The sequence below is a fragment of the Streptomyces sp. NPDC002386 genome, from assembly GCF_053593175.1.
The window spans coordinates 56,464-158,450 of record NZ_JBSFBX010000002.1 but is presented as its reverse complement, the minus strand read 5'-3'; the positions used below and the strand labels follow the sequence as shown (position 1 = coordinate 158,450).

At 71.1% G+C, this 101,987-nt stretch carries 90 protein-coding genes, 2 tRNA genes and 1 pseudogene (1 of these 93 running past the window's edge); 55 read left to right on the top strand and 38 right to left on the bottom strand.

Annotated elements, in window-relative coordinates:
* The coding region (locus ACWCPN_RS04825; RefSeq protein WP_451202435.1) for a tetratricopeptide repeat protein at positions 1-598 on the top strand (598 nt) is incomplete at its 5' end.
* A gap of 1,026 nt (positions 599-1,624) precedes the next feature.
* Here ACWCPN_RS04825 and ACWCPN_RS04820 read toward each other — a convergent pair.
* From ACWCPN_RS04820 to ACWCPN_RS04810, 3 genes are all read right to left on the bottom strand, one after another.
* Complete coding sequence (locus ACWCPN_RS04820; RefSeq protein ID WP_451202433.1) at positions 1,625-4,102, bottom strand: KAP family P-loop NTPase fold protein; 2,478 nt, start codon at positions 4,100-4,102, stop codon at positions 1,625-1,627.
* A 982-nt stretch (positions 4,103-5,084) separates the two neighbouring features.
* Entirely contained in the window at positions 5,085-5,738 is a 654-nt protein-coding gene (locus ACWCPN_RS04815; RefSeq protein WP_451202432.1) for a hypothetical protein, read from the bottom strand.
* 287 nt (positions 5,739-6,025) lie between these two features.
* Positions 6,026-6,895 (bottom strand): hypothetical protein, encoded by an 870-nt coding sequence (locus ACWCPN_RS04810; RefSeq protein ID WP_451202430.1) that lies wholly within the window; start codon positions 6,893-6,895, stop codon positions 6,026-6,028.
* A gap of 711 nt (positions 6,896-7,606) precedes the next feature.
* On the opposite strand from ACWCPN_RS04810, the gene ACWCPN_RS04805 reads away from it, so the two are divergent.
* The 14 genes from ACWCPN_RS04805 to ACWCPN_RS04740 all read left to right on the top strand — a co-directional run bounded on the left by ACWCPN_RS04805 (position 7,607) and on the right by ACWCPN_RS04740 (position 18,719).
* Complete coding sequence (locus ACWCPN_RS04805; protein ID WP_451202429.1) at positions 7,607-7,810, top strand: hypothetical protein; 204 nt, start codon at positions 7,607-7,609, stop codon at positions 7,808-7,810.
* Between the two features lie 1,387 nt (positions 7,811-9,197).
* Positions 9,198-10,049: a helix-turn-helix domain-containing protein gene (locus tag ACWCPN_RS04800; RefSeq protein WP_451203014.1), complete on the top strand. Its 852-nt coding sequence runs from the start codon at positions 9,198-9,200 to the stop codon at positions 10,047-10,049.
* A 98-nt stretch (positions 10,050-10,147) separates the two neighbouring features.
* Positions 10,148-10,540, top strand: coding sequence for an ATP-binding protein (locus tag ACWCPN_RS04795; RefSeq protein ID WP_451202427.1), 393 nt, complete (start codon positions 10,148-10,150; stop codon positions 10,538-10,540).
* Positions 10,541-10,715: 175 nt separating this feature from the next.
* Complete coding sequence (locus tag ACWCPN_RS04790; RefSeq protein ID WP_451202426.1) at positions 10,716-11,567, top strand: sigma factor-like helix-turn-helix DNA-binding protein; 852 nt, start codon at positions 10,716-10,718, stop codon at positions 11,565-11,567.
* Complete coding sequence (locus ACWCPN_RS04785; protein WP_451202425.1) at positions 11,564-12,385, top strand: integrase; 822 nt, start codon at positions 11,564-11,566, stop codon at positions 12,383-12,385. The genes ACWCPN_RS04790 and ACWCPN_RS04785 overlap by 4 nt, the downstream gene beginning before the upstream one ends.
* Before the next feature lie 179 nt (positions 12,386-12,564).
* Positions 12,565-12,909, top strand: coding sequence for an SCO3933 family regulatory protein (locus tag ACWCPN_RS04780; RefSeq protein ID WP_451202423.1), 345 nt, complete (start codon positions 12,565-12,567; stop codon positions 12,907-12,909).
* Positions 12,910-12,914: 5 nt separating this feature from the next.
* Positions 12,915-14,282: an FtsK/SpoIIIE domain-containing protein gene (locus ACWCPN_RS04775; protein WP_451202421.1), complete on the top strand. Its 1,368-nt coding sequence runs from the start codon at positions 12,915-12,917 to the stop codon at positions 14,280-14,282.
* Between the two features lie 88 nt (positions 14,283-14,370).
* On the top strand, positions 14,371-15,084 hold the full coding sequence (locus ACWCPN_RS04770) for a DUF2637 domain-containing protein (protein ID WP_451202420.1): 714 nt from the start codon (positions 14,371-14,373) through the stop codon (positions 15,082-15,084).
* A 13-nt stretch (positions 15,085-15,097) separates the two neighbouring features.
* On the top strand, positions 15,098-15,277 hold the full coding sequence (locus tag ACWCPN_RS04765; protein WP_061927187.1) for a mobile element transfer protein: 180 nt from the start codon (positions 15,098-15,100) through the stop codon (positions 15,275-15,277).
* A 15-nt stretch (positions 15,278-15,292) separates the two neighbouring features.
* Positions 15,293-15,448 (top strand): hypothetical protein, encoded by a 156-nt coding sequence (locus ACWCPN_RS04760; protein ID WP_451202419.1) that lies wholly within the window; start codon positions 15,293-15,295, stop codon positions 15,446-15,448.
* A gap of 20 nt (positions 15,449-15,468) precedes the next feature.
* Entirely contained in the window at positions 15,469-15,774 is a 306-nt protein-coding gene (locus ACWCPN_RS04755; protein WP_451202417.1) for a SpdD-like protein, read from the top strand.
* A gap of 100 nt (positions 15,775-15,874) precedes the next feature.
* Positions 15,875-17,227 carry a replication initiator gene (locus ACWCPN_RS04750; RefSeq protein WP_451202416.1) on the top strand — a complete coding sequence of 451 codons (1,353 nt, stop codon included), beginning with the start codon at positions 15,875-15,877 and terminating at the stop codon, positions 17,225-17,227.
* Complete coding sequence (locus tag ACWCPN_RS04745) at positions 17,215-17,424, top strand: excisionase family DNA-binding protein (protein WP_451202414.1); 210 nt, start codon at positions 17,215-17,217, stop codon at positions 17,422-17,424. Before ACWCPN_RS04750 ends, ACWCPN_RS04745 begins: the two co-directional genes overlap by 13 nt.
* On the top strand, positions 17,412-18,719 hold the full coding sequence (locus ACWCPN_RS04740; RefSeq protein ID WP_451202413.1) for a site-specific integrase: 1,308 nt from the start codon (positions 17,412-17,414) through the stop codon (positions 18,717-18,719). Before ACWCPN_RS04745 ends, ACWCPN_RS04740 begins: the two co-directional genes overlap by 13 nt.
* 75 nt (positions 18,720-18,794) lie before the next feature.
* On the opposite strand, the gene ACWCPN_RS04735 is transcribed toward ACWCPN_RS04740, so the two are convergent.
* The 3 genes from ACWCPN_RS04735 to ACWCPN_RS04725 all read right to left on the bottom strand — a co-directional run bounded on the left by ACWCPN_RS04735 (position 18,795) and on the right by ACWCPN_RS04725 (position 20,750).
* Positions 18,795-18,868: transfer RNA gene (locus tag ACWCPN_RS04735), tRNA-Pro, on the bottom strand.
* Between the two features lie 66 nt (positions 18,869-18,934).
* Positions 18,935-19,693 (bottom strand): Pr6Pr family membrane protein, encoded by a 759-nt coding sequence (locus ACWCPN_RS04730; RefSeq protein ID WP_451202412.1) that lies wholly within the window; start codon positions 19,691-19,693, stop codon positions 18,935-18,937.
* Positions 19,694-19,823: 130 nt separating this feature from the next.
* Complete coding sequence (locus ACWCPN_RS04725; RefSeq protein ID WP_365121402.1) at positions 19,824-20,750, bottom strand: metallophosphoesterase; 927 nt, start codon at positions 20,748-20,750, stop codon at positions 19,824-19,826.
* Between the two features lie 94 nt (positions 20,751-20,844).
* Between ACWCPN_RS04725 and ACWCPN_RS04720 the strand changes: the two genes are divergently transcribed.
* On the top strand, positions 20,845-21,312 hold the full coding sequence (locus tag ACWCPN_RS04720) for a GatB/YqeY domain-containing protein (protein WP_199211385.1): 468 nt from the start codon (positions 20,845-20,847) through the stop codon (positions 21,310-21,312).
* A gap of 207 nt (positions 21,313-21,519) precedes the next feature.
* Here the strand turns inward: ACWCPN_RS04720 and ACWCPN_RS04715 are convergent, their stop codons facing one another.
* Complete coding sequence (locus ACWCPN_RS04715) at positions 21,520-23,826, bottom strand: transglycosylase domain-containing protein (RefSeq protein ID WP_451202410.1); 2,307 nt, start codon at positions 23,824-23,826, stop codon at positions 21,520-21,522.
* 534 nt (positions 23,827-24,360) lie between these two features.
* Here ACWCPN_RS04715 and wblA point away from each other — a divergent pair.
* Positions 24,361-24,699, top strand: a complete 339-nt coding sequence (gene wblA, locus ACWCPN_RS04710) for a transcriptional regulator WblA (protein WP_174266212.1) — start codon at positions 24,361-24,363, stop codon at positions 24,697-24,699.
* A gap of 450 nt (positions 24,700-25,149) precedes the next feature.
* Here wblA and ACWCPN_RS04705 read toward each other — a convergent pair whose 3' ends face one another.
* Both ACWCPN_RS04705 and ACWCPN_RS04700 read right to left on the bottom strand, forming a co-directional pair.
* Entirely contained in the window at positions 25,150-26,490 is a 1,341-nt protein-coding gene (locus ACWCPN_RS04705) for an ArsA family ATPase (RefSeq protein ID WP_451202408.1), read from the bottom strand.
* Complete coding sequence (locus tag ACWCPN_RS04700; RefSeq protein WP_451202407.1) at positions 26,487-27,464, bottom strand: ArsA family ATPase; 978 nt, start codon at positions 27,462-27,464, stop codon at positions 26,487-26,489. Before ACWCPN_RS04700 ends, ACWCPN_RS04705 begins: the two co-directional genes overlap by 4 nt.
* A 195-nt stretch (positions 27,465-27,659) precedes the next feature.
* On the opposite strand from ACWCPN_RS04700, the gene ACWCPN_RS04695 reads away from it, so the two are divergent.
* From ACWCPN_RS04695 to ACWCPN_RS04680, 4 genes are read left to right on the top strand one after another with little or no spacing between them, the layout of a single operon-like run.
* Positions 27,660-27,824, top strand: coding sequence for a DUF4177 domain-containing protein (locus ACWCPN_RS04695; protein WP_136744038.1), 165 nt, complete (start codon positions 27,660-27,662; stop codon positions 27,822-27,824).
* The gene (locus ACWCPN_RS04690) at positions 27,821-28,285 is read left to right on the top strand and encodes a RidA family protein (protein ID WP_199211388.1); all 465 of its coding nucleotides are present in this window, start codon (positions 27,821-27,823) and stop codon (positions 28,283-28,285) included. The genes ACWCPN_RS04695 and ACWCPN_RS04690 overlap by 4 nt, the downstream gene beginning before the upstream one ends.
* Before the next feature lie 57 nt (positions 28,286-28,342).
* On the top strand, positions 28,343-29,272 hold the full coding sequence (locus tag ACWCPN_RS04685; protein WP_199211389.1) for an NUDIX hydrolase: 930 nt from the start codon (positions 28,343-28,345) through the stop codon (positions 29,270-29,272).
* Positions 29,269-30,099, top strand: coding sequence for an MBL fold metallo-hydrolase (locus ACWCPN_RS04680; RefSeq protein WP_451202405.1), 831 nt, complete (start codon positions 29,269-29,271; stop codon positions 30,097-30,099). The genes ACWCPN_RS04685 and ACWCPN_RS04680 overlap by 4 nt, the downstream gene beginning before the upstream one ends.
* A gap of 31 nt (positions 30,100-30,130) precedes the next feature.
* On the opposite strand, the gene ACWCPN_RS04675 is transcribed toward ACWCPN_RS04680, so the two are convergent.
* Positions 30,131-30,961 carry a nucleotidyltransferase gene (locus ACWCPN_RS04675; protein WP_451202404.1) on the bottom strand — a complete coding sequence of 277 codons (831 nt, stop codon included), beginning with the start codon at positions 30,959-30,961 and terminating at the stop codon, positions 30,131-30,133.
* Positions 30,962-31,121: 160 nt separating this feature from the next.
* Complete coding sequence (locus ACWCPN_RS04670; protein WP_199211391.1) at positions 31,122-31,796, bottom strand: Crp/Fnr family transcriptional regulator; 675 nt, start codon at positions 31,794-31,796, stop codon at positions 31,122-31,124.
* A gap of 276 nt (positions 31,797-32,072) precedes the next feature.
* Between ACWCPN_RS04670 and nth the strand changes: the two genes are divergently transcribed.
* From nth to ACWCPN_RS04655, 3 genes are all read left to right on the top strand, one after another.
* A complete protein-coding gene (gene nth, locus ACWCPN_RS04665; RefSeq protein WP_451203012.1) occupies positions 32,073-32,993 on the top strand; it encodes an endonuclease III in 921 nt (306 codons plus the stop codon).
* A 52-nt stretch (positions 32,994-33,045) separates the two neighbouring features.
* On the top strand, positions 33,046-33,741 hold the full coding sequence (locus tag ACWCPN_RS04660) for an NUDIX hydrolase (protein WP_451202403.1): 696 nt from the start codon (positions 33,046-33,048) through the stop codon (positions 33,739-33,741).
* Positions 33,742-33,860: 119 nt separating this feature from the next.
* Complete coding sequence (locus ACWCPN_RS04655) at positions 33,861-35,060, top strand: MarP family serine protease (RefSeq protein ID WP_451202402.1); 1,200 nt, start codon at positions 33,861-33,863, stop codon at positions 35,058-35,060.
* Positions 35,061-35,105: 45 nt separating this feature from the next.
* On the opposite strand, the gene ACWCPN_RS04650 is transcribed toward ACWCPN_RS04655, so the two are convergent.
* The 6 genes from ACWCPN_RS04650 to ACWCPN_RS04625 form a co-directional block, all read right to left on the bottom strand.
* Entirely contained in the window at positions 35,106-35,285 is a 180-nt protein-coding gene (locus ACWCPN_RS04650) for a hypothetical protein (RefSeq protein ID WP_451202401.1), read from the bottom strand.
* 127 nt (positions 35,286-35,412) lie between these two features.
* On the bottom strand, positions 35,413-36,348 hold the full coding sequence (locus ACWCPN_RS04645; RefSeq protein ID WP_199211395.1) for an alpha/beta fold hydrolase: 936 nt from the start codon (positions 36,346-36,348) through the stop codon (positions 35,413-35,415).
* Positions 36,345-36,833: a phage holin family protein gene (locus ACWCPN_RS04640; protein WP_199211396.1), complete on the bottom strand. Its 489-nt coding sequence runs from the start codon at positions 36,831-36,833 to the stop codon at positions 36,345-36,347. Before ACWCPN_RS04640 ends, ACWCPN_RS04645 begins: the two co-directional genes overlap by 4 nt.
* Before the next feature lie 74 nt (positions 36,834-36,907).
* A complete protein-coding gene (gene nhaA / locus ACWCPN_RS04635) occupies positions 36,908-38,365 on the bottom strand; it encodes a Na+/H+ antiporter NhaA (protein WP_451202400.1) in 1,458 nt (485 codons plus the stop codon).
* 242 nt (positions 38,366-38,607) lie between these two features.
* Complete coding sequence (gene acs, locus ACWCPN_RS04630; RefSeq protein ID WP_451202399.1) at positions 38,608-40,563, bottom strand: acetate--CoA ligase; 1,956 nt, start codon at positions 40,561-40,563, stop codon at positions 38,608-38,610.
* Between the two features lie 117 nt (positions 40,564-40,680).
* The gene (locus tag ACWCPN_RS04625) at positions 40,681-43,029 is read right to left on the bottom strand and encodes a bifunctional SulP family inorganic anion transporter/carbonic anhydrase (RefSeq protein ID WP_451202398.1); all 2,349 of its coding nucleotides are present in this window, start codon (positions 43,027-43,029) and stop codon (positions 40,681-40,683) included.
* A 338-nt stretch (positions 43,030-43,367) separates the two neighbouring features.
* Here ACWCPN_RS04625 and ACWCPN_RS04620 point away from each other — a divergent pair, with 338 nt between their 5' ends.
* Positions 43,368-44,633 carry a hypothetical protein gene (locus tag ACWCPN_RS04620; RefSeq protein ID WP_451202397.1) on the top strand — a complete coding sequence of 422 codons (1,266 nt, stop codon included), beginning with the start codon at positions 43,368-43,370 and terminating at the stop codon, positions 44,631-44,633.
* 3 nt (positions 44,634-44,636) lie between these two features.
* Here ACWCPN_RS04620 and ACWCPN_RS04615 read toward each other — a convergent pair whose 3' ends face one another.
* On the bottom strand, positions 44,637-45,617 hold the full coding sequence (locus ACWCPN_RS04615) for an ATP-binding protein (RefSeq protein ID WP_451202396.1): 981 nt from the start codon (positions 45,615-45,617) through the stop codon (positions 44,637-44,639).
* A 100-nt stretch (positions 45,618-45,717) separates the two neighbouring features.
* Here ACWCPN_RS04615 and ACWCPN_RS04610 point away from each other — a divergent pair, with 100 nt between their 5' ends.
* Positions 45,718-46,542, top strand: coding sequence for an oxidoreductase (locus ACWCPN_RS04610; RefSeq protein ID WP_451202395.1), 825 nt, complete (start codon positions 45,718-45,720; stop codon positions 46,540-46,542).
* A 372-nt stretch (positions 46,543-46,914) separates the two neighbouring features.
* On the opposite strand, the gene ACWCPN_RS04605 is transcribed toward ACWCPN_RS04610, so the two are convergent.
* The gene (locus ACWCPN_RS04605) at positions 46,915-47,751 is read right to left on the bottom strand and encodes an HAD family hydrolase (protein ID WP_451202394.1); all 837 of its coding nucleotides are present in this window, start codon (positions 47,749-47,751) and stop codon (positions 46,915-46,917) included.
* A gap of 579 nt (positions 47,752-48,330) precedes the next feature.
* On the opposite strand from ACWCPN_RS04605, the gene ssd reads away from it, so the two are divergent.
* From ssd to ACWCPN_RS04570, 7 genes and pseudogenes are all read left to right on the top strand, one after another.
* Positions 48,331-49,437 (top strand): septum site-determining protein Ssd, encoded by a 1,107-nt coding sequence (gene ssd, locus ACWCPN_RS04600; RefSeq protein WP_451202392.1) that lies wholly within the window; start codon positions 48,331-48,333, stop codon positions 49,435-49,437.
* Complete coding sequence (locus ACWCPN_RS04595; protein ID WP_451202391.1) at positions 49,434-50,654, top strand: TadA family conjugal transfer-associated ATPase; 1,221 nt, start codon at positions 49,434-49,436, stop codon at positions 50,652-50,654. The genes ssd and ACWCPN_RS04595 overlap by 4 nt, the downstream gene beginning before the upstream one ends.
* On the top strand, positions 50,644-51,507 hold the full coding sequence (locus tag ACWCPN_RS04590) for a type II secretion system F family protein (protein ID WP_451202390.1): 864 nt from the start codon (positions 50,644-50,646) through the stop codon (positions 51,505-51,507). The genes ACWCPN_RS04595 and ACWCPN_RS04590 overlap by 11 nt, the downstream gene beginning before the upstream one ends.
* Positions 51,504-52,289, top strand: a complete 786-nt coding sequence (locus ACWCPN_RS04585) for a type II secretion system F family protein (protein ID WP_451202389.1) — start codon at positions 51,504-51,506, stop codon at positions 52,287-52,289. Before ACWCPN_RS04590 ends, ACWCPN_RS04585 begins: the two co-directional genes overlap by 4 nt.
* Before the next feature lie 187 nt (positions 52,290-52,476).
* The gene (locus ACWCPN_RS04580; RefSeq protein WP_358933122.1) at positions 52,477-52,614 is read left to right on the top strand and encodes a DUF4244 domain-containing protein; all 138 of its coding nucleotides are present in this window, start codon (positions 52,477-52,479) and stop codon (positions 52,612-52,614) included.
* Positions 52,601-52,960: pseudogene (locus ACWCPN_RS04575) on the top strand (TadE family type IV pilus minor pilin); the annotation flags it as partial. The gene ACWCPN_RS04580 and the pseudogene ACWCPN_RS04575, both read left to right, overlap by 14 nt.
* 242 nt (positions 52,961-53,202) lie before the next feature.
* The gene (locus tag ACWCPN_RS04570; protein ID WP_451202388.1) at positions 53,203-53,613 is read left to right on the top strand and encodes an Rv3654c family TadE-like protein; all 411 of its coding nucleotides are present in this window, start codon (positions 53,203-53,205) and stop codon (positions 53,611-53,613) included.
* Positions 53,614-53,727: 114 nt separating this feature from the next.
* Here ACWCPN_RS04570 and ACWCPN_RS04565 read toward each other — a convergent pair whose 3' ends face one another.
* Entirely contained in the window at positions 53,728-56,217 is a 2,490-nt protein-coding gene (locus ACWCPN_RS04565) for a DEAD/DEAH box helicase (RefSeq protein WP_451202387.1), read from the bottom strand.
* A gap of 80 nt (positions 56,218-56,297) precedes the next feature.
* Between ACWCPN_RS04565 and bldG the strand changes: the two genes are divergently transcribed.
* The 11 genes from bldG (at position 56,298) to ACWCPN_RS04510 (ending at position 73,102) form a co-directional block, all read left to right on the top strand.
* Complete coding sequence (gene bldG / locus ACWCPN_RS04560; protein WP_010986038.1) at positions 56,298-56,639, top strand: anti-sigma factor antagonist BldG; 342 nt, start codon at positions 56,298-56,300, stop codon at positions 56,637-56,639.
* 155 nt (positions 56,640-56,794) lie between these two features.
* Positions 56,795-57,232: an ATP-binding protein gene (locus tag ACWCPN_RS04555; protein ID WP_199211410.1), complete on the top strand. Its 438-nt coding sequence runs from the start codon at positions 56,795-56,797 to the stop codon at positions 57,230-57,232.
* A 326-nt stretch (positions 57,233-57,558) separates the two neighbouring features.
* Positions 57,559-59,964, top strand: a complete 2,406-nt coding sequence (locus ACWCPN_RS04550; RefSeq protein ID WP_451202386.1) for a sodium-translocating pyrophosphatase — start codon at positions 57,559-57,561, stop codon at positions 59,962-59,964.
* Positions 59,965-60,177: 213 nt separating this feature from the next.
* Positions 60,178-60,783, top strand: a complete 606-nt coding sequence (locus ACWCPN_RS04545; protein WP_365121218.1) for a small secreted protein — start codon at positions 60,178-60,180, stop codon at positions 60,781-60,783.
* Positions 60,784-60,888: 105 nt separating this feature from the next.
* A complete protein-coding gene (locus ACWCPN_RS04540; protein ID WP_451202385.1) occupies positions 60,889-62,409 on the top strand; it encodes a DUF7059 domain-containing protein in 1,521 nt (506 codons plus the stop codon).
* Positions 62,410-63,055: 646 nt separating this feature from the next.
* Positions 63,056-63,253: a hypothetical protein gene (locus ACWCPN_RS04535; protein ID WP_451202384.1), complete on the top strand. Its 198-nt coding sequence runs from the start codon at positions 63,056-63,058 to the stop codon at positions 63,251-63,253.
* Between the two features lie 259 nt (positions 63,254-63,512).
* Positions 63,513-66,356, top strand: a complete 2,844-nt coding sequence (gene topA, locus ACWCPN_RS04530) for a type I DNA topoisomerase (protein WP_451202382.1) — start codon at positions 63,513-63,515, stop codon at positions 66,354-66,356.
* Between the two features lie 174 nt (positions 66,357-66,530).
* The gene (gene tmk, locus ACWCPN_RS04525) at positions 66,531-69,806 is read left to right on the top strand and encodes a dTMP kinase (protein ID WP_451202381.1); all 3,276 of its coding nucleotides are present in this window, start codon (positions 66,531-66,533) and stop codon (positions 69,804-69,806) included.
* 175 nt (positions 69,807-69,981) lie between these two features.
* Positions 69,982-71,187, top strand: a complete 1,206-nt coding sequence (locus ACWCPN_RS04520; protein WP_451202380.1) for a DNA polymerase III subunit delta' — start codon at positions 69,982-69,984, stop codon at positions 71,185-71,187.
* Positions 71,188-71,283: 96 nt separating this feature from the next.
* Positions 71,284-72,918, top strand: a complete 1,635-nt coding sequence (locus ACWCPN_RS04515) for an alpha/beta hydrolase (protein WP_451202379.1) — start codon at positions 71,284-71,286, stop codon at positions 72,916-72,918.
* A gap of 107 nt (positions 72,919-73,025) precedes the next feature.
* Positions 73,026-73,102 (top strand) — tRNA-Thr (locus ACWCPN_RS04510).
* Positions 73,103-73,237: 135 nt separating this feature from the next.
* Here the strand turns inward: ACWCPN_RS04510 and ACWCPN_RS04505 are convergent.
* The 12 genes from ACWCPN_RS04505 to ACWCPN_RS04450 all read right to left on the bottom strand — a co-directional run bounded on the left by ACWCPN_RS04505 (position 73,238) and on the right by ACWCPN_RS04450 (position 85,461).
* The gene (locus tag ACWCPN_RS04505) at positions 73,238-74,041 is read right to left on the bottom strand and encodes a hypothetical protein (protein ID WP_451202377.1); all 804 of its coding nucleotides are present in this window, start codon (positions 74,039-74,041) and stop codon (positions 73,238-73,240) included.
* A gap of 34 nt (positions 74,042-74,075) precedes the next feature.
* A complete protein-coding gene (locus ACWCPN_RS04500; RefSeq protein WP_451202375.1) occupies positions 74,076-74,588 on the bottom strand; it encodes a hypothetical protein in 513 nt (170 codons plus the stop codon).
* Positions 74,561-75,835: an MCE family protein gene (locus ACWCPN_RS04495; protein ID WP_451202373.1), complete on the bottom strand. Its 1,275-nt coding sequence runs from the start codon at positions 75,833-75,835 to the stop codon at positions 74,561-74,563. The genes ACWCPN_RS04500 and ACWCPN_RS04495 overlap by 28 nt, the downstream gene beginning before the upstream one ends.
* On the bottom strand, positions 75,832-77,124 hold the full coding sequence (locus tag ACWCPN_RS04490) for an MCE family protein (RefSeq protein WP_451202372.1): 1,293 nt from the start codon (positions 77,122-77,124) through the stop codon (positions 75,832-75,834). Before ACWCPN_RS04490 ends, ACWCPN_RS04495 begins: the two co-directional genes overlap by 4 nt.
* Positions 77,121-78,230, bottom strand: coding sequence for an MCE family protein (locus tag ACWCPN_RS04485; protein ID WP_451202371.1), 1,110 nt, complete (start codon positions 78,228-78,230; stop codon positions 77,121-77,123). Before ACWCPN_RS04485 ends, ACWCPN_RS04490 begins: the two co-directional genes overlap by 4 nt.
* Positions 78,227-79,249 carry an MCE family protein gene (locus ACWCPN_RS04480; RefSeq protein ID WP_451203010.1) on the bottom strand — a complete coding sequence of 341 codons (1,023 nt, stop codon included), beginning with the start codon at positions 79,247-79,249 and terminating at the stop codon, positions 78,227-78,229. The genes ACWCPN_RS04485 and ACWCPN_RS04480 overlap by 4 nt, the downstream gene beginning before the upstream one ends.
* 218 nt (positions 79,250-79,467) lie before the next feature.
* Positions 79,468-80,508 carry an MCE family protein gene (locus tag ACWCPN_RS04475; protein WP_451202369.1) on the bottom strand — a complete coding sequence of 347 codons (1,041 nt, stop codon included), beginning with the start codon at positions 80,506-80,508 and terminating at the stop codon, positions 79,468-79,470.
* On the bottom strand, positions 80,505-81,761 hold the full coding sequence (locus tag ACWCPN_RS04470; RefSeq protein ID WP_451202368.1) for an MCE family protein: 1,257 nt from the start codon (positions 81,759-81,761) through the stop codon (positions 80,505-80,507). The genes ACWCPN_RS04475 and ACWCPN_RS04470 overlap by 4 nt, the downstream gene beginning before the upstream one ends.
* 5 nt (positions 81,762-81,766) lie before the next feature.
* Positions 81,767-82,591, bottom strand: a complete 825-nt coding sequence (locus ACWCPN_RS04465) for an MlaE family ABC transporter permease (RefSeq protein WP_451202367.1) — start codon at positions 82,589-82,591, stop codon at positions 81,767-81,769.
* A 3-nt stretch (positions 82,592-82,594) separates the two neighbouring features.
* Entirely contained in the window at positions 82,595-83,314 is a 720-nt protein-coding gene (locus tag ACWCPN_RS04460; RefSeq protein ID WP_451203007.1) for an MlaE family ABC transporter permease, read from the bottom strand.
* A gap of 47 nt (positions 83,315-83,361) precedes the next feature.
* Entirely contained in the window at positions 83,362-84,291 is a 930-nt protein-coding gene (locus tag ACWCPN_RS04455; protein WP_451202365.1) for an ABC transporter ATP-binding protein, read from the bottom strand.
* Between the two features lie 108 nt (positions 84,292-84,399).
* Positions 84,400-85,461, bottom strand: a complete 1,062-nt coding sequence (locus ACWCPN_RS04450; RefSeq protein ID WP_451202363.1) for an RNA polymerase sigma factor — start codon at positions 85,459-85,461, stop codon at positions 84,400-84,402.
* Positions 85,462-85,829: 368 nt separating this feature from the next.
* Here ACWCPN_RS04450 and ACWCPN_RS04445 point away from each other — a divergent pair, with 368 nt between their 5' ends.
* Both ACWCPN_RS04445 and ACWCPN_RS04440 read left to right on the top strand, forming a co-directional pair.
* Positions 85,830-86,252, top strand: a complete 423-nt coding sequence (locus tag ACWCPN_RS04445) for a hypothetical protein (RefSeq protein ID WP_451202361.1) — start codon at positions 85,830-85,832, stop codon at positions 86,250-86,252.
* A gap of 256 nt (positions 86,253-86,508) precedes the next feature.
* The gene (locus tag ACWCPN_RS04440) at positions 86,509-89,814 is read left to right on the top strand and encodes a BTAD domain-containing putative transcriptional regulator (protein ID WP_451202359.1); all 3,306 of its coding nucleotides are present in this window, start codon (positions 86,509-86,511) and stop codon (positions 89,812-89,814) included.
* Between the two features lie 7 nt (positions 89,815-89,821).
* Here the strand turns inward: ACWCPN_RS04440 and ACWCPN_RS04435 are convergent, their stop codons facing one another.
* Positions 89,822-91,519 carry a bifunctional 3'-5' exonuclease/DNA polymerase gene (locus ACWCPN_RS04435; protein WP_451202357.1) on the bottom strand — a complete coding sequence of 566 codons (1,698 nt, stop codon included), beginning with the start codon at positions 91,517-91,519 and terminating at the stop codon, positions 89,822-89,824.
* Positions 91,520-91,626: 107 nt separating this feature from the next.
* The gene (locus tag ACWCPN_RS04430; RefSeq protein ID WP_451202355.1) at positions 91,627-92,385 is read right to left on the bottom strand and encodes a Clp protease N-terminal domain-containing protein; all 759 of its coding nucleotides are present in this window, start codon (positions 92,383-92,385) and stop codon (positions 91,627-91,629) included.
* 133 nt (positions 92,386-92,518) lie between these two features.
* Here ACWCPN_RS04430 and ACWCPN_RS04425 point away from each other — a divergent pair, with 133 nt between their 5' ends.
* Positions 92,519-93,625, top strand: a complete 1,107-nt coding sequence (locus ACWCPN_RS04425; RefSeq protein WP_451202353.1) for a DUF2786 domain-containing protein — start codon at positions 92,519-92,521, stop codon at positions 93,623-93,625.
* A gap of 33 nt (positions 93,626-93,658) precedes the next feature.
* Here ACWCPN_RS04425 and ACWCPN_RS04420 read toward each other — a convergent pair whose 3' ends face one another.
* On the bottom strand, positions 93,659-94,174 hold the full coding sequence (locus ACWCPN_RS04420) for a DUF4232 domain-containing protein (protein WP_199211420.1): 516 nt from the start codon (positions 94,172-94,174) through the stop codon (positions 93,659-93,661).
* Between the two features lie 81 nt (positions 94,175-94,255).
* A complete protein-coding gene (locus tag ACWCPN_RS04415) occupies positions 94,256-94,744 on the bottom strand; it encodes a hypothetical protein (RefSeq protein ID WP_451202351.1) in 489 nt (162 codons plus the stop codon).
* Positions 94,745-94,958: 214 nt separating this feature from the next.
* Between ACWCPN_RS04415 and ACWCPN_RS04410 the strand changes: the two genes are divergently transcribed.
* From ACWCPN_RS04410 to ACWCPN_RS04395, 4 genes are all read left to right on the top strand, one after another.
* The gene (locus ACWCPN_RS04410) at positions 94,959-95,333 is read left to right on the top strand and encodes a VOC family protein (RefSeq protein WP_451202349.1); all 375 of its coding nucleotides are present in this window, start codon (positions 94,959-94,961) and stop codon (positions 95,331-95,333) included.
* A gap of 40 nt (positions 95,334-95,373) precedes the next feature.
* On the top strand, positions 95,374-95,721 hold the full coding sequence (locus tag ACWCPN_RS04405) for an ArsR/SmtB family transcription factor (RefSeq protein WP_451202347.1): 348 nt from the start codon (positions 95,374-95,376) through the stop codon (positions 95,719-95,721).
* Positions 95,718-96,191, top strand: a complete 474-nt coding sequence (locus ACWCPN_RS04400) for an SRPBCC family protein (protein ID WP_451202345.1) — start codon at positions 95,718-95,720, stop codon at positions 96,189-96,191. Before ACWCPN_RS04405 ends, ACWCPN_RS04400 begins: the two co-directional genes overlap by 4 nt.
* A 147-nt stretch (positions 96,192-96,338) precedes the next feature.
* The gene (locus ACWCPN_RS04395; RefSeq protein WP_132856537.1) at positions 96,339-96,608 is read left to right on the top strand and encodes a DUF397 domain-containing protein; all 270 of its coding nucleotides are present in this window, start codon (positions 96,339-96,341) and stop codon (positions 96,606-96,608) included.
* 79 nt (positions 96,609-96,687) lie between these two features.
* Here ACWCPN_RS04395 and ACWCPN_RS04390 read toward each other — a convergent pair whose 3' ends face one another.
* Positions 96,688-97,209, bottom strand: a complete 522-nt coding sequence (locus ACWCPN_RS04390) for an ATP-binding protein (RefSeq protein ID WP_451202343.1) — start codon at positions 97,207-97,209, stop codon at positions 96,688-96,690.
* Between the two features lie 333 nt (positions 97,210-97,542).
* Here ACWCPN_RS04390 and ACWCPN_RS04385 point away from each other — a divergent pair, with 333 nt between their 5' ends.
* The 4 genes from ACWCPN_RS04385 (at position 97,543) to ACWCPN_RS04370 (ending at position 101,248) form a co-directional block, all read left to right on the top strand.
* On the top strand, positions 97,543-98,367 hold the full coding sequence (locus ACWCPN_RS04385; RefSeq protein WP_451203005.1) for a helix-turn-helix domain-containing protein: 825 nt from the start codon (positions 97,543-97,545) through the stop codon (positions 98,365-98,367).
* A gap of 70 nt (positions 98,368-98,437) precedes the next feature.
* The gene (locus tag ACWCPN_RS04380) at positions 98,438-99,898 is read left to right on the top strand and encodes an aldehyde dehydrogenase family protein (protein ID WP_451202341.1); all 1,461 of its coding nucleotides are present in this window, start codon (positions 98,438-98,440) and stop codon (positions 99,896-99,898) included.
* A gap of 145 nt (positions 99,899-100,043) precedes the next feature.
* Positions 100,044-100,583 (top strand): DinB family protein, encoded by a 540-nt coding sequence (locus ACWCPN_RS04375; RefSeq protein WP_451202339.1) that lies wholly within the window; start codon positions 100,044-100,046, stop codon positions 100,581-100,583.
* Between the two features lie 23 nt (positions 100,584-100,606).
* Positions 100,607-101,248 carry a PadR family transcriptional regulator gene (locus ACWCPN_RS04370; RefSeq protein ID WP_451202337.1) on the top strand — a complete coding sequence of 214 codons (642 nt, stop codon included), beginning with the start codon at positions 100,607-100,609 and terminating at the stop codon, positions 101,246-101,248.
* 23 nt (positions 101,249-101,271) lie between these two features.
* Here the strand turns inward: ACWCPN_RS04370 and ACWCPN_RS04365 are convergent, their stop codons facing one another.
* Positions 101,272-101,987: the 3' portion of a glutamate decarboxylase gene (locus ACWCPN_RS04365; protein WP_451202335.1), read on the bottom strand. 688 nt of this gene lie beyond the right edge of the window; 716 of the gene's 1,404 nt are visible here — the last part of the coding sequence; the start codon falls outside the window, past its right edge — the gene reads right to left on this strand; the stop codon is at positions 101,272-101,274.

The window sequence follows — 101,987 nt, the reverse complement described above, 5'->3', positions numbered from 1 at the left end:
TGAAGCGCTCGATGCCCTTCATCAGGCAAGCGCCCTATACAGGGTCTCCGGTGATCTCCACGGCCAGGGGCAAGCCCTGAATAACCTCGGCAGCGCCCTTCATCAGCTTCGACGATTTGATGAGGCCATCCAAATTAATGCGCGAGTGATCGATTATTGTCGCGAAATCGGCGATCTTCACGGCGAGGGAAGAGCAATGCGGAATTGTGGCCTCGCCTTTATGGAACGAGGTATGCATAGTGACGCGATCAGTGCTCACCAGAGGGCTGTAGACCTCTATCATGAGACAGGCGATTTCCGCAGTGAAGGGCTTTCGCTAAGTGACCTCGGCGCCGCCTTGCTGCGGGTTCGCCGTCTGGAGGAGGCTGTCGAAGCGTATTCGAAGGCTGCTGCCATCTACCATGAGATCAACGATATTAAGGCAGAAGGAGAGGTGCTCGGTAATCTGGGCACCGCTTTGCTGCGGGTTCGCCGTCTGGAGGAGGCTGTGGAAGCGTATTCGAAGGCTGCTGCCATCTATCACGAAATAAACGATATCGATAGCGAGACGCGGATTTATTACCTTCGCGCCGTGGCGCATAACGAGCGTTGGAGTTAGCTGCCCAAGGCGAGCCCGCCTCGGGAAATGAATGCACTGCGACTGGCCGGCGAACCGAGGACGAACAGGTCCGGGGGACGGCTCAGAACTTGCCAGATCCGGGGCCGCGCTCAACGGACAGCCGAAACCTGCGGCGCCACCCGTGTGAGCCTCAGCCGACGACAGTCAGCCACGCGCTTCAGCCGACGACTAAGTGTGCGTGTGCCTCGCTGGACCCCCGGCCGACCTGAGCGAGGTTGTCGGCCCTCGACCAGAGCAAGGCTCTACGTTGGAAGCGCATGGGTGGCGACTAGTGCGATGCCCTCTTGGTCCCGAAGCAACTTGGGTAGCGCTGCTGCCTCGGGCTTGTACGCTCGTCACCTGGGTTGATGGACTGTGGACGTCCGTGCTCGTCCGCGGTTGTTCGTGCGCGTTGTCACGCAGTTAGACACTCACCGCTGCTGCCTTCTTGGCCGGCGCCTGGGACGAGAAGGATCTGACTCGTAGCGCTGCACACAGGCCGCCAGGAGCCGGGCGACGTCCCCCGTCCGCAAATCATCGTGAGCAGCACAGGCGGAGAGTGGCACCAGTCAGGCTGAACACGCCCCTACGCGTCCACCCTTGTCGGTTACGGCGGCCTTAGGCAGATGATGAGGGTTCGCCTTTATTCGCCTTGGCATCGGCGCGCCGTGCCTTAAACGCTGCAAATTGAGCTGAAAACACATATAGGTAGTCGAGTAGAGCCTCGGCAAGAGCCAGACGTCGGCGGCGTCCTCGCGGCTCACTGAGGCCCCGGTGAAGTGAGCACCCTGGTTGCCAAGAACTCGCAGCTCTTGAGCTTACTCGAAGAGCTGCCCGTCGATCTTCACCTCGTCCCTCAGCTGCTCAAGCATCTTGAACGGCGACTTCGGCCGGCCCCCGCATGAGACAAACCTTGGCCCAGACAAGGAGGAGGCCATGAATATGAAGATGGAGAAGGAACTAGACTGGCCGAACTAAAGCCGCTAGCCGCGCGTGAATAGCACGGTCAGCGGCTAAGGCCCCCTTTCAGAAGAGCCTTTGCGCTAGATCGGCGAGGGCAGGCCCTTCAGGGGTAGCGAGTAGCCTGCGGAGATCGTCGCAGGCACTGTCATGGGTTCCGCCCTCAATGCCAAGGCTCCTGAGAGCCTTGGCCCAGGCCACATCATCGGCTGCATTGGGAGTGAGTACCGCCAGACCCGATTGCCCACCTATTCGGGAGCACAGGGAAACTTGCAGCGCGGGCCAACGAGCAGTGATTTCGGCGAGGGTGATGAGATGCATGGCGTCTTCAGTGGAAAGCTGATCTGAAGAGCTCTCTTTATAGGCGAGAACCCTGAGATAGAACTGCCACACTGTCAGAAGTCTTTTAGCTTCTCGCATCGATATGTGACGCTGTGAAGTGAGTCGGTCCTGTAGGCGGTATCGAACCGTCGGGTGTTTCTCCAGGGCGATAACCTGGTTTTCCACCTCAGAGATCAGAGGCGATTCCTCGGGGGGGTTAAATCCCTGTGATGAGTGGCTGGCGTTGGCGGAAGGTGCGGTCGTAGCCGAGGGAAGAGTGGCGGTGCCCGACCCACCTTGTTCGTCGACTGGTCCGAGCAGGCTGCTCATGGCCGTTGCGAGGCTCTGGTGCGCGATTGGAGGTAGCGTAATTGGAAGCTGAATGAGCTTCCGAAGAAACGTCCAACCCCAAGATGGATCCTGGTGTCCGGCCTGCCCTCGCGCTGACCCGAAATCGGCGTAGGATCGATCAAGGTGACCTGCAACGACTGAAGAGTCCAAGCCAAGGACAAATCGGCAAGGCGAAATACTCGGTTCTGTGCTGCGCTCCGTGGAGTGGAGGGCCCCAGAGAGAAACAGATTTATCGCTTCGAAAACCTCTGCTGTGGCACGCGTTGAGCAGCGGTCGAGGTCGTCGATAAAGACGATTAGTTCTCGCCCGCTAGACCGGATTGCGTCCAGTAGCTCGCGAATATCGTGTTGCACTAGGTATAGGTACCCGGAGCGGGCATTGTAGTAGGGGTCGCGCAAAGCGCCGTCTCCTGACCCTGCGTTCGCGGCGAGGGCTCCGCTCAGAACCGGCCCATCTAGGACCTCCCCGGGAAGATAAGACCGCGCCCGCCCCCAAAGAAACCTACCTGCGGTATGCAAGAGGCCCAAGCCCAGGAGGACCACGGGGAGCGCGATGGCGAGGAGTTCGGCTTTTACCGAGTGGCCTGACCATGAGTACTTAGTATCTGCCTTTGCAAGTTGCGCTACAACCGGGACGACGAGAGCGAACACAGCCACCCGTAGTAGGGGCGAGAGAAGGCGCCTAGCGACAGTGCGTCGCAACTGATGCCGATCGAGACGTTCCGCGTTACGTTGCAGCCAATACGTTTCGCGTGCTCGCCCGTCGGCGCCTTGGGCGGCACGAGAGGCCTCCACGATTTCGCGAGAAAGCCCAGCCCAGATCTGATCGCTCGTCTGATGTGCCCAGGGGTTGAAGCGTACGGTCACCGCCTTGCGGGCTGCTGGACGGGTTTGCGAGTTGCCGTGATGCGTTGCCCTGGGGCCACTCGTCCCTTCCGAGCCGCGTTGAGGGTGAGCTCGAAGCAACCAAACGGCTGTGCGGACCGGCAGGAATCGGCGACGCAGCCATGGCATTCTGTTCCCCGCCCAGGTCTTGCGCATCCACCTATGGCGTGTCCCTGTAACAACTGATGCGTCTTGTTGACGGGCAAGGACTTCTTCCTCGATGAGTTGCATCATCGTGGATTTTCCTGAACCCCACGGCCCTTCTATGGCTACCACCGATGGGCCGCTGTTGTCGTCGAGACCTCGGATGGACTCGTGACCTGTATCGACAGGGGTGAGCAAGTCGGCGACCGCGTGCACCAAAGCCATACGGTTCAGCAAGTCGCGACTGGCCGGCCGGTCGGAGAACCCCCTGAAATGAACGGCCCCCTTGTTCGAGGCGAGGCCGCTGCCCGAGGGAACGATAGCCTCAGCTGTATTTAGCGCGCGCTCTGTAAGTTCGTGGTCGAGGCGTGCCACCGGATCCGTCGATGGGTCGAGCGCGGCGTAGAGCTGCAACTCGGGATACCTGGCGAGTTGTTCTTCAAGCCAGCTCGCGCCAAGAAGTTGGCCAAGGAACGGGTATCTGTCCCTAAGTTCATCAAACCACTGGTGATCTGCAGGTGTGAGATCCGCGGCGCAGACCAGGTGCCACTGATCTGGGTGGTGCCCCCTAACTCTGTAGAGGCTTTCGTCGACGCCGCGGATGGTTTCGCGTATCTGAGCACGGCGGGAGGCTGTCAGGGGCCCGGCGTAGGCTTTTATCTCAAAGGCGATGCGCTCGCCGGCCTCCGTCTCCACAAAAACGTCGCCTTCCGGGTGGCGGCCTATGTAGGGGTTCTCTGGCACCTGCGCACGGGGGTGGAGTCGGAGAAGGAGCAAGGTGACCAGAGCTTGAAACTGCCGGTAGGTGGCTGCGCCTGCAAGTCGATCCCAAGAGATGTTCACCGGGCAAAGATACGGTCACGACGGAAGATCTGTACTGCGTTGCAGAGAACCTCTCCCGGTGTTACGGGGGGTCAAGGATCGCGGCGTCGGCGAGCGGCGCAAACGTGCTATGGCTGCGGCGACTCGGCAGAGCGTGTCGCCGGCCTACAGGCGGTGACAGCTTGCTGCGGAAGTCGGGCACGGCGCGTCTCGAACGTGATAAGGCATTGCCACAGTGTCTCCGCCAGTAGGGGATGCAGGTCTTCGCGATCTGGTGACCAGGCCCCTCGGACCCGTCGGTCGTGAGCCGGCGGCGGCCAGCGTCTATCGCAGGTCTATCGCGATCAGTGCGAACCAACGACAGAGAGCGGGAGGCAGTGAGACTCACTCCCGCTCTCTTATGTCGGCATCGACCCTGGCCACATCCCGACTTCGGGGCGTGGTTGGGCGAGTGCCCCCGGCAGGATTCGAACCTGCGACACTCGCTTTAGGAGTTCGATCTAACCCCGGCCTGGTCAGGCCTCGCCTCGTGCCTCGGTGCCGTCCGCAGCCGTTGTGTGTCGCTCTTGTCTGGGGTCGTTGATGTCAGCGTTGGATGTCAGTGGAACAGTTCCGGCACCGTACAGGTCTCCAAAGGCTCATCCGGCCGATCAGCCCAGCGCCACCAGACATGCTGGCCAGTACACCTCCATAGCGTCCGACACGTCCGCCGGCCATCGTCCTCCCGCTTGGAGAGGACGACGCCGCCGGACTTCATGGGCTGGCTGCACTCGGGACATGCCGGGGTGTCGTCGGTCATGCGGCGCACCCTAACGGAGCGACTGCTTCGTCCCGAAGCAACTTGGGTGAGCGCTTGACCTCGGGCCGGTGTGCTTCTCACCTGCCGTGACGATCCAAGGACGTCCGCGGTTGTCCACCGCTGCGCGTCGCCGTTGTCACGCAGTTAGACACGCAGACGAGTCCTGTTAGCGGGCACTGGGCTCAGATTGGCCTCTTGCTGACTTCACGCTTTCTGGCGCTTGAGAACAGTGGTGGCTAGGTCGTCGACAGACCGACGGAGCTCTCGATCCGACAGTGAATCCTTGGGGCCGAACCGCTCAACGTAGAGCGTTGCTCCATCACCTACATCAACGGTGAGCTGAGCTTTCCAGGCGTCGCCGTACAGGACTTGGCGGGCGGCTGCTCGCCCCTGGATCAACAAAGGCTCTGCCTTCTCTGGGATTACGTCTGTACCATCCACCGTCTGCTGCAAGGACTCTGTGGTGGGGTAGAAGGCGACCACGAACCCAGCTGGTTCAGCCGCGTCGTCCTGTGTCATTAGCAGATAGCAGGAGGCGCCACCCTTCTCCTCAGCCATGGGAGATGCCTCTCTGATGCTGAACTGCTGTCGCATCGCACCGCTCACGAGCTTGCAGACGGTCTTCTTGCTGACCCCGGCAATGATCGGAGCGTCTCCAGGCACCGAGGCGCTTGTGGACCCAGATGAGTGCGCAATGGCGTAGCCGAGGCCGGCGCCGACAGCAAGAGAGAGCACTGCGGTGAGGACCAGCAAGCTCTTTGCAGGGTTACGACGGCGCTTCGTGAGAGCCGCAGCCGCTTCCTTGGGGGAGTCCACGGCTGAGCCACTTTCGTGAGTTGAGGTGTCCTCGCTGGCCATGGCGAGATCATCACACCGGCGCCGTAGCCGCTGTCGCTATGATGCTTGATCGTTACGGGGCGAACGGCGAGCCATCAGCTTGGGAAGCTTAGGTGATCTAGGGGGAGTTGTGGGTCTGACCTGCGCAGGAGCAGCCTGGGGGCATTCGACGATGACGGCCCGTTGCCCCGCCGTTCCCCGTGATTGCCCGCCCAACCTGGCACGGGTCTGGCACGGCGCTGGGTGGTAGGCAGCCGACCCCTGGCGCACGCACCTCGGGTCTCAGCCTTTACCATGCTTAATGGGTCTTAGAAAGCGACTGGTCCATGCAGTTCTCGCTTGGCTGCACGGACGAAGCGTTCTTCCGCCTCATTGAAGCGGAGGGTCGCATCGCTGTAGGAGCTGTCGGACATCGGAGGAAAGCGCAGCCATCCCTCCATGAGGGCTCCGAACTCTTCGTCATCAAAGGCGTTGGGTGGCAGTGCATTTCGGGCCACACGGCAGGCATGTCCCGGCGCTTGTGCACCGTCGGCGTCCCGTCCATTTGATGCGTCAGGGTGCGAGGAGTTAGTAGAACTGAGACGGTTCAGGTCAGCCAGCGCTTGCATGAGCTCTACAGCAGTAGCGCTTACGCCCGGCGCCTGATCGTTCGATAGTCGACCGAGTTTGCCCCAGGCTCTCTCGTAGATGGCTTGCTTGCCGAGGTAATACCGGATCCTGTCAGCGGCTTCAGTCATGCCTGCGGCGGGGTCAGCCACCTCCTCGGGGCCCTCGAGTTCGATGATCGTCTGTGCTGCTTTCAGCGCTGCCAGAGCATCGTCAGCAGCAGCCTTCCCGGCCCTGACGTCCTCTGCTGGTAGATCTTCCGCGTTATCGAGGACGAAGCGCTCACTCACCTCTTTGACTCGGTTCGCGGCAAGGAGGAAAGATGCGTAAGCCTCCCGTTGAATGCCACGGCGCCACTGTCGAAGAGCTGCGTTCGCCTCAGCGCGAACAGCGTCCAACGCTGCACGGTACGCGGACTCGGCTTGAGCCAATCCCACCGCGCTGGTCGCCTCCGCCGCACTCAACGCGGCCTTCATCTGCCATCGACCGACGATCACGCTGGCGGGAATCCCGATAAATGCCACTCCGGCCGCAGACAGCGCGGCTATCCCCTCAAGGTCCATGCTGCTCATGGTGCCGCAACCGTAGGGCGCGGTTACACGACCTCCCTAGACCGAACACCTAGGTTGCCCGAGGTCGATTACGGAGGTCTGTCGACATCCACCAACGGCCGCTGTGCCTCGGTCGATCGTCCAGTGAGGTCCGGCCCCGACTGCTGCTGTTCGTGCTTGTTGGTGTCAGCCGCTGGTGTCAGCCGACCGGCTCCCTCTTGACAGGCCCCAGGAAGTGGCGCGCCAGCCTCTCCCGCGGACGTCTTTTCCGGCGCGTCCCTACGACGTGCAGTGACGTTGTCGGCCCAGACACGGCCCAGCCGCAGAACCGTACGCACTGACCGAGCCGGCTGTTGTCTACCGTTCCGATCCACTCACGCGGAGCAGATCCTCCGTAGCGCTACGGGCTGCCACCACGAAGGTGTCGATGGCCTCATTCAGACGGGAGTGAACCTGAAACCACGAATCGACCGGCGTCTCCTCGCCGGGTCCACCACGGCTTCCGTCCTCCCGCCACCGACGTAGGCTTCGGAGCGTGGGAGGTAGCTGGGACAGGCACGCCATGACCTCATCCGCCAGTCGCGATACCGCTTCAGGGCCCTCCAACTGCACCCTGTGTGCCGAGCCGCCGGCCGCTCTAACTGCTGCGTCGACTTCTGTAGCTGAGGCGTCGATGTCGCCGACCGGCTCATAACGGGAACGCATAATCATGTCGCCAAGCCTGTCGCCATCATGATTGACGGCGTGGGCGTCGGCGAGGAACTGCTGATACACCTGCCGCCGGTGATCGATCTGGAGCTCTCGTACCTGTCGGCGCTCTTCGGCTTGCAGCAGTCGCGCCTGTTGCTGTTCAGCAGACAAGAGCTGCATCCGTTGCTGTTCCGCGAGGGCTGCGTCTTTGCGTCGTTCCGACCGGAAGGTAACGGCTGCGGTTAGTCCACCGCCGGCAAGAGTCCCCAGGACACTCACAGCTGCCACAAGTAAAGAGTCCGCCATGGGCCTCATGTTGCCAGCGAAGACTTCTCCGCATCAGAGGATTGATCACTAGTTTGGAAGATCGAGTATGTGGGTGATGCCTGACCTGGCAAGGCGCTCACCTGCACGCTTTTCGGGTGTTCGCCGTCGCTCCCCGTGGCTCCCCCTGCGTGCCTCAGCATCGGGCACGCAGGGGGCACGGTGGTTGGTCGGTCAGCTCCAGTACAGCAGCAAGAGGGATGCGAGGCCTGTCAGGGCCGTGATCAGGCTGGCGAGTGCCGAGATCAGTTCTGCTGCGCTAGGAGCCTTGACTGTTCTGCTCATTGGAGGGGGTGTACTATTCCGGGACGGGAGACAGTTGTCTCCCGTCTTCGATGGCTTCGGAGGGTCGTCGTGCGGAAGCATGACTTCCTTTCGGGTATCGAGTGACCCGTACGGCGGATGTTGTGGAAGACGGACGCCGAACGGGTCATTGCTGTGCGTAGCGGGTAACTCTAGCAGTCGCGACACCACAACTCGGCTTGGATGGTTGCTACTTGCGAGGATGTGGTTTCGGGCTGCTTCAAGACGGTAGCAGCGGGCGCTTCTGCGCTCATCCGGCCCGGCTTCAGGCCCGCTCACTTCCGGCAGCTAGGCGCTTGGCGCAAGGCCGCACTTAGCCGCACTTAGCCGCACTCAGGCTCACTAAACCTCACTGAAACTCGGCGAATCTCGGTCAGTCTCGCGCCGCGGGCGTGACGCCGAAGATGGCTGAAAAGATGCGTAAGGTCGCCGCGCGTATCGACGCTCACGGGGCATCAGCCCAGTGGGGCGGCACCAGCGCGGCTATGCACCGCAACCCACCACTCACCTCTGCTCCCATCCCGTACGCCGTCGACCCACACACCGTGGAGCGGGCGTGGTTCCTGGCGTCCAGGTGGAGCGCGCCACTGTACGAACGACCTGGACGCCAGGGGCCGCGTCTGCTCGGCTCTGCCTGGGTCGACGGTGTGCGGGATGGGAGCCCCAGCATCCGCCACGATGAACCCGCGGGCGGCAACGGCGCCCCCTCCATCCCGGTGCCGGCCGATCCCCCGCCGGAGGCACTGTTCTGACCGTGGCCGCGCTATGCGGTGCTCAACTCATGGCCTCCGGCCCAATCCACATGTGGGCGCGCGTCTGCGCAGCCCGGGCGGAGCGGGCCGAAGGCAGGAGCGCCGCGCGGAGCGGAGCCGGGAGCGCGCCCGGCGGAGCGGAGCGCAGCCGGGGCTTGAACCTGTAGGGAGACTTTGAATCACGTCCGTGCTGTTGATCGGTGATGCTGCTCTTGTGTCTGATGGCTGCTGATTCGTGGTGTAGAACCCTGGGCATGGGGAGTGAACGGCGAGAGCGGATAAGGGCGCTTGGGATGCGTCTTCGTGCGCTGCGTGCAGAGGCCGGCCTGACAGGTGCTGTGCTGGCACAGCGGGCCCATGTAGGGCAGCCGACTGTGTCCAAGGTCGAAACCGGGCGCATGGTTCCCAGCCTCGACGTGCTGGATCGGCTCTCGCGTGCCCTCGGCCTCGATGAGTCGACCGCCCGTGAGGTGCGTGACCTCCTGGCCGCGGTGGAGGCAGCTGCGGATTCCGATCAACTGGAAGGCGGCGCGATCCCGGCTGGTGCCGCGGTTGATGATGAGATTCGTTCCGCTCGCCTCGTGCGCTCGTTCCAGTGCGTCGTTCTGCCGGCCATGCTCCAGAGCGCGGAGTACGCCCGGCACGTCTTCGAGAGTGCGCCGAACGCGACGCCTGAGTCGGTCGGCCGGGCTGTTGCCGCCCGTGTGGACCGTCAGAGCGTGCTGTACGAACCGGGGCGGGAGTCGGTGTTCGTGCTGACCGAAGCTGTGCTGCGGACGTGGCCGGGGACCCCGGCGCTGATGCTCGCTCAGCTGGACCGCTTGCTGGCCGTCGAGAGTCTGAGCACCGTGCGGCTCGGGGTCATCCCTTGGCGTCGGCCCGTGCCGGTCCTACCTCGCCATGGGTTCATGTTGTGTGACCGGCGAGCGGTCGTGGTCGAGACGTTCGGCGCTGAGCGGGTGTCGGCCGACTCCGCCGAGGTGGCCTCGTACGAGGAGACGTTCGGCCGCTTCGAGGGGGCTGCGGTCTTTGGAGGCGAGGTGCGGGAGCTGCTGTTGCAGGTGATGAAGGAGTTCCGCGACTTGGGAGACACTCTCACCCCTTAGAGGAATAATTCCTCTAGATGCCTGGCCCGTGAGCCGTTCGTGGGAATACTCTGCCGCTGCGCTGTCTAGTCCCCTAGACGATGGTGGAGGAGTCTCCTATGCGGTCCAAGTGGTGCCGTGCCTTTCCTGGTGTGGCCGAAGAGGTGGCGCATGCCCGTCACTTCGTCGCTGCCCTGCTCGACGGGCACGGCCCCGTCGAGGATGCCGTCCTGGTCGTGAGCGAGCTGGCGACCAATGCAGTGCGGCACTCACTGAGTGGTTCGGCCGGCGGCTGGTTCCTCGTGGTCGTCTGCTTCGGTGGCGGCGATCTCGTGCGTATCGAGGTGGTGGACCAGGGCGGCGAACGCGTGCCGCATCTGTGTGATGTGACCAGTCAAGAAGAGGGCGGGCGCGGGCTGCTGCTGATCGCATCCTGCGCCAAGGACTGGGGCGTGAAGAACTGGCCCGAGGGGCGTTCCGTGTGGGCCGAGCTGGCGCGGGAGGGGGCGTGATAGCGCTCTGTTCGGCAGTGGTCGGCGGTCACTCGGTGGGCGGTGGCAGGTGAGCCCTCGGGGTGTGCCTCGTCGGCGGTCCCGATTCTTCGTGATCAGCGTTCGTACAGGACGGCGCCTCCCGCCCATTCCGTCTAGGGCCCTAGACTCCTGGTTACTTCTAGGAGGTGCGGTCATGTCGGACGAGCTGCAACGGATCACCGCGATCGATGATCCGTACCTGCTGCTGCGTGAGGTCACCAAGAGGCTGGCCGACGCTCAGCAGGAGGTGACCGAGCTTGCCCGGCTTCGCCGCCGTGTGGTCCAGGACCTCCACGCGCAAGGGCTGTCCTATGCGCAGATCGCGGAGAAGGCAGGCCTGAGCCGTGGGCGGATCCACCAGATCCGGCACACCGGCCCGGCACCGGAGGGGGCCTTCCTGGGGGTGGGCGCCGTCACTGTCGTGACTCCGCTCCGGTGGGACGGCGAGAAGAAACGTCCGGTCGTCGCCATGGCCGACATGAACTCCGGCAAGCGACTGGAGGAGCTGGCCAAGTCCTATGGGCTTGCCGTCAGCTCCAGTCACGTGCTGGTGAACGGTGAGATCGACCTGAATCGTGACGGCCTGATCGTCGTCTGCGGGCCGGCCATGTCCCAGGCTATGAGCGCCCTGTACGCCCAGGACCCGGTACTCGGCTGGGAGCGTACGGAGGGTGAACCGTGGGCGCTGGTCGACCGGCGCACCGGCGCCAAGTACCACGCAGGAGCGGACATCGAGCCGCACCGCCCGCACGACGTCGGATATCTCGGCAGGCTGCCCCGACCGGACGGCAACGGTTCGGTGCTCGCCATTGCCGGCATCCATACGGCAGGCTCCCTCGGTGTGGTCCACCTGCTCACCTCGGACCTCAACACGCTCTGGGGGCAGGTGGGCGAGCGTCACTTCTCCACGCTGGTGAGCGTCGAGTACGACCCCGAAACCGACGAGCCCCAATCCGTGGAATTGCTCTGCCCCCTCTACCTGCACGACGAGGAGGCGACGGCGTGAACGTCGTCCTCGGCTCGCAGCCGGCCGACTTGGGACGGGAAAACGAGGACTTCGCCGCCGCCTCTTTCGGCGCGGCCGTTCTCCTCGACGGCGCTGGCGTGGCCGGGGCGGAGACCGGATGCGTGCACGGCATTGCCTGGTTCTCCTGGACGCTGGGCGGGCTGCTGCTGGCTGACATCGCGGCGCACCCCGCCCGGCCGCTTGCCGACTGTCTCGCCGACTCGATCCGAACGGTCCGTTCCCTGCACGAGGACACATGTGACCTGGCTTATCGGGCCAGTCCGACCAGTACGGTCGTCGCTGTCCGGGCCGAGGCGGGAGCTCTGGAGTACCTCGTCCTTGGTGACTCGACCCTCCTCCTCGCCGAGGCGGACGGGAGTACGGCCGCGATCACCGACCAGCGCTTGGACGACGTGGGCAAGCGGCTGCGTGGACCGGTCGACGCACTGCCTACCGGCTCACCCGAACACTCCGCTGCCCTCGCGCAATACCGGGACGCACTTACCAGCCTGCGTAACCAGCCAGGCGGTTTCTGGATCGCGGGCCCCGACCCGCGAGCGGCCGAGCATGCCCTGACGGGGACGGTGTCGCTCGATTCACTGGCCTCCGTGACGCTGCTGAGCGATGGCGCGACACGACTCGTCGACAGCTTCGAACTTGCCGACTGGAAAGAGGTGTTGGGCATCCTCAACTCGTCGGGGCCGGATGGGTTGATCCGCCGCGTTCGTGCAGCCGAGGCCGACGATCCCAACGGTCGGCGCTGGCCGCGGGGGAAGACCTGCGACGACGCGACCGCGCTGCACTGGGTCATGTCCTAGCGCGGCCAGCAGCTTCGAGACACGCTCGTATACCCCCCTAGACAGTTGACGGTGTGTCGGTTACGGTTGTCGTCAACCCCCCTAGACAGTCCCGGGCGGCGACGCCCCTTGTTGTCTAGGGGGGTATCCAATCCGGCTCGGCGTCCGTAAGGGCGCCCGACCCAAGTGAGGTTCCCTTCATGCGCGTCATCCCCGTCGACACTTCGGCCGCCACTCTGCTCGTCACAAAGCTGCCCGAGGTCAAGGTCAAGGACCGGCAGACCGGTGAGGTGGCCGTGGACCCGGTGACCAACGACCGGCTCATGGTCCTGGAGCTGGTGTTCATCGCTGAGGGCGGTTCGGACATGATCAAGGTCACCGTTCCCGAAAAGGGCATCGGTGAGGGCCTGGTAATGGGTTCGCCGGTCTTCCTGTCCCGTCTGGTGGCACGGCCGTGGGAGAGCGAGTTCGGCGGACGCGCCCGGCACGGCATCGCCTACCGGGCGGACGCGGTCATGGTCGGCACCCCGGCGGCGCGGGGCTGAGTGCCATGACTGATGCCCTGTGGGTTCTGCTGCTGTTACTGCTGGTGGTGGCCGCGCTGGTCGCGGTGCGCCGTCGGCTGCCGGTCCTGTTCTGGTGGCTGGTCGGGTATCCGGTCGTCACGCTGCGGGTGCTCACCTCGTACCGGGCCACCATGGACGCCTGCGGCCTGACGGTGCCGGCCTCAACAGTTCGCCGGGCCACCGCCCGGATGATGGGGCGGCAGGCTGCCCCTGTACCGCCGCGCCGGTCGCTGCCCCGGCCAACCGGGTCCGGGCTCGTGATGCGGCTGCGCATGGCGGCCGGGCAGGCACCCGAGGACTTCACCGCCTCGGCTGACCGACTGCGGCACGCCTGGGGCGCGCACGCCGTGCACGTCCGCCCCACCAAGCCGGGACGGCTGGAGCTGCGGCTCGTCGGCTGGGACGTCCTCGCCGACGTCCGGCCCGCGCGTCGGTGGCTGCAGACCGGACCGCTGTCCCTACCGCTGGCACTGCGTGAGGACGGCCACTGGCACGTCCGGGACTTCCGCACCGTGCCCCACGAACTCATCCTCGGCGCCACGCAGTCGGGCAAATCCGTGTACCTGCGCAACCTGCTGTGCGGGCTGGCCCGGCAGCCCGTCGCGCTCGCCGGCATCGACTGCAAATGGGGCGTCGAACTGGCCCCGTTCGCGCCCCGTCTGTCAGCGCTCGCCGATACGCCAGACAGTGCGAACGACCTCCTGGACGTCCTGGTGGAGGAGATGGAGGCGCGGTTCCGTCTGATCGGCATTACGGGCGGGGCCGGTCCGGACGCCGTGCTCACCTCGGACGTGTGGGGCTTGCCGGAGAAGGTCCGGCCGGTGCCGGTCGTCGTTGTCGTCGACGAGGTGGCCGAACTCTTCCTCGCCGCGAGCAAGGACGACGAGAAGCGGCGGGACGCCATGGTCACCAAGCTCATCCGCCTCGCCCAGCTCGGCCGGGCAGCCGGCATCTACCTGGAGGTGTGCGGACAGCGCTTCGGCGCCGAACTCGGCAAGGGCGCCACCATGCTCCGCGCCCAGCTCACCGGCCGGGTCTGCCACCGCGTCAACGACGAGACCTCCGCCAACATGGCACTCGGCGACATCGCACCCGAAGCGGCGCTTGCCGCTACCTCCATCCCGGCCGAACGGCCCGGCGTCGCGGTGGTCGGCGACTCCTCCGGCGGCTGGTCCCGCGTCCGCTCGCCCCACCTCACCCTCAACGACGCGGCGGCCGTCTGCCGCGACACTTCGGCCCTGGTGCCGGAACTGCCCCGGCTCGACTCCTTCCGGCCCGTCGTCGCCAAAGAGCTCGCGGGTCCTTCCCCGGCCGCACCTATCGCGCCCACCGCTCGCCCGGTGACCGAGTAACGCGCTCTCCCTCTCCAACGGTCGGCGTGACCGCCTCGCGCCACGTCCCTACCCCTGCCATGCCCGAAACCGGAAGGAAGCCGAGCCGATGCGAGCCCACCTGGCCAGAGTGGACGCCGTGGTCGTCCAGGCCGTCATCGCGGGCGCCCTGTCCTTCTCCCACCTGCACGACCTCGCCGCCGCGGCCGGACAGGGCGGCTGGAAGGCGTGGGCCTACCCGGTGAGTGTCGACCTGCTGCTGGTCGCAGCCTGGCGCCGGATGCGCCAGCAGCAGCAAGCGGGGCAGACGGCAGGAAGCCCGCGGCTGTGGTTCCTGGTGGCCCTGGCCGCATCCCTCGGCGCCAACATCACCACCGCCGGCTTCCTCGACCTGGACCACGTACCGGCCTCGCTTCGCGTGGTCGTCGCGGGCTGGCCCGCCGTCGCCTTCTTCGGCGGAACGCTGCTGGCCCACGCTCCGCATGGTGCGGAAGCGCCGGCGGCCCCGGTCCCCTCCTCGATGACGCACACAGATGCGGAGCCGCCCCCTGCCCCGACGGCCGTCGAGGGGCCCGACCGGGACGCACTTCCGCTGCCTCCCTCCGGCCTCGAACCGGCTGCGGAAGTCAACACCGAGCCGGTCGCCACTCCGCCCCCGGCTCCCTCCGTCGCCGTCGCCCTGCCGCCCGCCCTGGTTGACCGCGTACGGGCCCTGGCCGAGGAACACCGCTCGGCCACGGGTCACCCGGCCGACCCCGACGCCGTACGCGCTCGGCTCGGCCTGCCTCCGTCCATGACCGCGTCCGTCGCCGCTCACCTCTGAGAGGAGCACCACCGTGAACCGGCGCTTCCGCAACGTCCGCCGCATAGGCCCCGTCAACGTCGCCTCCTACGTCGACCGAGGACGCAACCGCCACCTGGCCGCCTGCACCGCACCCCGCTGCGACTTCTCCGCCGAGTACGACTCCCGCGCCGCCGCCGAACTCGCCGCCCGTACCCACCGCTGCCCGGCCTGACAGGAGACCACCGCAATGAACGTTCCGCTCTGGCTCGCTCTGCTCATCGTTGGGGTCCTCGGCGTCAAGCTCATCCGCCCGCCCTGGTGGCTCATCGCCGTCCTGCTCCTCGGCGGCTACCTCCTCGCCGACAGCCTGCTCGCCCCCGTCATCAACAGCTTCCTCAAGTGACCCGCGAAGGAGATCCGTTCATGTTGCGTCCGAAGGTCCCGACCATGCCTCAGCCCACCGGCCTCCTCGTCCCGTCCGCCGTGGTCGAACCGTCCACCATCGCGCCGGGCGTTCTGGCTCCGTCGCCGGCCACCGCAGCACCGGCCCCGTTCCGCTCGGCCAACCGGCTCACGCCTGGCACCGCGCTCGCTCTCATCGGCGGCGGCACCGCCGTGGTCCTGGTCGTCGGCGCCGTCCTGGTCAGCGTGCTTCTCGCCGTCGCCATCACCGCCACGTCCGTGGCCGTCTGCGCCGTCGTCATCCGCTCCATCCTCACCCGCCGCTGACCTCATCGTTCCGCGCGCTCGGCCTGCCCTCACTGTCTAGCCCCCTCGACAGGTCGGGCTCACGTACCGAATGTCCGCCCCTGCAAGGAGGAACCCGCACATGCGCCCTGCGGCTCCGACCGCAGCCATCCGCCAGCTGGCAGCACTCGCCCAGCACGGCGACCTCAGCTCCTACGCACGCCAGATCCAGCGCCTCGGTGGCTGCGAGCGTCCCGTCCGGATGGAGGGCCACCGGCTCGACGTCCACGCCGCCACTGGTGAGATCGTTCGCGAGATCACCGACCGCGACCTTCCCGCCGGACAGCTCCTCATCCGCTGCAACAACCGCCGCGCAACCCGATGCGCCTCCTGCGCCGAGATCTACCGCAAAGACACCTTCCACCTGGTCACCGCCGGACTGAGCGGCGGCAAGGGCATCGGCCCGGCCGTCGCTCAACACCCTCGCGTCTTCGCCACCTTCACCGCCCCGTCCTTCGGCCCCGTCCACAACTGGCCCGGCGGCGGCCGGTGCCGCTGCGGACGCCTCCACCCCGACGACGACCCCGCCCTCGGCACTCCACTCGACCCAGACCGCTACGACTACCGCGCGGCCGTTCTTTGGAACGCGCACGCCGGGGCACTGTGGGCCCGCTTCACCACCTACCTGCGCCAGCACCTTGCATCCCGTGCAGGCATCAAGCGCACGGAGCTCCGTCACTGCCTCAAGGTCTCCTACGCCAAGGTCGCCGAGTACCAGCGGCGCGGCGCAGTCCATTTCCACGCCGTCATCCGCCTCGACGGCCCGGACGGCGCCGACGATGCCCCGCCGGCCTGGGCCACCACGGAACTGCTCACCGACGCGATCCGCTCCGCCGTCGGCCTCGCCGAGGCACCCGGCCCCGTCCTCGACGGCCAGACCTACGCCTTCCGCTTCGGCGAACAGCTCGACATCCGCCCCATCCGCTCGGCCGACTTCGCGGGCACCTCGGAACTGTCCAGCCGCGCCGTGGCCGCCTACATCGCCAAGTACGCCACCAAGGGCGCCGAGACCGCCGGCACCCTGGACCGCCCTATCCGCAACCCGAGCACTGATCTGATCGGCTCGGGCGTCACCGACCACGCCCGGCGGATGATCCTCACCTGCTGGCACCTCGGCGCTCTGCCCGAACTCGAGCCTCTGCGTCTGCGCAAGTGGGCGCACATGCTCGGCTTCCGCGGCCACTTCTCCACCAAGTCGCGCGCGTACTCCGTCACCCTCGGCGCTCTCCGCCAAGAGCGCGCCGACCACAACGAAGCGCTCTCCCGCGAACGTGCGGTCATGGCAGGTCACCCGTTGCCCGACCCGGACACCGTCCTAGTCCTCTCCTACTGGCGCTTCGCCGGGACCGGTCTGACCGCCGCAGAGACATGGCTCGCCGCCACTCGCAAGGCCAACCCCGAAACCAAAGGAGGACCGACCACATGCCCTCGGTGACGATCCAACGGAAGTGGTACACGACGGCCGAGGTCGCCGAGATGCTGGGCTTCAGCCTGTCCAAGACCAAGATGCTTGTGCTCACGGGTGAGATCCGCTCGGTAAAGATCGGCCGCAACCGCCGTATCCTCCCGGACTGGGTCGACGAATACGTCAGCCGTTGCGCCTCCGAAGCCGTCGCGGGTTGGTCGGCGTGAGCGGAAAGCGGGGCAACGGCGAGGGGTCCATCTACCCATACCGAAACGGCTTCGCGGCTTACGTCTGGGTGACCACCCCGGACGGAAACCGCAAGCGCAAGTACGTCTATGGCCCTACCCGTAAGGACGTGCACGAGAAGTGGCTCAAGCTTCACGCCGAGGCCAAGAAGGGGCCGGTGGAGACCAATACACCGACGCTCACGAACTACCTGGCGTACTGGCTAAAGGAGGTCGTGGAACCCAACCTCCGGCCGCTTACCGCCGCCACGTACGAGACGACCGTGCGCCTGTACATCGCCCCGCTCCTCGGTGCCAAGCGGCTTGACCGGCTGACCGTTCAGGACATGCGGGGCTGGCTCAACAAGCTTGCCGATACCTGCCAGTGCTGCGCGCAGGGCAAGGACGCCAGGCGGCCCGAGGAGCGGCAACGCTGTTGCGCCAAGGGGGAGTGCTGCCGGCAGACGCTGTCGAAGCGCTCGGTCAACGACGCCCGGACGATCCTGCGCAGCGCGCTGACCAACGCGATGGTGGAGGAGCGCATCTCGAAGAACGTCGCCCAGCTGGTGAAGGTGCAGCGGGCTCGGCGCAAGCGGCCGGACCCTTGGTCGGTCGAGGAGGCGTGCTCCTTCCTGGAGAACGCGCAGACGTGGCGCGACTACCTCTACGCCGCGTACGTGCTGATCCTCGTCTTGGGGCTGCGCAAGGGTGAGGTCCTGGGCCTCACCTGGTCCGACGTAAACCTGGACACGGGGGAGCTGCACATCCGCCACCAGCTGCAGCGCGTTCGCCGGCGCCTGCTCCACACCGACACGGCCAAGACAGAGGCGTCCGAGGCGGTGCTTCCGCTGCCGGACATCTGCTTGGCGGCGCTTCGGCTCCGTAAGAAGGAGCAGGAGGTGGCGAGGGAGCGGGCCGCCGATCTCTGGACGGAATCCGACCTCGTCTTCACCACCCGCAACGGCACCCCGGTGGAGCCGCGGAACTTCACCCGCGAGTTCGACCGCCGCTGCGAGCGTGCCGGCGTCCGGCGGATCCGCGTGCACGACACCCGCCACACGTGTGCCTCGCTTCTGGCTGCCCTCGACGTCCACCCTCGGATTGCGATGCAGATCCTCCGCCACTCTGAGATCGCGGTGACCATGGAGGTCTACACGCACGTTCCCTCGGCGGACACCAGGCGAGCCCTCCGGAAGCTCGGGAAGGCTCTGGGCGGCAGCAAGCGGAAGGACGGCAAGAAGAAGGGCAAACGCGATCAGGAGGAGCAGCCGGACGGGGATGGCCGTCAAGAGCCATAACGGTTGCTGTACTCCGCTGCTGTACAAACACTCAGAGGCCCATTCACGATCACGTGAATGGGCCTCTGACCAGCGTCGGGGTGGCGGGATTTGAACCCACGACCTCTTCGTCCCGAACGAAGCGCGCTGCCAAGCTGCGCTACACCCCGATGTCGCTGCTTCTCGCGGCGACGTCGTTTACTTTAGCCCACTGGTGGCTGGAGACGAAATCCGGTTTAGCCGCGGTGGCGGACCGGGGTCGGGCGGGCGTGGTCCAGGGCTACCAGGAGGACTGCCAGGGCGTACATGGCGAGGCCGATGAGGAGGGCGTTCGCCAGGGTGTCGCGGTAGCCGTGGGTCTGCGCGTCCAGGAAGGGATAGAGGTAGCGGGCCGGGGTGGAGGGGGACCGGAGGGCGCCCTGGGTGAGGTAGAAGGCCAGGTAGGCCAGGGGGTAGAGGAGCCAGGTCGCGGTGTGGCGCAGGCGCAGGCGGGCCGCGGGGGTGAGCAGCAGCCAGTCCAGCAGAGCCGCCAGCGGGGCCACCGTGTGGAGGAGTTGGAGCGCTGCCCACTGGGCGTGCCAGCGGGCGGGGGGCGGGGCCGCGTCCGTCATGGTGAACGGGGGCGTGGCGTGGGCCAGCAGCATCTGGTACGTCAGTGCGGTGATCACGGCGTAGAGGAGGGCGGCGCCGGTCACGGACGCGGGCAGGGGGCGGCGGGTGCGCCAGGCCCTGGAGGCCGACGAGAGCATGACGACGGCCAGCAGGATGTTGGCCTGGACGCTGAAGTAGCTCAGGGTCCGGGCCGGGGTGCCGAGGAGCAGTTCCAGGGCTACGCCGGCGGCCGCCGCGAGGGCGACCAGGAGTCGGAACACCGCTGCCAGGGGGCGGTGCGTCGGGCCCACCACCGCTGTGGCCGGGACCGGGGCGGGCAGCAGGAGGGGCGGGCCGGGCACCGCGGGCAGGTCCGGGATGTCCCTGGGTATCGGGGCGGTCATGCCCTCACGCTAGGCAGGGGGGATGTATGGGGCCATATGGGGCAGTCCGAATGGGTTCGCGCCCGCTGTGGTCCGCCGTTCCGCCGTTGCCGGCCGGGGGCGCCTGTGTGGGGCGCCCCCGGCCCACGTATTACTCCCGCCCCACCAGCGTCAGCAGCGTCGCCTCCGGGGGACAGGCGAAACGGATGGGGGTGTAGCGGTTGGTGCCGCAGCCCGCCGAGACGTGCAGGAAGGACGTGCGGCCCTCCGCCGTGTGCCGGGACAGACCCTTCACGCGGTCCGTGTCCAGGTCGCAGTTGGTGACCAGGGCGCCGTAGAAGGGGATGCAGAGCTGGCCGCCGTGGGTGTGGCCGGCCAGGACCAGGGGATAGTCGTCCGCCGTGAAGGAGTCGAGGACGCGCAGGTAGGGGGCGTGGACGACGCCCATCGAGAAGTCGTACGAGCCGGAGGGGCCGCCCGCCACCTGTGCGTAGCGGTCGCGCTTGATGTGCGGGTCGTCCAGGCCGGTCAGCTCGATCGACACGCCCTCGACCTTCAGGACGCCCCGGGTGTTGGTCAGGTTCAGCCAGCCCGCCGCGTCGAAGCCGTCCCTGATGTCCTCCCAGGGATTGTGGATCACGCCGACGGCCGGCGGGTTGCCGTTCAGGCCGTGCCGGCCGCTCGCCTTCTCCAGCAGGTAGCGGGCGGGGTTGCGGAGCCTCGGGCCGTAGTAGTCGTTGGAGCCGAAGACGTACGCGCCCGGGAACTCCATCAGCGGCCCGAGCGCGTCGAGCACCTCGGGGACGCCCTCGGGGTCGGAGAGGTTGTCGCCCGTGTTGATCACGAAGTCCGGGCGCAGCCCAGCCAGCGACTGCAGCCAGCGCTGCTTCTTGCGCTGGCCGCGCACCATGTGGATGTCGGACACCTGGAGCACGCGCAGCGGGCCCATGCCCGGCGGGAGGACCGGGACCGTCACTCGTCGGAGCCGGAACGAGCGGACCTCGAAGCCCGCCGCGTAGGCCACACCGGCGGCCCCTGCCGCCATGATTCCCAGGGGTACTCCGTATCGCGCGCGCATACGACCATCGTGTCAGACACCGCGGGGGGCCCAGGACCGGCCGCCCGCAAAATCGGTGGGCGACCGTGCCCCGGGACCTGAGAGAATCGGCCCCATGACCACCACGCTCAAGTCGAAGCTGCAGGACGACCTCAACGCCGCGATCAAGGGGCGCGACGAGCTCCGCTCCTCGACGCTCCGGCTGACGCTCACCGCGATCACCAAGGAAGAGGTCTCGGGCACGGAGAAGCGCGAGCTCTCCGACGACGAGGTGCAGAAGGTGATCACCCGCGAGGCCAAGAAGCGCCGTGAGGCGGCCGAGGCCTTCGCGCAGGGCGGCCGCGCCGAGCAGGCCGAGCGGGAGAAGGCGGAGGGCGAGGTCCTCGCCGCGTACCTGCCGAAGCAGCTCGGCGACGACGAGCTGAACGCGATCGTCGCCCAGGCCGTCGAGGAGGCGAAGGCGGGCGGCGCCGAGGGCCCGCGGGCCATGGGCGCCGTGATGAAGATCGTGAACCCGAAGGTGGCCGGCCTGGCCGAGGGCGGCCGCGTCGCCGCCGCGGTGAAGAAGCTGCTCCAGGGCTGATCCGGAGCCGATCCGAAGCCGATCCGAAGCTGATCCAAGGCTGCGACGCGGACCGGTCCCCGGCAACGTGGACCGGTCCCCGGCAACGTGGACCGGTCCCCGGCGGCGCGGACCCGCGTCCGGCACGGCACGCACGACGGCGGGGCCGCACCCTCTCACCGAGGGTGCGGCCCCGCCGTTTCACAGCCGGCGCGTCACGGAAGGGGCCTAGCCCCGGTGCCCCCCGTTGCCGTTCCCGTGCGTGCCACCGCTCGTCTGGCCCTCGATGAAGTTGCCGGGGAGGGAGAAGGTCGGGGTCGGGGCGGTGCCGCCGGTGTCAGCGCCCTGGCTTGTTCCCCCGTCCGTCAGTCCGCCGATCAGGCCCCCGAGTGCTCCCCCCGTGTTGTCCCGGTTTTTGTCGCGTCCCCCCTGATCGCCTTTTCCCTGGTCACCACCGTCCCCCTGGTCGTCGGGAATGTCGACCAGCTGGAAGTCCGGGGCGTCCTTGCCGACGAGGGCGCCGGCCATGGCGTCCCGCCAGATCGGACCGGGGACCTGACCACCGAAGACGAGATCGCGGTAGACGCCGCCGATCCTGATCCCGGTCATCTTCACGTTCTGCTTGGCGCTGCCCACCCAGACGGCGCCGGACATGTTGGGGGTGTAGCCGACGAACCAGGCGTTCTTCCGCTCGTCGGTCGTACCCGTCTTGCCCGCGCTCTCACGGTCGTTCAGGCCCGCCTCCTGACCGGTACCGGAGTCGACCACGCCGCGCAGCAGGGTGTTGACCGTGTCGGCGGTCTTCTCGCTCATCGCGCGTGAGCAGGTGGACTTGGGCACCTCGAGCGACTTCTGCTCGTTGCCGACCTTCTGCACGATCGACTCGATGGCGACCGGCGTGCAGTACATCCCGCGGGACGCGAAGGTGGCGTAGGCGCCGGCCATGGTCAGCGGGGAGAGGCCGATCGAACCGAGGGCGATCGACGGGGTCTCCGGGAGCTTCGAGCCGTCGCCCTGCACCACGTGCAGCGCGTCGGTCATCTTCACCACCGGGCACAGACCGATGTCGGAGATGAGCTGCACGAAGTAGGTGTTGATGGACTTGGCCATCGCCTCCTTCATGCGGTACGGGCCCTTCTCGGACTCGTTCTCGTTCTCGACCGTCTCGTTCTTGGTGTTGACGTACGGGTTGCTGCTGCACCGCTGGACGGGGCTCGGATAGTTCATCTTGTACGGCGCCGAGTACTCCTGCGTCGCCGGTTTGCCGCCCTCGATCGCGGCCGCCGCCACGAACGGCTTGAACGTCGAACCGGTCGGGAAGCCGTAGTTCGAGCCGCCCAGGTCCCGGTTGACCGAGAAGTTGTACTCCGTCTCGTTGTTGCCGTAGCCGAACGGCTTCGACTGCCCCATGGCCAGGACCTTGCCCGTGCCGGGCTCGACCAGCGTGGCGGCCGCGGCGACCTTGTCGGACTTGTAGACGTGCTCCTTGAGCGAGGCCTGGACGGAGTCCTGGGCCTGCGGGTCGAGCGTCGTACGGATGGTCAGACCGCCGCGGTTCCAGAGCTTGGCGCGCTCCTCGCGGGTCTTGCCGAAGGTCTCGTCGGTCAGGAAGAGGTGCTCCACGTACTTGCAGAAGAACGCGGAGCCCTTGGTGGCGGTGATGCAGCCGTTCTTCGGCTGGCTGACGTGCAGTCCGAGCGGCTGCTCCTTGGCCCGGTCGGCCTCCGCCTGGGAGACGTTGCCGACCTCCGCCATGCGCTGCAGCACGGTGTTGCGCCGTTTGGTGGCCTCGGCCTCGTCGTTCACCGGGTCGTAGCGGCTCGGGGACTGCACGATGCCGGCCAGCAGCGCCGACTCCTGGAGGTTCAGGTCCTTGGCGTGCTTGGAGAAGTAGCGCTGGGCGGCCGCCTCCACGCCGTATGCCTGCTCGCCGAAGAAGGTGATGTTCAGGTAGTTCTCGAGGATCTTCTTCTTGCCGAGCTTCTCCTCGATCTGGATCGCGTACTTCAGCTCCCGGACCTTGCGGCCGAGGGTCTGCTGGGTGGCCTCGGCGACCTTCGTCGGGTCGTCACCGGCCTCCTCGATGAAGTAGTTCTTCACGAGCTGCTGGGTGAGCGTGGAGGCGCCCTGGGAGACGCCGCCGCTCTGCGCGTTCTTGTTCACGGCGCGCAGCACGCCCTTGAGGTCGATCGCGCCGTGCTTGTAGAAGCGCGAGTCCTCGATCGCGACGATCGCCTTCTGCATGTACGGCGAGATGCTCTTGAGGTCCACCACCGTGCGGTCACGGGAGTAGACGGTCGCGATCTGGTCCCCCCGGCTGTCCAGTATGGTCGTGCGCTGGCTGAGCTGGGGGCTCTTGAGGTTGGCCGGGATCTCGTCGAAGCCCTTGACCGAGCCCTTGGCCGCTAGGCCCAGCGCGCCGGCCGCGGGCAGCGCGATGCCCGCCATCACGGCTCCCGCGAGCACACTGACACCGAGGAACTTGGCGGCCTGCTGCGTTGCCGACAGGCCACCGCTCGAGCGCTTCTTTGCCATGGGGGCAGCCTAATCCGTACTTATGAGCGTTCCGAGGGAGCGGCCCTCCGTCGGGATGTTCGGGTGCCGGATCGTGACGTGCGCGCCCCTGGTCCGGCGGATCGCGGCTCCTGTCACGGCATGGCAAAGCAAGGGCCTACGTTCTCATTCGCCGGACAGGCGCACAGGCCTTGGCCTAAGCTGCTCGTAACTGTCACAGCGGCGCGGCCACACATCAATACGTCCGGCGAACCCGAATCGTTCCGGAAGTACCCCTGAATTTCCCGCGGGGCGTGTCCGATTCCGCCTCGTGTGTCACCTGGCGCCCGCTGTGGCGCACCACAGCCGTCCCGGTATGCCGGGATGGTCGCGCATGTCGTCAGCTCACTCCCCCGGGTGATCTGCCGCTTACCCATAGTCCGTTCGGACCATTCAAGATTGGGCCCGAAGGGGGTGTTGCGCTGTCCCCGCCTTCCGTAACGTCCTCAACTGGCGGCGGTGAATATGCCGCTGCCGCCGTGGGGGAGCCTCGATTCGGGAGAGGACGGCGCCGGTATGGGCTGGGTAACCGACTGGAGTGCGCAGGCCGCCTGCCGCACTACCGATCCGGATGAACTGTTCGTGCAGGGAGCAGCGCAGAACAGGGCCAAGGCGGTGTGCACCGGATGTCCGGTACGCACGGAATGCCTGGCGGATGCGCTGGACAACCGCGTCGAGTTCGGCGTGTGGGGAGGCATGACGGAGCGGGAGCGCCGCGCACTGCTGCGCCGGCGGCCCACCGTGACGTCCTGGCGCAGGCTGCTGGAGACCGCGCGCTCGGAGTACGAGCGCGGCGCGGGCATCGTGTCCCTCGACAGCGACGAGGTGTACGAGAACTACGCGGCGGTCAGCTGACGGCAACGCCCCCGGTGTCGCCCTGGTGCCACTCAGAGCGAGCACGGTCGAGGCGAGCGTGGTCGAGGCGACGGCCGCTCGAGGAGCGGCCTCGGCCCCGTGCCGCCCGACAGGTGCGTGCCGGTGTGGCGATATCCGCTGGTCAGACAGTCGTCGGGCCGATGAACGGCATTGGCCCGTCGGAGTGGCAACGGCCTGGCGCGGCGCTGAACAGGGTGCCGCTCCGGCGGTGGCAGCCCGACGGGGCGTAGGTGGCAAGCGCCACGTGCGCCCGTCATCCGGGTGTGCGACGCGCACGCCCGCCGATGAGCGCCCGGGCGCGCGACATATCCGCGCGTCGCCCATCCATGCCTGCCGTGGGCGCCACGCGCACGCGACAGCTCCGTGCGCGCCCGCCGCGGAGTTCACGTGCACGGCCGCCGCGGCCGCGTGCACGTCCCCGCGGCCGCGCTACGACAGTTCCGTACGTCCCGCCGCCAGCCGGTCGCCGATGTCGCGCAGACCGGTGAGGTCGTGCACGTCACCGGGGAGCGCGGGCACCTCGACGACCGCCACCTCGGGATGACGGGCGAGGAAGCGGTCACGCGTGTGTTGCTCGCGCGAGAGCAGTTGCATGCGCTCGGCGTGCAGTCTCAGCAGGCCTGCGGTCAGCTGGTCCACAGTCCGCTCCGGGTCCGAGGCGGGGGAGCCGTCGTCGGTGCCGGCGGGGGAGCCGTTGTCCGGAGCCGATGGTGTGGCAGCGGGAGATTCTGAACTGCCTTGTGTGTCGGGAGAGTTACGAAGTCCAGCTTTCCCGTCCCCCTGATCCACAATGCGGGGGTCCTCAAGATTTTCCGCGGCGTCGAGTGCCCGCTCCGCCGACAGCCGGCCGGCGCCGCTGCCGTGGACCCGGTTGAGCACCAGCCCCACCAGCGGCATGTCCTCCGCGTCCAGCCGCTCCACGAAGTACGCCGCCTCGCGCAGCGCGTCCCGCTCCGGCGCCGCCACCACCAGGAACGCCGTGCCGGGCGCCTGGAGCAGCTTGTACGTGGCGTCCGCGCGCGTGCGGAAGCCGCCGAAGGTGGTGTCCATCGCGGCCACGAACGTCTGCACGTCCTTCAGCAGCTGACCGCCGAGCAGCTTGCCCAGGGTGCCGGTCATCATCGACATGCCGACGTTGAGGAAGGCCATCCCCGCGCGGCCGCCCAGCTTGGCCGGAGCGGTCAGCAGCCGGATCAGCCGGCCGTCCAGGAAGGAGCCGAGCCGCTTGGGCGCGTCCAGGAAGTCCAGCGCCGAGCGGGACGGCGGGGTGTCGACCACGATCAGGTCCCACTCGTCCCTCGCCCGGAGCTGCCCCAGCTTCTCCATCGCCATGTACTCCTGCGTGCCCGCGAAGCCCGCCGAGAGCGACTGGTAGAAGGGGTTCGCCAGGATCGCGGCCGCCCGCTCCCGGTCCGCGTGCGCCTCCACGACCTCGTCGAAGGTGCGCTTCATGTCGAGCATCATCGCGTGCAGCTCGCCGTCGCCCTCGGTGCCCTTGACCCGCCGGGGCACGTTGTCGAGGGAGTCGATGCCCATCGACTGGGCGAGCCGGCGGGCCGGGTCGATGGTGAGGACGACCACCTTGCGGCCCCGCTCCGCCGCCCGCAGGCCCAGCGCCGCGGCGGTCGTCGTCTTGCCGACGCCGCCCGAGCCGCAGCACACCACGATCCGGGTGTCCCGGTCGTCCAGCAGCGGATCGACGTCCAGCACGCGCGCGGGGGAGAGATGAGGTCGGGCGGCGTCCTGCGCCTCGGCCGGGTCCGGACTCATGACAACCCCTGCTTCCGCAGCTCGGTGGCGAGTTCGTACAGGCCCGCGAGGTCCATGCCCTCCGCGAGCAGCGGCAGTTCGTGCAGCGGCAGCTCCAGTTCGCCGAGGACCGCGCGCTGCTCCTCCTCCAGCGCGTGTCGCTCGGCGTACTCCGCGGCCTGCTCCAGCAGCGGGTCCACCAGCCGCTCGGCGTGCCCGCCGCGCCGCGCCCCGCCGAGCCCGGCGGCCGACAGGGACCGCGCGACGGAGGTGCGCGGCACGGTCCGCACGAGTTCCAGGTCCGCCGCGTCCAACACCCGCGGCCGGACCATGTTCACGATGACCCGGCCCACCGGCAGCCGCGCCGCGCGGAGTTCGGCGATCCCGTCGGCGGTCTCCTGGACCGGCATCTCCTCCAGCAGCGTCACCAGGTGCACCGCCGTCTCCGGCGACTTCAGCACCCGCATCACCGCCTGCGCCTGATTGTGTATCGGGCCGATCTTCGCGAGTCCGGCGACCTCGTCGTTGACGTTGAGGAACCGGGTGATGCGACCGGTGGGCGGCGCGTCCATCACGACGTAGTCGTACAGGAACCGTCCCGCCTTGTCCTTGCGGCGGACCGCCTCGCACGCCTTGCCGGTCAGCAGGACGTCCCTGAGACCCGGCGCGACCGTGGTGGCGAAGTCGATCGCGCCGAGCTTCTTCAGCGCCCGGCCCGCGCCGCCGAGTTTGTAGAACATCTGGAGATAGTCCAGAAGGGCGAGTTCGGGGTCGATGGCGAGGGCGTACACCTCCCCGCCACCGGGTGCGACCGCGATCTTCCGTTCCTCGTAGGGCAGCGCATCAGTCTCGAAGAGCTGTGCGATGCCTTGCCGACCCTCGACCTCCACGAGAAGCGTCCGCTTCCCCTCGGTCGCGAGGGCCAGCGCGAGTGCGGCGGCGACCGTCGTCTTGCCGGTCCCGCCCTTGCCGCTGACGACCTGGAGCCTGCTCACGTATTCGAGCCTAACCAGTCCGGCCGACGGCCACGCGGCAGGCTGTGGACAACCGTGCTCCCGGCAGGCCTCCACGACCCCTGCCCGCCGTCCTCGTGCCCCGCGTCCGCCGCCACCCTGCCCGGTCCCCGCCGCGGGCGGCGAAGCCCGTGGTCGGCCGCCTGCCCGGGTGACCACAGCGGCTACAGTCGGCCCATGACCAAGAAGTGGGAATACGCGACCGTGCCGCTGCTCGTCCATGCCACGAAGCAGATCCTGGACACCTGGGGCGAGGACGGCTGGGAGCTCGTCCAGGTCGTGCCCGGGCCCAACAACCCCGAGCAGCTCGTGGCCTACCTGAAGCGGGAGAAGCAGGCGTGAGCGCGGTCGAGGAGAAGCTGGCCGAACTGGGCCTGACCCTGCCGGAGGTCGTGCCGCCGCTGGCCTCGTACCAGCCGGCCGTGCAGTCCGGCGTGTACGTCTACACCGCCGGCCAGCTCCCGATGGTTGAGGGGAAGCTGCCGGTCACCGGCAAGGTGGGCGCCGAGGTCACGGCCGAGGAGGCCAAGGAACTGGCCCGCACCTGCGCGCTGAACGCGCTGGCCGCCGTGAAGTCCGTCACCGGCGACCTGGACCGCATCGCGCGCGTGGTGAAGGTCGTCGGCTTCGTCGCCTCGGCCGCGGACTTCACCGGGCAGCCCGGTGTCGTCAACGGCGCCAGCGAACTGCTCGGCGAGGTGCTCGGCGACAAGGGCGTGCACGCCCGCAGCGCGGTGGGCGTCGCGGTGCTGCCGCTGGACGCCCCGGTGGAGGTCGAGATCCAGGTCGAGCTCGCTCAGTAGCCGCTCCGACCTCGGGCGCCTCTCGAACATTCGCCCTACACGGGATAGCCTCCGGCCATGGCGAACGGTCAGTGGTACCCCCCGGAGTGGCCCGACCGCATCCGCGCGCTCGCGGACGGCACCCTCGCACCGGTGTCCCCGAAGCGCGCGGCCACCGTGCTGCTCCTGAAGGACACTCCGGCCGGTCCGGCCGTCCACATGCTGCGCAGACGCGCCTCCATGGCCTTCGCCGGAGGCGCGTACGCGTATCCCGGCGGCGGTGTCGACCCGCGTGACGACGACCGCCTGGTCCGCTGGGCCGGTCCCACGCGCGCGTGGTGGGCCGAGCGGCTGGGCGTCGACGAGAGCGGCGCCCAGGCCGTCGTCTGCGCCGCCGTGCGGGAGACGTACGAGGAGGCGGGCGTCCTGCTCGCCGGCCCCGACGCCGGCTCGGTCGTCGGCGACACCACCGGGGACGACTGGGAGGCGGACCGCGCCGCGCTGGTCGCGCGCGAGCTGTCCTTCGCCGAGTTCCTGGACCGCCGCGGCCTGGTGCTCCGCTCCGACCTGCTGGGCGCCTGGACCCGCTGGATCACCCCGGAGTTCGAGTCCCGCCGCTACGACACCTGGTTCTTCGTGGCCGTCCTGCCCGAGGGCCAGCGCACCCGCAACGCCTCCACGGAGGCCGACCGCACGGTGTGGATCCGCCCCGAGGAGGCCGCCGCCGGGTACGACAAGGGCGAGCTGCTGATGATGCCGCCCACCATCGCCACCCTGCGTCAGCTCCTGCCGTACGACACGGCGGCCGGGGCGCTCGCGGCGGCGCCGGCGCGGGACATGACGCCGGTACTGGCCAGGGCCCGCCTGGTGGACGGCGAGATCGTCCTGTCCTGGCCCGGGCACGACGAGTTCACCAAGCACGTCCCGACGAGTGGGACGGCCGCCGCAGGGGCACCTGGGACGGAACGCGAGACGACGGCTCCGAGCACCGGAGGAGGCCCCGCATGACGGACGCAGCAGCCCTGCCCGGTCAGCCCCGGGGCGGTGTCCTCACGGGGCCGGCGACCGAACGCGCCGTCAACGTGCTCGCGCCCAACGCCTCCGCGATGACCCTGGACGGCACCAACACCTGGATCGTCGCCGAGCCCGACTCCGACCTGGCCGTGGTGATCGACCCGGGGCCGCTGGACGACGGCCACCTGAGCGCCGTCGTCGACGCGGCCGAGAAGGCCGGCAGGCGAATAGCCCTGACGCTCCTCACCCACGGCCATCCCGACCACGCCGAGGGCGCCGCCCGGTTCGCCGAACTGACCCGTACGCGCGTGCGTGCCCTCGATCCGGCGCTGCGGCTCGGCGACGAGGGGCTCGCCGCCGGTGACGTGATCACAGTCGGCGGACTGGAGCTGAGGGTCGTGCCGACCCCCGGGCACACCGCGGACTCGCTGTGCTTCCACGTCCCGGCAGACCGGGCGGTCCTGACCGGGGACACCATCCTCGGGCGGGGCACGACCGTCGTGGCCCATCCCGACGGCCGCCTCGGCGACTACCTGGACTCCCTGCGCCGCCTGCGCTCCCTCACCGTGGACGACGGCGTCCACACGGTCCTGCCGGGCCACGGACCGGTGCTGGAGGACGCCCAGGGGGCCGTCGAGTTCTACCTCGCCCACCGCGCCCACCGCCTCGCCCAGGTCGAGACGGCCGTAGAGGACGGCTACCGCACCCCCGGCCAGGTCGTCGCCCATGTGTACGCCGACGTGGACCGCTCCCTGTGGCCGGCGGCGGAGCTGTCGGTGCGGGCCCAGATGGACTACCTCAGCGAGCACGGGCTCATCTAGCGGGCCCGCGGGCGGCCTCTCGTCGCCGCGCTCAGGGCCGGTCGCCGGGGCGGGGAGCCTTCACGCCGTGCACGCGCGCGTACTCCGCGGCGAGCCAGGGCCCGAGGTCGTCCACGTACGACCGCAGCACGTCCGGGTCGCCCACGGGCTCGTAGCCGTACTCCGCCGCCCGAAGCATCTGCGCGGCCCGCTCGGGACGGTGGGCGCCGAACGCCGCGGCCATCTCGCGAAGGTCGCTGGTCCAGCCCCGCCAGCAGGGCATGACGAGGGTGAAGCCGGTGCGCACGAGGTGCCGGGACATGAAACGGACGAGCGGCCGCCGCGCCTCCTCGGTGTCGGCCGCCCGCTCGATGCGCTCGCGCCAGCGCGGCAGCAGCAGGGCGAGGTCGCCGTTGGTCTCCCGGGCCAGCAGGGAGTCCGGACGGTACCGGGGCAGGTGCGCGGCGAGATCGTCCCCGAGCAGCGGGGTGCACAGACAGGCGACGAACCAGCCCAGGTCGTGCCGCTCCAGGTCGCTCAGCAGCCGCGCCCGCCCGTACAGCAGCGTGCCGACCCCGTCGATCTGCCGGAACTCGTCGTCGAGCGCTTCGCCGAAGGCCCGGACGGCCTCCCGGTCGGCGTCCGCCGGCTCCTCGCGCAGCGCCAGCAGCAGATCGAGGTCGCTGCGTCCCACACGCGCGGTGCCGCGCGGGACCGACCCGTAGAGGTACGCACTGTGCAGCCGCGTCCCGAGGAGGCCCGGCAGCCGGTCGCGCACGGCGTCCACGACGGGGCGGAACGCGTCCGGCACGAGCGCGAGGGAGCCCTCACGGACGAGGTACCCCCGGGCGTCGAGTCCGGGACGGTGCACGGTGTCAGGCATGCGTTCACTGTGCCCGGAGCGGGCCGCCGGGGCAGGTGATTTACGGCGCGGAGGATCACGGCCGGGCGCCGGCGGGGCGCCGGGCCGCGCCGTCGGCCGGCCCCCGCGGGCATGCGAAAGGCCCTGTCGCGGGACAGGGCCTCACGCGCGTGTACGGCGGTCAGCGGGACCGCTTGGCCAGTCGCTCCACGTCCAGCAGGATCACGGCCCGCGCCTCCAGGCGGAGCCACCCGCGCCCGGCGAAGTCCGCCAGCGCCTTGTTCACGGTCTCGCGCGAGGCGCCGACGAGCTGGGCCAGCTCCTCCTGCGTGAGGTCGTGGACGACGTGGATGCCCTCCTCGGACTGCACGCCGAAGCGGCGGGAGAGGTCCAGCAGGGCGCGCGCGACACGGCCGGGGACGTCGGAGAAGACGAGGTCGGACATGGCGTCGTTGGTCTTGCGCAGTCGCCGGGCGACGGCGCGCAGCAGGGCGCCGGCCACCTCCGGACGGACGTTCAGCCAGGGCTGGAGGTCGCCGTGGCCGAGGGCGAGCAGCTTGACCTCGGTGAGCGCGGTCGCGGTCGCGGTGCGCGGGCCCGGGTCGAACAGCGAGAGCTCGCCGATCAGCTCACTCGGGCCGACGACGGCGAGCATGTTCTCGCGGCCGTCGGGAGACGTGCGGTGCAGCTTCACCTTGCCCTCGGTGACGACGTACAGCCGGTCACCGGGGTCGCCCTCGTGGAACAGTGAGTCACCGCGTGCGAGGGTCACCTCACTCATGGAGGCGCGGAGCTCCGCGGCCTGCTCGTCGTCGAGCGCCGCGAAAAGCGGATTGCGCCGCAGAACGTCGTCCACGAGTTCTCTCCCTTGTCGACCTGCTCAGGGGACCATGATCCCCCGTGTACCAGGGGACCGTGTTCCCCGTTTTGCCGGGCGGTCCAAACAGTGTGATCTGTCACAAGGATGCCGCACAGATGTCCCGGGGTACGCGGCAGGGGTCCAATCGGGGGCCGATCCTCCGGGTCCGGGGCGGATGTCGGTGCCGGGCTTTAGGCTGGCCGGGTGTCCAAAACGCCGGTGAGAGCACAGGGCAAGGGGGCTGCACGGGTGGTTGCACGTCGTGATTCCGCTGTGGGCGAACAGAGTTCCGGCGGTAGTAGTAAAAGCGACAAATCGGCTGAAAAGGTCGCACCGGCGAAGAAGGCGGTGGCGGCCAGGAAGGCCGTGCCGGTGAAGAAGACCGCGCCCGTCAGGAAGGTCGCCGTGAAGCCCCCGGCCGGTGAGTCCCGCACCGCGCTCGTCCGCCGAGCCCGCCGCATCAACCGCGAACTCGCCGAGGTCTACCCCTACGCCCACCCGGAGCTGGACTTCGAGAACCCCTTCCAGCTCCTGGTCGCCACGGTCCTGTCGGCCCAGACCACCGACCTGCGGGTCAACCAGACCACCCCGGCCCTCTTCGCCAGGTACCCGGCGCCCGAGGACCTCGCGGCGGCCAACCCGGAGGAGGTCGAGGAGATCCTCAGACCCTGCGGTTTCTTCCGGGCCAAGACCAGGTCGGTCATAGGGCTCTCGAAAGCCCTCGCCGAGGACTTCGGCGGCGAGGTGCCCGGCAGACTGGAGGACCTGGTCAAGCTGCCCGGCGTCGGCCGCAAGACCGCCTTCGTCGTCCTGGGCAACGCCTTCGGGCGGCCCGGGATCACCGTGGACACCCACTTCCAGCGGCTGGTGCGACGCTGGCAGTGGACCGAGGAGACCGACCCCGACAAGATCGAGGCGGCCGTGGGCGCGCTGTTCCCCAGGAGCGACTGGACCGACCTCTCCCACCACGTGATCTGGCACGGCCGCCGCATCTGCCACGCCCGCAAACCGGCCTGCGGCGCCTGCCCCATCGCCCCGCTCTGCCCCGCCTACGGCGAGGGCGAGACCGACCCGGACAAGGCGAAGAAGCTCCTGAAGTACGAGAAGGGCGGCCTCCCGGGCCAGCGCCTGAAGCCGCCGCAGGCCTACCTCGACGCCGGCGGCAGGCCCGCGCCGCCGCTGGGGGCCGGATGACGGAACGATCTCGGTGCCCTCGGGCGTTGGACACGGCAGGACGGGGGTGGCGATGACATACACGCACGACACGCACAAGGGGCCGGTGACCCTGAGCGAGGAGGGCCTGCCCGAGTGGCTGGACCCGGTGGTGCGGGCGGCGCGGACGGTCCAGCCGCTCCAGCTCAGCCGCTTCCTGCCGCCGGAGAACGGCTCGGGCCGGCAGTCCGCCGTGCTGATCCTCTTCGGCGAGGGCGAACGCGGACCCGAACTGCTGCTCATGGAGCGGGCCGGCTCCCTGCGCTCCCACGCCGGCCAGCCGTCCTTCCCGGGCGGCGCCCTCGACCCGGAGGACGGCGATCCGGAGGGCAACGGGCCGCTCAGGGCCGCGCTGCGCGAGGCCGAGGAGGAGACCGGCCTGGACCCGTCCGGTGTGCAGCTCTTCGGCGTGCTGCCCGCGCTCTACATCCCGGTCAGCGGCTTCGTCGTCACCCCCGTGCTCGGCTGGTGGCGCGAGCCCAGCCCGGTCGGCGTCGTCGATCCCAACGAGACGGCCCGCGTCTTCACCGTCCCCGTGGCGGATCTCACGGACCCCGCCCACCGGGCCACCGCCGTCCACCCCAGCGGCCACCGGGGCCCGGCATTCCTGGTCGAATCGGCCCTGGTCTGGGGTTTCACCGCCGGAGTGATCGACCGTCTGCTGCACTACGCGGGCTGGGAGCGCCCCTGGGACCGGGACAAGCAGGTCCCGCTCGACTGGCGGTCATGACAGGGTGATCCCCGAGCTGTGTTCGCCCGAGGGCAGTGACGCCGGCGGCCGCGCCGCGGGCCCTCGGGACCCCGGCCGAGGCTGCTGGGACCGGAGTGGAGTAGGCGAGGCCTGAAGCAGTGAACGTGCTGGACATCCTGTTGCTGGCCGCGGCCGTGTGGTTCGCGGTCGTGGGCTACCGCCAGGGCTTCGTCGTCGGCATCCTGTCGGTGATCGGGTTCCTCGGCGGCGGCCTCGTCGCCGTGTACACGCTGCCCGTCATCTGGGAGGCGGTCTCCGACACGGCCCAGGTGAGCACCACCGCCGCCGTCGTCGCCGTGGTCGTCGTCATCGTCTGCGCCTCCGTCGGGCAGGCGCTGACCACCCACCTCGGCAACAAGCTGCGCCGCTACATCACCTGGTCCCCGGCCCGCGCCCTGGACGCCACCGGCGGCGCCCTCGTCAACGTCGTCGCGATGCTGCTCGTCGCCTGGCTGATCGGCTCCGCCCTCGCCCAGACGACCCTGCCGACACTGGGCAAGGAGGTCCGCAACTCCAAGGTGCTGCTCGGCGTCTCCGAGGCGCTGCCCGCGCAGGCCGACACCTGGTTCCAGGACTTCACCTCGGTCCTCGCCCAGAACGGCTTCCCGCAGGTCTTCAGCCCCTTCTCCAACGAGCCGATCAAGGACGTGGAGCCGCCCGACCCGGCCCTGGCGAACAGCGCGGTCGCCGCCCGCGCCCAGCGGTCCATCGTCAAGGTCACCGGCACCGCGCAGAGCTGCGGCAAGGTCCTCGAGGGCAGCGGCTTCGTCTTCGCCGACCGGCGCGTCATGACCAACGCGCACGTCGTCGGAGGCGTCGACGAGCCCACCGTCCAGATAGGCGGAGTGGGCCGCAAGTACGACGCGAAGGTCGTCCTGTACGACTGGAAGCGCGACATCGCCGTCCTCGACGTACCGGACCTCGACGCGAACGCCCTGAAGTTCAGCACCCAGGACGCGTCCGGCGGCGACGGCGCGATCGTCGCGGGCTTCCCGGAGAACGGCTCCTACGACGTGCGGGCCGCGCGGGTCCGCGGACGCATCACCGCCAACGGCCCGGACATCTACCACCGCGGCACGGTCGGCCGGGACGTCTACTCCCTGTACGCGACCGTCCGCCAGGGCAACTCCGGCGGCCCGCTGCTCACGCCCGACGGCAAGGTCTACGGCGTGGTGTTCGCCAAGTCCCTCGACGACGCCGACACCGGCTACGCCCTCACGGCGGACGAGATCCAGCAGGACATCAGCCGGGGCCGCACGGCGAACCAGCAGGTGGGAACCGACAGCTGCGCCCTGTGAGCCCGAAGACGCGGGGACCGGCCGCGGAGATTCCCGGGCGGCCGATCAGCCGCGCGGGTGACGCAGGCGTACCGAGACCCAGCGGGCACGGCGGCGCAGGATACGCGGAATTCCCACCCTGAGGTCCGCCTCCGCGAGCTGCGGAGCGCCTCGCTGCGGGGAGCTCGGCCCGGAGGCCGAGCGGCGGTTGCGGGGTGCGTCACTGTAGTCGTGCGTCCAGCCCATACCCCGACGTCTGCCCCCGCCCGAAGGTCGATAACCGCTTCCGCGCCCCCCAATTGGCCTATGCGTCAGGCATGTGGCCGTTCGAGGGACAGGTGTTCAGTGGCGGGTACCCGGCGGGGCCGTCCGCTCACCTGTCCGGCTCGGGATCCCGCAGCCAGTTGACCAGTTCCGCGGAGAAGGCCGCCGGGTCCTCCTCGTGCGGGAAGTGCCCGAGCCCGTCGAACAGGCGCCAGCGGTACGGGGCTTCGACGTACTCGCCGGAGCCGGCCGCGCTGCGCGTCCGGGCCACGGGGTCCAGCGAGCCGTGCAGATGCAGCGTCGGCACACGCACCGGCCGCTTCATCCGGCGGTTGAACTGGATGCCGTCCGGGCGGACCAGGGAGCGCACCAGCCAGCGGTACGGCTCGATCGAGCAGTGCGCGGTCGACGGGATGCACATGGCCCGCTGGTACGCCTCCACGGCCTCGTCCTCCGGCAGCCGCGGCCCGGACCACTCCCGGATCAGCCGGCCCACCAGCGCGCCGTCGTCGGCGGTCAGTTGACGCTCCGGGATCCAGGGGCGCTGGAACCCCCAGATGTAGGAGCCGGCCGCCGTCTGCCGGGCGTCCCGGAGCATCGCGGCACGCCAGCGCCGGGGGTGCGGCATCGAGACGACCGCGAGCCGGCGCACGAGCTTGGGCCGCATCGCCGCCGCCGTCCACGCCAGGTAGCCGCCCAGGTCGTGGCCGACCAGCGCGGCGTCCGGCTCGCCGAGGGAGCGGATCACCCCGGTGACGTCCAGGGCGAGGTTGGCGGGGTCGTACCCGCGCGGGGTGCGGTCGCTGCCGCCGACCCCGCGCAGGTCCATGGCCACGGCCCGGTAGCCCGCCTCCGCGAGCGCGACGAGCTGGTGGCGCCATGTCCACCAGAACTGGGGGAAACCGTGCAGCAGCAGCACCAGGGGGCCGTCGCCGAGCTCGGCGATGTGGAACCGGGCGCCGTTGGCGGCGACGTCCCGGTGTGTCACCTTCTCCCCGGAGGGAAGGTCGATCCGTACGGCCGCTGCCGCGGCGGGTTCCGTCATGAGGACGAGCGTGCCACAGCTTCGATGGCCTGGGGCGCACGGTCCTGCGGCAGCTCGGGGCGCGGGTGCGGCTTGGCGTTCTGCAGGACGCTCGCCGACTCCTTCACGGAGGCGGCCACCTTCTGCGGGCCCTGGCTCTTCTTCGCCTTCTTGGCGAACATCACACCGATGAGCGCGAGCAGGCCGGCGACGAGCACGTTGGCCGCGAAGGACAGCAGGAAGCAGACCGCGAGGTTCCAGCCGCTCCAGGTCCGAATGCCGTACGCCAGCGCGAAGTTGAGCATCGGCAGGGAGAACAGGAGCAGCATGCCGGCCGCGCTGAACGCGCCGCCGCTGGTCGCCCCCCGCTTGACGTCCTGCTTGAGCTGGGCCTTGGCCAGCGCGATCTCGTCGTGCACCAGCGCCGACATTTCGGTCGTCGCCGAGGCGAACAGCTGGCCGATGCTGCGTTCGGCGCCGACCGGGCTGCCGTCGGGTGCGCTCATCGCGTTCTCCCTTTGAAGTCTCGCGTGCCGTGTGAAGTCTTGGGTGGCGTCTTGTTTTGTACCGTCTCGTCAGATCATGCCGGACGGCCGTCCTCATCGCCTGCCCCGCCCGCTACTTCCTGAAGCCCGTGGCGCGCCGCGGCGGCCTTCTCGGCGGCGATGCGCCGGTGGTCGGCTGCCTTGCGCTCGAGGATCTCCGCCATCCGCAGGTGGTACGCAGGGTCGTCCTGCTCGTACACGTCCGGGATGCCGTCCTGGTCGTCGTCGCGCTCCTCGTCCTCCCAGAGCCTGCGGTACCGGGCGTTGCGTATCTTCAGCAGCACCGTGGCGCACACGGCCGCGATCAGTGATCCGGCGAGGACGGCCGCCTTCACCTCGTCGGTGAGTGCCGCGTCGCCCTCGAAGGCCAGCTCGCCGATGAGGAGCGAGACGGTGAAGCCGATCCCCGCGAGCGACGACACCGCGAACACGTCGGCCCAGGCGAGGTCCTGGCTGAGCGAGGCCCGGGTGAAGCGGACGGTCAGCCAGGTGCCGCCGAAGATGCCGAGCGCCTTGCCTACGACCAGTCCGAGCACCACGCCGAGCGTCTCGGGCCGGGTGAACACGTCCCCGAGCGCCCCGCCGGACACCGATACCCCGGCGCTGAACAGCGCGAACAGCGGTACGGCGAGCCCGGCCGACAGCGGCCGCACCAGATGCTCGATGCGCTCGCCCGGCGACCGCTCCTCGCCCTCGCGGGTCGTGCAGCGCAGCATCAGCCCCATCGCCACGCCGGCGATGGTGGCGTGCACGCCGCTGTTGTACATCAGAGCCCAGATGACGACCGCCAGCGGCACGTACACGTACCAGCCGCGCACCCCCACGCGCAGCAGCAGCCAGAAGACCACCAGCCCGGCGACGGCCCCGCCGAGGGCCGCCAGGTCGATCCGGTCGGTGAAGAAGACGGCGATGATCAGGATCGCGAAGAGGTCGTCGACGACCGCCAGGGTCAGCAGGAAGGCGCGCAGGGCGCCGGGCAGCGCGGTGCCGATGACCGCGAGGACGGCCAGCGCGAAGGCGATGTCGGTGGCGGTGGGCACCGCCCAGCCGGCGGTGGAACCGTGCCCGGCGAGGTTGGTCAGGGTGTAGACGAGCGCCGGTACGGCCATCCCGCACAGCGCCGCCACCACGGGCAGCACCGCCGCCCTGGGATCGCGCAGGTCACCGGCGACCAGTTCGCGCTTGAGCTCGATCCCCGCGACGAAGAAGAAGACGGCGAGCAGGCCGTCGGCGGCCCAGTGCTCCACGGACAGGTTCAGGCCGAGGGCGGCGGGGCCGAAGTGGAAGTCGCCGACGGCCTCGTAGGCGTGGTGCAGAGCCGGGATGTTCGCCCAGATCAGCGCGGTGACGGCGGCGATGAGCAGCAGGACGCCGCCCACGGTCTCGGTGCGCAGCGCGTCCGTGACGACGGTCCGCTCGGGCAGGGACAGGCGTCCGAAGACCTTGCGGCCGGTGCGCGAGGTGGGGGACGCGGTGTCACGAGGGGCGGCCACGGTGGAGACCTCCGGGTGTGGTGGGCAGGGCTGAGCACATGCCGACCAGACTTCCCGGCGCACCTTGAGGCTCTTTCGCATCGAGCTTTGTTTAGATTACCTAAGGTTGCCGCGGGATGCGTCCGGTGATCTGAACATTAGGCGCAAAAGGGGCGTCCGGCGTGTTCGCGCCGGGCGCCCCTCTTATCGCGCCGGTTCCCTGCGGCCGGGCGGTCGGCCTGGCCGCCCGCCCGCCGTCCGGCCTAGTCCTCGCTCGAAGCCGCCGGGAGCTTCGCCTGGATGAAGTCCATGACCGTGGAGTCGGTCAGCGTGGTGACGTCACCGAGCTGACGGTTCTCGGCGACGTCCCGCAGGAGCCGGCGCATGATCTTGCCGGAGCGGGTCTTCGGCAGCTCCGCCACCGGCAGGATCCGCTTCGGCTTGGCGATCGGGCCGAGCGTGGCCCCGACGTGGTCGCGCAGCGCGCCGATCAGCTTGTCGTCCTCGGAGGCCGAACCGCGCAGGATGACGAAGGCGACGATGGCCTGGCCGGTGGTCTCGTCGGCGGCGCCGACGACCGCCGCCTCGGCGACCGACGGGTGCGAGACCAGTGCCGACTCCACCTCGGTGGTGGAGATGTTGTGGCCGGACACCAGCATCACGTCGTCCACCCGGCCCAGCAGCCAGATGTCCCCGTCGTCGTCCTTCTTCGCGCCGTCACCGGCGAAGTACTTGCCCTCGAAGCGCGACCAGTAGGTGTCGATGAACCGCTGGTCGTCGCCCCAGATGGTGCGCAGCATCGACGGCCACGGCTCGGTGAGCACGAGGTAGCCGCCGCCTCCGTCGGGCACCTCCTTCGCCTCGTCGTCCACCACGGTCGCGCTGATGCCGGGCAGCGGGCGCTGCGCCGAACCGGGCTTGGCCTCGGTGACGCCGGGCAGCGGCGAGATCATCATCGCGCCGGTCTCCGTCTGCCACCAGGTGTCCACGACCGGGGTCGCTTCGGCGCCGATGTGCTTGCGGTACCAGATCCACGCCTCGGGGTTGATCGGCTCACCGACGGAGCCGAGGACCCGCAGGGACGACAGGTCGAACTGCGCGGGGATGTCGTCGCCCCACTTCATGAACGTACGGATCGCCGTCGGCGCGGTGTAGAGGATCGTGACCCGGTACTTCTCCACGATCTCCCAGAAGCGGCCCTGATGCGGGGTGTCCGGGGTGCCCTCGTACATGACCTGGGTCGCGCCGTTGGCCAGCGGCCCGTACACGATGTACGAGTGGCCGGTGACCCAGCCGACGTCGGCCGTGCACCAGTACACGTCCGTCTCCGGCTTGAGGTCGAACACCGCCCAGTGCGTGTACGCCGCCTGGGTCAGGTAGCCGCCGGAGGTGTGCAGGATGCCCTTCGGCTTCCCCGTGGTGCCCGAGGTGTAGAGGATGAACAGCGGGTGCTCCGCGTCGAACGCCTCCGGGGTGTGCTCGGCGGACTGCCGGTCCACCAGCTCGTGCCACCACACGTCCCGCTCGCCGTCCCAGGCGACGTCCTGCCCGGTGCGGCGCACCACGAGCACGTGCTCGACGTTGTCGACCTTGGTGATCGCCTCGTCCACGGCCGGCTTGAGCGCGGACGGCTTGCCGCGCCGGTAGCCGCCGTCGGAGGTGATGACGACCTTGGCGTCGGCGTCCTGGATCCGGGTGGCGAGCGCGTCGGCCGAGAAGCCGCCGAACACGACCGAGTGCGCCGCGCCGATCCGGGCCGAGGCCAGCATCGCGATCGCGGTCTCCGGGATCATCGGCATGTAGATCGCGACCCGGTCGCCCTTGCGGACGCCGAGTTCCAGCAGGGCGTTGGCCGCCTTGGAGACCTCGTCCTTCAGCTCCGCGTAGGTGATCGAGCGGCTGTCGCCGGGCTCGCCCTCGAAGTGGATGGCGACCCGGTCCCCGTGCCCGGCCTCGACATGACGGTCCACGCAGTTGTACGCGACGTTCAGCTCGCCGTCCTTGAACCACTTCGCGAACGGCGGGTTCGACCAGTCCAGCGTCTCCGACGGTTCCTTGGCCCAGGTCAGCCGGCGGGCCTGCTCGGCCCAGAAGCCGAGCCTGTCAGCCTTGGCCTGTTCGTACGCCTCTGCCCCGACGTTGGCGTTCGCGGCCAGGTCGGCGGGCGGCGCGAAGCGTCGCTCCTCCTTCAAGAGGTTGGCCAGGCTTTCGTTGCTCACGACATCTCCCTTTCCCAGGGTGTCCGTTGTGTCCCAGGCCACAGCTCATCAGACACGGGGGTCCGATGACAAGGGTCGACGGCCAAATTGGTTTAGACCTGTCGACCGCCACGGTGGTCAAACCGGACTCCGCAGCTCCGGGGCCATGCCGGTCTCCTGTTCGGCCTCCCCTGCTGCCTCCTTTCCCACGGCTCCCTCCACATGCTCGAACACCGCGCTGCCGTCCCCGCTCCCGTCGAGCAGATAGGCCTGCGCCTCGCCCACGTGGAAGTACATTCCGTGCAGCTCCAGCGCACCGGCCGCCAGGGCGCGCCGGACCGTGTCATGTGCCCGCAGATGCTCCAGCTGCTGGACCACGTTGGTCAGGCACAGCTGCTCCACCGCGTCGGCGGGTGCTCGCCCGGCCAGCCGGGGCCGGTCGCGGCGGTCGTCGGCCATCCGGGCGAGGCTCGGCCGCCCGTGGCCCAGCCACCGCTTCAGCGGGGTCACCGCGCCCCCGGGCCCGGCGGCGATCAGCGCCTGCATGGCCCCGCATCCGGAGTGCCCGCACACCGTGATCGACCGCACTCCGAGCACGTCCACGGCGTACTCGACGGCGGCCGCCACCGAGTGGTCGCCGTGGTCCTCGTCCGGCGGCGGCACCAGGTTGCCGATGTTGCGGACGACGAACAGGTCGCCGGGACCGCTGGAGGTGATCATCGACGTGACCAGCCGGGAGTCGGCGCAGGTGAGGAAGAGCTGCGAGGGCCGCTGCCCCTCCCGCGCGAGCCGCGCCAGCTCCTCGCGCACCAGCGGGGCGGTGTTCCGCTGGAACGAGCTGATCCCACGGGCGAGTTCATGGGTGTCGGTCGTGGTGGGAGCCTGCGCGAAGCAGGCCTGATGGTTGCGCCAGGGTGTCCAGGGTCGGCACCGGCACACCGCGGAAGGACCAGGATCCGACGTGCGGACTCCGCCGCGCCGGCCGGTGAGCTCGGCGGTGCCGCCCCGCGCGGTGTGCGTCTTCTGCCAGTCCTGCAGCGACTCGTACGCCGCGTGGTCCATGAACGAGCCGTCCAACTCCACGACGGCATGGACGCCTTGGGGCACGAGATGCAGGGCTCTGCTGAGCCGGGGCACGGCGAGGAACGTCAGCTGGCCTCGTACGTGGACGTGATGGACTCCTTCCTTCTCCGTGTGCGTGACGCGGGTGTGGGCGAGGCGGTGCAGGGCGAGGGCGACCGCCACGGCGACCCCGAGGGCCACGCCCTCCAGGACGCCGAAGACCACCACGCCGAGTGTGGTGGCGGCGTACACCAGCACTTCACGGTGGCGGGTCACCGTGCGGATGTGGTTCAGGGACACCATCTGGATGCCGACGGCCATCACCAGGGCGGCGAGCGAGGCCAGCGGGATCCACTCCAGGAGCGGGACCATCAGCAGCGCGGCGGCTACTACGAAAACGCCGTGCAGCATCGTGGAGTTCCGGCTCACCGCACCCGAGTTCACGTTCGCGGTACTGCGTACGGCCACCCCCGCCACGGGCAGTCCGCCGAGCGCCCCGGACACGATGTTCGCGGCGCCCTGGCCGAGCAGTTCGCGGTCGAGGTCCGAGCGCCCGACGTGGGCGTGGGGCCCGGGCCGGGCGGCGACCAGCTTGTCCACGGCGACCGCCCCGAGCAGGGACTGCACACTGCACACCAGCGTGGTGGTGAGCACGGCGGCGGCGATGCCGAGCCCCGGGCCCTCGGGCAGTCCGGCCAGCGCGTGACTGCTCCAGGACGGCAGGTCGACCCTGGGCAGCACGAGTCCGGTCAGCGCGGCGGTGACGGTGGCTCCGGTGACGGCGACCAGGGCGGCCGGCACCTTGCGCAGCAGCCGGCCGGCGCGGCCGGGGACACGCGGCCAGGCGAGCAGCAGGGTCAGGGTGAGCGCGCTCATCGACAGGGCGGCCGGGTCCAGGTCCGCCAGTTGGGCGGGCAGGGCGCGCAGGTTGGCGAGGACGGAGCTGTCGGGGCTGCCGCCGAGCACGATGTGCAGCTGCGCGACGGCGATGGTGACGCCGATGCCGGCGAGCATGCCGTGCACCACGGCGGGGCTGACGGCGAGCGCGCCGCGGGCCACGCGCAGGCAGCCCAGGCCCAGTTGGGCGAGTCCGGCGAGGACGGTGATACCGCAGGTGGTCCGCCAGCCGTAGCGGTGGATGAGGTCGGCGGTGACCACGGTGAGTCCGGCGGCGGGACCGCTGACCTGCAGCGGGCAGCCGCCGAGCCGGCCGGCGACGAGTCCGCCGACGGCGGCGGCGACCAGGCCGGCCTGGAGCGGGGCGCCGGTCGCGAGGGCGATGCCGAGGGACAGGGGCAGGGCGATCAGGAAGACCGCGATCGACGCGGACAGGTCGGCGCCCTGGACGAGGCGGTGACGCGGGGTCCGGGGCGGGCTGTGGGGCGGGTGGGCGTGCTGGGTCCGGGTGGGTGCGCAGGCTGTCATGGTCTCGTCTCCTCCGGGGTGGCGCGGTCGCGTTCGGGGTGGTTCCCCGTCGGTGCGGGGGCTCGGTCGCGGCCGTGGGGTCACGGCGTGCGGCGGCGAGATGAGAACAACTCTTCGTAAACGAACCGTAATGCAGAGTAAAGGTCATGCATAGCTTTTAGTCGCAAATGGGGTAAAGCGTCACCTCTACGGGCGAAGCGATCATTTCATCGGCTTGTCGTACTAATTCCTTCTCGGGCCCGTGCGACCTTGGCGGCGCTGTCGGTACAACCCGGCACATCACCTGAAAACGCCCTCATCAGCGTTTGCCTGAGAGAAGGAAGAAGGTGGGGCGGAAGATGGCCGCCACCCAGAGGATCGCCGTGGGCGCCATGGTCGCCGCGGCCTGTACCGCGTCGCTGGCCGGTTGCTCGTCCGGCGGCGACGGCCCGAAGGAAGGAGCGTCCGGCCCGCGGCAGGGGGCGCCGGCGCCCAACAGCGTGCTCCGTCTGATCGGCGACGGGTCCACCGCGTACACCGGCGGGCAGCCGCACCTGCCCGTCCCCGAGCGGCTCAAGCCCGGTCAGAAACCTCCTCAGTTCGTGGTGTTCTCCTGGGACGGCGCGGGGGAGGACAGCCAGAAGCTGTTCTCCCACTTCCGCAAGGTCTCCAAGGAGAACAACGCGACGATGACGTACTTCCTCAGCGGCGTGTACCTGCTGCCGGAGGAGAAACGCGACCTCTACAGACCGCCGCAGCACGCCCCGGGCAGCTCGGAGATCGGCTTCAACGACGCGCAGGGCATCTCCGACACCCTCAAGCAGGTGCGGCTGGCCTGGCTCGAGGGCAACGAGATCGGCACCCACTTCAACGGCCACTTCTGCGGTCCCGACGGCGGCGTCGGCGAGTGGTCGGTGAACGAGTGGAAGAGCGAGATCGCCCAGGCCAAGCAGTTCGTGAAGAAGTGGCGGACCAACACCGGCATGAAGAAGGCCGCGCCCCTGCCCTTCGACTACGACAAGGAGCTGATCGGCGCCCGGACCCCCTGCCTGGAGGGGCAGAAGACCTTCCGGAAGGCGGCCCACCAACTGGGCTTCCGCTACGACTCCAGCGGAGTCGACGACCAGGTGTGGCCCGAGAAGAAGGACGGCCTGTGGGACCTGTCGATGCAGCTGGTCCCCTTCCCCGGCCACACCTACGAGCAGTTGACCATGGACTACAACTTCATGGTCAACCAGTCCGGCACGCAGACCCAGGGCGACCCCGACATGTACGACCACTGGGGCGACCAGATGCGTGACGGCCTGCTCAAGGGCTTCTACCGGGCCTACGACGGCAACCGCGCGCCGATGATCATCGGCAACCACTTCGAGTCGTGGAACGGCGGCACCTACATGCGTGCCATCGACGAGGTGGTGAAGGAGGTCTGCAACAAGCCCGAGGTGCGCTGTGTCTCCTTCCACCAGCTCGCCGACTGGCTGGACGCGCAGGACCCGCAGACACTGGCCAAGCTGCGCACCCTGAAGGTGGGCGAGGCGCCACGGCAGGGCTGGGCCTCCCTGATGTCCGGGCGCCCGGCCCCGGCGCCCAAGGGTGTCCCCGGGGCACCGGCGGTCAGGCAGTAGGCGTCATACCGGAGCCGCGAGGCCCTCGCCGAGCACGAACCCGGGGTCGACCTGCGCCGCCAGGTCGGCCCCGGTGCGCTCGTTGCCCCAGGCCTCCGCGTTCCGCAGGTGGAAGTGGACCATCTGGCGCGTGTACCGCTCCCAGTCGCGCAGTTCGTACGTGGCGTCGGCGGCGGCCCGGAGGGTCTGCAGGGAGCGGACGTTGGCCTCCTCCAGGAGGCCGAACCTCGGCGGGCGGCCCTTCTCCATGGCGCGCACCCAGTCCGAGTGCCCGACCGTCACCAGCAGGTCCTCACCGGCCTCCGCGCTGAGGAAGTCGATGTCGTCCTGCCCCTGGACCTTGTTGCCGACGACCTTCAGGGCCACGCCGAAGTCACGGGCGTACTCCTTGTACTGGCGGTAGACGGAGACCCCCTTCCGGGTCGGCTCGGCGACGAGGAACGTCATGTCGAACCGGGTGAACAGGCCGGAGGCGAAGGAGTCCGAACCCGCCGTCATGTCGACCACGACGTACTCGTCGGGGCCGTCGACGAGGTGGTTCAGGAACAGCTCCACCGCTCCCGTCTTGGAGTGGTAGCAGGCGACCCCCAGGTCGGCGTCCGTGAAGGGGCCGGTGACCATCAGACGAACGGCGCCGCCGTCGAGTTCCACCGGGCGCGCACAGGCGTCGTACACCGCGTTCGGCTCCCGCACCCGCACCAGCCGCGAGCCCTCACCCGGCGGGGTCGTCTTGATCATCGTCGCGGCGGAGGCGATGCGCGGGTTGCGGCCGCGCAGATGGTCCTTGATCAGCGACAGCCGCTCGCCCATCGCGGGCAGCGCGGCGGCATGGGCCTCGTCGAGGCCGAGTGCCGGGCCGAGGTGCTGGTTGATGTCGGCGTCGATGGCCAGCACCGGGGCACCGGCGGCCACGAGGTGACGGATGAAGAGGGAGGAGAGCGTGGTCTTGCCGCTGCCGCCCTTCCCGACGAAAGCAATTTTCATGTTCACGAACAGTAGTGAACCGGTAGCTTTAAGTGTCAGGCGGAGTGAAGAAGACCACTCCTTCGTGGGGCGGGGCGGCGGGGTGCGTAATGTCGTACTCATGAGTACGACAGGCGCGACCGCCGATCCGCTCGCGGCCCTGGGCTCCCTGCCCGGAGTGGCCGAATCCGTGGAGTCCGTGCGCAAGGCGGTGGACCGGGTCTACGGGCACCGGGTCATGCGTCGCCGCAGCAACGAGATCACCTCCGAGGCCGCCCTGCGCGGGGCGCGCGGATCGGCCGCGTTGTCCGGCGCCGACTGGGCCCTGGAGGAGGTGCGGCGGCGTAGCGACTTCAGCGCCGACGCCGAGTCCATGGTCATGGGCGCCGCGCTCAGGCTGACGGCCGAGGCGGGACAGCTGCTGTCCATCTGGCGGCAGTCGCCCCTGCGGGTGCTGGCCCGGCTGCATCTGGTGGCCGCCGCGACCCAGGGCGACGAGGTCGGACGTCCGCGCCAGGCGGGCGAGCCGGTCGACGAGCCGCTGCTGGAGCTGCCGCTGCCGGACGCCCGGGAGGTGTCGGGCCGGCTGGAGGGCCTGGCGGACCTGATCATCGCCGGCTCCTCCGCGCCGGCGCTGGTCACCGCCGCGGTGGTGCACGGCGAACTGCTCGCGCTGCGCCCCTTCACCTCGCACAACGGTCTGGTCGCGCGCACGGCCGAGCGGATCGTCCTGATCGGCAGCGGACTCGACCCCAAGGCGGTCTGCCCGGCAGAGGTGGGTCACGCCGAGCTGGGCCGTGCCGCCTACCTGGCCGCGCTCGACGGGTACGTCTCCGGCACTCCCGAGGGCATGGCGGCATGGATCGCCCACTGCGGCCGTGCGGTCGAGCTCGGGGTGCGCGAGTCCACCGCGGTCTGCGAGGCGCTGCAGCGCGGGGCCGCCTGAGTCCCCGAACGGCGCATGCGAAAGGCCCTCTGGAAGGGGGCCTGGACAGGGTTGCGGCGGCACGATTTCTCGTGCCGCCGCTGGCATGCTCACCGGGGTACCAAGCGTCCTCGATATATGCCCATCAGGTCGGGGACTTTGCCCGTCACCTGGTGCGGCTGGCCCGTAATCGACGGGTCGACGTCGCGTGGGTGCCTGGTGTTCATGCGGGGTCCGTGGGGCCATGTGCGTAGTAGTAGGTGATCCTCACGGATGTCCTGTGGTCTCGCGGGCCTGTCACCTTTGTACTGCACCCCCGAAGCAAGCGGAACCCCTGTCCGCACATCTTTACTTTCAGGTTCAAACGGTGTGAATCGGTCAGGCCCGAACCAGTCAGGAGACGGTGATGCTCCGGCGCCGGCTCGCGTACCAGACGAGGCCCGCGGTGGCCGCCGCCGCTCCTATGGCCGCCGCCGCCACGAGGGCCGGACGCGGCGGTACGGAGAATCCGGGCAGCCGCTGCTTGAGCCGGACCGGCCGGGCGAACTCCATGACCGGCCACCCGCGGGCGACCGCTTCGCGGCGCAGCGCGCGGTCCGGGTTCACGGCGTGCGGGTGTCCGACCGCCTGGAGCATCGGCAGGTCGGTCGCCGAGTCGCTGTAGGCGTAGCAGCGGCCCAGGTCGTACCCCTCGGACACGGCCAGCTCCCGGACGGCCTCGGCCTTGGTCGGCCCGTAGGCGTAGTACTCCACCTCCCCGGTGAAGCAGCCGTCGTCGCCGACCACCATGCGCGTGGCCACCACGCGGTCGGCGCCCAGCAGCTCGCCGATCGGCTCGACCACCTCGGCACCCGAGGTGGACACGATCACCACGTCGCGTCCGGCCGTGTGGTGCTCCTCGATGAGGGAGGCGGCCTCGTCGTAGATGATCGGGTCGATCAGGTCGTGCAGGGTCTCGGCGACGATCTCCTTCACCTGCTGGACGTTCCAGCCCCGGCACATCGCCGACAGGTACTGGCGCATCCGTTCCATCTGGTCGTGGTCGAGACCGCCGGCCAGGAAGACGAACTGGGCATAGGCGGTTCGCAGCGCGGCCCTGCGGTTGATCAGTCCACCCTGGTAGAAGGACTTGCTGAAGGTGAGCGTGCTCGACTTCGCAATGACCGTCTTGTCCAGGTCAAAGAAGGCTGCTGCGCGGGGCAAGGAGTGGTTTTCCACGCCCCTGAGCATAGGCGCCCACCATTCGGCGTAAGGTGTGGCGCGTGGGTTTGCCTGAGAAGGCTCTCGGGTACACCATGGAAGTCACGGATCGTTCGCGACCGTGCTAACCCGGCCCGACTCCTCCCCCCCCGAGTCGGCCGTGGGGACGACCCCCGCTCTCCCCCCCGGCGGGGGTCGTCGCATGTCCGGACGGGTTTTCTCCCTCTTTCAACATGTCTCGCGACCGGTCGCGCGCAGCGCCGACCGGACTTCGCCGCGCCCGTAACTCTTCACGGAGAGTAATCGTCGCGCTGCTCTGCGGAGGCCGTGGAGAGGTCGCCGCAGAGGTCACCGGTATGGGTGACGGCGATATTCACAGGGCCTGAGTTGTCCACGGATTTCGACCAAGATCCACACGATTTTCCGGATCGCCGCATCGTGATTCCCACGCGCTCCGACGGCGGCGAGTTCATGGCCGGTTCCGATTGCCGGAGTGCCTATGGCCGGTTTCTGGCGCCCCGCAAAGAGCGCCGCTCGCCGGTTCTTCACATCTTTGGGAATCGCGGGGCCGCGGAGGCCGCGCGGAAGACATGGGAAGGGGAAGCACACGTGACCGGAACCGTCGCCCACGACCCGTCACCGGCCACCGGAGGTCTGCCGGGACGGCCGCTCATCGTCACCGAGGACGCCGATCTCCTGGACGATCTGCTGCGCCTGTGCGCGGCCGCGGGCGCCACGCCCGAGGTCCATCACGGGGTGCCGGATCACGGCGGGGGCTGGGAAGCGGCCCCGCTCGTGCTGGTAGGCGACGACGCGGCCCGCCGTCTGCGCGGAACGGCACGCCGGCGCGGAGTGGTGCTGGTCGGCCGTGACCAGGACGACTCCGGGGTGTGGAGAAGGGCCGTGCAGATCGGCGCCGACCACGTCCTGATGCTGCCCGACGGTGAGCAGTGGCTGGTCGACCGTATCGCCGACGTCGCCGAGGGCGTCGGCCGCCCGGCCCTGACCGTCGGGGTCGTAGGCGGCCGAGGCGGGGCCGGAGCGTCCACCCTGGCCTGCGCCCTCGCCGTCACCTCCGCCCGCGAGGGGCTGCGCACCCTCCTCGTCGACGCCGATCCACTGGGCGGCGGACTGGACGTGCTCCTCGGCGGGGAGAGCGCCGAAGGGCTGCGCTGGCCCGCCTTCGCCGCCTCCCGGGGCCGGGTCGGCGGCGGCGCGCTGGAGGAGTCGCTGCCCCGGTTGCACTCGCTGCGAGTGCTGAGCTGGGACCGCGGCGACTGCGTGGCCGTCCCGGCCCAGGCCGTCCGCGCGGTGCTCGCCGCAGGCCGGCGACGCGGCGGCACGGTCGTCGTCGACCTCCCGCGCCGCCTGGACGACGGGGTCGCCGAAGCCCTCGCCCAGCTCGATCTGGCGCTGCTCGTCGTCCCGGCCGAACTGCGGGCGGTCGCGGCCGCCGGCCGGGTCGCCTCGGCGCTCGGCATGGTCGTACGCGACCTGCGCGTGGCGGTGCGCGGGCCGTACGCGCACGGCCTCGACGACCGTGAGGTCGCCCGGCTGCTCGGCCTGCCCCTGGCCGGCGAGGTGCCCGTCGAACCGGCCCTGCAGCGTGCGCACGGCACCACCAAGCCGCCCGGCGCGTCCGGCCGCGGCCCGCTGGCCCGCTTCTGCACCACCTTCTGGGCGCAGGCGCTGGCCGAGACGGGAGGCCCCCGATGACGCTGCCCGGACTCGACCGTGCCGACGCCACGGCACTGCTGGACGGGGTCCGCCGCCGGCTGGCCGAGAGCGGTGCCGAACCGACCCCGGCGCGCGTCGCCCAGGCGCTGCGCGACCAGGGCCGGGTCCTCGGTGACGCCGAGGTGCTCGGTGCGGCCGAGCACCTCCGGTCGGAACTCGTCGGCTCCGGCCCGCTGGAGCCGCTGCTCGCCGACCCGAGCGTCACCGACGTCCTGGTGTCCGCCCCCGACCGGGTGTGGGTGGACCGCGGCGGCGGCCTGGAACTGACCCCGGTGGCCTTCCCGGACGCGGCGGCCGTACGGCGTCTCGCGCAGCGGCTGGCGGCCGTCGCCGGCCGCCGGCTGGACGACGCCCGGCCCTGGGCCGACGCCCGGCTGCCCGACGGGACCCGGCTGCACGCGGTGCTGCCCCCGGTGGCCGTCGGCTGCACCTGCCTGTCCCTGCGTGTCGTGCGGCGCCGGGCGTTCACGCTGGGGGAACTCGTCGAGGCGGGCACCGTGCCGCCGGGCGGCGACCGGATCCTGCGGGCGCTGCTCGCCGCCCGGCTGTCCTTCCTCGTCAGCGGCGGTACCGGCAGCGGCAAGACGACCCTGCTGAGCGCGCTGCTCGGCCTGGTCGAACCCGGTGAACGGATCGTGCTCGCCGAGGACTCGGCGGAGCTGGGACCGGACCACCCGCACGTGGTCCGGCTGGAGACCCGGCCGGCCAACCAGGAGGGTGCCGGACTCGTGACCCTGGAGGACCTCGTCCGTCAGGCGCTGCGGATGCGGCCCGACCGGCTGGTCATCGGCGAGGTGCGGGGCCCCGAGGTGGTGCACCTGCTGGCCGCGCTCAACACCGGCCACGAAGGCTGCGGGACCGTGCACGCCAACGCCGCGGCCGACGTGCCCGCCCGGCTGGAGGCGCTCGGCACGGCGGCGGGGCTCGACCGCGCGGCGTTGCACAGCCAGTTGGCGGCCGCGCTGTCGGTGGTGCTGCACCTCGTAAGGGACCGCTCCGGGCGGCGCCGGATCGCCGAGGTGCACGTGCTGGAGCGGGACGACTCGGGGCTGGTGCGGACCGTACCGGCGCTGCGCTGGGGCGTGCGGGCCTTCACCCGGGAGCGGGGCTGGGAGCGGCTGCGGGAGCTGCTGAGCGGAGGGACCTGGAGCGAGCGGGACGAGCGGGACGAGAGGAGCGAGGGACGTGAGCACTGAGGTGTCGATCGGGGCGGCGGTGGTCTGTGCCGGGGTGGCGGCCTGGCTGCTGGCCGAGCGGCAGCACGGGACGCGGCGCGCGAGGCTGCTGCTGGCCGGGCGTGCGGGAGTGGCGGTCGGCCCGCTCTCGTGGAATCGGGTGGTCGCCGAACTGCGGCGGCTGCAGCACCGGTCGCGACCCGAATGGTGGTCACTCGCGGCCGGGCTGCTGCTCGCGCTGCTGGGTTCATCGGTGATTCCGTTCGTCGCGGGGGCGGCCGGGGTGCCGGTGCTGCGCAGGATGCGGCTGGCCCGGATGGCCGGGCGGGCCAGGGAGCGGCGCGTGAACGCGGTGATCGGCCTGTGCGGGGCGCTGGCCGGGGAGGTGCGCGCGGGACGGCAGCCCGGTGAGGCCCTGCTGCGGGCCGCCAGAGACTCCGGCGGGCTGGGGGAGGCGCGGGACGGCGTGGTCGCGGCCGCCCGGTTCGGCGGCGATGTGGCGGGCGCGCTGGCCGTCGCGGCCCGGCAGCCGGGCGCCGAGGGGCTGCTGGGTCTGGCCGCCTGCTGGCGGGTGGCCGTGGACCGGGGCGCGGGGCTGGCGAACGGGCTCGACCGGCTGGACGGAGCCCTCCGCGCCGAACGGGACCAACGGGCGGATCTGCGGGCCCAGCTGTCCGGGGCCCGGGCGACAGCGCTGCTGCTCGCCGCGCTGCCCGCCCTCGGGCTGCTGCTCGGCTCGGCCATGGGCGCCGATCCGTTGCGGGTGCTGCTGCACAGCGGGGCCGGCCTCGGCTGCCTGCTGGCGGGAGCGGTGTTCGAGGGCGCGGGGGTGTGGTGGGCGGGACGGATCGTACGGGGAGCTGAGGCGGTATGAGCGGTGAAGTCGTCCACAGGCTGGGGACACTCGTGGTCTTCCTGCTGAGTCTGGGCTGGGCGGCCCGGTGGCTGGTCATGGCCCGGCGGCGGCGCCGGGCGCGGCGCAGGCTGGCCGAACTGCGGGCCCGGGTGGAGGTCGGATCACGCCCGCCCGTCGCGGTCATGGACACGGTGCGCCGGTGGTTGCCGGTCGCGGGAGCGATGTGCGGGGCGTGGGTGCTGGCCGGCGGCGCGGCCGGCGCGGTCGTGGCGCTCGCCGTCGGCGCGGGGCTGTGGCGGTGGCGGATCCGGCGGGCGGCGGAGGGCCCGGCGGAGGAGGCCGACAGAGCGCTCGCGGCCCGCCAACTCCCGCTTGCGGCGGATCTGCTGGCCGCCTGCATCGCGGCCGGGGCCGGTCCGGTGATCGCCGCCCAGGCGGTGGGAGAGGCCCTCGGTGGGCCTGTCGGAGACGCGCTGGACCGTGGCGCGGCCGAGGTGCGGCTCGGTGGTGAACCGAGCGGCGCCTGGCGCCGGTTGGCCGGGCTGCCAGGTGCGGAAGCGCTGGCCCGGTTGCTGGAACGGGCCGACGAGTCGGGGCTGCCCGCCGCCGGTCCCGTCGCCCGCCTCGCCTCCGACGCCCGCGCGGAGTGGGCCAGGGCGGCCACGGCGCGGGCGCGCCGTGCGGGCGTGCTGGTCTCCGCGCCGGTCGGGCTGTGCTTCCTGCCCGCCTTCATCGCGATCGGTGTGCTGCCCGTGGTGATCGGCCTGGCGGGCGGAGTGATGGGAGGAGGTGGCGGCTGACGGCGACGGCGACGGCGACGGCGGAGGACGCGGCCGCGGGCGACGCGGTGCCGGTGACGGCCCGGGACGCGGACGGCGTGGTCTTGGAAAACGGACGAGAAAGCTGGCACGAAGGGAGTTCGAGGTGCGGAAGAAGGCCGGAAAGCTGTGGGTGTCGGTGCGGGAGCGATGGCGCGCGGACGGCGGGATGGTGACCTCCGAGTACGCGATGGGGATCGTGGCCGCGGTCGGATTCGCGTTGCTGCTCTACGAGGTCGTCACCAGCGGCCAGGTCAAGGCGGAACTGCAGGCCATCGTGAAACGGGCCCTCAGTGCGCGGATGTGAGCGGGGGTCTGACCGCGGGTTCGTGACCGCGGAGTCGGCCGTGGTGCTGTCGGTGCTGGTGGCGTTCAGCATGGCGCTGGTCTGGGGGCTGCTCGTGGTGGCGGCCCAGATCCAGTGCGTGGACGCCGCCCGCACCGGCGCCCGGGCCGCCGCCCGGCAGGACCCGTCCGACGCGGTGGTGAAGGTGACCCGGCAGGCGGCACCGCGCGGCGCGCGGGTGACGGTCGGCCGGGCGGGTGACCAGGTCCGGGTGACGGTGGTGGCCAGACCACCCGTGCTGTCCGGACTGCCGTTCGAGGTACGGGAGGAGGCGGTGGCGGCGGCTGAGGAGACCGTCGGCGCGGGTACCGGCGTCGATACGGGGACTGGAGCCGGAACCGGCGCGGGCACCGGCAATGGCAGGGGCGCTGATGTGGGGACCTCTACCGGCACGGGCGCGGGCAGCGGCAATGGCACCGGCGGCGATACGGGGACCGGTACCGGAACCGGTGGAGGCGCAGGCACGGGCACAGGTGCGGACACCGGTGCCGCTGCTGGAGCGGGTCTCGGCGCAGGCGCCGTGGACGGGCCCGCGAGGGAGCCGGGGTCGTGAGGTGCCGGTGGCGGAAAGTCCGCTGCGGAGCCCGGAGTTCGGATCGGGGCTCCGCCACCGTCTGGAGCGTCGGGGTGATCACCGTGCTGTGCGTGGTGTTCGGCGCCGTGCTCGCCCTGGGGCAGGCGGTCGTGGTCAGACACCGGGCGGCCGGCGGCGCGGATCTGGCGGCGCTCGCCGCCGCGGACCACTGGGCCGAGGGAACCGCCGGCGCCTGTGCCCGGGCGGAACGAGTGGCGACGGCCCAGGGGGTCCGGCTGGCGCGGTGTGTGATCGCGGGTGAGACCTCGGACGTCACTGCGGCCTCGGGACGTGGGCCGTTCGCCGCGGAGGTCAGAGCCAGAGCCGGGCCGCCCGGGCCCCTGCCCCCGACGGCGGGGACAGCCGCGCCGAGACCGTCCCCATGATGCCGAGACCGTCCCGTTGATCGGGAAGGCCCGCCCCGGCCTCTCAGGCATCGGCCGCTCAGCCCTTCAGGCCCCCAGCCCCTCAGGCCGCCAGGCCGCCCGCCCTCCAGCCCCTCAGCCCTCAGCTCTGTCCGCCGAGTCCTCCCGCGGCTTCTCCTCGGGAGCCTCCCGGAGCAGCACCGTGAGGAGCCGTACCGCCCCCCTCTTGTGCAGCGGGTCGTTGCCGTTGCCGCACTTGGGGGACTGGATGCAGGAGGGGCAGCCCGCCTCGCACTCGCAGGAGGCGATGGCCTCCCGGGTCGCGGTGAGCCAGGCGCGGGCGGTGTGGAAGGCGCGCTCCGCGAAGCCCGCGCCCCCCGGATGGCCGTCGTAGACGAACACCGTCGGCAGGAGGGTGTCCGGGTGCAGCGGGACCGACACCCCGCCGATGTCCCAGCGGTCGCAGGTGGCGAACAGGGGGAGCATGCCGATCGAGGCGTGCTCGGCGGCGTGCAGGGAGCCGCCGAGGATCTCCGGGGTGATCCGCGCCTCGTCTAGCTGGTCCTCGGTGACCGTCCACCACACCGCGCGCGTGCGCAGCGTACGAGGAGGGAGGTCGAGCTTCGTCTCACCGAGCACTTCACCCGTGATGAGCCGCCGCCGCAGGAAGGAGACCACCTGGTTGGTGACCTCGACCGAGCCGTAGCAGAGCCGGCCGGAGCCCCAGGGGATCTCGACGTCCGTCTCCAGGACGGAGATCGACGTGGTGTCCCGGGCGACCGTCGAGTACGGCGGGTCGGCCTGTTCGACCAGCGCGACGGAGTCCTCCAGGTCCAGCGAGCGCACCAGGTAGGTGCGGCCCTGGTGCAGGTGCACCGCGCCCTCGTGCACCGCGGAGTGCGCGGCGCCCGCGTCGACCGTGCCGAGCAGACGGCCCGTGCCCGCCTCCACGACCTGCACCGGCCGCCCGCCCGCGCCGCGGATGTCGGTCAGGTCGGCGGCCCGCTCCCGGCGGGTCCAGTGCCAGGCCCGGGTACGGCGGCGCAGCAGCTTCGCGGCCTCCAGCTGGGGCAGCAGCTCCGCGCAGGCGGGACCGAAGAGTTCGAGGTCCTCGTCGGTCAGCGGGATCTCCGCCGCCGCGGCACACAGGTGCGGGGCGAGGACGTACGGGTTGTCGGGGTCGAGGACGGTGGATTCCACCGGTTGGTCGAACAGGGCCTCGGGATGATGGACGAGGAAGGTGTCCAGTGGGTCGTCGCGGGCCACCAGCACCGCCAGGGCGCCCTGTCCGGATCGGCCCGCGCGGCCCGCCTGCTGCCACAGGGAGGCGCGTGTCCCGGGGTACCCGGCGATGAGTACCGCGTCCAGGCCGGAGACGTCCACGCCCAGCTCCAGGGCCGTCGTGGCGGCGAGTCCGAGGAGTTCGCCGGAGTGCAGGGCGCGTTCCAGGGCCCGGCGTTCCTCGGGGAGGTAGCCGCCCCGGTAGGCCGCGACACGCCGGACGAGGGAACGGTCGATTTCGGCCAGGCGCTCCTGGGTGATCACCGAGATCAGCTCGGCGCCGCGCCGGGAGCGCACGAAGGCGACCGAGCGCACGCCCTGCACGGTGAGATCGGTCAGCAGGTCGGCCGTCTCGGCGGTGGCGGTACGCCGGACGGGTGCGCCCTTCTCGCCGTGCAGTTCGGTGAGCGGGGGCTCCCACAGGGCGAAGACCAGCTCGCCGCGCGGGGAGGCGTCGTCGGCGACCTCCACCACCGGCAGTCCGGTGAGCCGGCCGGCGGCCACGGCGGGCTCGGCGGCGGTCGCGGAGGCCAGCAGGAACACGGGCGAGGCGCCGTAGCGCGCGCACAGGCGGCGCAGCCGGCGCAGCACCTGGGCGACGTGCGAGCCGAACACGCCCCGGTAGGTGTGGCACTCGTCGATGACGACGTACTTGAGCGCCTTGAGGAAGGAGGACCAGCGGGGGTGGGAGGGCAATATCCCGCGGTGCAGCATGTCGGGGTTGGTGAGGACGTAGTTCGCGTACTGGCGGATCCACTCCCGTTCCTCGTACGGGGTGTCGCCGTCGTACACGGCTGGGCGTACGGCCCCGGCCAAAGGTTGTGAAAGTTCCTTCACCGAGCGGCACTGGTCCGCCGCGAGCGCCTTGGTGGGCGCCAGGTACAGGGCGGTGGCCCCGCGGCCGTTCGGGGCCTCGGAGCCGTCCAGCAGGGTCGACATGACCGGCACGAGGTAGGCGAGGGACTTGCCGGAGGCGGTGCCGGTGGCGACCACCACCGAGTCGCCGTCCAGGGCGTGCTCGGCGGCCAGGGCCTGGTGGGCCCACGGGTGCTCGATGCCGCACGCCTGCACCGCGGCGATCACCTCGGAGCGAATCCGGTCAGGCCAGACGGCATGCCGACCCGCACGCGGGGGCAAGTGCTCCGTATGAGTGATGCGCGAGGAGCGGCTCGGCCCGGAGGCGAGCCGGTCCAGAACGGTGCCCGGAGACGGGCGGGACGCCGGGTCTGCCACGGGTCGATCGGATCGGTGATTCTTGGCCATCGGCACCGAGTGTGTCACCGGCGTGACGGACAATGGAGCCAAGGCGTCGTGCACGCATGCCGGTAAGTGATTGAATGCCATCGCGGCTGGCGGTGCGCCCCGGGGGCCGCAAGCCGATGTCCCGAGGGGCGACCGCTCGATAGCAAGGTGCTGGAGGATCCGTGGACCTGTCCCTGTCGACCCGTACCGTCGGCGATCGTACGGTCGTCGAGGTCGGTGGCGAAATCGATGTATACACCGCGCCCAAGCTGCGCGAGCAGTTGGTCGAGCTGGTGAACGACGGGAATTTCCACCTCGTCGTCGACATGGAGGGCGTGGACTTCCTCGACTCCACCGGGCTCGGCGTACTGGTCGGCGGCCTGAAGCGGGTGCGTGCCCATGAGGGCTCGCTGCGCCTGGTCTGCAACCAGGAGCGCATTCTGAAGATCTTCCGCATCACCGGCCTCACCAAGGTGTTCCCGATCCACACCTCGGTCGAGGAAGCGGTGGCGGCCACCGACTGACCCGGCCGGCCACTCGGTCCGGACCGCTCGTCGGTCCGGACACCGGTCGGCCCCGCCCCGGGCCGGTGGGTCCGGGGCCCAGTAGTACAGCAGGGGGTGCGGGCTCTCGGCGGCCCCGCCCCCGTACCGCACGCCCGTAGTCGCGAGGGGGATGCATGGCCACCGTCGAACTCCGCTTCAGCGCGCTGCCCGAGCACGTCAGGACCGCCCGGCTGGTGGCGGCAGCGGTGGCGCGCAGGGCCGGAGTGGACGAGGCCGTTCTCGACGAGGTGCGCCTCGCCGTCGGCGAGGCCTGCTCCCGTGCCGTCGGACTCCATCAGAGCAACGCCATCACGGCACCCGTGAAGGTGGCGCTGATCGAGGACGAGAAGCAGTTCTCCATCGAGGTCGGCGACGAGGCCCCGCACGCCGTTCCCGCCGAGCGAGTGGCCGGCGGAGCCGCCGCGGACGCGGACGTGGAGGCCGAGGAGGACGAGATGGGCCTCGCGGTCATCAGCGGTCTTGTTGACGACGTGGAGGTCACCACGGGCCGGGACGGCGGACTGATCCGCATGAGCTGGCCCACCGCCCCGCCGGCCGTCACGCTCGTCTGAACCCGCGCGCCGCGCGTTCGAACACCGCGTACACCGCGTACACCGCGACGAAGGGCCCTGCTGAGCAGGGCCCTTCTCGCTGTCTCCGGCACGCCCCGGAATTCGTGAAGGAATTCACGATCAATACCCTGATAATTTGATCAAGCATCAATGTGGCCGTCAATGCCTTTGAGGCATTACCTCTTTCGGGTTCGATGGCGGGAACCCGATCATTTGCTGAAGAGCGCCAGAAGGCGAATTCCGTTTACCGTCCCCTGTTTAGATCACTCCGGGGTACCTACAATCCGTCCACATCTTGAGCTCAGCCCAAGCGTCAAGGAGGACGAATGGCGGGGCTTTCTACCCCTCATCAGTTTGGCCACCCCACAACCCTCGCGGCCGCGGTACTGACGCACGACAACCGGATCATCGTGGCGGTGATCGCGGCCGTCGCCCTGGCCGCGCTCGCCGTCGCAGGCGTCCTGGTGCGCCAGGTGCTGGCGGCGGGCGAGGGCACCGACAGCATGAAGGAGATCGCCGGAGCGGTCCAGGAAGGTGCCAAGGCGTATCTCGCCCGGCAGTTGCGCACGCTCGGCGTATTCGCCGTCGTCGTGTTCTTCCTGCTCCTGCTGCTGCCCGCGGACGACTGGAATCAGCGTGCCGGACGATCGGTGTTCTTCCTGATCGGCGCGGTGTTCTCGGCGACCACCGGCTATATCGGCATGTGGCTCGCCGTGCGCGCCAATGTGCGCGTCGCCGCCGCGGCCCGGGAAGCGACCCCGGGCGAAGGCGAACCCGAAAAGGATCTCACCACCGTCTCGCACACCGCGATGAAGATCGCATTTCGCACGGGCGGCGTCGTCGGCATGTTCACGGTGGGGCTCGGCCTGCTGGGCGCCTCCTGCGTGGTGCTGGTGTACGCGGCCGACGCGCCGAAGGTGCTGGAGGGCTTCGGCCTCGGCGCCGCCCTGATCGCCATGTTCATGCGTGTGGGCGGCGGCATCTTCACCAAGGCCGCCGACGTCGGCGCCGACCTGGTCGGCAAGGTCGAGCAGGGCATTCCGGAGGACGACCCGCGCAACGCCGCGACCATCGCCGACAACGTGGGCGACAACGTCGGCGACTGCGCGGGCATGGCGGCCGACCTGTTCGAGTCGTACGCCGTCACCCTGGTGGCCGCGCTGATCCTCGGCAAGGCCGCCTTCGGCGACTCCGGGCTCGCCTTCCCGCTGCTGGTGCCCGCGATCGGTGTGCTCACCGCCATGATCGGCATCTTCGCGGTCGCGCCGCGCCGGTCCGACCGCAGCGGCATGACCGCGATCAACCGCGGCTTCTTCATCTCGGCGGTGATCTCCCTCGTACTGGTCGCGGTCGCGGTCTTCCTCTACCTGCCCGCGAAGTACTCCGACCTGAGCGGTGTCACCGACGCGGCGATCCGCGCCAAGGACGGCGACCCGCGGATCCTCGCCCTGGTGGCGGTGGCGATCGGCATCCTGCTCGCCGCCGTGATCCAGCAGCTCACGGGCTACTTCACCGAGACCAACCGCCGGCCGGTCAGGGACATCGGCAAGACCTCCCTGACGGGCCCGGCCACCGTCGTCCTCGCCGGCATCTCGGTGGGTCTGGAATCGGCCGTCTACACCGCCCTGCTCATCGGGCTCGGCGTGTACGGCGCGTTCCTGCTCGGCGGCACCTCGATCATGCTCGCGCTGTTCGCGGTGGCCCTGGCCGGCACCGGCCTGCTCACCACGGTCGGCGTGATCGTCGCCATGGACACCTTCGGGCCGGTCTCGGACAACGCGCAGGGCATCGCCGAGATGTCCGGTGACGTCCGGGGCGCGGGCGCGCAGGTGCTCACCAACCTGGACGCGGTCGGCAACACCACCAAGGCCATCACCAAGGGCATCGCCATCGCCACCGCCGTCCTCGCGGCATCGGCGCTCTTCGGCTCGTACCGGGACGCCATCACCACCAACGTGCAGGACGTCGGTGCGAAACTCACCGGCCCCGGCTCACCGATGAGCCTGTCGCTGGACATCTCGCAGCCCAACAACCTCGTCGGTCTCATCGCGGGGGCCGCGGTCGTCTTCCTCTTCTCCGGACTGGCCATCAACGCCGTGTCGCGTTCGGCCGGTTCGGTGGTGTTCGAGGTGCGGCGGCAGTTCCGTGAGAAGCCCGGGATCATGGACTTCACCGAGAAGCCCGAGTACGGCAAGGTCGTCGACATCTGCACCAAGGACGCCCTGCGCGAGCTGGCCACACCCGGTCTGCTCGCCGTCATGGCGCCGATCTTCATCGGCTTCACCCTCGGGGTCGGCGCGCTCGGCTCCTACCTCGCGGGCGCGATCGGTGCGGGCACGCTGATGGCGGTGTTCCTCGCCAACTCCGGCGGCGCCTGGGACAACGCCAAGAAACTGGTGGAGGACGGCCACCACGGCGGCAAGGGCAGCGAGGCCCACGCCGCCACGGTGATCGGCGACACGGTCGGCGACCCCTTCAAGGACACCGCGGGGCCGGCGATCAACCCGTTGCTGAAGGTCATGAACCTGGTCTCGCTGCTCATCGCGCCCGCGGTGATCAAGTTCTCCTACGGCGACGACAGGAACCTCGGTGTGCGGATCGGCATCGCGATCTTCGCGCTGCTGGTGATCATCGTCTCGGTGTACGTCTCCAAGCGGCGCGGCATCGCCGTCGGCGACGACGAGAGCGCCGAGCGGGTCTCCAACTCGGCTGACGCGGCGGTGGTTTCGTAGTCCGCTTCCACCGGTCCTGCGCAACGGGCGGGCGGGCGGCACGTGCTGACGTGCCGCCCGCCCGCTGCGTGCGCGGTGCCGGCCCGGCCGTGAGCCTTCTCTCCCATGGTGCGAAGAATCACAAAAGCAGACTTACGGGACCTTCGGCATGTGGGGGTCGTCGTCATGCCGTGTAGATTCCGGGGGCCGAGAGCCATGGAAGGGACCGATCCGGTGAACAAGAAGCTCACGGCCGCACTGTCCGGCGGTGCGGTACTGGTAGTGGCGTTGTCGGGCTGCAGCGGCAGCGAGGACAGCGGCCCCGACCCCAAGCTGGTCGCCTGGGCCAAGACGGTGTGCGACGCGGTACCGGGGCAGGACGCCAAGATCAGGGAGGCGAACGCCTCGATCGCCAAGATAGCCACGGACAGCAACCTGCCGCCCAAGACCGCCAAGAGCACGTACGCGTCGGCGTTCCAGGACATGGCCGACGGCTACAAGGGACTGGCCGCCGCCATCAACAGCGCCGGAGCGCCTCCCGGGGTCGACGGCGGTGCCAAGCGGCAGAAGGACGCCGCCAAGAACCTCACCAGCCTCGCCACGGCGTACGGCGACCTGAAGAAGAAGGTCGACGGCCTCGACACCAAGGACCAGGGCAAGTTCGCCAAGGGCCTGCACGAGGTCGCCGACCAGACGAAGCAGATCGGCGAGCAGAGCAACAGCGGCACGGAGGCGCTGAAGCGGCTGGAGCAGGGCGATGTGAAGGAGGCGATCGCCAAGCAGCCGAGCTGCAAGGTCGCCGCATCGGGCTCCGCCCCCGCGTCGGCCACGACCGGCTGACCCGGCGTACGGACACCGCGGGACGCGGGCGGGCGGCCGCCGGACACGGGCGGCCGGCCCGCGCCGAGGCGGTCCCGGCCGGCCGCGCCGGGCCACAATGGGGGCGTGACTGACTCCGGCCTCGCCCCTCTGCCCGCCACCGACCGGCCAGACGTCGCCGCACTCCTGCGCGACGCCCTGCTCGCCGCCTCCTTCACCGCCGACGGGCTGCTCGATCTGCTCGGCGCCCCCGCCTACGCGGCGCTGGCCCGCAGCGAGACCGTGCCCGCGCTCCGGGCCACCCGCGGCGACACGCCGCTGGAGACGCTCGTACGCCTCTTCCTGCTCCAGCAACCGGTGCCCCGCGCGCGCGTGGCGGCCGTTCTGCCGGTCGAGGAGGCGCTGGAGGGCGGCTGGCTCCGCCCGGTGGCCGGTGACGAGGTCGCCGCGACCGTGGACGTGCGCCCCTACGGCGGCCCCGACGGCGAGGACTGGTTCATCGTGTCCGACCTGGGCTGCGCGGTCGGCGGCGCGGGCGGCATCGGCCGGCGGGACGAGGGCGTGGTCCTGGGCGTCGGCGGCGCCTCAATGACCCTGGCCGGCATCACCGTGCGCACACCCGTCGCCTCGGCGCTCGACCTCGGCACGGGTTCCGGCATCCAGGCACTGCACGCCTCCTCGCACGCCACGCGCGTGACGGCGACCGACGTCAACCCGCGCGCGCTGCACATCACCGCGCTCACCCTGGCGCTCTCCGGCGCGTCCGCCGCGGACCTGCGCGAGGGCTCGCTGTTCGAGCCGGTCCGGGACGACGAGACGTTCGACCTGATCGTGTCCAACCCGCCCTTCGTGATCTCTCCCGGCGCCCGGCTGACGTACCGCGACGGTGGCATGGGCGGGGACGATCTGTGCCGCTCGCTCGTTCAGCAGGCGGGGGAACGACTCAACGAGGGCGGGTTCGCGCAGTTCCTCGCCAACTGGCAGCACGTCGCGGGGGAGGAGTGGCAGGACAGGCTCAGGTCGTGGGTGCCGCGCGGGTGCGACGCCTGGATCGTGCAGCGCGAGGTGCAGGACGTCACGCAGTACGCCGAGCTGTGGCTCAGGGACGCCGGCGACCACCGCGGTGACCCGGCGGAGTACCAGGCACGCTACGACGCCTGGCTCGACGAGTTCGAGGCGCGCAAGGTCAAGGCGATCGGCTTCGGCTGGATCACCCTGCGCAGGACCGGGGCGGCGGAGCCCTCGGTCACCGTGGAGGAGTGGCCGCACTCGATCGAACAGCCGCTGGGGGAGGCGATCCGGGCCCACTTCGACCGCCTCGAATACCTCCGGGACCACGACGACGCCGCCCTGCTCGAAGGCCGGTTCAGGCTGACCGCCGAGGTGGTCCAGGAGCAGGTCGGGCTGCCCGGGGCCGAGGACCCCGAGCACGTGGTGCTGCGTCAGCACCGCGGTATGCGCCGCGCCACGAAGGTGGACACGATCGGCGCGGGCTTCGCGGGCGTGTGCGACGGCTCGCTGAGTGCCGGCCGCATCCTCGACGCGATCGCCCAGCTCGTCGGAGAGGACCCGGTCCTGCTGCGCGACCGCACCCCCGCGCAGATCCGGCTGCTGGTCGAGCAGGGCTTCCTGGAACCGGAGCACTAGCCGGACACGGGGCGCGGCCCGGTCGGCGCGGAGGGGCGGCCGCCTCCACATGGCTCCCCCGCCGGGTCCGCGCCCGACTGCCCTGGACGCCGCCGCCATAGGTCCGCGCCCCGCTGCCGTGGTCCTGCGTCCCGTCGCGGGGGTCCGTGCCCGACTGCCGTGGACCCCGTCGCCGGGGGTCCGTGCCCCGCTGCCGCGGCTCTGCGTCCCGTCGCCGGGTCCGCGCCCCGCTGCCGTGGGCCTACGTCCCGCCGCAGGGCCCGTGTCCGACTGCCCTGGACGCCGCCGCCGTAGGTCCGCGCCCCGCTGCCGACGACCTGCGTCCCGCCGGTGTGGGCCCGTGCCTCTCTGCCGAGGGCCCGCGCCCCACTGCCGTGGATCGCGCCCCGCCGCCGTAGACCCGGTCCCCGAGCCGTCGTAGCCGTGTCCGGACCGGTGTCGTATGCCGGTGGCACGGGCCGGAACGCGCCGGTGCCGGTAAAACGGCCGGAAAAATACGGGGGCGGTCCCGGACGGGGTGCGTTCGCGCGCCTGTTCGGTGGCCCGGGGGTCTTCCGTTCACCCCGATGTCGCCGGCCCGTTCCCCGCGCGTGCCACTCTCCCCGCGCTGGGTACGGCGGGCGGCTGGCAAGGGGCGGACGGGGTCATGGAGAGCGGACCGGCGATCTTCGCGGGATTGGTGTTCGCCCTGTTCGGGGGCGCCCTGCTGGTGTGGACCGGCATCCGGGTACGGCACCGTGAACCGGTCTCCCAGGGTGTGAGCCCGGTCGCATCGGCCGCCCTCGCCGGTACCGCCGCGGTCGTCGCGCTGGGCCTCGCCGCGTACTGCCTGACCCGCCTCTGACGTCGGCGGCCGTGGTGGCGCCCGGGTAATAGGAGCGTCACGCTCCGGACAGGGCGGCGGGGGCCGCCGCGGAGTCCGGGCGGCAGGAATGCCGGTAGTCGGGTTACCGTTCGAGTGGCCGTTGTGGGCTTTTCCCGTTTGACACGGGGGCGGGATGTACCGTCACACTCCGCAGCGTCACACGAGCCAGAAGCACGCCGTGACCCCGGGACGAAGGCCCGGGGGGAGCGGTCGGCGTCGACCGGAGAGAAGAGCGAAGTTGTCCCCGACCAGCGAGACCGCACAGGGCGGCCGCCGACTCGTCATCGTCGAGTCGCCTGCCAAGGCGAAGACGATCAAGGGCTACCTGGGCCCCGGCTACGTAGTCGAAGCGAGCGTCGGGCACATCCGCGACCTTCCGAACGGTGCCGCGGAGGTGCCCGAGAAGTACACCGGCGAGGTGCGCCGGCTCGGCGTGGACGTCGAGCACGACTTCGAGCCGATCTATGTCGTCAACGCCGACAAGAAGGCACAGGTCAGGAAGCTCAAGGATCTGCTCAAGGACTCCGACGAGCTCTTCCTCGCCACCGATGAGGACCGCGAGGGCGAGGCCATCGCGTGGCACCTCCTGGAGGTCCTGAAGCCCAAGGTCCCGGTCAAGCGGATGGTCTTCCACGAGATCACCAAGGACGCGATCCGCGAGGCCGTCGCCAACCCGCGTGACCTCAACCAGCGCATGGTCGACGCCCAGGAGACCCGCCGCATCCTCGACCGCCTCTACGGCTACGAGGTCTCGCCGGTCCTGTGGAAGAAGGTCATGCCGCGTCTGTCGGCCGGCCGTGTCCAGTCCGTCGCGACCCGGCTCGTCGTCGAGCGTGAACGCGAGCGCATCGCCTTCCGCTCCGCCGAGTACTGGGACCTGACGGGCACCTTCGCGACCGGCCGCGCCGGAGACCCGTCGGACCCGTCGTCGCTGGTCGCGCGTCTGCAGACCGTCGACGGCAGGCGGGTCGCGCAGGGCCGCGACTTCGACTCCCTGGGGCAGCTCAAGAGCGCGAACACCCTGCACCTCGACGAGGTCAACGCCCGCGCCCTCGCCGCCGCGCTGGAGAACACCCGCTTCTCCGTGCGCTCCGTCGAGTCCAAGCCCTACCGCCGCTCGCCGTACGCCCCGTTCCGTACGACGACGCTGCAGCAGGAGGCCAGCCGCAAGCTCGGTTTCGGCGCGAAGGCGACGATGCAGGTCGCCCAGAAGCTGTACGAGAACGGCTACATCACGTACATGCGTACGGACTCCACGACGCTGAGCGACACCGCCGTGGCGGCTGCCCGCGCCCAGGTCACGCAGCTCTACGGGGCCGACTACCTGCCGGACCGGCCGCGTACCTACGCCGGGAAGGTCAAGAACGCGCAGGAGGCGCACGAGGCGATCCGCCCCTCGGGTGATCGTTTCCGCACCCCGGCCGAGACCGGCCTGACCGGCGACCAGTTCAAGCTCTACGAGCTGATCTGGAAGCGGACCGTCGCCTCCCAGATGAAGGACGCGACCGGGAACAGCGTGACCGTGAAGATCGGCGGCACCGCCGCCGACGGCCGGGACGTCGAGTTCAGCGCGTCCGGCAAGACGATCACCTTCCACGGCTTCCTCAAGGCCTACGTCGAGGGCGCCGACGACCCGAACGCCGAGCTGGACGACCGCGAGCGCCGGCTGCCGCAGGTCGCCGAGGGCGACGCGCTGTCCGCCGAGGAGATCACGGTCGACGGCCACGCCACCAAGCCCCCGGCCCGCTACACCGAGGCCAGCCTGGTCAAGGAGCTCGAGGAGCGGGAGATCGGCCGCCCGTCGACGTACGCGTCGATCATCGGCACGATCCTCGACCGCGGCTACGTGTTCAAGAAGGGCACGGCCCTGGTGCCGTCCTTCCTGTCCTTCGCCGTCGTCAACCTGCTGGAGAAGCACTTCGGCCGGCTCGTCGACTACGACTTCACCGCCCGCATGGAGGACGACCTCGACCGCATCGCCCGCGGCGAGGCGCGTGCCGTGCCGTGGCTGAAGCGGTTCTACTTCGGCGAGACGGTGCCGGACAGCGGCTTCGCCGCGGGTGCGGCGGACGCCGGCAACGGCGACGGGGACCACCTCGGCGGCCTCAAGGAGCTGGTGACCGACCTGGGCGCGATCGACGCGCGCGAGGTGTCCTCCTTCCCGGTGGGCAACGACATCGTGCTGCGGGTGGGCCGCTACGGCCCCTACATCGAGCGCGGCGAGAAGGACACCGAGCAGCACCAGCGCGCCGACATCCCGGCCGACCTGGCACCCGACGAGCTGACCGTCGACCTGGCCGAGGAACTGCTGGCCAAGCCGAGCGGCGACTTCGAGCTGGGCACCGACCCGGCGAGCGGCCACCAGATCGTCGCCAAGGACGGCCGCTACGGCCCCTACGTCACCGAGGTGCTCCCCGAGGGCACCCCGAAGACCGGCAAGAACGCGGTGAAGCCGCGGACGGCCTCCCTCTTCAAGTCGATGTCGCTGGACACGGTGACCCTCGACGACGCGCTGCGGCTGATGTCGCTGCCGCGTGTCGTCGGCACCGACGCGGAGGGCGTCGAGATCACCGCGCAGAACGGCCGCTACGGCCCGTACCTGAAGAAGGGCACGGACTCGCGCTCGCTGCAGGCCGAGGAGCAGCTCTTCACGATCACGCTGGAAGAGGCGCTGGCGATCTACGCCCAGCCGAAGCAGCGTGGCCGGGCCGCCGCCAAGCCCCCGCTGAAGGAGCTGGGCGAGGACCCGGTCTCCGCCAAGCCGGTCGTGGTGAAGGACGGCCGCTTCGGGCCGTACGTCACCGACGGGGAGACCAACGCGACCCTGCGCTCCGGCGACAGCGTCGAGACGATCACCCCGGAGCGCGGCTTCGAGCTGCTCGCCGAGAAGCGGGCGAAGGGCCCCGCGAAGAAGACGGCGAAGAAGGCCACCGCGAAGAAGGCCGCTCCCGCGAAGAAGACCGCCGCCAAGAAGACGGCGGCGAAGAAGACGGCGGCGGCCGCGAAGAAGACCACGGCCAAGAAGACGACCGCGAAGAAGGCGACGGCCTCCAAGGCGACGGCCTCGGGCACGGAGGACTGACACCCCGCCGGACCGCCGGCCGGACCGTCACTCCGGCCGGCACCGGCTCTGACCTGGGCCTCGGCTCGGGCTTCGGCTTCGCGAAACGAACGCCCCGGCACCACTTCGGTGTCGGGGCGTGAACACGTCAGGAGTGGTGGGTGTGGTGTCGGCGCCTGCGGATAGGCTGAACGCATGACGCGAGCCGAGCAGCCAACGGCCCCCACGCCAGCACCGGACGACGCCCTGGTCGCGGACTCCCGCGAGCGCGCCGTCCGCTCACTGCTGCGCCGACCTCAGGTGAAGCGCCTGTGGAGCGCGCAGCTGGTGAGCGGGGTCGGTGACTGTCTCGCCCTTCTCGTGCTGATCGTCCTGGTCCTCCAGGCGGCCATCGCAGAGGGCTCCTTCGGCGGGGGGTACCGCGGCGCGGCGTTCGCGGTGGCGACCGTCTTCGCGGCGCGCATCCTCGCCACCCTGCTCTTCGGCGCCGTCCTGCTCGGCCCGTTGACCGCGCTCACCGCCGAGGAGGGCCCGCTCGACCGCCGCTGGACCATGGTCGGCGCCGACGGCCTGCGGGTCGTCCTGCTGATCGTCGCGCCCCTGTGGATCGACTGGATCCCGGACAACGCGCTCGCCGTGCTACTGGTCACCGTCTTCGTCACCGGTGTCGCCGAGCGGCTGTGGACGGTGTGCCGGGAAAGCGCGGCCCCCGCCCTGCTGCCGGCCCCGCCCCCGGAGGGCGCGACGGTACGGCCGCTGCCGGACCACCTGGACGCCCTGCGCCGGCTCGCGCTGCGCACCGCCTTCCTGGCCGTCCCGCTGGCCGCCGCCGTCCTGGTCGTGGCCGCCCTGCTGAACAACCTGCTCGGCACCGGCGTGGCCTGGTTCGACCAGCACCAGGCGGCCCTCGGCTCCTATGTCGCGGCGGGCCTGTTCGCCGCGTCCCTGTCCGTGCTGACCTCCCTGGAGCTGCCCGGCACGCGCACCCCGCGCGCGCGGTCCCCGCTGGAGGGGCTGCGCCGCCCGCGCACCGGCACCGGTGTCGACAAGGGCCGCACCGGCGCCATCCCGCTGCTCGTCCCGGCCTGCGCCGCCGTCGCCGGAGCCATCGCCGCCGCCGTCGCGGTGTGCGTGCTGCACGCCAAGGACCTGGGTGGCGGCCCGGTCCTCTACGGCCTGCTGGTCCTCGGTCTGACCGGCGGCGTCGCCGTCGGCATCCGCACCGCGCCCTCGGTGCTGCCCTCGCTCTCGCGGCGCCGGCTCCTCGCGCTCGCCATCGCCTTCACTGGCATCGCCCTGCTGGCCGCCGGGCTGGTCCCGGACGTCACCACCGTGCTGCTGATCGTCACGCTGGCCGGCGTCGGCGCGGGCATCGCGGCCAACACCGGGCACGCGCTGCTGGACCAGGAGACCGAGGAGTACCGCAGGGCGCGCACCACCGAGCACCTGCACGCGGTCGTACGCGTCTTCATAGCGCTCGGTGCCCTGATCGCCCCCGTCGTCGCGGGGCTCATCGGCCCGCACCGGCTGGAGAACGGCAAGTTCGTCTTCGCGCACGGCGGAGCCTCGTTCACGCTGATGCTGGTCGGCGCGCTGCTGCTGCCGGTGGCCGTGATCGTCCTGGCCAAGGCCGACGACCGCTCCGGCGTCCCGCTGCGGCACGACCTCAAGGACGCGCTGCTCGGCGGCGACGACCCGGTCACCGCCCAGGCGGCGGGCGGCTTCTTCATCGCCCTGGAGGGCGGCGACGGCGCCGGCAAGTCCACCCAGGCCGAGGCCCTCGCCGAGTGGATCCGGGCCAAGGGCCACGAGGTCGTACTCACCCGCGAACCGGGCGCCACCCCCGTCGGCAAGCGGCTGCGGTCGATCCTGCTGGACGTGTCCTCGGCCGGCCTGTCGCACCGCGCGGAGGCGCTGCTGTACGCGGCCGACCGCGCCGAGCACGTCGACACCGTCGTCCGGCCCGCCCTGGAGCGCGGCGCCGTCGTCATCTCCGACCGGTACATCGACTCGTCCGTCGCCTACCAGGGCGCGGGCCGCGACCTGTCGCCGACCGAGGTCGCCCGCATCAACCGGTGGGCCACCAACGGACTCGTCCCGCACCTCACCGTCCTGCTGGACGTCTCGCCCGAGGCCGCTCGCGAGCGGTTCACCGAGGCCCCGGACCGGCTCGAGTCGGAGCCGGCCGAGTTCCACGCGCGCGTGCGGGCCGGTTTCCTCACCCTCGCCGCCTCCGACCCCGGCCGCTACCTGGTCGTGGACGCGGGGCAGGAGCCCGAGGCCGTCACCACCGTGATCCGGCACCGGCTCGACACCGTGCTGCCGCTGTCCGAGGCCGAGATCAAGGCCCAGGAGGAGGCGCGGAAGAAGGCCGAGGAGGAGGCGCGGAAGAAGGCCGAGGAGGAGGCGCGCCGCAAGGCCGAGGAGGAGCGCCTGGAGCGTGAGCGCCAGGAGCAGCTCGCCAAGCTGCGCGCCGAGGAGGAGGAGCGCAAGCGCCGCGAGCTGGAGGAGGCGCAGCGCCGCGAGGCCGAACGGCAGGCGGAGGAGGCCCGGCAGCGGGCCGAGGAGGCCGCCCGCCGCGCCGAGGAGGAGCGGCAGCGGCTGCTAGCCGAGGAGAAGGCCCGCGCCGAGGAGGAGGCCCGCCGCCGGGCCGAGGAGGAACGCCGGCGCCGGCAGGCCGAGGAGGAGGCCCGGCAGCGCGCCGACGAGGAGGCGCGGCAGGCCCGCCTGCGTGCCGAGGAGGAGGCACGGCGCCTGGACAAGCAGCGGAAGGCCGAGGAGGCGCTGCTGCGTGCCGAGGAGGCCCGCCGGCAGGCGGCCGAGGCGGCCGCGGCCGCCGACACCGCCGCCCGCAGGCCCGGCACGCCGCAGCCGAAGGTTCCCGGCATGACGCCCGACGCGGCGACCGTGGCCACGCCGGTGGTTTCGCCGGGGTCGGCGGAGACGGTGCCCACGCCCGTGGTCTCGCCGGGCGCCGACGAGACGGCGGTGCTGCGGCCGGTGCGCGAGGAGCGCGCCGAGGACGCCCGGACGGCGGGCCGCGCCTCCGACTCCGAGGTGACGGCCCAGCTGCCGCAGCCGCCGGCCCCCTCCGGCGCCGCGGACGAGACGGCCGTACTGCCGCCTGTGCCGTCCGGTAGCGCCGACGAGACCGCCGTGCTGCCGCCGGTCCGGGACGAAGACCCCGCGCACCGCGTGCCGCCCGGCTACTTCCGGGACGACTCCCGTGACGGGCACAATGCCGCCCGTCCCGACGGCGGCGAGGACCGCACGCGGGAGATGCCCCAGATCGGCGCCGACGGCACACCCCGGAGCCGCCCCCGGCCCGACTGGGCCGAGGAGACCCCGCTGGACGATCTGCCGTCCCTGGCGGACGAACTGCTCGGGTCCTACGGCGACCGGGAGCCGGAGCGGGACGAGTCCGGCGACGAAGAGCCCCCCAGGCGGCGCGGCCGCGGCCGGCGCGGCTGAGCGCGGACGCCGGAAGCACACCGGCCGGCCCGCCGAAACGGGCCCGCCGGGCGAGGAACACCGGGCGGCGCCCGCCGGACCCCACGGGGTACCGGCGGGCGCCGCCGTCGTTGTCAGCGGCCGCCCGCACAATGGAGGGCGGAACGCGGAGTGTGACGGAAGGACGGCGTGACCCATGACCGTGTGGGACGACCTCGTCGGACAGGACAAGGTGAGCGCGGTGCTCGACGGTGCCGCGCGGGACGCCGACGCCCTCGTCACGGCCGCCGCCACGGACCGGCCGCCGCCGGAGGCGTCGAGGATGACGCACGCTTGGCTGTTCACCGGCCCGCCCGGAGCCGGCCGGAACCAGGCGGCACGGGCCTTCGCCGCGGCCCTGCAGTGCGTGAGCCCCGACCGGGCCCTCGGCGGCGCCCCCGGCTGCGGCTTCTGCGACGGTTGCCACACCGCGCTGCTCGGCACCCACGCCGACGTCAGCGCGGTGGCCGCCGTGGGCGCCGAGATCCTCGTGCGGGACATGCGGGACACGGTCCGCAAGTCGTACACCGCCCCGGCCAACGGCCGCTGGCAGATCATCCTGGTCGAGGACGCCGAGCGGCTCAACGAGAAGTCGGCGAACGCCGTCCTCAAGGCCGTGGAGGAGCCCGCGCCCCGCACGGTGTGGCTGCTGTGCGCCCCCTCGGTCGAGGACGTCCTGCCCACGATCCGCTCCCGCTGCCGCCACCTGAACCTGCGCACGCCCTCGGTGGAAGCCGTCGCCGACATGCTCGTACGCCGTGACGGCATCGAACCCGGGGCCGCCATGGCCGCCGCGCGGGCCACCCAGGGCCATGTCGACCGGGCCCGCCGCCTGGCGACCGACCCGGCCGCCCGCGAGCGCCGGGCCGCCGTGCTCAGGCTCCCGCTGCGGCTGGACGAGATCGGTGCCTGCCTCAGAGCGGCCCAGGAACTGGTCGACGCGGCCGCCGAGGACGCCAAGCAGCTCGCCGAGGAGATGGACGGCAAGGAGACCGAGGAGCTGAAGGCGGCGCTGGGCGCGGCCCAGGGCGGCCGGCTGCCGCGCGGCACGGCGGGGGCGGTGAAGGACCTCGAGGAGATGCAGAAGCGCCGCAGGACCCGCACCCAGCGCGACAGTCTCGACGTCGCCCTCGGCGACCTCACCGGCTTCTACCGCGACGTCCTCGCCCTCCAGCTCGGCTCCCGGGTCGCGATCGCCAACGGCGACACCGAGGACGCCCTGGACCGGCTGGCCCGCGGCAGCAGCCCGGAGGCCACGCTGCGCCGCATCGAGGCGATCGCCGCCTGCCGGGATGCCCTCGACCGCAACGTCGCCCCGCTGCTCGCGGTGGAGGCGATGACGATGGCACTGCGGGCCGGGTGAGCCGGGCGTACGTCGGTTGACGGACTCCGTCCTCCGTACGAGGCCACCCTCCGTACGCCGCGTACTCAAAGCATTGCTCAGCGTTACGATCGCCTGATGCACACCTGGCCCTCCCTCCGCCGTCCCCAACGGACCGGCCGGACCCGCACCGGCCCGCGTGCCGGAACCCGATCCCGGGTGACGACCCGTGTCACGGGCGCCCTGATCGCGGCCGCCGCGCTGCTCGTCTCCGCCTGCTCCGCCGGGGGCTCGACCACGACGTCCACCGGTGCGGCGGAGGCGGCGCTGGCCGCGCTGCCGCGGGCCACGCCCGCCCCGCTGGCCCCCTACTACAACCAGCACCTGCGCTGGCGGGACTGCGGTGTCCCCGGCTTCCAGTGCGCCACGATGAAGGCGCCGCTGGACTACTCCGACCCCGGCGCGGGCGACATCAAGCTGGCCGTCGCGCGCAAGAGCGCCACCGGCAAGGACAGGCTCGGCTCACTGCTGGTCAACCCGGGCGGCCCGGGCGGCTCGGCCATCGGCTACCTGGAGCAGTACGCGGGCATCGGCTTCCCCGCCGAGGTCCGCTCGCTCTACGACATGGTCGCGATGGACCCGCGCGGCGTGGCGCGCAGCGAGCCGGTCGAGTGCCTCGACGGGCGCCAGATGGACACCTTCACCCAGACCGACACGACCCCCGACGACCGTCAGGAGACGAACGCGCTGGTCGGGCAGTTCCGCAAGTTCGCGGAGAGCTGCGGCGCGCGCTCGGCGCGGCTGCTGCGGCACGTGTCCACCGTCGAGGCCGCGCGGGACATGGACATCCTGCGGGCGGTGCTCGGCGATCGGAAGCTGAACTACGTGGGGGCGTCGTACGGCACCTTCCTCGGCGCGACGTACGCCGGCCTGTTCCCGGACCGGGTGGGCCGGCTGGTCCTGGACGGCGCGATCGACCCCTCCCTCGACTCCCGCAGGGTCAACCTGGAACAGACGGCCGGCTTCGAGACGGCGTTCAAGGCGTTCGCGGAGGACTGCGTGCACCGGTCCGACTGCCCGCTCGGCGGCAAGGGCACGACTCCCGCGCAGGTCGGCGACCATCTCAAGGCCTTCTTCCGCAAGCTGGACGCCCATCCCATCCCGGCGGGCGACGCGAGCGGCCGCAAGCTCGGCGAGTCGCTGGCCACCACCGGGGTGATCGCCGCGATGTACGACCAGGCGGCCTGGGGGCGGCTCCGCGAGGCGCTGACCTCCGCGATGCGGAAGAACGACGGCGCGGACCTGCTCGCCCTCTCGGACAGCTACTACGAACGCGACGCGAAGGGCCAGTACAGCAACCTGATGATGGCCAACGCCGCCGTGAACTGCCTCGACCTGCCGCCCGCCTTCACCGGCCCGGCGCAGGTGGAGCAGGCGCTGCCCACGTTCGAGAAGGCGTCCCCGGTCTTCGGCGAGGGCCTGGCCTGGGCCTCGCTGAACTGCGCGTACTGGCCGGTCAGGGCCACCGGCGAGCCGCACCGGATCGAGGCCGGGGGCGCCGCCCCCATCGTGGTCGTCGGCACCACCCGTGACCCGGCGACGCCGTACCGCTGGGCCCAGGGCCTGGCCGCCCAGCTCTCCTCGGGCCGCCTGCTCACCTACGTCGGCGACGGCCACACCGCCTACGGCCGCGGCAGCGCCTGCATCGACTCGGCGATCAACGCCTATCTGATCAACGGAACCCCGCCGCCCCCAGGAAAACGCTGCTCATAGCCCCTGTGCCCGCCCCGGAGCCCACCGCTCCGGGGCGGGTACGAAGCACCCCGCGAAACTGTGTAGACTTACCGACGTTGCTGATCGCACCATAGTGCGGACAGCGCGCCGCTTTAGCTCAGATGGCCAGAGCAACGCACTCGTAATGCGTAGGTCTCGGGTTCGAATCCCGAAAGCGGCTCCATCGGAGACCAGGTCGCGTGAAGCGTGGCCTGGTCTTTTTCGTTGCTCGCCGCCGGGTCAGGGGCGTCCGCGGGGCACGAGGGCAATGCGGAAGTGCCCCCGGCGCGACTGCGCGGGGGTACTTGCGCGGGGCCGGTCAGAGGGCGTCGACGCCGCTCACCCTCCAGCCGTCGGAGGTGCGGGTGAGCGTCATGCGCACCCGGTTCAGGTCCAGCCGGGGCTTCGAGACCTGAGTGCTCCGGGTGACCTGGTTGACGAAGAGCAGGACGACGGCACGGTCCGGTGTGGCCGAGACGACGGACGCGGCCGGGGCGCCGCCGTCCGCGGGTGTGGCCACGGTCGCCTTCACCACCCCGTGGTACTTCGTCGCGGTCGGCGCGACCACGGCCTTCGTGGTCTTGCCGTACTGGTCGCGGAAGTGCCCGGTCAGCAGGGTGCGGGCCCGGGAGAAGTCCCGGTCCAGGTGCCGGTAGTCGTAGGAGAGCACGACCGGCGCCGCGTTCCGCGCGGCCGCGAGGGCCTCGCCGCGGGCCTGCTCCGCCTGCCGGCCTTGCCGGTACTGCCACCCGAGTACGGCGGCCGCGGCCAGGGCCGCCACGAGGACGACGCCCAGCACCGCGGGAAGCGCGCGCGGCGCGGCCCGGCGCGGGGGTGCGGCTTCCTCCGGCCTCTCGTCGAACGACTCCACCGGTTCCAACGGCGCGGGCGGTTCGGACGGCTCGGGCCGCTCGGCGGAGTCGGGCTCCGGCGGGCGCCGCCGGCCGTTCGCCGGGGGCTCGACGAGCAGGTCGCGGCCGGCGGTGGTCCGCTCCTCCCGGCGGGCGCCGCGCTCGGGCTGGGCGGGCCGTCCGGCGCGCTTGGCCGCCGCGCGGGCGGCCGCGGTCATGGTGCGGCGGGCCGGTGAGCCGGTGCCGCGGGTCCGAGCGGTCGGGTTCGCCACGGTGTCTCTCCTCATCGATGGACTCACGGTCCGGTCAGCCCACGAACGCGACGTCGGAGGTCAGCCAGCGGCCGGACACACGCGCGAGGTCGAGCTGGAGCCGGTAGGTGCGCGCCTGGCCCTCGGGCGCGGCGGTGTTGGTCACCTTGCTGTCGGCCACGACCAGGACCCGGGCCGAGTGGTCGTCGGACCGCACGATGCCCGCTTCCAGGACCTGCCCCTCGGACACCGACCTGTTCTGCCCGACCAGCTTCGTCAGCTGCGCGGTCTGGGCGGCGAACTCCTTCTTGAACTCTCCGGTGGCACCCTTCAGCACGTCGCCGCTGTCCCGGTCGTAGTGCCGGTAGTCGAGCGAGGTGAAGTTCAGCGCCGACTGGCGGGCGGCCGCCAGGATGTCCTGACGGCGCTGTTCCGCCGCGTGCTGGCCGGACAGCCTCAGGCCCAGCCAGACACCCGGCACGGTCGTCAGCACGGTCGCGGCGACGAGCGCCGCCGACAGCAGCCTCACGCGTCCGCCCCTCACGCCATCGGTCCCACGAGCAGCCATTGCCACGACTCCTTTCCGAACACGGTCTGTTCCCCGCCGGTCGAGCCGATCTCGACGGGCGTTGCGTCCGGGCCGGTCACGGTGCCGGTCTCCGGGTCGTACGGGGCCACGAACGCGGCCTGGCCGGCGCCGTACCGGCCGGCCGCCGCGCCGGGCGCGTTCTGCGCTCCGCGCACGGAGGTCTCGCTGCCGCGCGGCACCGTGCAGCGCGCCTCGGTGTTCGCCGGGCGCGTGCCGGTGTCGGCGGGGTCGCGCCGCCGGGTGCCGTAGCCCCGCGTGCACGCGGGAGGGTCGTCGGCGTTCACGGTCAGGCCGAAGTGGGTGGTGCCGTCGCCGGGGATGACCGTGTAGCTGCCCGCGACATTGAGCGGGAGCGTGACCAGGGCCTGCTCGACGCCGGGCAGCCTCGCCACGGTGATCTGGCCCCCGCTGATGAGGTTGGCCAGCAGGACCGGCACCTGCGGCCGCGTGGACCTCAGCAGGGAGTCGACCTCCCGCGCGGCGGGCGCCGTGTTGCCGATCAGCCGGCGCAGATCGCCGTCGCTCGACTTCAACTGACGTGTGAGGGACGCCAGATCACGGGAGAACGACTTGATGGCAGAGCCCCGGTCGGCCTGCGTCTTGAGCACCTTCCGCGAGTCCTCGACCAGCGAGACGGTCTGGGGAAGCGACTCCGACGCCGACTCCACCAGTGCGTCGCCGGAGTCCACCAGCCGGCTCAGGTTCGGTCCGGTGCCGGCGAACGCCTTGCCCAGCTCGTCGACGGTGACCCGCAGATCGTCCTTGCCGACGGAGCCGACGAGCCGGTCGAGGCCGACGACCAGGTCGGTGACCGGCAGCGGGGTCCGGGTCCGGCCGCGCGGGATCGGGGTGCCGTCCACGAGGTACGGGCCGCCCGAGCGCCGCGGCTGGAGGTCGACGTACTGCTCGCCCACCGCCGAACGGTCGGCGACCACCGCGAGCGTGTCGGCCGGGATCCGCGGGGCGCCGTCCTCGATCCTGAGCGCCACCGAGACCCCGGAACCGGTCAGCCGCAGATCGCCCACGCGGCCCACCGGCACGCCCCGGTAGGTGACCTCGGCACCGGAGAAGATGCCCCCGGACTCGGCGAAGTCGGCGCGCACGGTGTACCCGCGGTGCAGGACGTCGTCCACCAGGCCCGTGTAGCGGGCGCCGACGTACGACACCCCGAGGGCGGTGACGGCCGCGAAGGCCAGCAACTGGGCCCTGACCGTACGTGTGATCACGGCACTATCCCCTTCAGCATCAGCTCGGCGAGGCCGGTGTCGATCCCCGACGGGAGGCGGCGCGAGCCGTCCTCGGTCCCGTAGGCGGCGGTGCACACCGGCGGGCACGGCAGGGTGCCGCCGCCGGAGGGCTTCGAAGGCGCGGAGGGCAGGGACGGGGACGACGGCAGGGACGGGGTGGACGGCAGCGGCGGGACGGAGGGGAGGGAGGGCAGGGGGGTGGGAGTGGGGAGGCCGGGAAGGCGCGGTGTCCCGGGGGCGGGGGACTTCCCGCCCTTACCGGGCTTCCGGGTGACGTTGCCGTAGAGGTCCGCCAGGTCGAGATCGGCGGTGACCCCCAGGTTGACGTAGTCGCCCTTGACGGCGTCCGTCGCGTTGCGCGGGAACGGGTACGTGGTGAGGATCTCGAGGGAGTCGGGCAGGTCGTCGCCCGCCTTGTTCAGCTCCCGCAGGATGGGCTGGAGCTTCCTCAGGTTCGCGACGGTGTCGTCGTGGGAGGCGTTCACCACCCGGGTGGCGGTCCTGCCGAGCCCGGACAGGGCGGTGAGCATCTTCGTCAGGTCCTTGCGCTGGTCGGCCAGGGCCTTCAGGGCGGGCGGCATGGTGTCGACGGCCAGGGCGATCGTCTTCCTCTCCTTCTTCAGCCGCCTCGCGAGCCGGTCGACGCCCTTCAGCGCGCGGACGATCTCCGCCCGCTGGCCGTCCAGGCCGCCGAGGAACGTGTCGAGCTGCTTCAGCAGGGACCTGACCCGGTCCTCACGGCCGTCGAGGGCCTTGTTCAACTCGACCGTGATCGTCTTCAGCTGGGCCACCCCGCCGCCGTTGAGCAGCGCGGACAGGGCCGACAGCACCTCCTCGACCTCCGGGTTGCGGCCGCTGCGGGACAGCGGGATGCGGTCGCCGTCACGGAGCCGTCCGAGGGGCCGCGTGCCGGCCGGCGCGGACAGCGCGACGTACTTCTCGCCGAGCATGCTGGTCTGCCGCAGGCCGGCGACCGCGTTGCCGGGCAGCTTCACCGAGTCGGCGACCCGGAGCCGCACGCGGGCGTGCCAGCCGTCCAGTTCCACCTTCTCGACGGCGCCGACGGTGACGTCGTCGACCTTGACCGCCGACTGCGGCACCAGGTCCAGGACGTCCCGGAACTCGACGGTGACGTGGTAGGCGTGACCGTCCGAGGCGGCGCCGCCGGGGAGCGGGACGTCGTACCAGCCGTTGAACTCGCAGCCGGTCAGCAGCAGTGAGCCCGCCGCCGTCCAGGCGGCCGCCCGAACCGTGCGCCGGGCGCTCACGCCGGTGCTCCGAGGATTCCGCCGAGGGTCCTGTCCACCGTGCCCGTCGACGCGGGAGCCGACGGAACCTCGGGCAGGGAGTCGAGGAGCTTCTTCAGGCCGGCGCAGTCGTCGTGGTCCTCCCCGGTCGTCCTGAGGACGGAGCAGAGAAGGGATGACGGGTCCTGCGGGGCCTGTGCGTTGTTGCGGGTGTCGAGGGTGCCGGCGGCGGGGTTGTAGGCGTTCTGCAGGTTCGACAGGCCCGTGGGGGCGACGGTCAACAGCTCCTCCAGAGCTTTGCGTTGGGTGACGAGGACCTTGGTGACCTTGGCCAGGCCCGTCACGTCCGAGGCCAGCGCCTTCTTGTTGCCCTTGACGAAGCCGGACACGTCGCCGAGGGCGGCGGCCAGGTACTTCAGCGCGGCCGCGAGATCCTTGCGTTCCCCGGCGAGCTGCCCGGCCACGGCGGCCAGGTCGGTGTTGAAGGCCCGCACGCTGGTGTCGTCCGCCGCCAGCGCGGCCGTGAACACCTGGAGGTTCCGCACGGTCCCGAACAGGTCGCCGCGCCCGCCGGACAGCGTGGTGACCGCCTGGGACAGGTCCCGGACCGTCCGGTTGAGGTTCTCGCCCTGCCCCTGGAGGTTGTCCGCGCTCACCCCGAGCAGCCGGGACAGCGAGCCCTTCCTGTTGGCGCCGTTCGGGCCGAGCGCCTCGGCGGTGGTGTGCAGGCTGTCGAAGATCCGGTCCAGTTCGACGGGGACGGCCGTACGGGACTCGGGGATGACGTCTCCGTCCCGCAGCACGGCGCCCTTGCGGTACACCGGCAGCAGCTGCACGTAACGGTCGCTGACCACCGAGGAGTTGATGATGGCGGCCTGTGCGTCGGCGGGGATCCTGCGGCCCCGGTCGTACTCCAGCTCCACCCGTACCCGGTCGCCCTCCGGTGTGATCTTCCCGACCTCGCCGATGCGGACGCCGAGGACGCGGACGTCGGATCCCGGGTAGATGCCGACGGTGCGCGGGAAGTACGCCGTGACGCGGACGGGGCCGGGGCCGGGCCGGAGGAGGACGGCGAGGCCGACGACGATCGCGAGCGCGGTGAACAGGGCCAGGAGTCTGCGGGTCATCGGGTGCCTCCCGTCCGCGGCGTGACCGGGGCGGCGACCAGGTTCTGGATGTAGGAGTCGAACCAGCGGCCGTTGCCGAGGGTGTTGGTGAAGAGCCGTACGTAGGGGGCGAGCAGCCGGACGCTGCGGTCGAGGCTCGCCTGGTTGCGTTCGAGCATCGCCACGAAGGTGTGGAGGTTCTTCAGCGCGGGCCCGATCTCCTTGCTGTTGTCGTCGACCAGGCCGGACAGCTCGATGCCCAGCAGCGCGGAGCTCTTGAGCAGCGCGTGGATCGCCGTGCGCCGCTTGCCGATCTCCTTGAACAGGGCGTCACCGTCCTTCACCAGCGCGGAGAAGTCCTTCGTGTGACCTGCCAGCACCTTGGTGACTCCGTTCGCGTGGTCGAGGAGCCCACGCAGCGCCCGGTCACGGGCGGCGACGGTGCGGGAGATCCGCGACAGACCCTTGATCGACGCCCGCACCTCCGCGGGGGAGTCCTGGAAGGTGACGGAGATCGTGTCCAGTGCCTTCGCGAGCCGGCCGGTGTCGACCTCCTCGGTGGTGGTCGTCAGGTCGCTGAAGGCCTGGACGACGTCGTACGCGGACACGGTCCGCCGCAGCGGGATCTCGCTGCCCGGCTTCAGCCGGCCGGGCCCCTTCGGGTACAGGGCGAGGTACTTCGCGCCGAGGATCGTCTTGACCCGGATCGCCGCACCGGTGCCGGTACCGAACGCCGGGCCGCCCTTCACCTTGAAGGTCACCCTGACGTGGTCGCCGTCCAGGTCGACGCCGTCGACCTTGCCGACCTTGACCCCGGCGATCCGTACCTCGTCGCCCGGCTTGAGCCCGCCGGCCTCGGAGAAGGCCGCGCTGTAGGTGTCACCGCCGCCGATCAGCGGCAGGCTGTCGGCGTTGAAGGCGGCGACGGTGAGCAGCGCGAGGACGGTGAGGCCGACGGCGCCGAGGACGACCGGGTCGCCCCCGCGGAACGGCTTCGGGCGTGGCCGCCCGAGCCGGATCCTGGGCAGCCTCGGCGGCAGGACGCAGACCTTCACCAGGGGTTCGGGGCGGGGTGCGCGCCGGGGCAGCAGCCGGGGGAGCCGCGGCAGCCTCGGGGGCAGGACGCGGACCTTCACCAGGGGCTGGGGGCGGGGTGCGCGCCGGGGCAGCAGCCGGGGGAGCCGCGGCAGCCTCGGGGGCAGGACGCGGACCTTCACGAGGGGCTGGGGGCGGGGTGCGCGCCGCCTGAAGAGCGCGCTCATGCGCCGCACCTCGCCCGGGCCACGTGCATGTCCGGGGTGATCACCTGCTTGGTCTTCGGCAGCACGATCCGGCCGTCGAAGTCGCAGAGGTAGAAGTTGAACCACGAGCCGTACGAGGCGGTGCCCGTCAGTTTCTCCAGCTTGTTCGGCAGCCGCTTCAGGACGCCCTCCACGGTGTTCTCGTTCTTGTTCAGGGTTCCGGTGAGATCGCCGATCCCGGCGATGTCGTCCTTCAGCGGTGGACGCGCGTCCTTCAGCAGCCCCGACGTGACGTCCGTGAGGTCGCCGATGCTCACCAGCGACTCCCCGATGGGCCTGCGGTCGGCGGACAGCCCCGAGACCACTCGGCGCAGCTGCGTGAGCAGCCCGGAGAAACGGGAGCCGCGCTTGTCGAGCGTCTCCAGGACGGTGCCGAGGTTGTCGATCACCGATCCGATCAGCTTGTCGCGGTCGGCGAGGGTGCTGGTGAGCGAGGCCGTGTGCGCGAGCAGGCTGGTGACCGTGCCGCCCTCGCCCTGGAGGGTCCGGACGATCTCGGTGGCGAGCTGGTTGACGTCGCTCGGGCTGAGCGCGGCGAACAGCGGCTTGAAGCCGTTCAGCAGGGCGTTGAGGTCCAGTGCCGGCTGGGTCCGGGACAGCGGGATGGTGCCGCCGGGTCGCAGCCGGGCGGTGACGTCGCCGGTGCCCTCGGTGAGCGCGAGGTACCGCTGCCCGACCAGGTTGCGGTAGCGGACCACCGCGTGGGTCCCGGCGAGCAGCGGCCGGTCCGCGCTGACCGTGAACGTGACCTCCGCCAGGGTCCGGTCCTTGATCCGGATGTCCTCGACCTCTCCCACCCGTACTCCGGCCACCCGGATGTCGTCGCCGGTCTCCAGCCCGGTGACGTCGGTGAACACCGCGTGGTAGGTGTCCTTGGCGGTGAAGGAGAAGTTCACGACGGTGGCGGCGAGCAGCGCCGTCGCCGCGATCGTGACCAGCGCGAAGAGGCTGAACTTGACCAGCGGGGCGGCGGTCTGCCGGGCTCCTGACCCGCTCATGCGACACTCACCGCCGTTCCGCGTGCGAGCGGCCCGAACAGCAGGGTCGCGACGGACGGCACCTGGTCCGCGGGAACGCCCATGACGGGGGCCACGAGCGAGCCGACGGACCGCTGTTCGGCCCGGGAGGAGGACACCGCGGGGCTTGCGGGCAGTGCTCCGCCGGAGGCCGACGTGCCGTCGTGGAGACGGGGCTTCGGCCCGGGCACCCGCGGGTGCGGCAGACCCCGGCAGTCCGGACCGGACCGCTCGCCGTAGACCGGCTCCTCGCCGGGCCGGTACGCCCCCTGCGGCCGGACCGCCTCCAGCGTGATCCGCATCTCGCCGCCCCGGAACGCGTCCTGCGACGCCGCCTCCTGCCGGACCAGGCCCTGCAACAGGCACGGGTACTCGGGGGAGTAGCGGGCGAACAGCTCCAGCGTGGGGCGTGAGACCCGGCCCAGCGTGATCAGGCGGTCGCCGTTCTCGGACAGGAAGTCGTCCGCCGTGCCCGCCACGGTGGCGGTCGCGCGCAGAGCCGATGCCAACTGGTCCTTCTTCTCGACGATCGTCCGGCTGGTGGTGACCGTGTTGCGCAGGATCCGCATCAGGTCGGGAGCGGCGTCGCCGTACACCTCGGCGACGTCCGCGAACCGCGTGATGTCCTCCTTCAGGGAGGGCAGGTGCGGGTTGAGGCGGCGCAGATAGCCCTCGACCCGGGTGAGGTTGCCGCCGATCCGGTCGCCGCGGCCCTCCAGCGCGGTGGCGAACGCCGAGAGGGTGGCGTTGAGTTCACCCGGGCGGACCGTGCGCAGCAGTGGCAGCAGGTCGTTCAGCAGCTGCTGGACCTCCATGCCGGCCTTCGTGCGGTCCTGGGTGATGACGTCGCCCGCGCGGATCGGCCGGGCCGGCGCCTGCCCGGCAGGGGCGGGAGCGACCAGGTCGACGTACTTCTCGCCGAAGAGCGTCTTGGGCAGCAGCCGCGCGCGCACGTCCACGGGGATGTGCGGGACGTACCGCGGCTTCAGCGCGATGTCGAGGGTCGCCTTCGTGCCGTCGGAGTGCACCGCCCGGACCTCGCCGACCAGCAGCCCGCGCAGCTTGACGTCGGCGCGGGGATCGAGCTGGTTGCCGAGGGTGCCGGCCTCCAGGGTGATGGGCACCACGGAGGTGAACGCCTGCTGGTAGACGGCCACCGCGAGCGACAGCAGCAGCGCGAGCACGGCGAGGAACGCGATGCCGTACAGCCTGAGTCTCGTCGTGTGCGTACGCACCGGTCTCACCCCGCTATCCGTACCGTCGTGCTGGCGCCCCAGATCGCGAGGCTCAGGAAGAAGTCCAGGACGTTGACGGCGACGATGGAGGTCCGCACCGCCCGGCCCACCGCGACGCCGACACCTGCCGGGCCGCCGCTCGCGTGGTAGCCGTGGTAGCAGTGCACGAGGATGATCAGCACGGCGAAGACGATCACCTTTCCGAAGGACCAGAACACGTCGACGGGCGGCAGGTACTGGTGGAAGTAGTGGTCGTACGTGCCGGTCGACTGCCCGTAGTAGCCGGTGGTGATGGTGCGGGCGGCCAGGTACGAGGACAGCAGCCCGACCACGTACAGCGGGACCACCGCGACGAAGCCGGCGATCATCCGCGTCGTCACCAGGAACGGCAGCGACGGGACGCCCATCACTTCCAGCGCGTCGGTCTCCTCGCTGATCCGCATCGCGCCGAGCTGCGCGGTGAACCCGGCGCCGACCGTCGCGGACAGCGCGAGTCCGGCCACCAGCGGGGCGATCTCCCGGGTGTTGAAGTACGCGGAGAGGAACGCCACGAAGTTGGAGGTGCCCAGCTGGTTGAGGGCCGCGTAGCCCTGGAGGCCGACCTCGGTGCCGGTGAAGAAGGACAGGAACGCGATCACGCCGACCGTGCCGCCGACGACGGCGAGCGCGCCGCGCCCGAAGCTCACCTCGGCGAGCAGCCGGAGGACCTCCTTCTTGTAGCGGCGCAGGGTACGGCCCGTCCAGGCCAGGGAGCGTCCGTAGAAGGACAGTTGCGCGCCCAGCTCCTCGAGGGAGTGCAACGGGCGGTCGAGGAGTTCTCGCGGTCTCATCGGCTAACCCCTCTGCGGGACGACCTGGAAGTACACCGCGGTCATCACGAAGTTGGTCACGAACAGCAACATGAAGGTGATCACCACCGACTGGTTGACGGCATCGCCCACGCCCTTCGGGCCGCCCTGTGCCGTCAGCCCCTTGTACGAGGCGACGATCGCCGAGATGGCCCCGAAGACCAGCGCCTTGATCTCCGCCGCCCACAGGTCGGACAGCTGGGCGAGGGTGGTGAAGGACGCCAGGTAGGCGCCGGGCGTGCCGTGCTGGAGGACGACGTTGAAGAAGTAGCCGCCCGCGACACCGACCACCGAGACGAGGCCGTTGAGCAGCACGGCCACGACCATCGACGCCAGCACCCGCGGTACGACGAGCCGGTGGACCGGGTCGATGCCGAGCACCTGCATCGCGTCGATCTCGTCCCGGATCTTGCGCGCCCCGAGGTCCGCGCAGATCGCCGTGCCGCCCGCACCCGCGATCAGCAGCGCGGTGACGATCGGCGAGGCCTCTCGCAGCACGGCGAGCACGGACGCGGCTCCGGAGAAGGACTGCGCGCCCAACTGCCTGGTCAGACTGCCGATCTGCAGTGCGATGACCGCCCCGAAGGGGATCGAGACCAGAGCCGTCGGCAGGATCGTGACACTCGCGACGAACCACGCCTGCTGGATGAACTCCCGTGTCTGGAAGGGACGCCGGGGGAGGGACCGGAGCACGTCCAGCGCCATCGCGAAGAGGCTGCCCGACTGCCGGAGCGCGCCCGTCGGGGAGATCTTCACGGGCGTGTCACCCCCGTCGCGCGCAGCGCCGCCTCGCGTCCGGCGATCGCCTCCCAGCGGGGCGGGCGGGTGATGCCGGGGCCGGGGAGCAGACGGGGAGCGGGCGTGTGGGCCGGACCGTCCTCGCCGATCTGGGCGAGCTCCTGCTCGACCTGGGCCGCGTCCTTCTCCTCCGCCATGCCGATCGGCCCCTGCATCCGGCCGTTCAGGAACTGCCGGACGACCGGCTCGTCACTGGCCAGCAGTTCCTCGCGCGGCCCGAACATCACCAGCTCGCGCCTGAACAGCAGCCCGATGTTGTCCGGGACCTGGCGGGCGGAGGCGATGTCGTGGGTGACGATCAGGAACGTCGCGTCGATCTGCGCGTTGAGGTCGACGATGAGCTGGTTGAGGTAGGCCACGCGGACCGGGTCCAGGCCCGAGTCGGGCTCGTCGAACAGGATGATCTCCGGGTCGAGGACCAGGGCCCGGGCGAGCCCGGCGCGCTTGCGCATGCCGCCGGAGATCTCGCCGGGGAGTTTCCCCTCGGCGCCGATCAGCCCGACCATGTCCATCTTCTCGAGGACGATCCGCCTGATCTCGCTCTCGGACCTGCGGGTGTGCTCGCGCAGCGGGAAGGCGATGTTGTCGTAGAGGTTCATCGAGCCGAACAGCGCGCCGTCCTGGAACAGCACGCCGAACAGCTTCCGCACCTCGTACAGGTCGCGCTCGCGCAGCCGGGTGATGTCCCGGCCCGCCACCTTCACCGAGCCCCGGTCCGGCTTCAGCAGTCCCACGAGTGTCTTGAGGAAGACCGACTTGCCCGTCCCCGAGGGGCCGAGCATCACCGAGACCTCCCCGGCGGGCAGCGTCAGCGAGACGTCCTGCCAGATGACCTGGTGGCCGAAGGACTTGGTCAGTCCCTCCACGCAGATCTCGACACCCATCCGTTCCACCCTTCGCCCGCGGAGCAGCTCCGACATCTGCTCTACGGGGAGGGGAGGGGCGTCCGTCGCGGCGGACGAAGATTTTTTCGCGGGCGCGGGTACGGGGCGCTACGGCAGCTTCGGCGACGGCGTTCCCGAGGGCGTCCCGGGGGCGGGGACGGAGAGCGGGGCGGCCGGTACGGCCGTGGCCGCGGGAAGCGACGGGACCGACGGGACGGCCGGCCTCGTCGGCAGGCCCGGCACGGCGGTCGGCGGAACCGGCACCACCTCGGGCACCCGCGGGACCCGCGGCGTGGACAGCTTCGGGAGCGGGGGCGCGGACACGTCCGGCAGGGACGTCACCGACAGCCCCGACAGCGGCGGGGACGTCCTCCCGGTGGGCGCGTGCGTCCGGCTCCCGGCCCCGGACGCCGGGGAGGAGGGTGCGGGCGTCCCGGGGGCGCGCCCGGGTCCCGTGGCCCCGTCGCGCGTGACCCGCGCGTCGGTGGCGACCGCCGCCCTCGGCGCCGGACCGGCCCCGTCCCCGCCCGGGCCGAGCGTGTACGGCAGCACGAAGCCCGCCATCGCCAGGGTCGCCGCCGCGGAGGTGGCCACGGCCACCTGGGCGTTGCCGCTCCCGCGCAGCCGCCCGCGCCCGACCAGCAGCAGCACCAGCCCGAGGGTCCCGGCCAGCGAGGCACGCAGGGTCCGCCGGGCCCGGGCCAGCAGCGACTCGACGGTCCGGTAGCTGAGTCCCATCCGCACCGCGACCTGGCTCACGTCCAGGTCCTCGGACCGCAGCCGAAGGGCCTCCGCCTGCCGTGCGGGCAGTTCACCGCTGCGCACGGCGAGCCACTTCGCCTCGGCCCGGTCGCACACCGCCTCCTCGACGGGGACCGGGCCCGGCGCGACGAGTGTGGGGCGACTGCCCACCTCGGCCTCGCGGTGGACCTGCCGGTGCCGGTCGACGCACAGCCGCATCGTCACCGTCGTCAGCCAGGCACCGAGCCGCTCGTCGTCGAGGTCCGGACGCTCCGCCGCGCGCAGCATCGCCTCGTGCACGGCGTCCTCGGCGTCCTCCCGGCTCATGGATCGCCGCCGGGCCACCTTGAGCAGTTGCTCCCGCTGGCTCCACATGCGCCGCCAGCGCTCGTCGGCGGCCGCCGTGTCCGCGGGCATGTCCGTCGCCATGAGGGCCCCTTCGCACTCATCCGCCGGTCCTGTGCTTCCGACGGGTGGCGACATTACCGCCGAGTAGTGGCAGTTGTGGAGGGGGCGAGGCCCATCGGGTTCCCGTCGTCGCCGGTGGTCAGCGGCCTCCCGGGTCTCGCGGGTGCCGCAAAAATGTTCGACCTCATTGCCCGTATGAATACCGAATGGCCGGTATTGCGCGGCTGTCGGCGCGAGTCGATCTTCTCTAGGGTCTCCACCAAGTGACCGCGAGCGGTTGCGACTTGGGGGAGCGGGGGAGGCGGGCGCGCAGAGCGGTCCGCGATGGAGGGAACGTGACCCGAGGTCCCGGCCGTTCGACACAGGCTGTATCGAGGGGAACCACACACATGCGCAGGACCATCGCCACCCTGGCCACACTCGGACTCACCGTCGCCGGCCTGAGTCTGGCCACGGCCACCACCGCCTCCGCGGCCGGCTACGGCTGCTCGGGATCGCAGATCGACTCGTACAACACGACCGCGAACGGCGACGTGTGGGCCACGGCCTACCTCTACTACTCGTCGGCGAACGGCGGCACCAACTGTGCCGTCCTGGTCGCCAGGAAGTACGCCGGTGTGTCCCACTACATGACGGTGGCGATCAACAAGTCCGGCAGCAGCACCTGGAAGGGCAACGACGGAGCGTTCAGCTCCTACGCGGGGCCGGTCACCGTCACGGGCACCGACGGGCACTGCATCAACCTCAAGTTCGCCGAGGACAACGGCGGTCTCTGGGTCGGCCGGGACGTCAACAACGTGCACTGCGGCTGAGCGGACCCCGCCGCGAAGAGGGCGGGACAGGACCCCGGCCGTTCACCTCCGCCGACCGGGGTCCTTCTGCGTCCCCGGACCAGGCCTGCGGCGACACTCCCCCGAGTTACGCGTGCGACGCGCGCGCCGTCGGGCCGGATCCGATGAAATGATCAGATCAGGACGCGCCAACAGATCGCTAACATGTGGCCAACGGTTCGTCCGCAGCCGCCGATCGGCCGGCCGGAAGCAGGACCGGGGGAAGGCAGAGGGCAGCGTGAAGCGGCGGTACGAGCTGCGGTTCGGACTGCTGGGGCCGCCCGCCCTGTACGACCGACAGCCGTCCGGGATTTCGTACGAGCCCTCCGCCGATCCGCGGGTCGGCCCGCACGGTGGTCCCGGCACCTACGACACTGCCCCCGATGGCGCCGCCGACACCCAGCCGAGCGCCATCGGCAGCCCCAAGATGCGCGCGCTGCTCGCCGCGCTGCTGCTGGAGGCCGGCCGGGTCGTCTCGACCGAGTCGCTGAAGGACGCCCTGTGGGGCGGGGCGCCCCCCGTCTCCGCGCGGGCCTCGCTGCACAACCACGTCACCCGGCTGCGCCGGCTCCTGGACGATCCCGAACGGCTCAGAACCGTGGCGCCCGGCTATCTGCTGCGGGTCGACCAGGGCGAGCTGGACGTGCACGTGTTCGACGCCAGGGTGGCCGCGGCGCGTGCCGCCCACGCCCGGGAGGACTGGCGGACCGTCGTGTGTGCCGCCACCTCCGCACTCGCGCTCTGGCGCGGCGTCCCGCTCGGGGGACTCGCCGCCGACCTCGGCGGGTACGCCCTCGCACAGCGCCTGGAGGAGGCCCGGCTCCTCCTGCTGGAGTGGCGCTACGACGCCGAACTCGCGCTCGGCGGAACACGGCTGGCCGACATCGTGCCGGAGCTGGCCGCGCTGGTCGCCGAGCATCCGCTGCGCGAGGCCTACCACCGCAGGCTCATGCTCGCCCTGCACCGCACCGGCCGGCAGGCCGAGGCCCTCGCCGTCCACCGCGACCTGCGCGCCCGCCTTGTCGAGGAACTCGGCGTCGAGCCCGGACCGGCGGTCCGCGAGGCCCACTTGGAGGTCCTGCGGGACCTCCCGGCACCGGAGCGGGGCGAGACGGGCGCACCGGCAGGCGCCCCCTCGCACGGGCACGCCTACGCCCCGGCCGACAGCGGGCCGGCCGCCCGCGGCGCTCGCGTACCGGTCGAAGGCGGGCCGGGCGCCCGCACCCTCCCCGGCACTCCGGAACCCACCCGCGGCGAGCACGGGCCGCAGAAGGCGCAGACGCCCGACGGCAGGGCCGGCGGCGGCACCGCCCACGGGCGGGAGGCGGGCGGCGGCGGGGCGAACCCGCGGCCGTCCGGGGAGCCGGCGCCCTCCTCGCCCCGAACCCCCGTCCCCGCCCAGCTCCCGCCCTCGCCGCCGCACTTCACCGGCCGGGCCGCCGAGCGGCACGACCTGCGGCAGGCCCTCACCGCCCGGGGCGGCCGACTGGCCGTGATCAGCGGCATGGCGGGCGTCGGCAAGAGCGCGCTCGCCCTGCACGTGGCCCACACGCTGCGGGACCGCTTCCCCGACGGCCAGCTCTACGTCAACCTGCACGGCGCCACACCCGGCATGACCCCGCTCACCCCGGCCCAGGCGCTCGCCGCCCTGCTGCGCGACCTCGGTGCCGAGCCCCGGAGCATCCCCGAACACCCGGACGCCGCGGCCGCGTTGTTCCGGTCCCTGCTCGCCCCGTCCCGCGTCCTGCTGATGCTGGACGACGCGGCGAGCGCGGCCCAGGTGCGGCCCCTGCTGCCGGCCGGGCCGGGCTGTGCGGTGATCGTCACCAGCCGGTCGCCGCTGACCGTCCTCGACGGCGCCCGGCGCTTCCCGCTCGGCCCGCTGACCGGGGAGGACAGCGCCGCGCTGCTGCGGGCCGTGAGCGGACGCGAGGGACTGGACGCCGGACACGCCCTGATCGAGCTGACCGGGCGCCTCCCGCTCGCGCTGCGCGTGGTCGCCGCCCGGCTGGCCGCCCGCCGCGCCCTCACCCCCGACGTGCTGGCCGGTCAACTGGCGGCCTCGGGCAGCAGGCTGCCCCACCTCGAGTACGACGACCTGAGCGTCCGCCGGTCCCTCGCCGTCGCCCACGACGCGCTCGCCGCCGCCGAACGCGAGGCCGACCGGGACGCGGCCCTCGCGCTGCGCCGCATCGGGGACCTCGACCTGCCGACCTACGGCGCCCTGCTCGTCGCCCGTCTCACCGGCACCGACGAGCGCCGCGCCGAGGCCGCCCTGGACCGGCTGGTCGACGTGGCCCTGCTGGAGGAGACGGAGTACGGCCGCTACGCCCCGCACGACCTGGTCCGCGACTTCGCCCGTGAACTGGCCGGTGCGGGCACCGGGCCGGCCACCGGCGCCGATCCCGACCTCACCGCCCTGCGCTGGTACGCGGCTGCCGCCGAACGTGTGCTGACCGCCGTCGTGGAGCCCGGCCTGGACCAGGACGACCGCCGCCGGCCCACCTCGGCGCAGCCGCCGGGCCACGCCGCGGACGTGGCGGCCCTGCCGGTCTTCGAGTCCGCCGACCAGGCCTTCGCCTGGGGCGACATGGAACTGGAGAACGTCGTCGCGCTGGTGGGGCGCAACGCCGGCACGGCCGACGAGCACCGGGCCGCGGCCCTCTCCGTGCTGGTCCGGCTGTTCTTCCCGTATGTGCGGCGGTGCGGCCGGGTGGCCGAGATGGAGGTGCTGGGGCGGGCCGCGCTCGACGCGGCACGCGGGCTCGGGGACGCGGCGGCGGAGGCGTACGCGCTGGGCGACCTGGCCGGGCTGCACTTCCTGGCCGGCCGGCAGAACGACGCCCTCGTCCTCACCGACGAGGCGCTCGCGATCTGGCGGCGGCTCGGCCGGATCTCCTGGATCCGGCGCAGCCTTAACAACCGCGGACTGCTGCTGGAGGGACTGGGCCGGTTCGCGGAGTCGGGGGACGCGCTGCGGCAGAGCCTCGCGTACTCCCGGCAGCTCAACGACCCCTACGGGGAGGCCGTCACCCACAGCCATCTCGGCAACCTCTACGAGCACACCGACCCGCGCGCGGCGATCGAGCGGCACCGGCGCTCGCTGGCGATCGGGGACGCGATCGGCGCGGTCATCGTGCGGCACTCGGCGCACTGCAACATCGGGTACGCCCACCTCACCCTGGGGGAACCCGCGGCGGCCGCACGGCACTTCGAGGAGAGCCTGCGCATCCTCGGCGATCACGGCGACTGGCACGGCGAGTCGCAGACCCGGCTCGGGCTGGTCCGCGCGCTGCGGCGGCTCGGCGAGACCGGCCGGGCCGCCCGGGAGTGCGCGGAGCTGCTGCGCCGGGCCGACGCCCGCGCCGACCGCTACATGGGCGGCCTGGCCCGCCACCAGCACGGGCTGCTGCTGCGCGAGCAGGGACGGCGGACGGAGGCGCGCGACGTCTGGCACGCGGCCCTCGCGGCGCTGGACGGCACCGACGAGCAGGCGGTGCTGGAGGAACTGCGGGAGCTGGTGGCCGGCACCCCGGTGTGCTGACCGGCCTTCACTTGGCGTCGGCGTAGCACTCCACCACGGCGGTCGTGAACGGGAAGCGCACCGGTGTCTCGCCGAAGGTGAGCCGCCCGGCGAAGCGCGAGGCCTCCTGGATCGCCTCGACGACCGTGCCGGCCTCGTCGGCGGGGCAGTGCACGATCACCTCGTCGTGCTGGAAGAAGACCAGCTCTGCCTCCAGGTCCGCGCAGGCCCGGCGCAGCCCGGCGAGCAGCAGCAGCGCCCAGTCGGCGGCGCTGCCCTGCACCACGAAGTTCCGGGCGAAGCGGCCGCGCGCGCGGGAGTCGCCCGAGGTGTGGCCCGCGCCCCAGCCCGGCCCGTCGCCCGGGCCGTCGGTGTCGCCGTCGCCGAGCGGGATGCCCGCCTCCTCGGCCGCGTCCTCGCCCGGGCCGGTGACGGGCGGGCAGGTCCGGCCCAGCCAGGTGCGCACGAGCCGGCCCTCCTCGCCGGCCCGGGCGGCCTCGTCGACGTAGGCCACGGCTCTGGGGAAGCGGCGTCTGAGGGCGGCGAGGTTCTTCAGGCCGTCACCGGAGGTCTGGCCGTAGACCGCGCCGAGCACGGCGAGCTTGGCCTGGTTCCGGTCTCCGGAGAAGGCGCGGTCCGAGACGGACTGGTACAGGTCGCTCTCCCTCCCGGCCACCTCCATCAGGCCGGGGTCGCGGGAGATGGCCGCCAGGACGCGCGGCTCCATCTGGTCGGCGTCGGCCACGACCAGCCGCCAGCCGGGGTCGGCGACCACGGCCCGCCGGATCACCTTCGGGATCTGCAGCGCGCCCCCGCCGTTGGTCACCCAGCGACCGGTGACCGTGCCGCCGGCCAGGAACTCGGGCCGGAAGCGCCCGTCGCGCACCCAGTCCTGCAGCCAGGACCAGCCGTGCGCCACCCAGATGCGGTACAGCTTCTTGTACTCCAGCAGCGGTTCCACCGCCGGGTGGTCGACGGAGGCGATCTCCCGGCGGCGGGTGGACCGCACCTTGATCCCGGCCCCGGCGAAGGCCTTGACCACGTCGGCGGGCAGGTCGGGCCGCACCCGGCGGCCGAAGGCGGCCGACACCTCGTCGGCCAGCTCGGCCAGGCGCCTCGGCTCACCGCCGCCCGCGTACCGCTCGCCCAGCAGGCCGCGCAGCAGCTCGCGGTGGACCTCGGCGCTCCAGGGCAGGCCGGAGCGGTTCATCTCGGCGGCCACCAGCATCCCCGCCGACTCGGCGGCGGTCAGCAGCCGCATGCGGTCGGGGTGGGCGGTCCGCTCGTGCCGCCGCTGCTGCTCGGCGTAGACGGCGAGCAGGTCGGCGAGGGGCAGGTGGCCGCCGGCCGGCTCGAACAGCGGGGACTGGGCGCCCGGTTCGGCCTGCCGCTGCGGCGGGTCGGGCGGTACGGGGCCGCCGCGGAGGCGGGCCAGGGCGGCGGCGGCCGAGCGTGGCTCGCCGTACCGGCCCTCATGGCCCAGCAGGAGTGTCTCGGCGTCCTCGACGTCGTAGCACCGCTCCACTCGCACCCCCGTGGCGAGCAGACGCGGGTAGACGTCGGCGGTCGACCGCCACACCCAGCGCGTCACCTCCGGACGGCTCCGCACCGCCCCGGCGAGATCGCTCTCCCGCCGCACCGGCCCGGCGGGCAGCCCGTCGGGGCCGAGGGGGGCGACGTCCACGCCACCGTCCTCGGCCGCCGCGAGAGCCCACCGGCCGGACATGGACAGGAGTCTGGCAGGCGGCACTGACAATGGCCTTGACCTGCGGGTTCATTCGGCGTCGACCGCGGCCGGCGGGGCGTACGGCGGTGCCGTGTGCTTCCCGGGCCTCAGTCCGCCGCCGCCTCCTCGGCGTCGGCCGCCGCCTTCTTGTGCTCCAGCAGCGTCGCCAGCACCCTGCCGACGAACTCCTCGGTCGCCGCCTTGGTGACGCCGAGGCCGCTGAGGACGCCCGTGCCGTTCTCGTGCTCCAGCAGGGCCAGCAGGAGGTGCTCGGTGCCGATGTAGTTGTGGCCGAGCCGGAGGGCCTCGCGGAAGGTGAGTTCCAGGACCTTCTTGGCCTCGGGGCCGTAGGGGACGAGGTCGGGCGCGTCCTCGGCGGCCGGCGGGAGCGCCGCGGCCGCGGCCTGGCGCACCGTCTCGAGCGGGACGCCCTGTGTGGTGATCGCCTTCGCGGCCAGGCCGTCCGGTTCGGCCAGCAGGCCGAGGACCAGGTGCTCGGGGCGGCCCTCGGAGTGGTGGGCGGCCACGGCCTCGTTGTGCGCGGACATGACCACGTTCCGCGCGCGCGGGGTGTAGCGGCTGAAGCCCTGGCTGAGGTCGAGGTCGGCCGACTCCTTGGGCACGAAGCGCTTCTGCGCCGCCTGCCGGGTCACGCCCATGCTCCTGCCGATGTCGGTCCAGGAGGCGCCCGACCGGCGGGCCTGGTCGACGAAGTGGCCGATCAGGTGGTCGGCCACGTCACCGAGGTGGTCGGCGGCGATCACCGCGTCCTGGAGCTGGTCGAGGGGTTCGGGGTGAACCTTCTTGATCGCCGCGATGAGGTCGTCGAGGCGTACGGATGCCGTGATGTTCGGATTGGTCGCCATGTGTCAACCGTAGGTTGCGCCTCTCGCACTGTCAACTGTCAGTTGACACCCCTCCGTCGTCGGACTCCGTTCGTTGTCCACAGGGTGTGGACGACTTGCGCCCGCTGTCGGCGGCGCGTGGCACGATCGACGGGTGACCAGCACTGCCAGCACTGTCGAGCGCGCCTTCCGCGCCGCCCTCTACGAAGACGACGACGCCGGGCTCGACACGGGTGCCTCCCTGCTCGCCGCCGACCCCGCGGCGGACACCGAGCTGGAACGCCGGGGCGAGGAGTTCGTGGCGGCCGCATGGCGGCGCGGCTGGCAGCCCGCCGACGTCGTGCGGCTCGTGCGGCGCGAGCTGGACGAGCCCCACCTGGCGCTCGTGTCCGGGCTGATACGGGCGCAGTCCGGGCAGGACCGCCCCCGCGGGCGCCGCTGGGCCGCCCAGCTGGAGGCCCTACCGGAGCCCGCCGCGCGAGCGGGCGACCGCTTCTCGCACGCCACCGCGGTGCTGGAGCTGTACCGGCTCCTGCTGCGCCTGCCCGCCCTGGAGGTCCTGGAGGAGCCCCGGCGCGATCCCGGGCCCGGCGCCTCCCGCATGCTGACCCGCATCCGCGCGCTGCTCGCCAAGGCCGAGGCCACCGGCTACCCCGAGGAGGCCGAAGCGCTCTCGGCGAAGGCGCAGGAGCTGATGGCCCGGCACAGCGTCGACGAGGCGCTGCTGGCCGCCGGGGCTCCCGCGCCGGACGCGCCCGGCGCCTGCCGCATCGGCGTGGAGCCGCCGTACGAGCAGGCCAAGGCGGTGCTGCTGGACGCGGTGGCCACGGCCAACCACTGCCGCGCCGTGTGGAACGAGGCGCTCGGCTTCTCCACGGTCGTCGGTTTCGAGGCGGACCTGGAGGCGGTCGAACTGCTCCACACCTCGCTGCTGGTGCAGGCCACCCACGCGATGACCAAGGCCGAGGCCGCGCAGCGCGTCGGCGGCCGCAAGCGCACCAAGACGTTCCGGCAGTCGTTCCTCGCGGCCTACGCGCACCGTGTCGGCGACCGCCTCGCGGCCGTGGCCGTGACCCAGGTGACCCAGGACCTGCTGCCGGTCCTCGCCACCCGGGAGACGGCCGTCACCGACCGGCTGGAGCACATGTTCCCCGAGACCACGACGACCCGGCTGCGCGGGGTGAGCGACGCGGCGGGCTGGACGGAGGGCGCGCGAGCGGCGGACCAGGCCCAGGTCAGGGCCCGCCCCCGGCTCGGCTGACCCCCGGCCCCGGCCCGCCGGGGCGCGCGGACGTCAGTCCCCGACCTGCTGGAAGGCGCTGACGGAGGCGTCCGGGGTGTCGCCGGAGCCCTTGGTCGCGACGGGTCCGTAGGACCACGGGAAGCTGCGGGTGGTGTCCGTGCCGGGCAGGCCGATCCTCACCGACTTCGCCGCCAGGCCGGCCTTGCCGCCCGCCCCGCCGCGCACGTAGGTGATGGTGAAGGTCGCCGAGTCGCCCTTGGCGAGCTTCAGCTTCTGCGCCCTGGCCCCCTCCTGCGCGGGCAGCTTCACCTCGCCGCCGCCGGTGCTCAGCGTGGCGCCGGGGAAGTGGTCGAGGGTGCAGGGCGTGCTCTGGTTGGTGATGCTGACGGGCACCTCGCCGGTGTCCCCGGCGGAGGGGGCCACGCTCGCCGAGCCGATCTGCACCGAGACACCGCCGATCTCGCAGGCGGAGCCGCGCTTGCCGTCCTTGCCGCCACCGCCGTCGTCACAGGCGGTCAGCAGGAGGGCGGCGGCGAGGGCGGTGACGGTGAGCGGAATGGCGCGCATGAGCAGGTCCCATCGAGGTCGTGACGGTCTCCTCGCATCATGGCGCCTGCGCCGGGGCCCCGCTCACGCACCCCACCGAATTCACCGCTTCAGGTTCGTCGGCATCCCCGAGGGCAGCTTGCCGCCCTCGGCCTTGGTGTAGGTCTCCTCGCCGAGCCTGCCGGACCAGGTCACCTTCAGGGCGTCCTTGCTCGCCGAGTCGACCATGCCGCTGACCCGGTCCTTGCTGCCGTTGGTGCAGTCCAGATGGATCATGCGCATGCCCGACTGGGTGCCCGCGGTGCCGGCGCACGTGGCTCCGCCCGTCGCGAAGAGCCCGGCCTTCTTACCGGTGATCACCAGGGCCACGATCGACCCCTTGGTGGTGCTGACCCAACTGCCCTGCAGCTCGCCGGCGGCGCCCGTGACCGTACCCGTGGAGCCGCCGCCGGACTCCGAGCCGGCCGTCGGTGCCGGGGCCGGTGAGGAGCCGCTCTCGGTGCCGCCCCCGCCGCACGCGGTCAGCGCGAGCGCACCCACCAGGCAGGCCGCCGCGGCCGCCGTCCGCACCCTTGCAGTCGCCGTAGTCACGTCAAGCTCCCAAGCTGTAGCGAACCGGCCGCCCCGGAGCCGTCGTCCCGCTCGGGACGGCGCCCCCGAACCGGAGGGACCGCAGCAAGTTACCAGCCGTTACCCCGAACACTTCCGGACGCCGTGCGGAAATCTCGGCCTGGCTGCTCGCCCAGTACGGGTAGGAAATCTCCTACGGTTGACGCGTAGGAAAATTCCTACCTATCCTCGCCGCATGACCATCACCCATGCCTCCTTCGTCACCCTGCCCGTCTCCGACCAGGACCGCGCCCTGCGCTTCTACCGCGACGTCCTCGGCCTGGAGGTCGCCGCCGACCGGCAGCTTCCCCAGGGCCGCTGGCTCCAGGTGGCCCCCGCGGGCGCGCAGACCGCCTTCACGCTTTCCGGGCCGGGGATGGGCGGTTTCACGCCCGGCTCCGCGCGCGGGATCATGTTGGTCACGACCGACGTCGACGCGGACTGCGCCAGGCTCGCCGCTGCCGGTACTCAGGTGCAGGGGCCGGACGAACTCCCCTGGGGGCGCATGGCCTCCTTCGCGGACCCCGACGGCAACGGCCTGATGCTGCTGACGGAGAAGGAAGGCTTCTGACGCCCCATGAACCGGACCGCCCCATGAACCCGGCCGCGCCATGACCGGGACCGGAACCGCCGCCGAGGACCTCGTCTTCGCCGCGCTCGCCAACGCCACCCGCCGAGAGGTGCTGCGGCTGCTGCGCGAACGCGGTCCGCAGGCCGTGCAAGACCTGGCCGGGCACTTCGACATGCGCCGCCCGAGCCTGTCCGAGCACCTCAAGGTGCTCCGGGACGCCGGCCTCGTCTCGGAGCAGCGCTCCGGACGGCAGCGCATCTACCGCCTCGAGGCGGCCCCGCTCGCCGACGTGCAGGACTGGCTCCATCCGTACGAGCGGTTCTGGCGCGACCGCCTGAAGGGCCTCGGCGACCTGCTCGACCGCATGCCCGACGATGAACGCCCATGAGCACCGCGCCGCCCGGTGACGCCGACGACCTCACCACCGTCCGCGTCGACCAGTTCTTCCCGCATCCGCCCGCCAAGGTCTGGCGCGCCCTGACCGAACCCGCCCTGCTGGCCCGCTGGCAGATGCCCGGCGCCGAGGACTTCCGGCTCGAGGTCGGCCACCGGTACCGGATGACCTCGGTCCCGCGGCCCAACGCCCGCTTCTCCGGCGTCGTCGACGTGCGCGTCCTCGCCTACGTCCCCGAGCGGATGCTGTCCCTGCGCTGGGCCGACGCCGATCCCGCCGGTTCCACGGACTGGACCGTCACATGGACCCTGGAACAGGAAGGGCGCGGCACGCGTCTTTTCCTGGTGCACGAGGGATTCGATCCGGACGACCCGGCGCAGATGATGGCGCGGAAGATCATGGACGGGGGCTGGAAGGGACATGTGCTGCCGTCCCTCGGACAGATGCTGGAACGGTTTCGGTAAAGCGGGCGTCAAAGCTGTAATCGGGGCGCCACAGCCCGTGCACGTGCATCTGCTCGCGCATCTGCATATGAACGCAGCTATGATCCGGATCAGTTGACCAAGACATCCATGGCCACATCAGCCAAGTGCACCACCGGGGAGCGACCTGTGGACCGCGACGTTGACGGCGTGTACGGGGGGTACGACGTGTACAACGGCATGGCTGCAACGCAGCTGGACGGAGTGGCCTGGCAGAAGAGCAGGCACAGCAACTCGCAGGGGTCCTGCGTGGAGTTCGCGCGCCTGCCCGGTGGTGACGTGGCGGTGCGCAACTCGCGCTTCCCGGACGGGCCCGCGCTCGTCTACACGCGCGCGGAGATCGAGGCGATGCTCCTCGGCATCAAGGACGGCGAGTTCGATCACCTCATAGCCGGCTGAAACGACTCAGCGCCCCACGGGGCGGCGACGACCCGGTGTACGCGCGTAGACACCGCGCGTGACTCGGCCCGGCACCGCTTCAGTCCGCCGGCCGGAGCCGGAACAGTGCCCAGACGACCTTCCCGCCGAGCGCGCCCGCGAGCGGATGCCAGCCCCAGCCGTCGGCGAACGAGTCGACCAGGAACAGTCCCCGGCCGGACTCGGCCGAGAAGTCGTCCGAATCGCGCGGCGCCGGCGTCTCGTCGCTGGGGTCGCGCACCGCGCACACCAGCCGCTCGGTCCAGCGCAGCAGATGCAGGCGCACGGCGGGCGGCTGCGCGCAGCGGCCCGCGTCGGCCTCGCCGGACGGGCGCTGGTGAGGGATGGGCAGACCGTGCCGCAGGGCGTTGGTGACGAGTTCGGAGACGACGAGACATATGTCGTCGAAGCGGTCGCCCACGTCCCACTGCTCCAGCGTGCGGCGGGTGAAGCGCCGGGCCTCGCCCACCGCCTCGTAACGGGCCGGCAGGGCGCAGGAGGCGGCATCGGAGACGGCTGCGGGGTCCAACGGCGGAAGGCCCTGCCGTAACGGCTTGAGCATGGTCGATCCATTCGTCCCCATGCGAGCACTCCCGGGAATTCGCGGTCGTAGCGATGCAGCGGTGGCGCGGCACCATGGTTTCGGATGGGACAGGCAGATGCAAGGGCAGATGCACGTGCACGTGACCGAAATGATCCTTCCCGTACCGCTTCTTGGCCATTTTTTCTGCCACATTGGACCATGCGACTGCCAGAGGTCCGTACCTCTGCCTGCGGAAAACGGCTGACCTCTTTCCGTTTCCGTAACCGGACGAGTACTGCTCGAAGTGTTTTAGTGGCAGACTGCGGCCCCTGAAGACGGTTGGGGAGGCTGGCGAACGTGAGCGCGGGAGAGCCCGGATCGGTGGTGCGGCGCATGCTGCTCGGCTCGCAACTCAGGCGGCTGCGTGAGGCACGGGGGATCACGCGTGAGGCGGCGGGTTACTCGATCCGCGCGTCCGAGTCGAAGATCAGCCGGATGGAGTTGGGCCGGGTGAGCTTCAAGACCAGGGACGTCGAGGATCTGCTGACGCTGTACGGCATCAGTGACGAGGCGGAGCGCGAGTCGCTGCTCTCCCTCGCCCGGGAGGCCAACGTGGCGGGCTGGTGGCACAGTTACACCGACGTACTGCCGAGCTGGTTCCCCACCTATGTGGGCCTGGAGGGCGCCGCCTCGCTGATCCGGGTGTACGAGGTGCAGTTCGTGCACGGCCTGCTGCAGACCGAGGAGTACGCCCGCGCGGTGGTCCGGCGCGGCATGAAGGGCGCGAGCCCGGCCGACGTGGAGCGGCGGGTCGCGCTGCGCCTGGAGCGGCAGAAGCACCTGCTCGCGGACAACGCCCCCGAGTTCCACATCGTCCTGGACGAGGCCGCCCTGCGCCGCCCGTACGGCGACCGTGACGTGATGCGCGGCCAGCTCCAGCACCTGATCGACATCTCCGGTCGCCCCAACGTGCGGCTCCAGGTGATGCCGTTCGGCTTCGGCGGGCACTCCGGCGAGAGCGGCGCCTTCACCATCCTCAGCTTCCCCGACACGGACCTCTCCGACGTGGTCTACCTGGAGCAGCTGACCAGCGCCCTGTACCTGGACAAGCGCGAGGACGTCGCCCAGTACGAGCAGGCGCTCAAGGAGCTCCAGCAGGACAGTCCGGGCCCTGACGAGAGCCGGGATCTTCTCCGCGGTCTCCTTCAACTCTCTTGAAACACAAGTACGATGACGTGTGATCAGACCGTGACGTGGCTCCTGTGTCTGCTACCGATTGAGGGATCACATGCCGTCCTACTTCAGCGACCTGGCCCAGCAGTACATCGACGGTGAGTGGCGCCCGGGCACAGGTTCCTGGGACGTCATCGACTTCAACCCGTACGACGACGAGAAGCTGGCCTCGATCACCGTGGCGACGGTCGACGAGGTCGACCAGGCCTACCGCAGCGCCGCCCGTGCCCAGAAGCAGTGGGCGGCGACCAACCCGTACGCCCGCCGTACGGTGTTCGAGCGGGCGCTGCGGCTGATCGAGGACCGCGAGGAGGAGATAGCGGACCTGATCGTCGCGGAGCTGGGCGGCACGCGCGTCAAGGCCGGCTTCGAGCTGCACCTCGCCAAGGAGTTCCTGCGCGAGGCGGTCAACCTGGCGCTGCGCCCGGAGGGCAGGATCCTGCCCTCCCCGGCCGACGGCAAGGAGAACCGCGTCTACCGGGTGCCGGTGGGCGTGGTGGGTGTGATCAGCCCGTTCAACTTCCCGTTCCTGCTGTCGATCAAGTCCGTCGCGCCGGCCCTCGCGCTCGGCAACGGCGTGGTGCTCAAGCCGCACCAGAACACCCCGATCGCGGGCGGCACCCTGGTCGCGAAGATCTTCGAGGACGCGGGGCTGCCGGGCGGTCTGCTCAATGTCGTCGTCACCGACATAGCGGAGATCGGCGACGCCTTCATCGAGCACCCGGTGCCCAAGGTCATCTCCTTCACCGGCTCCGACAAGGTCGGCCGGCACGTGGCCACCGTCTGCGCCTCCCACTTCAAGCGCGCGGTGCTCGAACTGGGCGGCAACAGCGCGCTGGTGGTCCTGGACGACGCCGACATCGACTACGCGGTCGACGCGGCCGTCTTCAGCCGCTACGTGCACCAGGGCCAGGTCTGCATGGCGGCGAACCGGGTCCTGGTGGACCGCTCGGTGGCCGAGGAGTTCACCGAGAAGTTCGTCGCCAAGGTCCGGTCCCTCAAGGTCGGCGACCCGCGTGACCCGCGGACCGTCATCGGACCGGTGATCAACTCCCAGCAGGCGAGCGCCGTCTCGGGCGTCGTGGACCAGGCGCTCGCCGAGGGCGCCACCGCCCTCGTGCACGGCACCACCACCGGCAACCTGGTCGAGCCCAGCGTGCTCACCGACGTCCCCGCCGGCTCCGCCCTGCTCCAGCAGGAGGTCTTCGGCCCGGTCGTCTTCCTCGTCCCCTTCGACGGCGAGGAGGAGGCGGTCCGGATCGTCAACGACACCCCCTACGGCCTCAGCGGCGCCGTCCACACGGGCGACATCGAGCGCGGTGTCGCGTTCGCCAAGCGCGTCGACACCGGCATGTTCCACGTGAACGACGGCACCGTGCACGACGAGCCGCTGGTGCCGTTCGGCGGTGAGAAGCACTCCGGCCTCGGCCGGCTGAACGGCGAGACGACGGTCGAGGCGTTCACCACGGTCAAGTGGATCTCGGTGCAGCACGGCCGCAGCGGCTTCCCCTTCTGAAGGTTCCGAAAGGCGCCTTCCGGAGGTTCCAGAGGCGCCCGGGACATCCCCCGCGCGCGCCGGGCCCTTGCGGACAGAAGCTGACCGCAAGGGCCCGTAGCTTCTTCCTTGTCAGGCAAGAGGACCCGAGGAGAGGCGGCCGGTCATGGTCACACACGTGGCGGCGGAGACGCAGGGCGACGAGCGCGGGGCGCTGCTCGCGTTCCTGGAGGAACAGCGAGGCGGCATCCGCCGGGCGCTGCTGGGGCTGACGGAGGAGCAGGCCCGCTCCCGTCCGAGCGCCAGCGAACTGACCCTCGGCGGTCTGCTCAAGCACGTCGCCGAGGTCGAGCAGAGCTGGCTGGCCCGGGCCCGGCAGGAGCCGCCGGCGGTCCACCGCGACCAGTCGAACTGGAACGAGTGCTTCCGGCTCACCGACGACGAGACGGTGGCCGGGCAGCTCGCCTACTGGGAGAAGGTCGCCGGCGAGACGGAGGAGTACATCCGTTCCGCGCCCAGCCTGGACGACACCTTCCCGCTGCCGCCCGACCCCTGGTTCCCGCCGGAGGGCCGGGTCTCCCTGCGCTGGCTGTGCCTGCACCTGATCCGCGAGACCGCCCGGCACGCCGGCCACGCCGACATCATCCGGGAGTCCCTGGACGGGAAGACCGCCTTCGAGCTGGTGGCCCTGGAGCAGCGGGGCTGAGCCGCGGCCATAACCTGGACGGCATGTCAGCGATCCGTCTTCTCGTGCTGGGCGCGGTCCGCCAGCACGGGCGGGCCCACGGCTACCAGGTCCGCGGCGACCTGGAGTACTGGGGCGCGCACGAGTGGTCCAACGCCAAGCCGGGCTCGATCTACCACGCGCTGAAGCAGATGGCGAAGCAGGGGCTGCTGCGCGCGCACGAGATCGCGCCGTCCACCGCGGGCGGTCCGCCGCGCACCGAGTACGAGATCACGGACCCGGGCCGGGCGGAGTTCTTCCGGCTGCTGCGCGAGTCCCTGGTCTCCTACGACCAGAAGATGGACATCCAGTCCGCCGCCCTCGGCTTCCTGGTCGAACTGGACCGGGCCGAGGCGCTGGACCTGCTGCGGGAGCGGATCCGGCGCATCGGACAGTGGCGGTCGGCCGTCACCGGGCACTACCTCCCCGAGGACGGCCCCGGACAGCTCGGCCACATCGGCGAGATCATGAACCACTGGCTGCACACGGCCGACTCCGACGCCGCCTGGACCCAGGGGCTCATCGACCGCCTGGAGGCGGGCGCGTACACCTTCGCGGGGGAGGGCGAGCCGTTCGTGGGCGTCCTCGCCGAGGGCCAGGACAACCCGTACGCGACGGGGGAGCGGCACCCGGGGGACGACCGCTGACCCGGCACGGCCGCGTACGCCCCCTAGTGGTGGAAGCCGGTGGCCGCCCCCCGGTCCTCGGTGAGGGGCTGCGGCTGCCGGCGCAGTTCCGGCAGCAGGCGGGCCAGGTCGTCCACGAACAGGTCGGCGAGGTCGTGGGAGAAGCCGTTGCGGCACACGACCCGCAGCACCGCCAGGTCCTCGCGGTTCGGCGGGAAGGTGTAGGCGGGCAGCAGCCAGCCGTGCTCGCGCATCCGCCGGGAGACGTCGAAGACGTCGTAGGACAGGCCCTCGTTGGTGGTGAAGGCGAACACCGGCAGCTCGTCGCCGCGCGTCAGCAGCCGGAAGTCGCCGAGCGCCTCGATCTTGCCGGCGAGTGCCCGCGCCACGTCCCGCGTGGTCTGCTGCACCGCCCGGTAGCCCTCGCGGCCCAGCCGCAGGAACGAGTAGTACTGCGCGACGACCTGGGCTCCGGGGCGGGAGAAGTTCAGGGCGAACGTCGGCATGTCGCCGCCCAGGTAGTTGACCCGGAAGACCAGCTCCTCGGGCAGCGCCTCCTTGTCCCGCCACAGAGCCCAGCCGACGCCCGGGTAGACCAGGCCGTACTTGTGCCCGGAGGTGTTGATCGACGCCACCCGCGGCAGCCGGAAGTCCCACACCAGGTCCTCGTCGAGGAACGGCGCGATCATCGCCCCGGAGGCGCCGTCGACGTGCACCGGGATGTCCAGCCCGGTCCGCTCCTGGAGGGCGTCCAGGGCGG

What these genes read in the sequence shown, in the direction of transcription:
- ACWCPN_RS04815 (WP_451202432.1), bottom strand. Translation starts at nt 5,738, where the DNA reads ATGGCCAGCGAGGACACCTCAACTCACGAAAGTGGCTCAGCCGTGGAC.
- ACWCPN_RS04810 (WP_451202430.1), bottom strand. Translation starts at nt 6,895, where the DNA reads ATGAGCAGCATGGACCTTGAGGGGATAGCCGCGCTGTCTGCGGCCGGA.
- ACWCPN_RS04805 (WP_451202429.1), top strand. Translation starts at nt 7,607, where the DNA reads ATGATTGACGGCGTGGGCGTCGGCGAGGAACTGCTGATACACCTGCCG.
- ACWCPN_RS04800 (WP_451203014.1), top strand. Translation starts at nt 9,198, where the DNA reads ATGGGGAGTGAACGGCGAGAGCGGATAAGGGCGCTTGGGATGCGTCTT.
- ACWCPN_RS04795 (WP_451202427.1), top strand. Translation starts at nt 10,148, where the DNA reads ATGCGGTCCAAGTGGTGCCGTGCCTTTCCTGGTGTGGCCGAAGAGGTG.
- ACWCPN_RS04790 (WP_451202426.1), top strand. Translation starts at nt 10,716, where the DNA reads ATGTCGGACGAGCTGCAACGGATCACCGCGATCGATGATCCGTACCTG.
- ACWCPN_RS04780 (WP_451202423.1), top strand. Translation starts at nt 12,565, where the DNA reads ATGCGCGTCATCCCCGTCGACACTTCGGCCGCCACTCTGCTCGTCACA.
- ACWCPN_RS04775 (WP_451202421.1), top strand. Translation starts at nt 12,915, where the DNA reads ATGACTGATGCCCTGTGGGTTCTGCTGCTGTTACTGCTGGTGGTGGCC.
- ACWCPN_RS04770 (WP_451202420.1), top strand. Translation starts at nt 14,371, where the DNA reads ATGCGAGCCCACCTGGCCAGAGTGGACGCCGTGGTCGTCCAGGCCGTC.
- ACWCPN_RS04760 (WP_451202419.1), top strand. Translation starts at nt 15,293, where the DNA reads ATGAACGTTCCGCTCTGGCTCGCTCTGCTCATCGTTGGGGTCCTCGGC.
- ACWCPN_RS04755 (WP_451202417.1), top strand. Translation starts at nt 15,469, where the DNA reads ATGTTGCGTCCGAAGGTCCCGACCATGCCTCAGCCCACCGGCCTCCTC.
- ACWCPN_RS04750 (WP_451202416.1), top strand. Translation starts at nt 15,875, where the DNA reads ATGCGCCCTGCGGCTCCGACCGCAGCCATCCGCCAGCTGGCAGCACTC.
- ACWCPN_RS04745 (WP_451202414.1), top strand. Translation starts at nt 17,215, where the DNA reads ATGCCCTCGGTGACGATCCAACGGAAGTGGTACACGACGGCCGAGGTC.
- ACWCPN_RS04730 (WP_451202412.1), bottom strand. Translation starts at nt 19,693, where the DNA reads ATGACCGCCCCGATACCCAGGGACATCCCGGACCTGCCCGCGGTGCCC.
- ACWCPN_RS04725 (WP_365121402.1), bottom strand. Translation starts at nt 20,750, where the DNA reads ATGCGCGCGCGATACGGAGTACCCCTGGGAATCATGGCGGCAGGGGCC.
- ACWCPN_RS04720 (WP_199211385.1), top strand. Translation starts at nt 20,845, where the DNA reads ATGACCACCACGCTCAAGTCGAAGCTGCAGGACGACCTCAACGCCGCG.
- ACWCPN_RS04715 (WP_451202410.1), bottom strand. Translation starts at nt 23,826, where the DNA reads ATGGCAAAGAAGCGCTCGAGCGGTGGCCTGTCGGCAACGCAGCAGGCC.
- wblA (WP_174266212.1), top strand. Translation starts at nt 24,361, where the DNA reads ATGGGCTGGGTAACCGACTGGAGTGCGCAGGCCGCCTGCCGCACTACC.
- ACWCPN_RS04705 (WP_451202408.1), bottom strand. Translation starts at nt 26,490, where the DNA reads ATGAGTCCGGACCCGGCCGAGGCGCAGGACGCCGCCCGACCTCATCTC.
- ACWCPN_RS04695 (WP_136744038.1), top strand. Translation starts at nt 27,660, where the DNA reads ATGACCAAGAAGTGGGAATACGCGACCGTGCCGCTGCTCGTCCATGCC.
- ACWCPN_RS04685 (WP_199211389.1), top strand. Translation starts at nt 28,343, where the DNA reads ATGGCGAACGGTCAGTGGTACCCCCCGGAGTGGCCCGACCGCATCCGC.
- ACWCPN_RS04680 (WP_451202405.1), top strand. Translation starts at nt 29,269, where the DNA reads ATGACGGACGCAGCAGCCCTGCCCGGTCAGCCCCGGGGCGGTGTCCTC.
- ACWCPN_RS04675 (WP_451202404.1), bottom strand. Translation starts at nt 30,961, where the DNA reads ATGCCTGACACCGTGCACCGTCCCGGACTCGACGCCCGGGGGTACCTC.
- ACWCPN_RS04660 (WP_451202403.1), top strand. Translation starts at nt 33,046, where the DNA reads ATGACATACACGCACGACACGCACAAGGGGCCGGTGACCCTGAGCGAG.
- ACWCPN_RS04650 (WP_451202401.1), bottom strand. Translation starts at nt 35,285, where the DNA reads ATGGGCTGGACGCACGACTACAGTGACGCACCCCGCAACCGCCGCTCG.
- ACWCPN_RS04645 (WP_199211395.1), bottom strand. Translation starts at nt 36,348, where the DNA reads ATGACGGAACCCGCCGCGGCAGCGGCCGTACGGATCGACCTTCCCTCC.
- ACWCPN_RS04640 (WP_199211396.1), bottom strand. Translation starts at nt 36,833, where the DNA reads ATGAGCGCACCCGACGGCAGCCCGGTCGGCGCCGAACGCAGCATCGGC.
- ACWCPN_RS04625 (WP_451202398.1), bottom strand. Translation starts at nt 43,029, where the DNA reads ATGACAGCCTGCGCACCCACCCGGACCCAGCACGCCCACCCGCCCCAC.
- ACWCPN_RS04620 (WP_451202397.1), top strand. Translation starts at nt 43,368, where the DNA reads ATGGCCGCCACCCAGAGGATCGCCGTGGGCGCCATGGTCGCCGCGGCC.
- ACWCPN_RS04615 (WP_451202396.1), bottom strand. Translation starts at nt 45,617, where the DNA reads ATGAAAATTGCTTTCGTCGGGAAGGGCGGCAGCGGCAAGACCACGCTC.
- ACWCPN_RS04610 (WP_451202395.1), top strand. Translation starts at nt 45,718, where the DNA reads ATGAGTACGACAGGCGCGACCGCCGATCCGCTCGCGGCCCTGGGCTCC.
- ACWCPN_RS04605 (WP_451202394.1), bottom strand. Translation starts at nt 47,751, where the DNA reads ATGCTCAGGGGCGTGGAAAACCACTCCTTGCCCCGCGCAGCAGCCTTC.
- ACWCPN_RS04595 (WP_451202391.1), top strand. Translation starts at nt 49,434, where the DNA reads ATGACGCTGCCCGGACTCGACCGTGCCGACGCCACGGCACTGCTGGAC.
- ACWCPN_RS04585 (WP_451202389.1), top strand. Translation starts at nt 51,504, where the DNA reads ATGAGCGGTGAAGTCGTCCACAGGCTGGGGACACTCGTGGTCTTCCTG.
- ACWCPN_RS04580 (WP_358933122.1), top strand. Translation starts at nt 52,477, where the DNA reads ATGGTGACCTCCGAGTACGCGATGGGGATCGTGGCCGCGGTCGGATTC.
- ACWCPN_RS04565 (WP_451202387.1), bottom strand. Translation starts at nt 56,217, where the DNA reads ATGGCATTCAATCACTTACCGGCATGCGTGCACGACGCCTTGGCTCCA.
- ACWCPN_RS04555 (WP_199211410.1), top strand. Translation starts at nt 56,795, where the DNA reads ATGGCCACCGTCGAACTCCGCTTCAGCGCGCTGCCCGAGCACGTCAGG.
- ACWCPN_RS04550 (WP_451202386.1), top strand. Translation starts at nt 57,559, where the DNA reads ATGGCGGGGCTTTCTACCCCTCATCAGTTTGGCCACCCCACAACCCTC.
- ACWCPN_RS04535 (WP_451202384.1), top strand. Translation starts at nt 63,056, where the DNA reads ATGGAGAGCGGACCGGCGATCTTCGCGGGATTGGTGTTCGCCCTGTTC.
- tmk (WP_451202381.1), top strand. Translation starts at nt 66,531, where the DNA reads ATGACGCGAGCCGAGCAGCCAACGGCCCCCACGCCAGCACCGGACGAC.
- ACWCPN_RS04520 (WP_451202380.1), top strand. Translation starts at nt 69,982, where the DNA reads ATGACCGTGTGGGACGACCTCGTCGGACAGGACAAGGTGAGCGCGGTG.
- ACWCPN_RS04515 (WP_451202379.1), top strand. Translation starts at nt 71,284, where the DNA reads ATGCACACCTGGCCCTCCCTCCGCCGTCCCCAACGGACCGGCCGGACC.
- ACWCPN_RS04500 (WP_451202375.1), bottom strand. Translation starts at nt 74,588, where the DNA reads ATGGCTGCTCGTGGGACCGATGGCGTGAGGGGCGGACGCGTGAGGCTG.
- ACWCPN_RS04485 (WP_451202371.1), bottom strand. Translation starts at nt 78,230, where the DNA reads ATGACCCGCAGACTCCTGGCCCTGTTCACCGCGCTCGCGATCGTCGTC.
- ACWCPN_RS04475 (WP_451202369.1), bottom strand. Translation starts at nt 80,508, where the DNA reads ATGAGCGGGTCAGGAGCCCGGCAGACCGCCGCCCCGCTGGTCAAGTTC.
- ACWCPN_RS04465 (WP_451202367.1), bottom strand. Translation starts at nt 82,591, where the DNA reads ATGAGACCGCGAGAACTCCTCGACCGCCCGTTGCACTCCCTCGAGGAG.
- ACWCPN_RS04460 (WP_451203007.1), bottom strand. Translation starts at nt 83,314, where the DNA reads ATGGCGCTGGACGTGCTCCGGTCCCTCCCCCGGCGTCCCTTCCAGACA.
- ACWCPN_RS04455 (WP_451202365.1), bottom strand. Translation starts at nt 84,291, where the DNA reads ATGGGTGTCGAGATCTGCGTGGAGGGACTGACCAAGTCCTTCGGCCAC.
- ACWCPN_RS04450 (WP_451202363.1), bottom strand. Translation starts at nt 85,461, where the DNA reads ATGGCGACGGACATGCCCGCGGACACGGCGGCCGCCGACGAGCGCTGG.
- ACWCPN_RS04445 (WP_451202361.1), top strand. Translation starts at nt 85,830, where the DNA reads ATGCGCAGGACCATCGCCACCCTGGCCACACTCGGACTCACCGTCGCC.
- ACWCPN_RS04435 (WP_451202357.1), bottom strand. Translation starts at nt 91,519, where the DNA reads ATGTCCGGCCGGTGGGCTCTCGCGGCGGCCGAGGACGGTGGCGTGGAC.
- ACWCPN_RS04430 (WP_451202355.1), bottom strand. Translation starts at nt 92,385, where the DNA reads ATGGCGACCAATCCGAACATCACGGCATCCGTACGCCTCGACGACCTC.
- ACWCPN_RS04420 (WP_199211420.1), bottom strand. Translation starts at nt 94,174, where the DNA reads ATGCGCGCCATTCCGCTCACCGTCACCGCCCTCGCCGCCGCCCTCCTG.
- ACWCPN_RS04410 (WP_451202349.1), top strand. Translation starts at nt 94,959, where the DNA reads ATGACCATCACCCATGCCTCCTTCGTCACCCTGCCCGTCTCCGACCAG.
- ACWCPN_RS04405 (WP_451202347.1), top strand. Translation starts at nt 95,374, where the DNA reads ATGACCGGGACCGGAACCGCCGCCGAGGACCTCGTCTTCGCCGCGCTC.
- ACWCPN_RS04400 (WP_451202345.1), top strand. Translation starts at nt 95,718, where the DNA reads ATGAGCACCGCGCCGCCCGGTGACGCCGACGACCTCACCACCGTCCGC.
- ACWCPN_RS04390 (WP_451202343.1), bottom strand. Translation starts at nt 97,209, where the DNA reads ATGGGGACGAATGGATCGACCATGCTCAAGCCGTTACGGCAGGGCCTT.
- ACWCPN_RS04385 (WP_451203005.1), top strand. Translation starts at nt 97,543, where the DNA reads ATGCTGCTCGGCTCGCAACTCAGGCGGCTGCGTGAGGCACGGGGGATC.
- ACWCPN_RS04380 (WP_451202341.1), top strand. Translation starts at nt 98,438, where the DNA reads ATGCCGTCCTACTTCAGCGACCTGGCCCAGCAGTACATCGACGGTGAG.
- ACWCPN_RS04375 (WP_451202339.1), top strand. Translation starts at nt 100,044, where the DNA reads ATGGTCACACACGTGGCGGCGGAGACGCAGGGCGACGAGCGCGGGGCG.
- ACWCPN_RS04370 (WP_451202337.1), top strand. Translation starts at nt 100,607, where the DNA reads ATGTCAGCGATCCGTCTTCTCGTGCTGGGCGCGGTCCGCCAGCACGGG.